Consider the following 115,343-nt stretch of genomic DNA (forward strand, 5'->3'; position numbering starts at 1 on the left):
AGAAAGGTAAAAAGATCACTACCGAACGTCTGGATCAGAATAGCTGGATCATACATGACCTTAAGCATGTCAACAAAATATCATATCAGGTTGCTGATGGATGGGACTCTTTGGAAAAGGATACCCATGAGGCAAAATCTGCCGGCAGTACATTCATTAAAGACAGTGTTTTTGTTATTAATTATAATTCTTTAGTGGGATATTTTGAGGAGTTGAAAGATATTCCTTATCAAATAACAGTTACAAAAAATAAAGACTTTTATGCTTCTTCTGCACTGGATTATAAACAAAAAAACAAAAATACAGATATAGTCCGGGCAAAAGATTACCGGCAATTGGTAGACTCTCCGGTGCTATATTGTGTTCCCGATACCACCTGGCTTAAAATAGGCCATACTGAAGTGTTGGTTTCATTCTATAACAAGAAAGAACGGCATTATTCCAAAAAAATAGCGCTTGAGATAGAAAACATTCTGAAAAACCAGCAAGCTTATCTGGGAGGTTCCCTACCGGTCAGCAAATATGCCTTTTTGATTTATTATGAATCTTCAAATGAAACAGGATTTATGGGAGACGGACTGGAGCACTCCCAATCGACGGTCTGCCTGTACCGCTCAGGAAGTATGAATTATCTTCCCAATGCCTTAAACAGGGTCGCATCTCATGAATTCTTCCATATTATTACTCCTCTTAATATTCATTCAGGAGAAATCCAGCATTATGATTTTCTGAACCCTTCCCTATCTAAACATTTGTGGCTTTATGAAGGGATGACAGAATATGCAACCATTCACATGCCTATCAAACAAAAAATGATTAGTCTCGATGATTTTGAAAAAAGTATTGAGGAAAAGATAAAAGGAATGAAAGAGTTTGATAACAAGCTTTCTTTTACAGAAATCAGTAAAAATGCAATGGAGAGACAAGACCAGTATATGAATTTTTATCAAAAGGGACCATTACTGGGAATGTGTTTGGACATAAGGTTGCGGGAGCTTTCAGGAGGAAAAACGGGCACCCAGGATCTGATGCTTCAGCTGATGAAAAAATATGGAGCCGGTAAATATTTTAATGATGATGATCTGTTTGATGAAATTACGAAAATGACTTACCCGGAAATACGTATCTTTTTCAAAGATTTTATAGAGGGTACACAACCCGTTCCTTTAAAGGAATATCTGACCAAAGTAGGTTTTAATTATGATGAAGCTACCGGAAAAGTAAGTCTTTTATCCAATCCGGATTCAAAACAGCTGTCTTTAAGAAAAGCCTGGATTGGCCAATAAAACGTGTTTAAAAAACATACCTTCAAGTATTTGCCTTATAAAAACATTACTATGAAAAGAAAACTTTCAGGACTATTGGTGATGATTATTCATTTTGCCTATCCACAGATACAGAAAGTGGAGCAAGTAATCGATTCTTGTGTAAAAAAAGATAATTTTAACGGGGCTGTCCTGGTAGCTCAAAATGGAAAAACGGAGCTTCTTACCTATACAGGTTTATCCAACAGGCATTATAACATCAGTTTTTCTGACGAGACGAGATTTCATATTTTTTCACTTACGAAAACCTTTACAGCGGCATTAATCATGCAACTTTACGAAAAAGGTAAAATTAATTTGGATGCTCCGATTTCCACGTATTACCCGGAGTATAAAGGAGAAGCGGCTAAAAAAGCTACAATAAGGAACCTGTTGACTTACAGCAGCGGCAGAGACAATAAAGACATCAGCTCACCGGAACTTATCCACCAGGCCTATGATAACACTATATGGAACCTGGATGACTTTATCACTACATTTCTCTCTGAAAAACTGGTCGATAAACCAGGGACAAAATTCAGCTATAACAATGGTGATTTCATCCTCCTGGGAAAGATTATCGAAAAAATATATAACAAGCCCTTTGAAGAGGTTTTAAAAGAGCAGATCCTTATTCCTCTTCATATGCAAAATACAGGATTCCTTCATCACAATGACATCATCAGAAATATTGATGAAGGATACTCAGCGGATCCATCTGATCCGTTTGCTCTTCATATGCCAACCAATTCTTATATTGACAATTTTTATTCGGCGGGAGCCATGTATTCTACCCCAAAAGATTTACTCATCTTTGATCAGGCTATATTTAACTCTGTCCTTTTTAAGAAAAAAACATTAGAAACCATGATTACTGCAGATCCCAAACTGGAAGATACCGCATTGGGTTTCTGGGTTTATCCTAAAAAATTCGGAGCTGTCAACACCTTATTTGCAGAACGACAGGGAGAGGGATACGGACATAGCGCCAACTGGGTACATCTGGTAGATAAAAATCTGACAGTCATTATTCTATCCAACACTAAAGACATCAAATACCTGAATAAAATGAGAGAAAAACTGATCAGTGCTTACTACGGGCAATAAAAATAGCTGGTTATTTGTCAGCACTATGCCCGATCATTACTCTCAAACACTCTAATTTCATCATCCCTTCCTTCAAATATATTCACCATTCTTTGAAAAAGTTTTAATATATTTAGAAAAAAAATAGATGAACAAGAGCACTTCCCGCAGAGACTTTATTAAAACTGCAACATTAGCAAGCTTTGGGGCATTGGTTTTACCCAATTCTTTGTTTGCTTATTCAAATGATTTTAAAACAGATAAGAAAGTCCGCGTTGGTTTTATCGGCGTAGGACTTCGTGGACAGGAACATGTAAAATTGCTTGCAAAACGCAGTGATGTAGAAATTATAGCTTTTGCTGATCCGGATAAAAGAATGCTTTCTGCTTCTCAAAAAATACTAAAAGACAACAATAAACCTGCTGCTCAGGAGTTTTCAAACGGTGAATACGACTACAGAAATCTTTTAAAGTCGAAAAACATAGATGCCGTTGTTATTGCTACTCCTTGGGAATGGCACCTTCCACAGGGTGTAGAGGCTATGCGCGCCAGGAAAATTGTGGGGATGGAAGTTTCCGGAGCCATAAAGCTTCAGGACTGCTGGGAATTTGTAAAAGTATATGAGGAAACCAAAGTTCCTATTTTCATGATGGAAAATGTATGCTACCGCAGAGACATCATGGCAATTCTGAACATGGTTCGTAAAGGAATGTTCGGAGAACTGGTGCATGGAAGAGGGGGTTATCAGCATGATTTAAGAGGAGTCCTATTCAATGATGGGGTTACCCCATACAATTCCGGAGCCGAATTTGGTGAGAAAGGCTTCAGTGAGGCTAAATGGAGAACTGAGCATTATGTAAAACGTAACGGAGAATTGTATCCTACGCATGGATTAGGACCTGTAGCCATGATGATGGATATCAATCGAGGAAATCGTCTGACCAGGCTTTCTTCATTCTCGTCCAAATCTGTAGGACTTCATAAATATATTGTTGAACATGCCAAAGGAGGTGAAAATCACCCGAATGCCAAAGTAAAATTCAATCAGGGAGATATTGTAACAACTCAGATTGCCTGTGAAAATGGAGAAACCATTCTTTTAACACATGATACCAGCTTACAAAGACCTTATGATTTAGGATTCAGAGTACAGGGTACAGAAGGACTATGGCAGGATTTCGGCTGGGGAGATTTCAACCAGGGGCATATTTACTTTGAAAAAACAATGAATCACACTCACCGTTGGGACAATACGGAAAAATGGATGAAAGAACACGACCATCCGATGTGGAAGAAATTCGAAAGCACAGCTGCCGGAGCAGGACATGGAGGAATGGATTTCTTTGTTATGAATACTTTTATTGAGTGTATCAAACGAAATATAGAATTCCCGATGGATGTTTATGACCTTGCTTTGTGGTACTCTATCACTCCGTTAAGTGAAGAATCTATTGCCAAAGGCGGACAGGTAGTTGATATCCCTGATTTCACCAATGGAAAATGGAAAACCCGTAAACCTGTATTTGGAATGACCGATGAGTTCTAAAAAAACCTTACTTATACTAGCCGGCGGACTAGGAAGCCGTTACAAAGGATTAAAGCAAATAGACGGAATACTCGATAACGGATCACCGATTTTGGAGTATTCTGTTTATGATGCTCTGGAAGTTGGCTTCCAAAAGATCGTTATTATTATCAACAAGCTGATTCCCCAAAGTTATATTGAGCGACTTACTGCCATATCTGAAGCAAAAGGATTTGAACTTCACTGGATTTTCCAGGAAATAGACAGCATCCGTCTACAGGGGTTTGATTATCCCGAACGGGAAAAACCATGGGGAACCGCTCATGCCGTTTTGTGTGCTAAATATGTCATACAGGAACCTTTTGTCATGATTAATGCCGATGATTTTTATGGTAAAGAAGCCTACCAATTAGCTGCTGATGAAATCGATCATCACCGTATTTCTGAATTTCAGTTTGGAATGGTGGCTTATCCCGTAGGAATCACATTGAGCAGTTATGGAACGGTAGCAAGAGGAATATGCACTTTAGATACTGAAAATTACCTGGTCAAAGTAGAAGAGCAGACCTCTATTCAAAAATTAAATGGTTCAATCATTTACACAGAGGAAGGAAAAAATATTCCCATATCCCCTGATACATTGGTATCCATGAATTTTTTTATTTTCCATCCGCATATTTTCTGTTCCCTGGAAGCTTATTTTTATGACTTTATCGAGTCAGATCCTGCACCCAAGCAGGAATTCTATATTCCTTCTGCAGTACAGAGAATGATGGATGAAGAAAAGGTAAAAGTGCTGGTAAAGACATCAAATTCTCCATGGATGGGAGTCACCTATGCAGACGACAAAAAGAATATTAAGAATTTCCTGATATCGGAGATTCAAAAAAACAAGTATCCGGAAGATTTATGGAAATAAAAGATATTGTAGCTCAGTTTATTGACACCGAAAATTATAGTATTTATCCTATTACAGATGGACTGATCAATACGACTTATCTTTTGGAGGATAAGGATCGAAAGAAAAAGTTTATCCTTCAAAAGATCAATCAAAACGTTTTCAAACAGCCGGAGAACATCATTAATAATCATTTAATGGTTAATGACCTTCTTAGATCCAATAATTATCAATTTCAAATTATTGAGCCTATCCCTTCTCTTACCCATAAACTTCTGATAAAAGATACAGATAATCAGCCATGGCGCATGCTGAGTTTCGTTGAAAACAGCACTACTTTTCTTACCGCTCCATCTCTACAGACGGCTTTTGAAGCAGCTAAAACCTTTAGTTACTTCCTTGCTATCGTAAATACTCAAAAGCTACCTGCCATTGAAGAGACCCTCACCGATTTCCTCAATTTTGAAAAAAGGATCACGGATTATAAAAATTCACTAAAAAATGCAGCACCTCATTTAAAAGAAAATGCAAAGACTGAAATAGAAATCACGAATCAGTTTCTTTCCTTACCAGATCAATGGATAGAAATGGAGAAAAACAATCAAATTCCCAAAAGAATCATCCATGCCGATGTAAAAATCAGCAATATCCTCTTCGATCAAAACCATAAACCGTTGGCTGTAATTGATCTGGATACCATAATGATCTCTACCATTTTATATGATTTTGGAACGATGATCCAATCCTATACCAATACCACCGCTGAAGATGACGGAAGTGCCAAAAATAATTTCAACCCTGAAATGTACCAGGTTGTAAAAGAAGGATTCCTGTTCCACCTAAAAGAAAAATTAACGCCGAAAGAATCCGGCAATCTTGATTATGCAGCACAAGTCGCCATTTATATCCAGGAAGTTCGTTTTTTAACCGATTACCTGAATGGGAGTACGTACTACTCTATCACACATCCCGAACATAATCTGGACAGGACAAAAAATCAACTGGAGTTACTGAAGGGGTTGAGGGAATATTTAGGCGTTTAATAATCCACAAATGGCACAAAAACTATTTGAGCACTTAAATTATTTTAAGTGGCCCCCTTACTTATTCGATGTCATTATAAGCCTATTGAAGAAAGCTTAAATATTTACAATAGAAAAAAATGCATTTTTTTGATTAAGAAAACCTGCTCAATCTGCAAGAGTCTACTATTTCAAAAATTCAAGAATTTTTTTCCACCCTTCGAGTTTTTTCTCAAATGGGATGGTATATGCAGGACTTGTTGAAGGGAGTAAAAATATAGGTAAACTGCTATTCTTCCCTAATAGCTTAATCAAGTTTTTGTAGGATTTCCCGCCATTGCAGAAAATGGCTTTGATATCCGGATATTCTTCCAATAATCCGGCAATCTGGTTAGCTTCTTCATTTCTGATCTCAGAGTCCAGACTTCCTTTTCTTTCACAGGAGTCGATAACGTCCCAAAGGGCAATATGATATTTCTTTATCGTTTCAATTCTTTGGAAATAATCTTCAGTAAACTCTTCATTCATCAATTCAAAGATAATTCGCCAGAATTTGTTCTGAGGGTGGGCATAATATTGCTGCTTTTCCAGGGATTTACCTCCCGGAATGGAGCCAAGGATTAAAATTTCAGACTGTGAATCAATAATAGGTGGAAAAGAAGAAATACGATTTTGCATAATCAAATATATACATTTTGGCTAAAGCCGTTGGAATTTTGCATAATAAAAAAGCGGGCTAAAGCCCGCCTCTATTAATATTTTTTATAATGTTTCTTTCAACCAGTCAAAGAATTCTCTCTGCCATACCAATCCGTTTTGTGGATGAAGTACCCAGTGATTTTCATTCGGGAAATAGACTAATTTTGATTTCAACCCTCTTAATTTTGCCGCCTGAAAAGCTTCTTGCCCTTGCTCATAAGGAACACGGAAATCGATTCCTCCCTGAACAATCATAATTGGTTTATTCCATTTATCTACAAAATTGCTTGGATTGAATTCTGTGTAGGCTTTTGGTTGTGGCTTCTCCCATGGTGAACCAATATCCCAATTGGCAAACCAAAGTTCTTCAGTCGTCAGATACCATGATTTCATATCAAATAATCCATCGTGGGCAATGAATGTTTTGAATCTGTTTTCGTGGATTCCAGCCAACATAAATACGCTGTATCCTCCGTAGCTTGCACCTACTGCTGCTACTCTATCACCATCTACATACGGTAATGTTTTGGCGTAATCTGTAGCGGCAAGGTAATCCCTCATCGGTTGTCCGCCCCAGTCTTTTGAAATATCTTCATTCCATTTGGTACCCCATCCAGGCATACCTCTTCTGTTCGGAGCTACCACGATATAGTCATTGGCTGTCATCAGGGCGAAGTTCCATCTTACGCTGAAGTATTGTGTCAATGCAGATTGCGGACCTCCCTGGCAGTATACCAATGTCGGATATTTTTTATTCGGATCGAAATTAGGTGGATAGTGGAACCAAACTCCCATTTCTTTACCATCTGAAGTTTTTACCATTTTAAGTTCAGATTTGCCTTGAGCCAACTTAGCATAGGCATCTTTATTCGCTTCAGTCACCTGTTTCATTTCTCCGTTTTTAAGGTTCACAGAGAATAATTCCGTAGCATGGTTTACATCTGTTCTTCCTACTAATAGAGAAGTTTTATTGTCGGTGAAAATTTCGTTAACATCAAAATCTCCTTTGGTGATCTGTTGTACTCTTGCAGATTTAGCATCAAGTGAGAAAAGCTGTTTTGTTCCTCTGAAAGCAGCCGTAAAGTAAATCGTTTTTGAGTCTGCTCCCCAAAGTACATCTCCTGAAACACTATCATCCCAGCTTGCCGTAAGATTCGTAGTTTTTCCGGTCTTCCAATCCATGATTTTCACATCATTCTTATCGGCTTCATACCCATCTCTGGCCATACTCTGCCAGATCAGAGATTTACCATCCGGACTAAATTTAGGATTTAAATCATACCCTTTATTAGGTTCTGTAAGATTTTTTGTCGTCCCTGAAGCCATATCATAGGCAAAAATATCCGTATTGGTACTTGTTGCATATTCTTTCCCGCTTTTAGGCTTTGTAACATATAAAAGCTGTGCAGAATCCGGGCTCCAGATAAAATCTTCGGCACCACCGAAAGGTCTCTGAGGAGAATCCCAGGTCTTTCCTTCCAACAGATCTTTTGCTGCATCTACTTTATCAGAAGTGTTGACAACAAATACATGGTTGTATTTTCCTTCATTGAAATAATCCCAGTGTCTGTGGTTCAGGTCTGTATATACCTGTGCTGTTGTTTTAGGGGTATCGGCATATTTATCTTTCCCCATTAATTTTTCAACCAAAACCTGCTTACTGAAAGCGATTCTTTTACCATCAGGGGAAATAACAATATTGTCAACTTCACCGATAGTATAAAATTCACTCCATGTTTTTCCGGCGTCTTTAGAAAGATAGATCTTATCTCCTTCCTGCGCATAAATCCCGTTTTTATCCCACTGGATCAGAGATTTTTTACCGAAATCAATTTTAGAAGATTGGCTATTAAGAACATTCAGAAAATAGTTCTCACTCTTTGTTTTTTCTGTTTTCAGATCTACCTGCCCTACTTTGTAAATAAGGGAAGCCTGATCCGGTGAAACAGCCTGTACTCCAACTTTTTTCAAAGTCCAAAGAATTTCAGGCGTCATTACTTGTTGTGCATTCATTAAAAGCGGAGCTGCCAGAGCCAGCAGGCTGTACTTAAGTTTCATATGTTACTATTCATTTTTAATGGAATGATGAAATCCGGCAGATTTTTTTCACTCCTTTTATTAAATTCAAAGATTGCCAAAGTTAATATTTAAAATAAAAACTGACGAAAAAATTAACACTTAAGTTTTCCTAAATTAAGATCATTCATTTATCTCTTGATAAATTTTACTAATTTTAGAAAAAACTAAACACCCATTTTCCATGAAAAAATTTTTACTTTCTTCATCGCTATTTTTATCGTCATTCTATTTTTCACAAATAACAATACTGCCCGCTGCAACTCATTACAACAGTACATATCAGGCTACTATTTCGGGAAACGGAACAATTTATTATACGACTGACGGAAGTACACCCACACTAAGCTCGGCATCAGCAGTCAACACTATGCAGATTCCTATTGATCAGAATAAGGAAATCAAAGCATTTCTTGTTAATGGGCAGGGAAATTCTTCAGCGATAATCAGTAAAAAATATTATACCGGAAATATTCCGCCAGCAGTTATTTATTTTAAAGCACCTTCTACATGGACGGCAGGAAGCTGTGTAATGATTGATATGGTTAATCCCAATTCAATTGACGGATTTGTCATTGATAGTTTCTGGCCAGGCACAACGATGCAGCCTGCAGGATGTGAGTCCTGGTATAAAATTACCAAAAATTTTGACAATGCTAACCTACGCTTCAACAACTGTTTCCTTTATGAGAATTTTCCTCAAGCCATCAGTACGGATCTGATTCCGGCGGGAAGCACTTTATATTATGACTTTACAGACGGAATTATTGCAACTCCGCCTTCATGCTTATTTTTAGCGAGTCATGAAACGGTGTCAAAAAATAAAGATGTTTTGATCAAAGTGTATCCGAATCCTGTTTCAGATATTTTAAAAGTAAATACTGACCGTCATTTTCAAGAATATCAAATCATAGATGTCAATGGAAAAGTAGTTATAGAGAATCCATTTGCAAAAGAAATTTCTATTAGCCATCTTATTTCAGGAAATTATTTTCTAAAATTAAAAGACCAGCAAGGGAGTTTAGTTTTACTGAAATTCATTAAAAAATAAAAAAACCGCTGGTTAAGCGGTTTTTGTTTTGATATATTTCTAATTCTTTATTCTCCATCTGAGAACATCGAATTGGCCAGAGAGGTCACAATTGATAGTAGAATACTGAAGATAAATGCCCACCAGAAACCGTCTACTACCATGCTATCTATAAAATAATCGGCAATCATAATAATGGCCGCGTTGATGACCAATGCAAAAAATCCCAGCGTGATAACAGTCAGCGGAAGTCCGAAAAGGCTTAAGATTGGTTTTACAAAGATATTGAGTACTCCAAGTACAAGAGCAAAAATAATGGCTGACGAAAATCCTTCAAACTTTACTCCCGGTAAAATTTTTGTTAAAAGATAAGCAACTATTGCCGTTACAAATAATCTGATAATTAAGTTCATATCGTTATTTTTTTAATGTTTATGGGGCATATGGAGCAAAAGCTATTCCATTTTTGTGAAAATTTTTCAACAAAATATCCTATTTAAAGAATATTTTAATAGCTTCTATCTTATTTTCATCATGGTTACCAATGAAGTAGCCACATGGCTTTCCGATCCTGACTCTTCGTGCACCACATAAATTTCCGTTCTTACAACGCTGATTTTCGTTCCCCCTTTGATAACATAAGATTTGGAGACCAAAGCATCTCCTATTGCCGGACGAAGGTAATTAACCTTCAACTCTACCGTCACTACATAGCAATCTTGTTCATAATGACTCACCGCAGCATATCCTGAAGAAACATCTACCAGAGAAGCAATCATGGCTCCATTGAACATTCCCGCTTTTCTGGTCATCATTTCCATTTTGGGGATTTTAATTGAGATAAAATCAATTTCTGCTTCCAATAATTCGGCACGATAAAATTTCAATGTTTCCGAACGGTTAAAGCTGTCTGTGATGAGTTTCTTTTTCTCTGGTGTCATTGTTCTCTAATTTGAATGTAAATGTAGTGGATTGATTTAAAAAGTAAGTAATCATGCGGAAAGATTTTCAAACTAAGGCAAAGGAAACTGAGAAAATAAAAAACAGGAGGAGAAAAAAATAAACCTATTATAAATTTTTGCCTTTTGCTCAACAAAAAAACAGCATTTTTCATAGGGAAATATTAGCTTTGCAGAAAAGGATTGATCCTATGGGGGTTAAAAAGTTTTTAGTATTTTCAGGGTTGCTGACAATAGGTATTTTGCAGGCACAAACCCTGCATTTATATGGAGGTGCTGATCAGAACCAATATCTGGGCTGTATCAACTGTGATACTTTTGATAAAAATTCAGTGTGGAATAAGTTTAGTGATTACGGAAATGCATTCAGTTCAAAATCCATCTGGAATACCAACGGAAACTATGGAAGTACCTACAGTACTTATTCTCCATGGAGTGCCTACGCTTCTTACCCTCCGGCAATTCTTGATGAGAACGGGAACTTTTTCGGATATCTTACCCTGAACCCCTATAAATCGGAAAGATCTGAACTGGAACTTGCTTTGATCTTATGCAAGCATCATGACGATATCAAAACGGATATTGATGGATGGTATGAAAAATTGTTCCGGTAATGGTCATGAACAAATTATTGTGAGTGATGTGGTAAAAATATCACTTTGTCAAATCATGAGTTTGATCTGCCCTCGATAGAATGGGAATGATAACATTTTTGACTGAGCTATTTAGTAAAATATAGCAGGTTTGACTGGCAATCAAAAGATCACAGGCTCCAATCCCGTATTCTCCACTGTATACAGTTTAAAAATAGCGACACAAATCTTTCTGTTATGTCGCATTGTTATCAATTTTCTTATAATTCTTTATTTTGACTCTTTAAATTCTTATAAACCCTAATAAAAATCAGGTTCCCTGGACGAAATAAAGCTTTATCACTGTCTGGAATTACTATAAATAAAGTTATATTTGCTACTTCTTTATTTTTAATAAGACTAAATAATAATAAAATGCAGCAGATTGGTAAAAAGAAGTCGAAGGGTACTTTAAAAAAATATATTCTGAAAGCACACTTATGGCTTGGGCTGATATCTGGAATCATCGTATTAATAGTTTCTTTATCGGGAGCATTTTTTGTTTTTAATGAAGATATCACCGCAGCAATGCGTAAAGAACATATCTTTCATGGAGAGAAAGATATTCAGCATAAAAAGCCGATCCCTTTACGAGAGTTAAAAGACCTTGTGAACGCTCAGCTGAAAAATGAAATCGTAAAAACAGATGAAGTTACCATTCCTATAGATCCTGCCCGTTCCTATCAATTCGGACTGATTAAAGGTAACCCTGATGGGTGGAATCACTTCAATAGCATTATTGTCTATAAAAACATTTATGTAAACCAATATACCGGAAAGGTACTTGCCATATATGATGTAAAAAACAACCCTTTCTTTATTTGTATGGCTCTGCACCGGTCATTATTACTAAGCAACAAGGTAGGCGGTACTATTGTAGGAATATCCACCATTATCTTTGTAATAATGCTGATTACAGGGATTATCCTTTGGTGGCCGAAGAATAAAAAAATGCGCAAACAGCGTCTATGGTTTCAATGGGAGAAGGTAAAAGGCTGGCGACGCAAGAACTACGATGTGCACAATATCCTTGGTTTTTATGCTTCTTTTTTGGCCATTATTGTAGCGATTACCGGGATCATGTATTCGTTCCGTATTACTCAGATGTGGGTTTATTTTGTACTTAATGGCTTTTCGACTGCTACACCCGATTACAGTCAGTACAAAACAACCGCTCCGGAATCTGTTGAAACGACAACCACTATAGACCGTATCATAGAACAGGTAAAAACTCATTATCCGGAAGCGTATTCTTTTGGAATTGATCTGGAAGACCATGCTGAGGCTGATCACAAACACGATAACCTAAGCATTTGGATTAAAGAAAAAGAATTCACCTATGCCGAGTCGTCCATGATGATCTTTGATGAACATTCAGGGAAGCTTCTGCTGAGTCACCCCCACAAAGACAAACCTGTGGCTGAACGAGCAACAGATGCTACCTATGATTTGCATGTGGGAGCCTTCTTTGGAATGCCAGGAAAAATACTGGCCTTCATTATGAGTTTATTCTGTGCATCATTGCCCATAACAGGGTTTATGATCTGGTGGGGACGAAAAAATAAAAAGAAAACAACAACCTAAAATCTATTATCATGAAGAAACACTATATATGGCTACCTTTAATGGCGAGCCTGAATGCCTACGGACAAACGGAAAACCTTAATGATTCTTTGCAGACAGAAAAAACTTCAGAAATTAGCGGTGTTGTCCTCAAAGCAAGCAAAGCGGTCTTTCAACAAAAAGCCGATAAAATGATTTTTAATGTAGAAAATAGTGTATTGTCTGATGGTACTACCGTACTTGAATTATTGGGTAAAACCCCGGGTGTGGTTGTTTCGCAGGAAGGCGAACTCTCTCTACGCGGTAAGAAAGGAGTAAGTGTAATGATTAATGGTAAGCTAAGCTCCCTTTCAACTAAGGAACTGGCCAACCTGCTGCGCTCTACCAACTCTACCCTGGTAAAAAACATTGAAATTATTGCCAATCCTTCTTCCAAATACGATGCTGCAGGGAATGCAGGGATTATTAATATTATACTTAAAAAAAGCTCACTGGAAGGTGTAAGCGGAACTTATTACCTGAACGGAGGAAGAGGCCGTAAAAACAGAATTAATACCGGACTAAGCCTGAACTATACCCATAAGAAATTGTCATTGCACGGGGACTACAGCTATACTTTCCGTGGTGAGGAAGAAAGACGGGAATTCAATCAGGTATTCTTTGATGAAAAACAACCTCAACTCATAACGAGGAAAACGGATCAGAACTCAACAACCAATGAGCCTTTAACCTCCAATAATTTTAAATTCGGAACTGATTATGCATTTAGTGATAAAACGACTATTGGCGCTTTATTTGACGCTAAAATAGGTCGTTATGAAGATTTTTCGAAAGGAGAAAACAGAATATTTCAGCCTGCAGACTATCTTTTTGCTCATGTCCTTTCCGATAATGGCAGCAAAGAAAACTGGTATGATTATACCTATAACCTGAAAGGTACACATATCTTTAACGATAAGGATTATAAAGCAGATGTAGATCTGGAATATGAAACTTCACGTTTCAGCTCCCGCCAGAATCAGCTTTCAAATACGTTAGTGAATCTTGGAACGGAGCAATTTAACAACAGAAGAGGTACCATTTCTTCCCGTCTGAAAGTCTTCAATGCCAAAGTAGATTTTACCTTACCTTTTAGCGAAAAACATAGTCTTGAAACGGGATTGAAATCCACCATAAAGTCTAATAATAATCCTTCGGAATATTTTATACAGCAAGGTGAGGGTTGGATCAATGATGATAAAGCAAGTAATGAGTATGTATATAAAGAACAGATTCATGCATTGTATGCCAACTACAAACTGAACCTTACAAGATGGACGTTCCAAATAGGATTGAGAACGGAAATGACACATACAGACATTAACCAGAAAACATCCAATGAGCAGCGAAAAAGGGATTACACCAACCTGTTCCCAAGTGCATCGATCAAATATCAGATGAATGATCAGCATGGATTTTATGCTTCTTATAGTAAACGAATCAACAGACCAAGCCACTTTGACCTGAATCCTTTCCGTTTCTATGATGATCCTTTTAACTACTGGCAGGGAAATCCCAATCTGAATCCTGAATTTACCCATGCAACAGAATTGGGATATACCTGGGGAAAATATATCATAGCATCGGCTTACTTTAGTGTAACCAATGACGTCATGACAGAAGTATACAACTACCAGCCGGACACTGGAATCCTGGTTAAGACTCAGGATAATCTGAACAAATCTTATGTATATGGTGCCAATATAACCGCCACTACAAAACTTTTCAACTGGTGGTCACTGACATCCATGCTTAATGTATTCAACAATGAATATAAAGGCAATTATCAGAATTACTCAGTAAACAGCTCACAGCTGGCATTTACACTCAATGCACAGAACAGTTTCAACATTGCAAAAGGGGTAAAAGCAGAAGCTAATGCACAATACTTCTCAAAATCGAATATTGGATTGTTTATCCGTGATGCCTATTTTGATCTGACTCTGGGAGTTTCAAAAACATTATGGAAAGATAAAGCAACCTTAAAGCTAGCCGTAACGGACTTATTAAAAACAAATAATTACCGCGTGACGGGAAATAACTTCAGCTCTACCGTCCGTCAAAAATATAATCTGGACAGCCGTGTGGTAACGCTGTCATTTAATTACAAACTTTAGTCTGGGGAGCCTTGTCAAGGTTTAAAACCTTGACAAGGCTCTAAGTAGATAAAAAAAAGCTGTTCTCAAAATTTGAGAACAGCTTTTTTATGAAGTAAATACTTTGATTAATCGTAGAATTTATCAAAGCGGGCAAAGCCGGAAATATTATCAGGAAGTTTCATTCCTTTGGTAATCTTATCAGTTTGCAGGTCGTATATCCACACATAGTTTCCTCCCTTGCTGGCATTTACGGCAATGTACAGCTTTTTATCCTGAACAAAAGCGCCTTGTTCATAAGGCTCATCACCAGGCAACTCGTCCAATACTCTAACCAATTGTCTGGTTTCAATATCTATAATAGCATAACGACCATTATAGGTATTTCCTAATGTAGGATCACGATACAATACCACCATCTTGTTGTTACCGATGTAATCGATCATCGTTTCAAGCGTTTTGTTTCCTAGCAGATCGGTAAGATTGATCTGATATCCCGGATCCGGAGAGGTAGCTCCTTTCAAAACTCTGAAGAGACTGATTTTACTTGTTCCGGCTCCTATACGTGGAAAACAAGCATAATAAAATGCTTCATTATCTTTTCTGAAAGCCGTTTTAAAATAAGGAGAGCCATTAGCCACACCTGAGCTGCGATTATCACTTACTGAGTGCTTTACTTTAAATGTTTTATAATCTATTACTGCCAGGTTATAATATTCGGGAGTAAGCCACTTTCCATTACGGAAGCTATACTGCAAGTAAATATTTCCGTCCATGTAGGTTACAGAGCCTACTGTATAGAAATTATAATCATTTGGGAAGGATTCAAATCCTTCGATTTCTCCCTGACGGATGATACTAAGATCGGATGCGTTGAAAACTGTATAACGTATATGCTGACCATCTCCAGTTTCTCCAATTAATACCAAAGTATTGTTATCTACCCATATATAGCTGGAAATATCACTGATATAGGTAAATGGAACTTCTTTAACAGTAGTCAGCCTGTCTTGTGTATATTTAAACTTTTTGAAGATTCCCTGATCGGTTTTGTAATTATAAATAAACCCATTTTTGACAATGTAGGAGTAAGTTCCTTTAGAATTAATTTCATCCCCTTCTTTGGTAATATCCATTTCACCTTTTGAAAGGTCGTTGGTCGCCGTCATATAGTGTACGGTATTGGGCCAGCTTCCTAAAGCAGAAAGCAGAAAATATTTATAATCCTTTTCACCACTTCCGGAATCTCCGGAGCCTGGTTCTCGTTCACAGCTAATAATGGCTAAGCAGGCGAATAGTAAAAATATACTGTTTTTGAAATATTGTGTCATGATCTTTTACTTAAATAGATATCTGAATTTTACATAGAAAGCACGTCCCTGCTTCTGAAGTTTAAAATTATCATATGCCAGAGCGTCGGTAAGATTAGTTACATCGAATGCAAGATTATACCTTCCACTTTTCATAGAGTAGCTTATACCAATATTATGCAGGATTTGTCTTGGAATAATCGGGATGTTCCTTGGATTTCCATAGGTTTTCCAGTTTTTGTAGAACCACTCAGTCATTTGTAGCCCGTAGTAAAGCTCTACACGGCTGTCTTTTTGAAACCAGTCATCTTTACCGATGCTTACATTCACATTTCCAAATAACCAGGGTTGGTTGGGAACATCTTTTTTGTAAGTTGCTGAAACTACATCTTCGCTGTTGTTGGCAAATTTTGTATTGTCATAAGCCTTATTGTAGCTCACATTCATTAGCACATTCAGGAGCCTTTTGTATTGATAACTCAACTCTCCTTCCAGTCCGCGGGTAAAGATATTGGAAAGGTTTTCATATTTGAAAGTACTGTTGTACAAATTAGGAACGGTGTAGATAAAATCTTTTGTATCACGGATGTACCCTGCACCTTCTATGCGGAAAGCATGTGGCCCCCAATGATGATTGAAGTACAAACCAACATTTACATTATTGCTTGTTTCAGGTTTCAGATTCATATTACTTGTGACCGCAACACCATCTCCGAAGATTTCCTGTGGTTCCACCAAGCGATAAGAACGTTCAAATGATCCTTTCAGGCCAAGGTTTCTGGTAATTTTTACTGTGGTGGCAAAGCCATATCCCCAGCTACTGAAATTATCTTTTACGGGGTTATCAGTTCTGGTAATCTGATCAAAAACCATCTTCTGAAGTCCTACCTTGTAATATTTAGCAAAGAAAATATTGGTCCAGTGCTTATTAAAAAATTCCTGTTGATACGCCATAGATATGATCTGTTTGGTCATCTTTGCGGGAACTACGTCATCTTTTTCCTCCTCTAATTTATTGAATGTGGTATTTTTAAGATAATCGAGTACATAATTAAATATAAGCTTATGATGGTCAACGATCCTGTAAGTAGCGCCTAGCTGTGAATAAAGACGATCTTCATGTTGCATGATCATACTTCGCCCTCCTTTCTCACTGGTGGCAGAAGGCTCGAAAGTACCATCCCAGCTGTATTTACGCATAAGAGTATCGGTTGCTTTCTGAACACTTCGAGAAAAACCGGCATAAAGATTTACATCCAGGTGGTCATTAAAGAGATGCGCTTTTTTGTATTTCATAAAGTAATTCTGAGCTTCTCCACTTTGCTTTACTCCACCGTATACTACATCCTGGTTGGAACCTGTTTGTATCTGTTTGTTAAAAACTGATTGTGAAGCCCCTATAAAAAACGAATCTGCCCAACTTTTGTTTTCTAATCCAACCTCAGCCATTCCAAAAACAGATTGATATCTGTCATTAAAACGCTTTACATTTCTTGGCTCATATTCGTTTTTGGCAGCATTCCAGATTTTCATATCCTTCATCAGATAATTGTTATCTGAATGGTTATAAAAACTGTTGATGCGTAAAATTAGTCCTGTTTTATCATCTTTAAACTGTCCATTCAGATTGATACGCTGTGTATTAAAAGACCCTACACTGATCCCTGCATCCAGATAATTTTTGCTGCTTCCCGGAGTAATAATATTGACCGCTCCTCCCATAGCATCAGTACTTAGATGGATAGGAACAACCCCTTTATAAATCTCAACACGATCGGCCATATTCACAGGCAATGTACTAAGGTCTACTCCTTTCCCAAGCATTTCCAAAGGAACGCCATCGATAAAGAATTTCACAGCTTTACCAGACATTCCATTGATAGAGAAGTTATAATCAGAACCTACACCACCCTGTTGCCGAACTTTGATCCCTGTTGTCCTGTTCAGAACCTGATTAAGATCGGCCGTAGTATTGGCCAGCTTCGCTACATCTATAGCATTAACCGTAAAAGCACCATCCTGCAGTGCCTTCACTTTCCCTTTACCATATATGGTAACTTCTTCTACAACCGCCTGATCCTCGGCTAGCTCAATACTTATCGGAGATCCTTCGCCATAGAAGTTTATTTTCTTTCTGAGCTTTTTATAGCCACCCAGATTGAAGATCAATACAGCCTCTCCTTTTTTGTAGTTAATCCTGAAATTTCCATTTTGATCAGTTTGTGTTTTAATTTTTGTATTTTCTACAAAAACGGTTACTCCACTTAAGCCCTGTTTTTTATGATCCTGAACAACTCCCTGAACCGAAGAATCAGTATCCTGTGCACTGATAAGGGAAATTGAAAGAGTAAAAATGAGAAAGATAAAAATACGTTGATACAATTTCATTATTTATAATTATTATAAATAGCAAAATTAAAGGTTCCCTATGAATACCCCAAGGAAAAGGCTCTTTTATTTTTAATTATTCTAATTATATATAATGTTTTTTATAATATACATTTTGTCTAACCAGATAAATCGTTTACATTCAGATACAAACATTTAATATATCAGATGAGTACATTTTCCGAATATGAAAAAAATCATCCGAAAAATCAAGCCTGATCACGTAGATTTTTCGAGTTTTCATTGAATTATAATAAAAAGACTAACAAATTTCACCATTTCTCAACCCGGATAATGCCTATTCCGAACTCAATATTTGTTAGGATGTAAAATTTTCTCCTCTCAGAGATAAAGGAGATTGTACAGGTTTTAAATAAAATACCTATTAATTAAGCTGTACCTGGAAGTCATCACCTAAAGCAAGAACACCTTCTGCAATACTTTCCGGGTGGGCATTGAATCCTTTCAGTTTTGAGCTTTTGCCTTTCAACACAAGATCCATCAATTGCTTATCCGTTAATTTCTTTCCGAAAATTTCAAAGGTAATTTTAAAGCCACAATTTTTGAAGTCGGAGCAGCCTACAGCGGTTTTTCCTTTAATCAGATTGTGTTCTTTACACTTCGGACATTTTGTTTCTTCCCAGGACTGAAGTTCTTTTTTCTGAGCAGGTTCTCTTTTTTTCTTTTCCTTAACCACCTCTTTTTCTTCTTCCTGTAAGGTAATCACTTTTCCTTTTCCGTAGACTACTTTATCAGTCAGTTCCGTCACCATCTGAATCAGTTCTTCTTTGAAAAGGTTAGCTTCATATTCGCCTTTCTCAATTTTACGAAGCTTTGATTCCCATTCTCCGGTCAGTTCCGGGCTTTTTAACAGCTCGTCTTCGATGGTATCAATCAACTGAATTCCGGTTTGGGTAGCAATAAGGTTTTTTCGTTTCTTTTCAATGTACTTTCTTTTGAAAAGGGTTTCGATAATATTGGCACGTGTAGATGGCCTTCCAATACCATTGTTCTTCAACATCTCACGCAGTTCTTCATCTTCTACCTGTTTTCCGGCAGTTTCCATGGCTCTCAGCAAAGTTGCTTCCGTGTAAGGTTTCGGAGGGGTAGTTTTTCCCTGGTGAATCATCGGATCATGAGGTCCGGTTTCTCCCACCACAAATTCAGGGATGGTCTGTTCTTCCTCTTTTTCCTTTTCTTTGTCTTTATCGGTAGATTCTTCTTTGGGCTCTTTGGCATACACAGCTCTCCATCCCGGTTCCAGAACCTGTCTTCCACTGGTTTTGAAAGGAATCGTTCCTACTTTTCCTTCAACCAAAGTATTGGAAATCTTACATTCCGGATAAAATACGGCAATAAAACGTTTGGCAATCAGATCGTAAATCAGTTTTTCCTCCCTGCTCAGATTTTGAGAAGGCGGTACTTCTGTAGGAATGATGGCGTGGTGATCGGTTACTTTTGAATCATCAAAAACAGCCTTTGATTTTGGAATCGGAGCCTCCAGCAAAGGGGCGATCAACTCCTGGTAAGGATACATTTTCTGAAGAATACCTTCTATTTTCGGATATAAACTTTCGGATAGATAGGTGGTATCAACACGCGGATAAGTCACATGCTTCTTTTCGTAAAGACTTTGAATATAATTTAATGTATTCTCTGCTGAATATCCATATTTCTTGTTGGCCTCCACCTGAAGACCGGTAAGGTCAAAAAGTCTCGGATTTTTTTCTTTTCCTTCTTTAATTTCAAAAGAAACGATTTCAAAAGGATTGACTTTCAGATATTCAAGTCCTTTTTCGGCACGTTCAAGGGTTTTTAAACGATCAATTGCGGCATTAAAAATAACGTCACGGTATTTTGTTTTTAACTCCCAATATTCTTCTGTGGTAAAAGCATCAATTTCTTTCTGGCGCTGAACAAGCATAGCCAATGTAGGGGTCTGCACTCTTCCGATTGAAAGAACGGCTTTATTTCCACCAAATTTCTTGGTAAAAAGACGTGTTGCATTAATCCCCAGCAACCAATCTCCGATCGCTCTTGCATTTCCTGCCAGGTAAAGATTTTTGTAATCATCAGCGGGTTTCAAGGTAGCAAAACCTTCTTTAATGGCTTCTTCCGTTAATGAAGAAATCCATAAACGCTGAATGGGCTTATTGCATTTTGCTTTCTGCAAGACCCAACGCTGGATCAATTCTCCCTCCTGCCCGGCATCCCCGCAGTTGATAACCTCATCACATTCTTCGACCAATTTTTCAATCACTTTAAACTGATTTTCAACGCCTTTATTCGGGATCAGCTTGATCCCAAAACTATTGGGAATAATCGGCAATGAAAATAAATTCCAGGATTTAAACTGAGGACCGTAATCGTGAGGCTCTTTCAGCGTACAAAGGTGTCCGAACGTCCATGTCACGCAATAGCCGTTCCCTTCCATATAGCCCTGTTTAGGCATGGTAGCGCCCAATACTTTGGCAATATCTCTGGCAACACTGGGTTTCTCGGCAATACATAATTTCATGAACTCGGGGTTTATTGAAGGAGTGCAAAAATCGGGATTTTTTTTGACTTTAGCTAATTTAGTTGGGAGTTGATCTTTGATACGTTGTAGGTACAAGTATCCAAAACCCGCCAGCAATATTAATAATTATGAGCTAACAAACATTACTTTTTCTGCACCATTTATAATATTAAGATCCAGCCTTTCAATAAGAAAATTTACATCCTCAACAAACTTCTGCTTCAGATACCCGTCTTCAATATCATGTCCATACGCTATCTTTTTATAGAAATCAGGTTGGTTTTTCAATACATTCTTCAATTGTACCAGATTAGATTTTAAAACCTCCAGATCAATATATTCTTCATAAAAATTCCAGAAATCCAATATCTTCAAGTCTATCTCTAAGACTCTTTCTATTTGACACAATAATCGGTCTTCATCTTCCAGACCATCACCAGTCATCACCAGATTTAAACCGTCTCTTCCGTCAAAATGGCATCGATCTCTCAAGTCCAGATATTGCCATAGAGGTTCCTCTTTATCAAACACAAAACTTATTTCAAGCCCTAATCCCATATCATTTCTTAAAAAGTAAATATAACAAAAGCCCCCTTAAAAAAGGAGGCTCAATCAACAATATTAATGAAACCAGTTCATTATTTCTTTTGTACTTCTGAGATGGCATCGGCAATTCCTCCGCCTGCAGTTTCAAAGAAGGCAGGGCCAGCCAGCAGATATACTTTTTCCAGTTTTTTTGTGGTGGATAGTTTGTGATCTTTCAGATAATTTTCTGCGCGGTTGGCATGAACAATTCCTTTGACTACATTTCCGGCTACCAAAGCGGTCGGAGAATCTATCCCAGCATCTTTCAGGTCACTGGCAAAGGCAAAATTCGTAACGCCTAATCTCATAGCTTCACGGGCTGCCACTTCTCCTACGGATGTCATCAGATCAGGGGTAAATTTATTGCGATCGCCTAACCCGATCAGCAGTAATTTTTTGGCAGACATAGATCCTGCCGGAGGAGTGATGAGAATCGTTTCCAGGGAGTGTCCCTGAAATTGTCCGGATTTTCTGATGTTGGTCAATTCCCCTTTTAATGCATCATCCAGATGCACCAGTCCGTTGACTTTCGCTGGAAGTGCCTGTGCACTATGGATATCGCCTTCTGTGTATTCAAACACACAAGCCACCTGGAGTTGTGCATCGGCTGATGAAGGTCCCTGCACCAATCCGATCATAGAGATTCCGTCTACAGATCCCCAGTTTTTGGAAGTTCCGACCGCCGTTGTCTTGGCAGGAATTGCAGTGGTTGCTTGTGCGAGTGTGATGGTTGAGAATGCTAAAGCAGCAATTACCAGTGATTGTTTTAGTATATTTTTCATGTGATTTATTTTTTGTTGTTTGTTACGAGATGCGGAGTGCGAGTTGCTTGCTATTTTTTTCAAAGGTAGTTTCTGTGCTGGAAAGGTGCATTGATGTGGGATAGTTGTTCAATTTATTTTCAAATTATCTCATTTTCAAATTCCCCATGTTTATTTTTAAAATTTAAATACTATTCTGGAGTTGATAAAAAGTCCGTCTTTAGGATTTTCTATTACATCATTAATGAAGGCTCCTGTATTGAAGTACTGAATTCCGGTATTAAAGGTTAAAAATGAATTGATCTTATAATTAAAACTTCCCAGAAAAGCAGTTCCTATATATTTCTTTTTTGATCCTGATGATGGCAGATTCAATGTTCCGCTGGGTCTGTAAATTCCGTCCTGATTTGAATACCTCCAGTTGAAAACCAGATCTGCCTGAACGGTTATTTTGTCACTCAGATCAACGGTTGCGTAGGGATGAATATCAATTAAATTGACAGGACCGATCTGAGGATTGAATCCAAAATATCCACCTTTTGGATAGAGAGGATTAAATGTTCCTAATTTTCCGTCTCCTTTGTCCCTATCTCCTGAGATATAATCATTCCTGAGATTAATTGTAGGGTTCCCTTTTACATTTTCAAACATATATCCGATATCTGCAGAAGCTGTCCATGCGCTTATATTTCCCTTATTAAAATGACCGAACTGATAGGCTGCTTCAAAATTATATATAAAACCTCCTCCATATCTAAAGAATCTTCCTCCCAGCGTGTGCCTGTTTTCATCTGAAATTCCATCTTCAAAACGTACATCTTTTCTGTGAATTCCCAAATAATACAGCTCCAGGTTTCCCCTTTTGGGAATGATCAAAGTGTTATAACTTCCCCACAGGTTAATCGATTTTGAAGATGTGTTGTCAAATGCTCCCGGACTGATTTCGCTGGCAGCCATCATAAAGGCGTCTGATCTGAAATTTCCTCTTTTGTACATGAATTTCAATCCATCGAAATAGAGTCTTAAATTCGGGCCCTCTCTCACTGAAATCAGTCTTCCACTTCCATAATCAAGCTCCTGTCTTCCTGCACGAACGGTTAATTTTTCCTTTTCATCTTTTATCAGATCTACGTCAATAAAGAGATTCTGAACATTCAAATGATCTTCATCAATAGGTCTCGGTCCGTTTTTTCGTCCATTTTCCCAGGCACTTCTCAACTGCCCGAAAATTCTTACCCGTGAACCCAAATGCAGATCAGCATGCAGAGTATACCTCTGGATCAAAAAAGGATTGCTTCCAATTCCCATTCTGCCCCAATCCTCATTATTAAAATCCACGAATTCAGCTCTTGCTTCTCCTCCCAATGACAGATATTTGTTTTTATTATCAGAAAGCGGTATGTATTTTATTGAATTATAAAAAGTCTTTGCAGAATCTTTGTACGAAGTATAATCTTCATCAAACCTCATCAGCTTAAACTGAGCTGAAAACCGGGTCGGTAAAAGCAGCTGCAAAAACAATACAATGATAATCAGGTTTCTCATGATGTCAATTTCCTTATATAATAATCCACAGAATATTTACCCGCCCCTACGAATAACAAAAACAAATAACACAGACTGTACATAAACGGGGTATCTTTCACCAGCAATGCATCATTCCAATGAAGGACAAAATATCCCGTAAGAGTCACTGCCAAAATAGGCAGTACTGCAATTCTTGTGAAAAATCCAAAGATGACAAATACCGGAAACACAAGGTTGGCTGCGTCTGCAAAAAGATTGTTGAATGCTTCAGGAAGATGTAATGGATTGGGAACCTGCTCTGCTTCGGAAACACCCACTCCTATTTTTTTCAAGCCATGGGCTACCATTAATTCTGCTGAAAGTAATATTCTGAAGATTAAAAGTGCAATATCGGTTAGCTTTCCTGCTGGATTGGTATTGGTGATGACATGGATGAGTTTTTTCATGACTTTATTCAAGTTTTAACTTTTTTGTGTGCTGGGATGATTGGCCGTCCCGCCAAGGAATGGTAATATTTCTTCCTTTGCTGGTGAAGTTTGGAGGATTATTTTTTTTCTTATTTTGTTTGATAACCTCCGTAATATTTAACCGGTGACCAATCTGGGATAACGGGAAGTTTTGCGGGAGCGGCTGTCTTGTATGTATCATCGCCATAGACCACTTTTCCGTCAACGATAGTCAGTTTTGAAGTAATGGTTTTAATCTCTTCATCATTGACCGTAAAATAATCTTTATCCAAAATAGTAAGGTCTGCAAAATATCCTTTTTGAATTCTTCCTTTCTCATAATCTTTGATCAGTTCATACCCGCTATAAGTAGATAATGATAAGGCCGTTTTTCGGTCCAGAACATTTTCTTTACCCATCACCTGATTTCCGCCAATGGTTTTTCCTGTAGTAATCCAGTATAAAGCAATCCATGGATTATAGCTGGCTACTCTTGTTCCGTCTGTGCCCAATCCCACAGGGATTCCCATTTCAAGCATCTTTTTTACGGGAGGGGATGCTAAGGCAGGCTTTTTACCATATCGGTGAATAAAGCTTTCTCCCTGATAAGCCATTCTGTGCTGAATGGCAATACCTCCGCCTAATGCTTTAATCCTTTTCATATTTTCCTCAGTCACAGTCTCTGCGTGGTCAATAAACCATACCAAACCATTCAGAGGTGTTTCTTTATTGACTTCTTCGATGACATTCAAAAATCTGGTAATACTTTCATTATACGTCGCATGAATTCTGAAAGGCCATTTATTTTTTACCAGAAGACTTACCACATCTTTCATATTTTTTTCCATTGTTGCGGGAAGTTCCGGTCTTGGAAAAAGAAAATTCTCAAAATCGGCTCCGTCGGACACAAGATTTTCTCCTCCACCATTCACATGATAATCAATTTCATTGAAATCATTGTGACCATGATCGTCAATCTCTACCATCCCTATCCATTTGGTATAATCTGCCAGTTCTGTTCCTTTCTTCTGAGCAAACAGATAATATGGCAAACGAACTGTTATTTTCCCTTCTTTGTTCAACCGATCGGTAGTTCCATAATCATCCGGAAAATTCTGAAAGCCTCCTCCGGCATCCATTACAGCTGTTACTCCTAACCGGTTCAGTTCTGTCATGTATTGAAGGGTAGAATTTATTTTTTCATCATCTTTTAACTCCGGTAATTTTGCCAGGGTAGAATAAAGGATAAATGCATTGGGTTCTGCAACCAGTAAACCGGTAGGATCTCCGTTGTTATCTTTTTCAATTAATCCCTGGGCAGGATTAGGAGTATCTCCGTTGATATTGAGTTCCTTGACACCCGCTTTATTCAACCATGCTTTTCCATAGAGATACATGATGAAAGTGGGTACATTTCCTGTAGCCTCATTAATTTCTGCCAGGGTAGGCAGTCTTTTTTCTTCAAACTGATATTCGTTCCAGCCACCGATCACTCTCACCCACTGCCCTTTTGGAGTTCTCTGAGCCTGTTCTTTCAACATTTCCAAAGCTCTTTTTAAAGATTTCACCCCATCCCAACGAAGTTCCGTATTGTAGAAACGGCCACCACGGATCACATGGAGGTGACTGTCAAACAACCCGGGAATCACCCTGTTTCCTTTAGCATCAATTAATTTTGTGTTGTTTCCTTTTAATTTTAAAACCTGAGCATTCGTTCCTGTCTGAAGAATTTTATGATCCTTTATTGCCACGGCCTGTACTTCGGAATTATGATGATCCATTGTACTAATCTTGCCATTGGTAATAATCATATCTGCTTTTTGGGCATGTAAGAACCCTGCTCCAATCGTTGCAGAAAGTATAAGTATATTCAGTCGTTTCATTATAGTGATATTTAGGGTAAAGAAAAGCGGCAGTTGCAGGAATCTGCCGCAGTTTATTCTTAGTGTTTCAGCATTTCCTGAGCATATTGAATTCCGATACCATAAGCTCCTCCGTATTTTTTCATCAAATCATTCACCGGCTTATAAGTTTCTTTTCTAGCCCAGTCTCTCTGAAGTTCCAATACATACTGAACAGAAGTGATCGGGTGCGCTCCTGCCTGAACCATACGGGTTAAAGACTGATCATGAGCCTCTTTTGAAATATCTCCTGAAGCATCTGTTACCACATACACGTCATAACCTTCGTCAATAGCTGATAGTACAGGACCCACAATACATACACTCGTCCACAATCCTGCAAAGACCAGTTTCTTTTTATTTTTTCCCGTAATGGCTTTGTGAGCATTAGCATCTTCCCAGGTATTCATTGTTGTTCTGTCAACATACCCACTTGTCGCCTGAGGATATACCTCGGAGATCTCAGGAAAAACAGGTCCGGCAAATGATTTCTCTGCCACTGTAGTTACTACTGTCGGAATGTTAAAAATCTTTGATCCTCCTGCTACCAACGCTACATTATTTCTCAGCTCTTCCATGCTGATGCTCTTTGTTGCAAAAGCCATCTGCCCTTCATGATCAATCAATACTAATGCATGGTTTGTGGGATTTAATAATGCTTTTCCCGGATTTTGAGCCGTTGCGGTTAAGGATAATAAACCGGTAACAAGTGATAGAATTAATTTTTTCATAATATAAAATTTACATGTTGTTTTTTGAATTAAATTGTTTTTATAGTGTCATTGGTACTTCCATAAGAAGGATTTCTGTACCATCCTGTATTGATTTAATAGTAAAATCTTTGATATCCCAAACTCCGAAGCCGTCTCTTTCTTCTACGATCTGACCTCCGATTTCCGCACTTCCTTTGATCATAAAAACATATACTCCGTTGCCTTTTTTATTAATGGTATAAAGAGTTTCTAAGTCTTTATCAAAAGTTCCGAGATGAAACCACGCGTCCTGATGAATCCAAACGCTTTCATCATTGGCATTGGGGGAAAGGATCTGCTGAAATTGGTTTTGTCCTTTGCTTTTATCTAAAGTAATCTGGTCGTATCGGGGACTTACATTTCTTTTGTTCGGGTACACCCAGATTTGAAGGAATTTTACCTGCTGGTCACTATTTTTATTGAACTCACTGTGCATAATTCCTGTTCCGGCACTCATTACCTGAATATCTCCACTTTTAATAATGGCCGTATTTCCCATGCTGTCTTTATGCTCAAGATCTCCTTCCAAAGGAATACTTATGATTTCCATATTATCATGAGGATGGGTTCCGAAACCTCTTCCTGCTTCCACTTTATCATCGTTCAGAACTCTTAACACTCCAAAGTGCATTCTCTCAGGATTATGGTAATTGGCAAAACTGAAAGTATGATTGCTTACTAACCATCCGTGGTCGGCCTTCCCTCTGGAATCGGCCTTATGAAGGACAGAATTTTCTTTAATTTTTGATTCTGTATTGGGCAAATGATTGTATCCTATCGGCTCCAGAGGTTCAATTTCGTCGATTTCATTTTTCATTGCACTTGCCAGAGAAGCTGATGCTACAAACATTCCTGTTCCCAATAAACCTTTTTTTAAAAAATCTTTTCTGTCCATATCGAGCTATTATTTGTTTGATTTTGATGTGACAAATTTATTGAGACCGAAAACCCTGTGCATTTAACTAGTTTAATAAATGATGATTTCGGAAAATTCATTTGTAAACTCATACCGTTGCAATGATTTTAATTTCAACAAGCTGTTCCGGCAATGCTAGTCCGCTTACTCCTATCATTGTACTGGCTACAGTTTTAGGATTATCATAAAATTCTGTTTTGAAATTTTTTCTCACTTCAAATGCTGCTGTCATATCCATTGCATAAATCACTTCTTCCACCACATTTTCCATGGTCATATCATATCTTGACAATAATTCTTTGATATTTGTATAGGTTTGTTTCATCTGCGCTTCCATTCCTTCTAACAATTCACCTTCTTTGTTATGACCCAATTGACCAGAAATCCAAACCGTATTCCCTTTTTTTACCGCTTGTGCATATCCGTAAATATTTTCCCAAGGCATTCCAAAGCCTTCTGCTGTTTTATTTTCCTGTGACATTTTTTTATTTTTTAAATTAATAAGGCAAATGTAGAACAGATAGAAATCTTAAAAATTTAACTAGTTTAATAAAACACTTCCTGCAAAAAAAAATGCCGGATACAAAAGTATCCGGTAGTGTGATTATAGATAAATGTAAAATGTAAGTAGCCTGTTCTTTTTTGAAATGAAAGAAAGGGTTCTTAAAACCTGAGAGATTACTTCTCCTTTGAAGCAAGACGTTTTCTGATCGTGCTTACAAATTCTTTTGAAACCCCAAGGTAGGAAGCGATATAGTATTGTGCTACTCTTTGCGGGATTGAAGGATATACTTTAATAAATTCAAGATATCTGTCTGATGCTGTTTTTGAGATGGTGTTTACCAAACGCTTCTGAAGGGTTGCCAGATTCCTCTGAACAAGCATTCTGAAAACCCTTTCAAATTTTGGTATCTCATGTAAGAGTTTTTCTTTGGTGGTAGGATTCAACATATAAATTTCTGAATCTTCCAGAGTTTCAATAAATACGTTGGAAGGTTTTTGCTCCTGAAAAGATGCGATATCGCTGATCCACCAGTCTTCAATAGCAAACAAAAGGGTCACTTCGGAACCATCATCATCCAGACAATACATTCTCACACATCCTTTATGAATATATCCTTCAAACTGGCAAATTTCTCCTTCTCTTAATAAAATGGTTTTCTTAGGAAATGCCTGACAAACCAATAAGTCAGTAAAAATTTTTTCTTCTTCAGGAGTGATGGTGATGAACCGGCCAATATTTTTGATGATATTTTCAAACATAAAAATTAAGTTTACTCCCGCAAATTAGGAAAAAGACTGTAAACTTCATTCTTCAGAAGCCCACTTCCTCCTCCATAATGGTCGATAACTTTAACTTCTTTGTCTAAACCGTTACAGAATATTTTAATCTTCTCCTCGAATTCATCTTCTAAACCGGAGCTTAACAGTACAATATCTACCTTATTTTGTTGGATGTACTCATAGCAGAAATTTTCATCGGTTTGCACATTGGCAGTCCAGCCTTCATTATTCTCGATCACTCTTTTTAAAACATCGAGGATTTCCTTGTTTTTTCCGATTACTAAAAAATGTAGTGTATTCATAAGGTTTGTTGGTTAATGGTTGCTGGATATTGGTTGCTAGGTATTGGTTGCTAGATTCTAGTTGTTAGATTTTAGTTTCCGGTTGAGGGTATGTAGAATTAAGTTGTTTAAAGATGACAAGAATTTCAACTTCTCACTTAGGTTCACTTTCAATTTTCAACTCTCAATTTTCAACTTTTATAAGTGTTTATTTCCAGTAATTTTCAATTCATTCAGATCGAGTTGGGATTCTGCTTTTCGGATTTCATCATCGCTGTATTGTTTTTCGCGTTTCATTCTGAACAATTCTTTTCTTTGTAAGGCAAAAATATCGAGCATAATCTGATGGTATTCTTTCATATCATTCTGCCTGTTGGTACACATTTCTATTGAAGCTAAATGATTCTGATGAAGATGAATTTCGTTTTCCAGAGCCTTTTTAAGATTTCCTACCATGTTATTGGTGTTTACACTTTCTTTATACTCATGGGTAAGCTTATCGACCGCCAGTTTATCTAGTCTCATCTGAATTCCTGCCTGCTGTTCATGAGAAGGAAGAATATGATCAATTTCTCCGATTTTGGTTAATTTAATAATCAGAGGCAATGTTAATCCCTGGAAAACCAAGGTTACAAAAATCACGACGAAAGTAATAAATATAATCAGATTTCGCATCGGAAATTCAGCCTGTGAATTCATCATTACCGGAATTGATAAAGCTGTTGCCAGAGACACTACTCCCCTCATTCCTGCCCAGCCAATAATTAAAGGATTCTTCCAACCAGGACTCGGATCACGACGCGCCTTTTCGCTCAGCCATCTTGGAATATGAGCTACCGGATAAATCCATAACAAACGCACAGCAATAACAATACAACTGATAATCAGTCCATATTCAATACCTTTCATTACAGAGATTTCTCCTAAACCATTAACAATATCTGGAAGTTCCAGACCTATTAATACGAAAACAAAAGCATTCATCACAAAAATAAGGGTATTCCAGACTCCGGTCATATTAATTCTTGTAGTTCCTGTTTTAAATATTTCATGGGCCCGGAAAGACATAAACAGTCCTCCGCTTACCACCGCCATTACTCCTGAAAAATGAAAATGTTCCGCTGATAAAAATAAAATATAAGGAGTCATTACAGTAAGAGCGGCATCAATTGCCGGAGTCGTCGGTAAAAACCGGTGAATGGCATAGAAAATATGTGCTCCTACAATCCCTACCACAATTCCCATTCCTGCTACCAGAAAGAATTGTCCCGTCGCCTCCTGCATGGAAAATACTCCTGTCACTACGGCAGCCAGTGCAAATCTGAAAACAATCAGTGATGAAGCATCATTGATAAGGCTTTCTCCCTCCAAAATAGCAATGGTACGTTTGGGTACCTTCAAACCTTTTAACACGGTAGTCGCTGCTACAGCATCCGGTGGTGAAACAATACCTCCCAACAAAAATCCTAAAGCGAGCGTAAAACCTGGTATCAGCGCCTGTGAAGCATATGCTACGACCAAAGACGTTAAAAATACCAATCCGAAAGCCAGTAGACTGATAGGTCGTTTCCACTTCCAGAAGTCATTCCATGAGGTATACCAGGCTGCTTCGTAAAGCAATGGCGGTAAAAAGATCAGAAATATAATATCAGGATCCAGTTGTAAAACCGGAACTCCGGGAATAAAACTGATTCCCAATCCGGCCAATACCAGAAATATAGGATAGGCAATTTTGATCCTTTGTGCCAGCATAACCAGCAACATAACAATTAAAAGAAGTCCCAGGATAAGAAGGAAATTTTCGTGCATAGTTTTTTTAGTTGAAAATTGAGAATGAAAAGTTGAAAATGATAAGTAAAGTTTTAATAATTATCTTTTAAATATAAATAAACAATGATAGTCTTTCTTTTTTTTGAAGGTTTTTTGTTTTATGTCCTTTGCCAGTTGTATCTTCTACCAGAAGAATTTCTCCGGTTTGGATTTGTCTTTTTTTTCCGAGTGAGGTCTCTATTTCCACTCCGCCATCCAAAAGAACAATATACTGCTTTTGCGGAGCACAATGAAAGTCATAATCGTAGTCTGCAGAAACTTTTCTGAACTGTAATTTTTTAACATCAACTGCATCAGAAAGAAACCCTATTTCACCCTGATCAACAAGAGGAATCTGGATATCTTCAAAATGAGAATCTCCGTTTTCATCACTGTAAATGCGTGTAATCTTCATTGTTTATTCAAATTAAAAAAAAATTTACATTCACTACGTCTTTGTTCTCGCAGATGGAGCAGATAACGCAGATTTTCATTCTAAATACTTTAGTTCACTTCAGCACATTTAATACTGCGACCCAATAAGTAAGTTCACTTCAGAGAAAATCAAAGATTTTCATAAGACTTTAGCGTACTTTCTATCATAAAGCTTGCAACTTAAATAACTTAAGTGTTAAAATTTTTGTGGTTTTATTTTCCCACAGATAATGCAGATTTACGCAGAGATTGTTTTAAGATTTTTTAACCGCTAATGCACGAATAAAAGCATTCGTACATTAGTGGCAAAATAAACCAGCTTCTAATAACAGCATGTATTTTCAAGAAAAAATCTTCGCCTTTTAAACGTAAGTGCTACAAGTCTTTCGTGGTAAAAATTATTTATTTAAATATAATTGAATTGGCCAGTTCCATTTCTTCCTGATTGATCGAATGTCCAAAATTTGCATATACTTTTTCAGTAACCTCAGCATTCATTTCTCTGAAGATATTGGCTGTTGCATATACCCTTTCTACAGGAACATGAAAATCAGGGTTACTGGTTCCCAGGAAAACAGGAGTTCCTGCAAAGTCACCTTTGTAATTTTCCCGATTAACCTTATCACCGATGACACCACCAATAATTGCCGTAGCTCCGCCAAACCTCTGTGCATTTCGGGCTAAGAATTCCAAGGTAAGACAAGCACCTTGGGAGAATCCGAAAAAGTAAATGTTTTCTGGTCTAATTCCCGCATCCAGAACAGCTTTTACAGTCTCATCCACCATTTCAAGAGCTGAGGACAACCAGGGTTCGTTCTGATCTACAGGGGCCATAAATGATAAAGGATACCAGGTATGATTCAGAGCTTGTGGAGCTAATAAGGCATAATCCTTGACTTTCAAATGCTGGGAAAGGCTCAGAATATCCTGGGCACTTCCTCCTCTTCCATGAATCATAATCAAGGCTTTTTCGGCCTGCTTCAAAGGTATTCCTGCTGTTTTTATATTTAAAGTGTGGATCATTATATTTTATCTGAATTTTTCTGTTGGATAATTTATTTTCGGAAGAACTTCACCCAGGTGTTGTCTTTGCTCTTCAAACTGTTGGGGCAGCTGCAGATCTTCACCAAGAAATGCAAGCTCTTCATCTGCATCAAATCCCGGACCTTACGTGGCAATTTCAAATAATACTCCTCCCGGCTCTTTAAAGTATACAGAGGTAAAATATTTACGATCTTTTACTTCGGTATGTTCGAGTCCATAAGCATTTAATCTTTCCACCATCTCAAGTTGTGTTGCGGCATCCGGAGTTGCAAAAGCAACATGGTGTACCGTACCTCTTCCGGCAAGTCCTTTCAATGCAGTTGGAGTACTTAATAAATCAACATATTTTCCAGGAATATTTTCAGTTCCTAATCGTAATCTGTCGGGCGTTTCACCGATTACTTTATGATCCATCTGCGTGGTCAGAAGCGCCGCTGTTCTTTCATAAGCATCGAGCCAGATTTCCACATGGTGAATTCCTTTAAGGCTGTAATCCTTAGGAATATAGCCGTTGTAATACCCCTTCCTCTCATCTTTGTTATTAAAAACAAGTTCAAGACCAAGCCCGTCAAAATCTTCAAGATAAATAAATACCTCATCCGACAATCTTTGTTGGGGCTGTTTGTAATGAATATTAAACTGATCCAGACGGTTCATCCAATAATCCAAAGCATCTATTGAAACTGAAAAGGCTGTGGTATTCAGCATTCCTTTTCCATGTCTTCCATTGATGAGATCTTTACCGTAAGGGAAGGTAGTCATGATGGTTCCCGGAGTTCCGAATTCATCTCCGAAATAAAAATGGTATACTTCCGAATAATCAAAATTAACGGTTTTCTTTACCAAACGAAGTCCCAATACTCCTGTGTAAAAATCTATATTTTCCTGTGCATTACCGGTGATAGCCGTAACGTGGTGTAGTCCTGTAATAAGTTGCATATTTTTTTAATTGATAATTGAAAGTTGATAATTGAAAATTATGAGTCGTTATTATGATGAAGGATTTGTAAAAAGATAATGTGCAGATCAAACTTATATCCCCCACTTTCTCATACTTCTCATCTCAAACTCTATACTACAATTCTTCCTTCATCCAAACATCGTTATACTCTTCCGGATGACGCTTGAACTGTGCGTAAACGTACGGGCACAACGGTACAATTTTCAGGTCATTTTCTCTTGCGTGGGAAACCAGTCTTTCTAATAAAATTTTAGCAAAACCTTTTCCTTCATATTCAGGGTTAACTTCGGTGTGGTATACTGTGAGTTTTTTCCCGATTACTGAAATATCCATTTTTCCTGCTTTATGATCATCCGAGAAAAGTTGAATCTCTCCTTTTCTTCCTTCTAATACGATTTCTGTTCTTTCCATTTTTTGTTATTTTAATGATAATTCAAAATTAACATCTTTATCAGAGCTGGTGAATGATCTATGATAAGTTCGGCAGTACGCCTTCAATTTTATCACGCATTCCTTCGTATTGTGCCGGAAGTTTCAGGTGAGAACCAAGTTCATTCAAAGGTTCATCCACAGTAAATCCCGGATTATCAGTAGCAATTTCAAATAACACACCTCCCGGTTCACGGAAATACAATGAATAAAAATAATCTCTGTTAATTTTCGGAGTAATGCTTAAGCCTGCAGATAATGCTTTTTCCCTGTATTCCATTAGAATATTGTCATCTTTTACTCTGAAAGCAATATGGTGATTGGTTCCCGCTGCATTTCTTCCTGCCGGAATTTTATCATTTTCAATAATATCGATCAGATTGGCCGTATCAATAGCGTCTGTTGCCAATCTGTATCTTTCTCCTTCCTGCTTGTGAAGATCATATCCAAGAATGTCTGTTAATACTTTCATGGTAGGGTCAGCATTTCTCAATGTTAAAGTTATAGTATGAAAACCTTTTAAAGCCTGTTCATCTTTAATATCATCCGTTGTCCATACTTTTCTGTTGTCATCACCGGATGGTTCTATCAATTGTAACTGAAGACCGTCAGGATCTTTAAAGGATATCAGTTTTTCGCCAAAGATCTCTCCTTCTTCAACTTTCACCTTTAAATTTTCCAAACGATTTTTCCAGAGTTTAAGGCTTCCCTTTGGTACAGCGTATCCAATATGAGTGGCCATACCGCTTCCATTAGTTCCCGGGCCAATCCCTTCCCATGGAAAGAAAGTAAGAATTGTCCCCGGAGTTCCGGTTTCATTTCCAAAGTAAAAATGATACGTTCCGGGATCATCAAAATTGACTGTTTTTTTCACCAGTCTTACCCCTAATACCTGAGTATAAAAATCTAAATTTCTTTTTGCATTGTCCGCTATTGCTGTAATATGATGCAGACCTAATATTCTGTTGTCCATGTCTTTAATTTTAATGCTAAATTACCATCAACAGAAATTCTGAACATTTAACTAGTTTAATAAATGATAAAAATTTACAAAAAATAGATTCCCATCATTCAATTTTACACATTTCTTAAAAAATAAGACTTATTTTACATTTTTAACAAAGAACTTTAAGCATCAATTCAACAACAAATGAATTAAAAAAAATATACTAAAACTTTTCACGGCAAAAACATCAAAGCCAAAAAGTATATTAAAAACTGAAAATCAATCATTTAAATCCCTTAACGATAAATTAATATGTAAATTCTCTACTTTTTTAGTGGACTAATAAAAATTATATTATATATTTGCACCATATTCAAGAAAAAAAATAAAATGAAGGCAGAATTAAATAATAATTCAATAAAGAAACATAGCATCAAAAAAATGATGATGGCTACGTGTATGCCTATGCATCAGAAATACTGTGGGTGACCTTACTTTTTATATGATATATTTTAAAGGCCCTACCAAGTTGTAGGGCCTTTTTTATTAAAAACACACTAAACACAACAACATTAAAAAAATAAAAATGAGCAATTCTAAAAACAAATGGCTGGTTCCATTGGCGTTTACAAACATTTATGTAATATGGGGAATTACGTTTTTAGCTATTTCATTTGGCTTAAAAGGTTTTCCGCCATTCATTCTTTCAGGATTGAGATTCCTGGTAGCAGGAATTCTGATGATTGGATATCTCCTTTCAAAAGGAGAAAGAGCAAATTCTCTGACTAACTGGAAGAAAAATGCCATCACGGGAGTGCTTATTCTTACAGGAGGAACAGGTCTTGTGGCTTGGGGAGAACAATATGTAACGGCTTCTGAGGCTGCGATCTCAATTGCGACGGGACCTTTTTGGTTTATTGCCATCGACAGAAAAAACTGGAAATATTATTTTTCAGACAAATTTATTCCTATAGGGCTGGCAATCGGGTTTGTAGGACTGGTATTCTTCTTAAAAGGAAGTGTACATTCCAATGCAGCACATGCTATGGTTGACGGAAATCTTAGAATTACGGCATTTATAGTCTTAGGATTGAGCTCGATTGCCTGGGTTTTAGGTTCTTTATATTCGAAAAAAAATCCAGCCTCCCATTCTACATTCATGAATATTGCCCAACAATTAATTGTAGCAGGTATAGCAGCCTTTCTGATAGCTTTTATCAGAGGAGAATGGACGCATTTTTCGATTTCCGCAGTCCCTTTACCGGCATGGTTTGGTGTTCTGTTTTTAATTTTCTTTGGATCAATAGTCGCTTATTTGTCGTACATTTGGCTCTTGTCCGTGAAACCCGCAGCCCTTGTAAGCACCCATACCTATATCAATCCTATTGTAACCGTGATTGCAGGCTGGATTGTTGCCAACCAGAGCATCAATGGAAGCCAGTTGTATGGTTTGGCAATTATATTGCTGGGAGTATTGTTGACAAATGTCACCAAATACTTTAAACTTTCAAAACGGTCAAAAGTTAAATTAAGAAGAGTAAGAAGATTTTTTAATAGGACAAATAAGCGATACCAGCCTATTTAATAGTATAAAATATCAGAATGATAGAAATTAAAAACATATCAAAAACTTTTCACCAGAAGAAACAGTCGTTTAAGGCGCTGGATCAGGTGAGTCTCAACATAGAAAAAGGAGATATTGTAGGGATTATAGGATTTTCCGGTGCCGGAAAAAGTACGCTGATCCGCACGGTAAATCTGTTGGAAAGACCTGATGAAGGACAAATTATTATCAATGGAAAAGATTTTACCAGATTAAGCTCAAAGCAACTGGCTGAAGAGCGTAAAAAAATCGGAATGATCTTTCAGCATTTCAATCTTCTTTCTTCGAGAACAGTTTTTGATAATGTAGCGCTTCCCCTGGAGCTGGATCACCTTAGTAAAGAGCAAATCAGTAAAAAAGTATATGAACTCCTGAAAATCGTAGGTCTTGAAGATAAAGCGCACGATTATCCCAAGAGTCTTTCGGGAGGTCAGAAACAAAGAGTAGCGATTGCGAGAGCATTAGCCAATGATCCACATCTTCTGCTTTGTGATGAAGCCACCAGTGCCCTTGATCCGGTGACTACACAATCTATTTTGCAGCTTTTGAAGGACATCAATGAGCGATTGGGTATTACCATTCTTTTGATTACTCATGAGATGGATGTTATCAAGGCGGTTTGCAACCATGTTGCCGTGATTGATCACGGAAAATTATTAACAAAAGGAACTTTAAGTGAGATTATTTCGGACAAAGAAAATCCGGTAATCCGACAATTTATAAATTCAGATGTCATGACCCTGCCACAGGAATTCAACAGCAGACTACAGAAAGAACCGAAGGAAGGTTTATTTCTGCTGGTCGAAATCGAACTCAATGAAAATTTTAGTGTTGAACAGATTCTTTCAGCACTATATAACCAACATAAAATCCCTTACAAACTTTTGAAAGCTGATGTAGAATACTTCGGAAATTCAAATGTTGGAAAACTGTTGCTTCAGCTTCAGGGAGAAGAGGAAGCCAACCAACAGGTTATCTATTATTTTAATCAGAACAAAATTCAAAATACAGTAAAAGGATATGCTTAGTGATGCGGTAATTGCCCTTTTGGCAAAAGGAACCTGGGAAACGGTTTACATGACATTTGTATCCGGATTTTTTGGATTTGTTTTAGGACTTCCGGTCGGGATTTTTTTATTTTTAACCAGAAAAGGACAGTTATTGGAAAATACACTGTACCACAGAACACTATCCATAGTGGTGAATATTTTCCGTGCCATTCCTTTTATTATCTTAATTGTATGGATGATCCCTTTTACCAGAATTCTGGCAGGAACTTCCATCGGAGTTAATGCAGCTTTGGTTCCTTTAAGTGTAGGTGCTGCTCCGTTTATAGCAAGATTGGTAGAAAACAGTTTGATCGAAGTTCCTCATGGATTGATAGAAACTGCCAGAGCTTTAGGAGCTTCCCCTTTTCAAATTATCAGAAAAGTATTGCTTCCGGAAGCATTACCTTCATTAATTAATAATGCAACGATTACGTTAATTACCCTTGTTGGATATTCTGCTATGGGAGGTGCTGTAGGTGCCGGTGGTTTAGGCCAGGTAGGATACCAGTACGGATATATCGGCTATGATATTGTGATCATGAATACTGTATTGATCTTACTCGTACTTTTGGTTTTTATCATCCAGTTTATGGGTGACAAACTGTCTAAGAGGTTTGATCATAGATAAGTTTGGGGGTTTCGGGTTTTAAGGTGCAGGATTGGGTTTTTAGAGTAAAAGAGATGATTTTGCTATTCTAACTCCTTTACAAATTAAAAAGAATAGAATGAAAAAAATAAAGATTTTAGGCTTAATAGCTGCTGTGACACTGCTTTTCAGTGCTTGTTCAGGAAGAAAGGACGATCCGAACTTTATCCGGGTAGGAATTACTTACGGACCGGAACAGGAAGTGGCTGAAGTAGCGAAGAAGGTAGCAAAGGAAAAGTATAACCTTGAAGTAGAACTGATTCCTTTCAATGATTATGTAGTTCCCAATGAAGCTTTGGTGAATGGCGACATTGACGCCAACGCTTTTCAGCACGCTCCTTATTTAACCGAACAGTCAAAACAAAGAGGATATCATCTTGCCATTGTAGGAAATACATTTGTATACCCTATTATAGCATATTCAAAGAAGATCCAAAATCTCAGTCAGCTGCAAAATGAGAGCACGATTGTTATTCCCAATGACCCTACCAATGGTGGACGTTCTTTACTTCTGTTACAGAAAAATGGTTTACTGAAATTAAAAGCAGGGGTTGGATTGCTTCCAAAGGTTACCGATATTACGGAAAATCCCAAACAACTGAACATCATGGAAATTGAAGGCGCACAAATCCCAAGAGTTTTGGACGACAGAGATGTTGTGGTAGGAATCATCAATAATAATTTTGCGGCACAGGCCGGATTGGATGCAGAAAAGCAGGGTATATTTAAAGAAGATAAGGACTCTCCTTATGTTAACCTGGTCGTGGCAAGACAGGATAATAAAAACAGCCAAAAGGTAAAAAACTTTGTTAAAGCTTATCAATCTGATGAAGTGGAAAAGAAAGCCCTGGAGGTTTTCAAAGGGGGAGCTGTGAAGGGATGGTAATATGGATGGAAGAGTGTGCGGGTTTAAGAGTGAAGAGATTTCTTAGTAATTCCACCCAGTAAAATTATTCACAAACACTTTTACAATTTTATCCCTTTATCTTTTTTGCTTTATTACTTAATACAAAACTGTCACGCGAATACGAGACAGTTTTTTTATGATAAATTTTTATTTTCTCAATTTGAGATAATAAAGAAAATTTTCTTTATTTTTGTTTTCAATCAAAATAAAAAGGCATTATGTTAAAGAAAACCGCCATCGTAAGTCTATTCACTTTTATTTCTGTTTCTTATATGGCTCAGAACACTACTCTACCCGTTTATTTAGATGAATCAAAACCTGTGGAACAACGTATTCAGGATGCGCTTTCCAGAATGACGCTGGAAGAAAAAGTAGCTATGCTGCATGCACAATCGAAGTTCAGTTCACCGGGAGTTCCGAGATTGGGTATTCCTGAATTCTGGACAACCGACGGACCACACGGAGTACGCCCGGAAGTCATGTGGGATGAATGGGATCAGGCCGGATGGACCAATGACTCCATCATCGCCTACCCTGCTCTTACTGCATTATCAGCAACATGGAACAAAAAAATGTCATGGAATTATGGTAGAGCTTTAGGCGAAGAAGCCCGCTACAGAAGGAAAGATATTCTTCTGGGGCCGGGAGTCAATATTTACAGAACTCCCCTGAACGGAAGAAATTTTGAGTATATGGGTGAAGATCCTTATCTGACTTCGAAAATGGTGGTTCCCTACATCAAAGGTGTACAGTCTAACGGAGTGGCCACTTCTGTGAAACATTTTGCATTAAACAATCAGGAAATGTTCCGCCATACCAGTAATGTGAATGTTGATGACAGAGCACTTTACGAAATTTATCTTCCACCTTTCAAAGCAGCCGTTACAGAAGGAGATTCATGGACGATCATGGGAGCGTATGACATGTACAAAGGCCAATATGCCAGTCAGAACCAGTATCTGTTAAATGATATCCTGAAAAAGGAATGGAACTACAAAGGTGTTGTGGTTTCCGATTGGGGCGCTGTCAACAATACCGAACAAGCTATTCATAACGGTCTGGATCTTGAATTCGGAACATGGACCAACGGACTTTCTGCAGGAACTAAGAATGCCTATGATAATTATTATCTGGCTAAGCCTTACTTAGATCTCATCAAATCAGGAAAGGTAGGTACCCAAGAACTTGATGACAAAGTAACGAGACTCCTTCGTCTTGCCTATAAAACAACGATGAACCGAAATAAGCCTTTTGGAAATATTGCCTCCGAAGAACATAAAGCAGTGGCTAAAGAAATTGGAGCTGAAGGGATTGTTTTGTTAAAAAATGACAAGAATGTTCTACCTATCGATCTTTCAAAAACTAAAAAGATAGCCGTTATCGGGGAAAATGCCATAAAAATCATGACTGTAGGCGGAGGCTCTTCTTCATTAAAAGTAAAATATGAAACCCTTCCGTTAGAAGGAATCAAATCCAGATTTGGAAAACAAGCTGATGTACAGTATGCAAGAGGTTATGTGGGTGATATCGGTGGAGAATACAATGGAGTAAAATCCGGACAGGACCTGAAAGATACCCGTTCTGAAACTGAACTTTTGAACGAAGCTGTAGAACTAGCAAAAAAATCAGACTATGTTATTTTTGTAGGTGGATTAAACAAAGCAGACTTCCAGGACAGTGAAGGAAATGACAGAAAAAGCTATGACCTTCCATATCATCAGGATCATGTTATTTCTGCTTTAGCAAAAGCAAACAAAAATCTGGCAGTTGTACTTGTTTCCGGAAATGCAGTGGCTATGCCCTGGATCAAAGAAGTACCAACAGTTGTTCAGGCCTGGTATTTAGGTTCGGAAGCCGGAAATTCTATTGCTTCTGTTTTAGCTGGTGATTCCAATCCATCAGGAAAACTTCCTTTTACTTTTCCGGTTAAACTTGAAGATAATTCAGCACATCAGCTCGGAGAATATCCCGGACAGAAAGATGAGTTAGCTGCAGGAAAAGGAAAAGATCAGAAAAACCCTATTAATATTACTTATAATGAGGGAATTTTTGTAGGATATCGTTGGCATGATACAAAGAATATTAAGCCTTTATTCAGTTTCGGTCATGGCTTAAGCTATACCACTTTTGAGTTTGGAAAAGCAAAAGCGGATAAAACAACAATTTCCCAAAATGATTCCATTACTTTTACCGTAAACATTAAAAATACAGGTAAAAAAGCAGGAGCTGAAGTGGCACAGCTTTATATCAGCGATATAAAATCATCTGTTCCACGTCCTGCAAAGGAATTAAAAGGTTTTGAAAAGGTATATTTAAATCCAGGCGAGCAAAAGGATGTGACTTTTACAATTGATAAAACTGCGTTAAGTTATTTTGATCCTCAAAAACATGACTGGGTAGCTGAGCCGGGAGATTTTGAAGCTCTGATCGGAAATTCTTCCGATGCAATCAAAACGAAAGTGAAATTTACCCTGCAATAAAAGTTGAAAATTGAGAGTTGAAAGTTAATTCAAGACATTCAATATCTTCTGATTTCTATATTGAGCTAAAAACAGATTCCTGATCAGGGGGATCTGTTTTTTGTTTACGTTGTTTTATCTCTCACGCAGATTGAGCAGATTTTTTTATAATCTGCTCAATCTGCGTGAGATGAAATTCAACAAAAAAGCGGACCCCAAAAGGAGATCCGCTCACATTTAACAAATATAGTCTATTTTGCTCCTCCGGAGTTTTTCTCTACATCTGTTTTGGTATTTTCTTTTACTTTCTGATTACCGAAGCGTTTTACGAACGTCAATGCCACTCCGTACCAATCCCACTTTGAATACTCTCTGAAGGTTCCGTCGGGGCTATAGGTTGTATTATCACCAGAAGGCCTTTTAAAGATATTCATCAGCTGCATACTTAGCTCCATCTGGGTTTTTGGAAATATTTTGGTCACTGAAATATTATGAAAAACATTGGTATTATTCGCGTATGAATTTCCATTGTTCTGATTCGCAATTTCCATCCAGGCACTCAGGTTGATGTTTTTGTTGAACAGATTAGTGTAGGATAAATTAGCAGATCCTCCCCAATAACTGATGTAGTTTTTACCTCCTAATTGATTTTTTTCATTAAAATCTTTATTATTAATATAGTACCAACCAAATCCGACATTCACATTGAGTTTGTTTTTCAGGAAGTTCTGATTAGTATTGGCGAATAGATAGTATTTCTCCACCTTTCCGTCAAAATTACCAGGTAAAGAAACAGTTCTTCCATTTTCAGTTACATAAGTTGTCCAGTAATCCTGATTAGTGTGCATATATCTTGCGGAAATAAAGTATTTTTTCAGAATTCCGAATTTCAAATAAAGACGGTCGTTGGGATTAGGATTCAAATACAGATTTCCTCTGGAATAGGTTCCGTTAATTTCCGGCATCAGGAAGGGATTAAACTCAGCATACCATGGTCTCCATATACTTCGGTTATACGTAAAACTCACATCGTATTTATCTGAAAAAGAATATTTCAGCAATAAATTGGGTAGAAAAGTACCATAGGAATCTCTTCTCTCAGTTCCTGCTACATTCTGCCCTACTTTAAAATCTATATATTCATATCGGATCCCGACCCTTGCCTCCAGTTTTTTGAAAAATGTTTTACTATAATTAGCATACAAGGAGCTGAGGTTATCCTTATAAAAGAATCTGTCATTTCTGGAAAGATTAAAATACTCCGATTGAGGATCATTTATACTTGTTCCATAAAGGTTATTAGGAATAACATGATTGTTAAATTCCGTCTTTCCTCCCACTTCCATAGTACCTCCTGATTTACCCAAAGGTTGTGTATAATCTATTTTGAGGTAATAATTACGCATCTGGTTTGTACTGATAAATCCTAATTGTTGTGCTTTTTGCCCTCCCTGTTTATCAAAAATAGTTTTATCAATTAAATTATCATTGTCATTACTGGAATAATTACTTCCTGCATTAATATCTAAAATCCTGTTCTTTTCTTTATCATAATATTTATAAAATGCATTCGTTCCTAAGTTACGACTGAATCCCCATGTGTTTTGAACCTGATGAAAAGAATCCCCGGGCACTCCATTCAATGAAACCTTACCTTCAGATTCTGCCAAAGATAAATTTCTGTTTTGTGAATATTCCAGTACAAAACCTATATTATTCTTATCATTGATTTCAAATTCTGAAGTAGAAGAAAGAGATGGGCTCTCGTTTCTCATCACGTTTTCGAGGCTAAACTGAGTGAGTTTATTATCTTTATACCGGTTGTCCCAAGTCTCTGTCTTCTGCACATAATTCCCATTATTATAACTTCCTATAAAGGTTTGGGTAAATTTTTTCTTGTGATAATTCAGATTAAAATTGGTGTACTGGGAGTTTTTGGTACTGTGTCTGTTATTTAAAGAAAGGCTTCCTTTTATTCCTTCATCATCTCTCTTTTTAAGAACAATATTGATCACCGAACCGGAGGTTTCATATCGGGAAGAAGGGCTGGTAATCACCTCAATTTTCATCAGATTATCTGCCGGAATGGTCTTAAGATATTCTTTTAATTCTTTACCTGTAAAAACCGATTTCCTATCGTTAATGTATACAGTAACCGATTGTCCCTCCGCTTTTACTGCATCATTATTATCAATACTTACAAGAGGTGTCATTCTAAGAACATCCCAGGTTGTATTTCCTGCTACGATAGAACTATTGGATACATTAAAGACAGTTCGGTCCACTTTGGACTCTACGGTGGGTTTTCTGGCTACGATGGTAACCCCTTCAATTTCTTTTGAATTTGCTTTTACCGTATCCTTCACAGTTTGTGTCTGGGCAAATGCTAAAGTGCCTGTTAATACTGCTATAGGAAATAATATTAATTTCATGTGAGATCTTAGTTTATTCTATAAGACCACCATCATAGAGTATTTGTTACATCAAAAATAAAAAAAAATGAAATAAACATTTAATTTCCAGTCACATACCTATTTTTATATTTTTAAAAAAAGCAACAATAATATAAAAACTACAACAAAACAATAATAAAATATATTCCAATAAATTATTTAAATGTTAAATTATCAAAAAATGGGATTTTTTTATTAATCTAAAGAATTCATGAAAATCAGTTGACATTTAAAATTCATCTTTGCTTGTTCAGCAAAAATGCCCGGATCTCACCCGGGCATCTAGCAATAGCAAATTTACAAGGATTAAAAAATTATGCTAGTTTATGTTTTCAAAATAATGGATCACTCCCACTTCTTCTTTATGCAGCTCTTCTTCATTAATATTCATATTTTGTTTTCTACTGTTTTCGAGAAAAGCATTGGTATATAAAGCATAAGACGGCTGCTCTGCAAGTCCGTTCTTCAGGAGCTGGTGGGCTTCCACAATTGTCTTTCCATATAATTTTCTAAAGTTTCCGATTTTATACTGCGAAAATGTTCCGTAGTGAACAATAAACTTCAGAGACAAATCAATGGTGGTACTCAAACTTTTACTTAATTCTTCAATTTTCTTATTGAATGAATTCCTCATTTTCCGGAGTATTCCAGAAACATTATGATACGACGGCTGTTGATCATAACGATAGAACAAAATAGCATCTCCCTCAATTTCTGAAATTTCAAAATACCGCTCATTCACATCAATTAATGTAGAAAGTAATTCTCTCACAATATATTCTCCCGTGTACAATTTTGTATTGAATACAAACTCGGTAAATCCGCTGAAATCCGGAATAAGAATGATACCCTCCTGTATATTTGTCTTCATAGTAGTATGGATTTAAAACCTGCTGCATCAGTATAGACGAAGCAGGTTCAATTTTACTTTATTGCCATCCGCCACCAACAGAGCGATAGAGTGCAGTTATAGCATTCAATCTTTGAGCTTTCAGCGAAGCCAGATCCAATTCAGCCTGAAGCTTATTGGTTTGAGCAATGATTACTTCCACATAGGTTGCTGAATTGTATTTAAATAACAAATCAGCCTTCTTTACTGCCTCGCCGGATTTTATCGCTAACCCTTCTGCAATCTTCTGTTGTTCTTCCAGTTTTTGAATTTGTACCAATGCATCAGAAACTTCACCAACCGCCTTTAAAACAGACTGTTTAAAACCTATTTCTGCCTGGTCAGCCAGTACTTTAGATTGCTCATACTGTGTTTTCAGTTGTTTCCCGTTCAAAATAGGTTGAGCAATCGCCCCGGCTGCCATTCCGAAAAGAGACCCCGGAATACTGAACCATTTACTGATCTGAAAAGCATTAACTCCCCCCTGAGCTGTAATATTCAACGAAGGATACATACTCATTTTTGCCACATGGATAGCCGCTGCACTCTTTCTTACTTCAAGCTCTGCTGTTTTAATATCCGGTCTGTAGCTTAGCAATTCAGATGGAATACCTGCAGAAATATGATCCGGAGATTGTACTGTATTTAAACTTGCACTTCTTTCAATTTTTCCGGGCATAGCCCCTGTAAGGATACTTAAGGCATTTTCCTGAATCAAAACAGAACTTTCAATAGCCGGAATTGATTTTAAGATCTGATCTTTTACAATTTCCTGCTGTTGTACCGCCAAAGCTGTTGTCAACCCAAGCTCCTGCTGTTTAGTGAGGAACTTTAGAGTAGTATCAGCATAGGAAAGGTTTGATTTTGTGATTTCCAATTGGGTATCCAGCATGAGCAGATTATAATACCCCTGCACAACAGTGGCTACCAATTGTGTTTTCACTGCCTTTGCTGCTTCCTGGGTTTTAAGATACTCTGCCAAAGCCTGTTCTTTTCTCCCTTTAATCTTTCCCCAGATATCAGCTTCCCACGACAGATTAACAGATGCCGTGTAATCTTCCATATATCTTTTGCCCATGAATTGTCCTGCCATCATCCCATTCATACTGTTATCCGAAGGACGATTAATATTGGCATTGGCAGCGGCACTAACTGTCGGAACATTGAGCCATTTACTTTGATTATAAGCTAATGAAGCGAATTCTATCTGTTTCAATGCTACCAAAAGATCATTATTCTGCACCATTGCTTTATCAATCAATCCTACTAAAACAGGATCTTTAAAGAAATCTTTGTAACTGATTTTAGCAATATTTTCATGTTGTTCAACAACAATACTGTCGCTTCTAAAAACTTCAGGCATTTTCACTTCAGGCCGTTCAAACTTCTGAACTCCACAGGAAACTGCAGCACCAGAAATAAGTGCGATATATGCTATATTTTTAATTTTCATTTTTAAAATCATTTGAATTAATATTCCCAATCCGCTTCCGTTACAACTCTTCCGTTGATTTTCTCATGCAAAGCCTGGAATACCACGAAAAGAACCGGAACCACAAAAATCCCTAAGATCGTTCCGAAAAGCATTCCTGAAATAGCCGCATACCCGATAGAATGATTACCTAACGCGGATGGACCTACCACAAAAATCAATGGAATCAACCCTGTAATAAATGCTAAAGAAGTCATTAGAATAGGACGCAAGCGGGCTTTTGCCCCTTCAACGGCAGAAGCGATGAGACTCTTGCCCGCTCTACGTCTCTGAATCGCAAATTCTACAATCAGAATCCCATTCTTTGCCAATAGCCCAATCAACATAACCAAAGCAATCTGAACATAAATATTATTGGAAAGTTCCGCAAATGTAATCCCAACAAAAACACCAGACAATCCTACCGGAATTGCAATCAATACTGCTAATGGAAGAATATAGCTCTCATATTGTGCAGACAAGAGGAAGAATACAAACACGATACACAATCCGAAAATCATCACTGATTGTGAACTGGATCCTGCCTCTTCACGGCTCATTCCTTTATAATCATACGTATAACCCGGAGGCAATACCTGTTTACTTACTTCATCTATAGCAGCCATCGCCTGTCCGGTACTGTACCCAGGGGCTGCCATTACTGTTAAATTGGATGAATTGAAAAGGTTAAATCGATCGACTACTTCTGCTCCTGTAACCTGCTTTAAACTTACCAGTGTATTCACAGGAACCATCTGACCTAAATTATTTTTCACGAAAATACCATTCAATGATTCTTTATCTTGTCTCATTTCTGGGGTAGACTGTACCAATACTCTGTAATATTTTCCAAATCTGTTAAAGTCAGAAGCCTGGATACTTCCGTAATACCCCTGCATTACACCTAATACATCCGCAACACTCACTCCAAGCTGAGCTGCTTTTACCTCATCTACCAATACTTCAAACTGAGGATAGCTAACATCAAAAGTCGTGAAAGCTACCGCTACTTCAGGCCTCTGCATCAAAGCCCCCATCATTCCATAAGAAATATTCCCCAGATTCTGAAGTTCACCGTTGGTACGGTCCTGAAGCACCAGCTCCATACCACTCGTATTTCCGAAACCATCTACGGTAGGAGTATTCAATACAAGGAAATTGGCTCTTTTATCCTGAGAAAGCATTCCCTGTGTCTGGCCAATGATATCGTTAATATTATTTATTTTCCCTCTCTCGCCTCCTTTTTTCAGTTTAACAAAAATAGAGGCTGCTGAAGATGACATAGAACCACTGAATAAGTTCAAACCATCAACAGAAATTACCTTATCTACAGCAGGATTTTTCATCAGAAGATCCTCTGTATCCGAAACGACTTTTGACGTTCTATCCTTTGAGGCACCGGGGGCCAGATTCGCCGTTACAATAATGAAACTCTGATCCTCATCCGGAATAAATCCTTTAGGCGTAGTCATAGACATCCATGCAAACAATCCTCCGAATGCCACAATCAAAAGCATGGCAATCCATTTTCTTTTTAATAAGAATAATATAGCTTTTCCGTAACGGAAGGTCAGCTTATTGAAACTTGCATTAAAACCGGCAAAAAATCGGTCTTTAAAATTCATTTTTTCATGAGTTCCCGGGTGGTGCTGTTTTAAAAACAGGGCACATAATGCCGGACTCAATGTCAATGCATTTACCGCTGAAATAACAATGGCAATGGCTAATGTCAGAGCAAACTGTTGATAAAACAATCCGGTAGACCCACTCATAAATGCCACAGGAACAAATACTGCAGACATAATTAGTGTAATAGAGACAATCGCTCCTGTAATTTCACTCATCGCTGACATTGTTGCAGCTCGTGGATTAAGTTTTTTATGTTCCATCTTGGCGTGAACGGCCTCCACAACTACAATCGCATCATCTACTACAATACCAATAGCGAGCACCAGAGCAAACAAGGTCAGAATATTGATTGAAAACCCGAAAATCTTCATAAAGAAGAAAGTACCCACAATAGACACCGGAACTGCAATAGCCGGAATCAGCGTGGAACGGAAATCCTGCAGGAAGATGTACACTACAATAAATACCAGAATAAACGCCTCTATCAAAGTATGAATCACCTGTTCAATAGACTGATCCAATGCTTCTTTTGTAGCATATGGAATTTCATAATCCATTCCCGCCGGGAAAGACTTTTCCAATTCTTTCATTCTCTCCTGAAGCGCAATCTGCACTTCATTTCCATTAGATCCTGCCATCTGGAAAATAGCCATTGTTACCGACGCTTTCTTATTATAGTTGGAAGAAACGGTATAACTATAGGCTCCAAATTCAACTTTAGCAATATCTTTTAATTTTAAAACAGAACCATCACTCAATGCTTTAATGGTTATATTCTCATATTGTTCAGGCTCAGTAAATTTCCCTTTGTACCGAAGGACATATTCCATAACCTCTTTACTTCTTTCCCCGAATCTTCCGGGTGCCGCTTCAAGGTTTTGACTTTGAATGGCACGGGAAACATCTGATGGGGTAAGGTTGTATGATGTCAGTTTATTCGGATCCAGCCAGATACGCATAGAGTAATCTTTATTCCCGTACACCATAGCATCTCCTACTCCTTTTACCCTTTTCAATTCAGGAACAATATTAATTTTGGCGTAGTTTTCAAGGAAAAGATCATTCATAGAACCATCTTTACTGGTCAGAGAGACCATCGCAATCATACTGTTTTGCCTCTTTAATGTGGTAATCCCTGCCTGAATAACTTCTGCCGGCATCTGATTGGTCACCTGAGCTACCCTGTTCTGAACGTTAATAGCAGCCTGATCCGGATCTGTTCCCAGTTTAAAAATAACGGTAATATTTAATGTTCCGTCATTACTCGCTGTGGAAGTAATATAATCCATATTCTCCACCCCATTGATTGCGTTTTCCAATGGCGGAGCAACAGATCTCGCAATCGTTTCAGCGTTCGCTCCGGGATATAACGCAGTCACCATTACGGTAGGTGGCGCAATGTCCGGAAATTTTGTAATCGGCAGGCTCACCATACCGACAATCCCCAGAATAACAAGCAATACAGAAATAACCGTTGCCAGTACGGGTCTTTTTATAATTTTTTTTAACATGATTTTTTCTTACGATTTTTTCTGTTGAGCATTTTTCTTTTGTGCCACTACAGGGGTTCCCGGTTGTAATCTGTCGAAACCACTGGCAATGTATTCATCACCTGCCTTGAGCCCATTGGATACAATGAAATTATCCCCTGCTTTCCCATTTATTTCAACAGGTAACATTGTTGCCTTTCCATCTTTAATCGTAAATACAAAAACCTTATCCTGAATGGTTCTGGTAGAAGCAATCGGAAGAAGAACAACATTGCTGTAGAACTGCTCCAAGATAACCTTACCTGTATTCCCACTTCTTAAAATATTATTAGGATTGTTGAATTTTGCTCTTAAAGTAATAGAACCTGTGGTTTTATTAAACTGCCCCTCTACTGCATCAATTTTTCCGGTTTCAGTATAGGTGTCACCTCCTGAAAGCAATAAAGAAACAGCCGGTGTATTTTTGATAACTTCATCAATGCTACTTCCTACATATTGTTTTTGAAAATTATTAAAATCATTTTCACTTAAACTAAAATAGGTATACACCTGATGAATATCCGACAATAAGGTAATCGCTTCCTGATTCCCGGGGCTCATCAAACTTCCCAGACGATAGTTGAATCTTCCGATAAAACCACTTACCGGAGCTTTAATTGTAGAAAAGTTAAGGTTAATTTTTGCAGATTCTATGGTAGATGTTGATTGGCTTACCGCTCCTCTTGCGGCATTATAAGCTGCTTCTGCTTCTTTCACCTGTATCTCTGAAACCATTTTATTTCGAAATAGCTCCTTTTTTCTATCCAGATCAATTTTAGAGGTAGAAAGATTAGCCTGGGCAGTAATCAATGCTGCCTGGGCACTTTTCAGTTGCTCACGAAATACCTGGTCTTCTATTTTAAACAAGGGTTGCCCAGCTCTTACATAGTCCCCTTCATCTACGAAGATTTTGCTTAAATATCCTGTTACCTGAGGTCTAATTTCTACATTGGATACGCCTTCAACAGACGCTGCATATTCTCTGGAAACAGAAGCGTCTCCCTGCTTCACTGTAGCTACAGGAAGTTCAGGCGCCTGCTGTTGATAAGACTGATTTTGATTATTTTTCCTACACCCCGCCAAAGCGATAAGCGAGAGGAAAAGTATGGTTGATTTCTGAATAAAAAATCTTTGCATAACAATATTCCTTTTAAATTTCCGCACAAAATTCGAACGAAAAAAATTCAATAGAAATATTCAAAAAACTCCTTGTTTTGTCAAAAAGACTCCTTATTTTTAAAAACATGAGAAATATCACTTATAGATAATATAAATGATATATTTTCATATTTTAAATCAAAAATATCGCTTTACTTATCAAAAAGACACCTGAAACATAAATCACTCACAATCAATACAGATCATCTTTTCTATACTCCAAAGGAGATCTGCCGGTGTGTTTTTTAAAAAACTTGCTAAAAGAGGCCTGATCAGAAAATCTGAGCTGCATGGCAACATCATTTACATTCAAACTGGCATTTCTTAACAACAATCTTGCTTCAATGGCCAGCACCTGATGAATAATATCACGGGGAGACTTAAACATGGTTTTATTGATGACTTTTGTAAGATATTTACGACTGATAAAAAGTTTATCAGCATAAAACTGAACATTATGTTCGTCTTTGAAGTATTCCTGAACAAGTTTAAAAAAGCTTGTCGTGAGCTCATCTTCCCTGTGGGTAACCAAATGAGGTCTTTCAATTTTCTTGAAATAATTATCAATCTCATAAATCACCAGCGAGAAGTGATGCCAGATCATTTCATTGAAATAATAATTGTCTTTCTCTTTATTATTCAATACTCTCAACTCATCAAGGTGAAAATGTAACCGTCTGTACAGATCGGGTTCTTCTCTTATGATATGGGTAGGATCTGCAGATAAACTTTTCAGTACATTGTTTGATTTATAATTAAACCCTGCCTGGGAAATAAAATCTACTGAAAAGAACATATATTTAGCATTGTAATCATCTGCAATTTTATCTACCCAGAAAGTTTCAGAGATCGGACAAAAAACAATCCCACCCTTAGATACTTCATAGCTTTTATCATCCAGTCTGAAACTCACACTTCCTCTTTGTACTAAAAAAATACAGAAATAATCGGAACGATAAGGAATATTCGGTTTGATAATGTAATTGGTGATGTCAATTTCCAATACAACAAATTCTTTGATTCTCACATCAAAGTCTACCTGCTGCAACACTTCTTGAAAAGTTAACTGTGAAACAAAATCAGAGCCTTTGGAAGATTTTTTTGCCATCGAACATGGAGATTATAAGGATACGAAGGTAGTGAAAAAGGAGGAAAGGCTTTATTGACTATTACACTTCAATAATAAGCTCTTTTTCATATCCATTATATTTTTCATCGATATAACCATGAGGATTACAAATTACTTCCGTTCCACCTATCATATAGCGACAAGGCGTATGGATATGCCCATGAATCCAGTATAACGGCTGATATAAGTTAATCAGGTCTTCCAGATCGGATGCATAAGCGGATGTAAGCGGATCTTCTTTATATTCTTCAGGAACAGATTGAATGCTGGGCGCATGATGAGAAACCACAATATTCTGGTGTCCTTTTGACTCTTCAAGACTTTCCTGCAGCCATAGCTTTGAAAACTGGTGTATTTTAAAGGTATCTATTGTTCTCATTTTTGAATAGGAAGGATCCCGCCTGATCATTTTATAATCATTCATTTTAGGTTGGCACATCATTCCGTATTTCACAGGATTTCCAAAAATTGAAAAGTCAGTCCATAATGTAGCCCCATGAAAACGAATCCCATCGATATCAACAAAAGAGTTTTCCAACACAAAAATAGTTGATTCCAGTGCTGCTTCTTTTATTTTATTGAGTGTTTTAGGGTAAGAACCTTTATAATATTCATGATTTCCCAATACATAAATCACCGGTTTGTTGGGGATTTTAGCCTTAATCCATTCCATAGCTTTTGTTCCCAGGTTGATATCCCCCGCAAGAACAACAACATCCGAATGATCAAAACATAATTCCGTTTGTCCAAACTCCTGATGAAGATCACTGATGATTTGTATTTTCATGATAAAAACTAGTATAGAAGGGGCAAAAATAAAAAAAAGAACCGACACCTAAGCATCGATTCTTTCGTCATATAGTTTGTGTAATTTTAAGGCCGCTTATGATGAAACAGCCATTTCTGTTTGTTTCACTTTTAAGCTTTTTAATATAAAATAAAATAACATTCCCAGTGCTAAAAGAGCATAACCTATCAGGATTATCAGATTCAGGCTTCCTACTGCAAACTCTGAAGGAAAAACCTGACTCATTAAAGTCATGAAAGACAATCCAATCCCAGCTCCCAAGAAGTAACTTGTAGAACTCAAACTTGATGCCAATCCGTAATTTGAAGGTTCAACATCCTGAATTCCCATTACTGAAAGAGCGGTAAAACAAAACGTCATTCCGATCCCGGAGATACATGCTGCTCCTAACAACACCAGTACTAATGGATGTCCGGTATACACCGATACCAATAGCAACAGCCCTCCCATCAACATAAATAACCACCCCAAAATTCCCATTTGAGAAGAGCTGAAACGCCTGGATACCTTTGGCAGGATGAATTTAGCCGTTAATGCAGATACAACACTAAAAGGAACAAGCATCAGACCTGCAGATGCAGCGCTATATCCCATATCTTTCTGAAGCATTAATGAAATAAGAAACAAAAAACCTATAAAAAATGCCCCCAAAGCAAAGAAAGCTGCATTAGAAATTACAAGAGAGCTATGCTTAAACAGTTTTAAATCAAATAAAGGTTCTGCAACAGATTTCAATCGATAGAAAACAGTAATTAAAAGCAGCACCGCAGCAACCAGCGATCCTACCACCAGTAACGGCTGCTCTTTCACGTGAAGCAATTCATGAGTTCCATAGGTAAGACTTAAAAGTCCCAATACTAAAAGTATTCCCGAAATAATATCTGTTTTGTGAGCAGTTTCATTTTTCTCATCTGCGGGCAAATAATAGTAGGAAAGAATCAGTGTGATCAAAAGAACGGGAACATTGATCAGAAAAACCCAGTGCCAGCTTAAATAGGTACTGATAATTCCTCCTACAGAAAGTCCACTTCCAGACCCTATCGCTGCAAAAGAACTAAAAATTCCAATTGCTCTATTTCTTTCCTGTTCTTCTCTAAATGTATTGGTAACTATAGATAAAGCAGCCGGCATTACGAATGCCGCTCCTAATCCTTGTAAAGCACGAAATACAGCCAACATATTGAAACTTTGAGAAAGTCCTGCTCCCAGTGATGTTAGCATAAAAATAAAGGCTCCCACTAAAAAAATCTTCTTTCTTCCCACCTGATCCGAAAGCTTTCCACCAATAATAAGAAAACCTCCAAAAAATAATACGTAAAGGGTTTGTAGCCATTGAACGGTCTCGGCTCCTATATTAAACTGTTCCTGAATAGAAGGAATGGTTAAATTAATAATGGCAATATCCAAAGCTTCCACAAAAGTTCCTACCGATGCTAAAATTAAAATTACATTTTTCCTTGTACTCATATATTCAAATTTCCTGCAAAATTAGAATTAACAGAACGTATATAAAAATTTAATCTTATATTTGGAACAAAATTACTATATTAAAATATTAAAAAGAACAAAACTACTGTTTCAATAAACAACAACATCAAAAAACAGAACAGATGCCAGCAGAACATTATACCCTGGATGAAAAAGACTTTTCTATCCTTAGACTCCTTCAGAAAGACGCCAAAATGAGTGTCCGTGATATTTCGGCAAGAATCAACTTAAGCCCCACTCCTACTCACGAACGTATTAAACGTATGGAAAAATGGGGAGTTATTAAAGAATACACTGTTGTAGTAGATCGCAAAAAAGTCAACAAAGGAATGATGGTCATCTGTATGATCGCTTTGAATGTCCACAACAAAAAGACCGCTGGAAAATTCATTGAAGAAGTCAGCAAACTCAAAGAGGTGGTAGAATTCTACAATATCAGCGGAGATTTTGATTTTATGCTAAAGATCCTTGCCCCCAATATGGATGAATTTCATGAGTTTTTCATCAACAAACTTTCAGAAATTGAGGGAATTGGTCAGACAAAAAGCATTTTTGTCATGAGTAGTATTAAAGAAAGCGCTCAAATTATTTAAGAAATAAAAGAAAAATATAGCCAATTAAAATAAATTTAGTTTAAATTTTACTTTATAACATTTATAATATAGCATTTATTTCAAAAACCCACCTTAAACTTTTCAGGAGACTATTGGAATATTATGTATTTTTTCCCTATTTTAGTAGTGAAGATCTGTTGGCTGATTATGTAAAAGATCTCACTAAATAATAAAAGAAAAAATGATGAGCTTTAAATTTATTAGTACAGACAACTGTTTCCAGTTGTCAATACTTTATTGCAGACTTCCTTACATAAAAAATCAAAAATTTCTGCAACATACAGTTTTTTCTAGTTTAAAACTGCACTCTCAGAATTCCTGAAAACTAATGATATCAGCACAGAACTCAGATTGAAATTATTTACATGATGATCAAAAATCAAAAAAATTAATGAATTGCATAAATGAAACTCTATTAAATAAAAACAAAGTACTCTTACTTTTTTTTATTGCAATTTCTTTTTGTAGTTGCAGCAAGAAGTCTGATATTAATGAAATCAATAATGCTCTGTTACACAAAAATGAAAAATTAAGATTAGAGGGTAAAGATACCGAACTTATCACCCTCAATAATGAGATCATTAAACAGTCACAAAAAAATGGTTATCAAAAGGGAGTAGCCTGGGGATATATTAACCTTGCCAATATGTATGCTACTATGGGAAAATACAAGGTCAGTCACAATTATCTAAAATCGGCCAGCCTTATTATCAACCATCTTCATGACAATTTTCTGTACGCAAAATTATATCATGAATACGGGCAACTCAGTTATGTAACCGGATTATCGAACACCGCTTTAAGTTACAATGCCAAAGCAATTTATTATGAAAAGAAACTGAACAAAAAAGGCTGGTTACTGGGAAACATGTATATGCAAAGAGCTGACTTTATTGGTGAGACGAATAAAGATTCTGCATTGATCTATTTTCATAGAGGATTTACTGCAGATCCCTCAGCTTTCAATTCTTCTATAATTAGTAATTATCACCTCCAGCAAACAAAAAATATAGATTCTGCCACTTTCTATATAACCAAAGCCTTACGTCTTCTTAAAAATTCAGAATATGGAACAGTGAGACAAGGCAGCATTTATTATTTTTATGCTAATATTCTTTTTCAAAAGAAAGATTACGAAAAAGCCCTTGAGTATTATAAAAAAGGGAGTGATATCTTAGTAAAAACCAAAAGAATAAATAAACTCCCCGATCTTTATAAACAAATTGCCCTTACCTATCAGAAACTCAATAACAAGAAGGGAGATATTGAATATTCTGCCAGGGCCGAACAATTGGAAAAAAATCTTGAGAAGTCAGGCACAGAAGCGATAGATCTTTCATTAACGGAAATAATTGAGCAAAAAAGTAATGATGATCTTGGTATTATTGGTATTTCTGCTTCAGCCGCTATTATAATTATTGGTATTTCTATTTATATATATATTAGAGCCAAAAAAAATAAAAAAGAAAACAATTCTTTAGATAAAGCGATCACAAATAAAACTTCAGGAAGAATGAATAATTCAGCAGAAAATTTCACAGAACTGCTGGAACTTGCTAAAAGTAATGATGTCAAGTTTATCAAAAGATTTGAAGAGATAAATCCTGATTTAATTCAAAGTATTTTAAAAATCAATCCACAACTTACAAAATCTGAACTCTCCTTATGCGCAATGATCTGGCTAGGTTTTTCATCAAAGGATATTGCAGATTATACTTTTATTCAACATCGGTCGGTACAGACAAAAAAAGGAAGACTTCGCAAAAAACTTAATATTCCTTCAGAAACAGATCTTTATAGTTTCTTCACATCTTTATAACTATTGGTTCAAAATATTACTTTAGATAAATCCTGCTTTGAGTAGGATTTTTTTGCCATTGCATACAAAAAGTTTCTGCATAATATCATAAAAAAAATATTTTTATTCCGGCTATTTATTTTCCCTGTAGGATAAAAATATAAAATTTACATCTAAAATATTATTTTCATTAAAAAATGACTAAGTTTTGACGTTTATAAAATCTATACAATTAAAATAAATTCTTATTTTTTTTAGTTTTTTTTCGCCAAATAATCAAAATTACTATTTTACAAAACATTAAATATCAACACATTAAACATGACATCGTATGTTTAGTGTAGCTATGTCGTATGTCATTTCTTGGAATATTTTACCAGTATTGAATATGTTTGTCATGTGAATAATTTAAACCTATAAAATTTTAACTAATTAAAAACAAACAATCTTCAAAACCTAATTTATAATCTCTCTCTCTCAACTACCACTTTAAATAATTTTAATAAAAAGTACACAAGAAAGAACACAAATGACAACACAAATGATGGGAAAAGAGAAGAGGGAGATTATTTTCCAAAAGAACAAACAAATAATATCAATAAAACACAAATAAAAAAGAGGCCTAACTAACACAATACCCTATGATGAAATAATATCTCTGACACTTTTACATAACAGAACTACACACCACTTTACTTCAGTTACAAAAGCTCAGGATATTAAAAACACCTACATTATTTGTTTAGTACGAGAGATTACATTTGCCCCTTATGTAATCTCTTGTTTTAATGAATAAATAAATCAGGTCATTTACAAGCAGACCTGATACACTTTTTTTCCTCTATTCATTCCATTTTCAATCATTTGCATAACCCTACATAGATACAACACCCCATAAAAAAGCAGCTATACACGCTTTGTATAACTGCCCTAAAACAAATATTCCGAAAAATGAATGAGCTTAGAGACTATTTCCAGTAATTCCAAACTAAGCCATCAAAAACAGCCAGAGTCTTACTGGTTGTATCATAACATATCATTCCCGGATAAGGATTTTTCACATTAATATGAGGAGTTGCCACTTTAGGAAGAATCATTGCTTTATCCTGAGATTCTAAGACCAAAACACCATCAGCAGTGCTGGATGAAGCTCCCATAACCACACCTTTTCCCAGGTCTGCAGAATTATTTGCAACTATCATGCTTGAACTACCTGCATCAGACAATGGTTTCCATGCATTATTTTCAAATACCTTTACCTTATTGTCTGTAGTATCAAAGACAAATGTACCATTAACAAGTGTTCTCCCCGGAAGTCCTGAAGTTGCAGGAAGAATCACTCCTTTTGTGTTGCCGGGTATATTATCAAAATCCAGCACAGTACTGTTACCGTCTACAGTTTGTTTCCCTATCGCAACTTGGGAAAAAAGTACATTAAAGGCTATCAGAGCAACTGCAACGCTTATATTTTTTATATTTCTCATAACTTATTGTTTCCCGGATTAATCATTACAGCTTCTTTGAACACACTTCCATTCCGTACCATTAAAAAGTTTCACACATTTATCCTGAATATCATAAAGAAGCATTCCTTCTTTCGGATCAATGATAGCATCTCCCGATTGTGGCGTCTGGCTAACATGCTGGACTCTTGTGATTACAAATCCTTTATCTTTTGCTTCCATAGCAATGAAACCATTGGGAATATTTTGAGGCCACGTATTGCTTTTTTGTTGTATCGTAATCCCGAATTTGGCAAAACTATCAGGTGTACCTGCTGTCGCCGGTTTTGTACAAAACCCATCCATATCATCAATAATGACCGGTGCATTACCACAACTTGTTTTATCATCTGATAATCCCTGAGGCCATAAAGAAGGACATGTAGTATGTGTGGCATCAGGACCGCAAAAACTTGACCCACCAGCACCAAGGCTACTCACAGAACCCATTGCAATGGCCACAATCTGACTGTCATTACTTATGACTGAAGCAGGACCTCCTCCGCTCACATTGGCAATACAGTACGCTTTACCATTAGCAGGCCCTATATAATTAACTGAAGGGTAAGTCGTTGACTGTTGAGTAAATGTTCCACATATTTCTACAACACTTCCGACATCCATTTCAATGACAGAAGTTGTCCCTGGAAACGTCCCCATAAAAGTCGGATCACCCTGTGAAACAGACCCTGTTAGTGATAAATATGATTTTTTTCCAAGTTTGACTTTAGAATTAACCTGAGTTCCAAATGTTCCGATAATAATTGACCCTGTAGATCTAACACTTGCTCCATCTCTGATATCCAATTCACCATTCACCTGAATATCAACAGACTGCAATTGACCGGATTGAATAACAAGAGTCGCTCCATTCGGAATACTGATACTACTGCCAGATTTCCATTAAGACAATAGGTATTACCTACCAAAATTGGCTGTCCTGTATATGCTATACATTGAGCATTAACTACTCCGTAAAAAACAACAATTAATAAAAAAAATATTTTTCTATTAATATTAAAAAAAACTAAACTATTCATACCGATTTACACCTAATTAACACTTTTTTCACAATTTAATAACGAAAAAAAAGAAATTTACACGCCATTGCGGGCCTAACACGCAATTAACATACCAAACTCACTTTAATAATAAGTCAAGGGCCCGAATCCAGGCTAAAATTGATGCAGTTGTAGTAATACTATTTTACAGGGGTAAAATCAAAACAAATACAAAACACTAAAGAACAACAATTTATAAGTCAGAAATCTGAATAAACGATGAAAACTATACATAGCATTTAAAAACAATGATATTTTCACTAGCCATGTAAAATTTTTAGATCAAAAAAAATATTATGGATACTGCCTAGCCTGGTCAAAGGATAAAAACCTTTTTTTACCACTTTACATAAGAATAGATCTTGTATATCATCCCTATTTATAAAGATTAGCATTTAAATTGTAAATTTGCACCATGAATAACGATACCATATGCGCACTGGCTACAGCCAATGGAATAGGTGCTTTAGGCATTATCAGAGTTTCAGGAAATGATGCGTTACCCACAGTTCAGAAAAGTTTTCCGGCTAAAAAGCTGGAAAAACAAAAATCCCATACGATTCATTATGGATATTTTATGGATGGTGAAGAAGCTATTGATGAAGTAATGCTTTCCATTTTCCTGGCACCTAAAAGTTTCACTACAGAAAACTCTATAGAAATAGCCTTTCACGGCTCACCGCATATTGGAAAACGTATTCTTGAAACCTTAATCAAAAATGGAGCAAGAATGGCTAAGGCCGGAGAATTTACTCTTCGTGCCTTTATCAATGGTAGAATTGACCTTTCCCAGGCAGAAGCAATCGCGGATGTCATTGCTTCTGAAAACGAAGCTTCAAGAAAAGTAGCAATCAATCAGCTTAAGGGTGGGATCACCAATGAAATTTCATTATTAAGAACCGATCTTCTGAACTTTGTTTCTCTTATCGAATTGGAGCTGGACTTTGCTGAAGAAGATGTAGAATTTGCTGACAGAACCGCATTGAATGGGCTTCTTGATAAGATTGAACTAAAATTAGATTCTCTTATCGAAAGTTTTCAATACGGGAATGCTATTAAAAACGGAACAGCCGTTGCTATCATTGGAAAACCTAATGCCGGTAAATCTACTCTGCTTAATGCCTTATTGAAAGAAGAAAGAGCTATTGTAAGTAATATTGCTGGTACTACAAGAGATACCATTGAGGAGGTTCTTCATATTAAGGGCCATGCATTTCGTCTGATTGACACAGCGGGTTTGCGTGACACTGTAGATGAAATTGAGGCAATTGGAGTAAAGAAAGCCAAAGAAAAGGTAGAAAATGCCAACATATTAGTATATCTGGCTGATGCTGCCACCGAAGATTTTTCAGAAGATATTGAAATGATCCAATCTTTGCTGAGAGAGGATTTAAAATTAATCATCTGTGCAACCAAAATTGACGAAGTTACACCAACGAAATATGAAACTGTAGAAGACACTTTCAGAAATTCTATCACTCATGAGTTTGATTTCATCAAGATATCAGCCGTAGAGAACCAAAACATTCAGGATCTCAAAAATGAATTATCATCGTATGTTGAGCAATTAAAATCTGAAGAAAATAACGTTGTCATTACCAACCAACGTCATTTTGAAGCTTTAAAAAAATCTCTGGATGCCGTAGATAAAGTAAAAGAAGCCATTTCACTCCGTATTTCTACAGAACTATTGGCTTATGAATTAAGAAATGCCCTGGAACATCTGGGAGAAATTTCAGGTGAAGTGACGAATGATGAAGTGTTGGGGAATATTTTCTCGAAATTCTGTATCGGAAAATAATAATTAGCCCATTGTCTCTTGTCCATTGTGTATATAGCTGTAAAGTCCTATGACATTACTAATATGGAGGGCATTGCAGTTCAGCATTACTGGAAACATCTGATTAGTCTGGACTTTTTAAGACAGCGTTTGGAGATTTCCCTAATCAGTTTTTTAATTTTGACTATGGGTATTCAGAAGTGTTGTAGCCTGAACTATCAATGAAACGGGTTTACTGCCTGTTCTTGGGATTTTCCATAAAAATAAATACAATCCATATTGTTTGGCAGGCGATCTCATGGAACTTTAGTATCTTTATTTCTTTCAACTACCAAACTTTACTCAACTTTATTTTCCAGCTCTACGTATATCCCTGAACCAAACAACGTAAAGTCTGGGTCGTTTTCAAACTGCATGTCGGGATAAAATTTTTTGATTTGTTCTAAACTCAATAGATGAAATTTTTCAATGCTATAACTTTTTACTTTTTTATTCAGGGGTTTGAGAAAGGTATTGATCTTCAGAGTAATTGGGGCTGATAGTAAAAACTGTTGCAGGGTGGGATAATCTACCGCAACTTTTCCGTATCTCGCTTCGTATGCTTGGGACAGCTCGCGGTTTAAATCGGGATAATACAAAGGTTGCTTAAAGATCAAACTTTCAAGTTTAGAAAGGTCAAAATCTGAATTAATTTTTGTGAAAGCACCGTTTACACTGTCAAGCAAAACTGCAAAATCTATCTGTTTATGATGCTCCGATGAAAACATTACCGTACTGTCCGCCTTGCGTTCATATACGTCAAACTTTAAATCCGAGGTGTCTTCTGTCACCCAATAATACTTATATACTTTTGAGTAAGTCTCTTCTGTATAACCTGTACGTTCCATTATTTCTTTTTTTAATGTCGGACGGTTGACCTTTGTTTTTGATTTTTCGGTACAGGAGATAAGAAAAATCATTGCAAAACAAATTGTCAGGGTAGATTTTAGATGTTCCATCGTTATAGATTTAAATTCATTATTCTTTTTGAAATTTATTTTCTTCGCTTGGACTTTTAATTTTGCTGTGATTGCTCTTGGTTCTGTTATTGAAACCTTTCTTGAGACTTCCGTCATTTATTCACCTTATTTTTTAGGGCACATCATATTGAAATGATCTAAAATCGTATTGTAATTAGTATTATTCTCCATTCTGGTTGTTTTCTTCACATAGAGGAAATTGGAGTTTAAGAAGTCCTTACCGTTTCTGTCAACAGAGGTACTCGGGTAATAAAACAGCCAAGCATCCAGAGACGATATTTCCCAAAAATAAGCTACTCCATTTGAATCCTTTCTTGTTTCGTACGTTGGGTATTTCATTTTAAAATATTCAAGTAATTGCTGTATTTCGTCTTGTTTTACTGTATTATATCGGAAGCCTAAATATTGCTTAGCTATTCTATCATCCACATACACTTGTATTCTATTAAAATCTGCTACAGGACTATTTGGATATTTGTAGGTAGAAAGCTTGATATCGCCAATTTTAAACCCATCCAATTGATCTGTTTTATAGGTGTAAATTCCATAAATCGGATCTTGAAATTCTTCCAATTTTTGTGAGTTAATTAACTCAGCAATGGATTGACCAAAAGTCAAAGTAATCAGATCATTTTTATCTGTGCTACAGGAAGTTATTCCGATAAGGAAAAATAAAGAGAGAATTTGTACTATAATGAATGATTTACTCATACTCAATAATTTAAGATTATTGTAGATTGGATTATCCAGGTATTTCAAAAAATCTAGCTAGCTAAACCCGCATACTTATGTTTTCGGTATTCCAGATATTCACCATAGTATCCGAAAGCACCTCCCTGAAGCCGTGAAGTAAGCAAAGGTGTTTCCAGTGAACTGATGGCATCTACATATATGCTCTCTTAATTTTACCTTTTGCAAACTCTCAACTTTTTCTGTCTTATGCGTATGATCTTGGAATTCTTCCACCTTTTATACATTGATCAGTGCGGAAACTGATTGATTAAAATGCACAATGCCTATTTTTTAGCCATGCTATCTTGATCGATTTGCAAAAAAAGTTCTCTACCAGATCTCAAACGTATCTTTTCCTTTGGGAATATAAAGCAATATTTTCAGAAATCTCACACGAACCCCACCTTCTTTGGCATTGTATTTCCCCCAAATGGAAGATTTCCCCTGCAATCTGATATCCTTCGAGGCATGTTCCAGACCTACCAGCTTTCCATCGCCATATATTTTCATAGTATAGTTCTCCAAAGGCTCCAATTTAAAAGATGGTGTCTCAAAGTAAAATAAATCTTCATTTCCAGTTTCTTTTAGGTACTCATCGGTATAATATTCTGATTTAATTTGCCGGCAGTCACTATTAAATACCAATGAAAAGTATTGGTCTTTGTTTTTTTCGGAGATTATCTTTCTAAAAAAATTATATGCTTCAACTGTTTTCTTTTCCAACAGCTCCTTGTCCATACTTTTTAGATCTACAGCTGTTTCGAGAGTTGGGGATTGTTCATAAGGTACTGTGGCGTTAAACTCAACAGTATATTCATAATAGGGTAATCCAGCCCCAATGAATGTTTTTCCATCCTCTTTTTTTAAATTCGTATGTTCGAAAACTTGTACTCGCTTATCAAAACTAGTCAAGCTATCCGCATTATCTCTCGAATAGAGCGTCAATTTAAATCGCGTATAAGGTGTCAGCTCCTTAAATCCCTCGCCATATTCGCGCTTTGTCTGCGGATATAGCCGGTATGTAATTTTCTGTTTTCCGGACTTAGCAATATAGTTATTTAATGTAACCTGAGACATGATCCCACCATCCTTAAAATACTGGAATGCGGGTATATCATTGACCAAAATATCGAAAAAGCATTGTTCATGGTCTATATAGATATAATATAAGGGTTCTTTTTTATAATGCTTGATCTGCTTTTGTTGGACAGAAAGCGCATTACCCGCTGTAATTGTAGTAGGATTTGAGTCGGTGATTGGCGCTTTATTCATTTTATCATTTGTATTTTGACATGACATAGTCACAAATAGAAATAGTAATAATAAATTCTTCATCTTACAGAAATTAGGGGTTTGACATATTAAAGGTGTGGACTAAATTCAGTATTTATCAGATTCGCCTTACTGCTTTTTTCATCCCAAGAGTCATCATTTCCTCTATGGATTTGCAACTACCTCTTGAATTTTTTTGTTGATATTTCTTTTTCCTTGGTAAGATTCCTTTATTCTTTGAACATAACCTAATTGCCAGTTCGGGATTAGAATTATTTCCAAACAGGAACAAAACCATTCTTTTCAAATAACAGTCAGTAAATTAGAGGGTTTGCACTTAGGATTTACTTTTGTGACTGCCTTGATATGGGGCATATAGAATTCATTTTGGGAATTGAATTCTTCCTCTCAGCTTATCGGCAGCATCTTAGATAGATTGGATTTTTCATAAGTTTTTTTGATTGAATGTTACAATATATACTATTTAAAATTCACACACAAATGAACTATTTACAAATTTAAAAATTGTCGTAGTTCTACGATTTCCTGCCATAAATATATAAAATAAGCCATTTTTTGCCTTATGCAAAACCATAAACGAAAGTTTGGTTAGAATTGCTTGTTTGAAGAATATTTATAACTGTGTGACAGTTATTTTTAGTTGGAAAATATCAAACCCTACTTACACTTGTTGTTAATAAATACCTAATTAACAATGTTATTTAGGTTCTGTCAAACATTTCATCATACAAAATTAAATGCCTTATTTAATTACCAAGGATGAAAAAAAACAATATTAAATTATGCTCGAAAATCAATAACCATTTTGAATTTTATTCGGTTTAGCATAACAATATAACTACCTATTGTACAGATTATTACAGTTAAAATCATTCTGTAACCCAGTTGTCTCCCGGTATTTTTAACACACCGATAAACAACAGGTTGTTTTGAACTCTAAGTTTTGTATCGGAAAATAACAACAATAATTGAGGCGGGCGGGCATATGGGTCTTATCATAAAACTACCCTCAGTGACAGTTACTCCGAAACCGAACCCTCAAATATCCGGAAAAATCACCCTTGAAAACAGCAATTATCCGTTGGTAAAATGGTTCCACGGTCATTCAAGGATTACAACCATCTATAAATCAATGAATTTTATTTCTGTGTACAAAGATATACTGAAGTGTTGCTAAAATTTACATGAAGAATGGTTATAATTTCCAAAATGGATATTAACACGCTATACCTATCCATAAACAGGAAGTAGCATAGTTTTTGTATCGGGAATTAGCAGAAGTAAAATTAACAGTTAAAATATAAATTACATATGAAAAAAATTTTAATTATTGTACTGAGTACAGTTGTAGGAAGTTCCCTTTTTGCTCAAAAAATAAATAAAGGACAAACTCTATCCTTTGAAAAACGATACTACTCCGAAAACGGGGATTATTACTTAATTTTTCAAAATGACGGAAATTTAGTGTTGTACAATGAAAGAAAGGCCCCCCTTTGGGCATCTAATACCGAAGGAAGAGGAAATAAGGCCATTTTTCAACCCGATGGAAACCTTGTAGTTTATGACAGAGCCAACAAAGCTGTTTTCAGCGCAGATACATATGATAAAAGTGCAGAAAAACTTATTGTCCAGGATGATGGAAATCTTGTAATTTACGGAAGTCGGAATAATGCACTTTGGGCATCAAAAAGTAGTTCCGGAAGCCAGTCTGTTAATAATAATACAGGAATCATTTATAAAGATAAAAGCTTTGGCAAAGACAAAAAGATGTATTCTGAAAATGGTCAGTATTATCTGGTTTTTCAAAATGATGGAAATTTAGTATTTTATAACTATCGAAATTCTCCAATCTGGGCTTCTAACACTGACGGAAGAGGAAGCAGAGCTCTGTTTCAGCCTGATGGAAATCTGGTTGTTTACGATAGAGCAAACAGACCTATTTTTAGCGCAGATACCTATAATAAAGGTGTGGATAGACTCGTAATACAGAATGATGGAAATCTTGTGATCTATGGAAACTCAAATAATGTAGTCTGGGCATCAAAAAATAGTGAAGGAAGTAAATCCGGAACTCATTACACCGGAACAATTTATAAAGATAAAAGCTTCAGCAAAGAGCAAAAGTTTTATTCTGAAAATGGACAACATTATCTGGTTTTTCAAAATGATGGAAACCTGGTATTGTATAATGACAAAAATTCTGCGGTATGGGCCACTAACACAGAAGGAAGAGGAACGAGAGCCCTGTTTCAGGCCGATGGAAACCTGGTAGTATATGACAGAGCAAACAGACCTGTTTTTAGTACCGACACTTATAATAAAAATTCTGACAGACTTGTTATACAGAACGATGGTAATCTTGTGATTTACAACACCTCCAATGCAGCCATTTGGGCAGTAAAAAGATAAAGATATAAAAAGAGTTTTTGTATATCCCGTGTAGCTCATTTTGCAATCAGGTCAAAAAAATAAAATCATATAAGTCTCTATATATAGGGACTTATATGGGTTTTATAGGATACCTTAGCAAATCAAAAGAAGCCTATATTCTCCGTCATTTTCCACAGGAGCCCTATGGATACAAGGTAAAACATGTTGTGCCGGATGATCTACCGCCAGACGCCAAAGATGTCCTACTCCCAAATTGATAGGTTGGGCATTGGGTTTGGGCTCATAATGCAGATCAAAAAAATACTCTTTTAAAAAGTCTTCAAATTCTTCATCAGGGCCATCATGTAATTTTTTAAGCTTTTCACGGATTTCCGGAATTAAAATTTTTTGTTCAGCCTGATCATTGGCAAGAATATCACTTGCTGCCCCGTAATAAGTACATAGAAAGGTATTCGTTCCAATGGGAGAGCGATCGACATGATATGAATATACATCAGTGGAAATGAAACCGAGTTCCTCATCGCGATCGTACTTTTTAAGTAAATTAAGAGAGGGTAATGCGCCGAAATCTGATAAAAGCTGTACATCATTTAAGATAACCTTTCTTGCGATACTTCCTTTTTCTGAAAGCTCCAACGCTAAAAGATCTTCAACAGAAACTTCTGTAATATTATCTTTTAATTGAAGTTTAGACACAATTTCTTTAAAATCCCCGGCTAAACTCCTATACCAACAGATGGCATTCATGTTTCCATGGAAATTAGTGTCTGTAAGTTCAGAAAAAGTAGAAACTTTTTCAATTTGATCACTATCAGAAAATGTATTGTTCATATTTTGGAAGAATCAATTTTATTGCTTTATTCTTCACAAAAATAAGAAATACCTCAGAAAGTCAAATGACTATCACGTATGTCTTAAACATGACAACATATCTTCAATTTCTCCATTACATGTAGCAAGCAGAATCGTATTTTAAAAACTTATATTCTGACCCAAAAGTATGAGATCGAAAATGAGCAAGCATTTAGTTTTGTCGTTATATTTTGTGTCTTCAGCCTTAAAAAGAAGCTGTTGCTAATACTGCTATAATAAAAATCCGATCAAATGATACTCAGGAATGCACTGTTCTAATCATATATTTTTCATGATGGTAAAATTCTGGAAAATTTATAATTCTTCTTGCTTGTAAAATCACAAAACACTGTAAATCAACACATTTAAAGAGCTTAATATTCCTTTATTAAAGCCATTACACCTTAGTGGTCTATCGGAATTGTTTCGGTCTATTTTTTTGCAATGCTTCTTTTACAATTTCATCAATACGTTTTGCACGCGTTTCCGGTCGTTTGGCAAGGACGATCCATTGGAGTAGCATTTTTCTTAATGATTTGCTTAAATTTAAAAAATACTCCTTTGATCCTTTATGGTTTTCAAATGCGTTTTCCAGATCCTGAGGAATAATTAACTCTTCAACACTATCCAATATTTCCCACGATCCGTTTTTCTTTGCTGTTTTGATACTTTCATAGCCTGCGGGCTTCATAAGTTTACCATCTATCAGTCTCTGAACTTTTTCTTTATTGATTTTTGACCACGTACTATTCGTTTTACGTTTGCTAAATAACTGCATAAAAGATGTTTCATCAATCGTTTTTCTTGTACTGTCTATCCAGCCGAAACAAAGTGCTTCATCAACAAGATCACTCCAGTACACCACAGGCATATTTGATTTTTTGGTATTGCAGATCACCCACACAGATTGTACTGTTTGATGGTTTTCCTCTAGCCATCCTCTCCATTCGATAGCAGTATTAATATATACTTTCTGTCTTTCTGTTGTTTTCATCTGAATTATTTTTTTAAAATCAATTAATATGTAAATGTAAAAATGATTGATGACAACTGTTTGTCAGTAATTTATTTATTCCATATCTCTATAATCAAATTCTTTGTTTTTGTGTGCCATACATTCTCACGGAATCTTACAAATATTTCAACAAATATCAAACATCATGAGGCACTTTAGATTATCATCCAGATTGGCATTAAAAAAGCGCTTCCTGGAAACGCTTTTTAAAATTCAAAAAATAATTATTTCTTAATAAATTTTTGAGAATACTTCTTATTTTTGGTTTCAACAGCGATGATATATGCTCCTGCAGGAAGTGATCTCACATCCACTTTATCATGGGTTAATTGCACATTCATTTTTCTTCCTGCCTGATCAAAAACTTCTGCTTTCGTAACTGTAGAATCTGTTTTCAGATTGATAAAATCTGATGACGGATTAGGATAAATCCCTGCATCAGCTTTAATTGTTGACTCTGAAGTCCCCAATGATGTTTGTTGCGTAATTTTAAAATCATCAATCGATGTAAAAGAAAAGATAGATACCAGAGCCTTAACTCTAAAATAGATCTTAACATTTTGTCCGGCAAATGGCGAAAGATCAATAGTTTTTGTGACGTCATTAACAGGATAAAGCTGTTCCTGAAAAACAGGTGTTTCTGTACCAGTAAATGTAGCGGTAGCAGGTAAAACATAAATAGAAAAAATAGGGCTGCCATTAGTACCGTTATCGTGCCTGAGTAAAAAACTCAATGAATAATAATACCCTGCTGCCAGATCAATCTGAGGGGTTCCTAAGTTGGCATAATCATAATACCAGTTTAACACAACAGAACATGACCGTTGCAGGGAATTATTATTCACACTGTTGGTAGCCCATGGATTAAATTCTGAATTTGGGTTACGGGTCGTCATCCAACCCGCAGGCACCTGACCTTCAGGCACAGAATTAAAATTTTCCGAAAAAATAGTCGTCTGAGCGGTAAAACTTGTGACCACCAATAATGACATAAAAAATAAAACTTTCCTCATAATAATTTCTTAATAATAAATATAACTGTATCAAATATATTTTTTGTATTCAATCGCTCAAAAGTATATTTTTTACCCGCAAAAACAAATATTATAGTAATATATTTACATTACATCCCATAAATAATAAAAAAAACAAACTCCATCATTCTTTATTATATTACACGATCATATCATTTTCAATTTTTATAGAATTTGTTCGCAGAAGACGAAATATTTTATCTTTGCTTTCTCGAGACTTATATTAACATTTTATTCGAAAATATTTTTTATGAAAAAAAACAGCTTTTTATTTTCTGCAAAGGGAATTGTTCTTGCAAGTTTTCTTTCCTTGAACACAATCACTTATGCTCAGAAAACTGCGGAGGTAACACCAATCTCGGAAAAGGCCTTAAACAGTATTCTAGAAAAAAACAGAGCATATTATACACAAGGTAAAGTTGCTGATTATATTCCTGAACTGGGGAAAATGGATGCTAAAGCAATTGCCTTTTCAGTAGTGGATAAAAGCGGTAAAGTATATAATACAGGTGATGTCAGCAAGAAATTTACGATGCAGAGTATTTCAAAGATTATTGCATTAATGATTGCGGTCAATGAAAAAGGGGAAGCCAATGTTTTCGATAAAATGGGTTACTACGGAACCGACAAACCCTTTAATCACTTTGGTAATCTTGAAACCATGGGTAAACCTCTTAATCCGATGATGAATGCGGGAGCTATCCTTACCACGTCATTAATTTCCGGAGACGGGGAAAAACCGTTTGTGAAAGTGCTAGAGATGGTGAGGTATATTACTAAAAACCAAAGTATAGATTACAGCAAGTCTGTTTACGAGTCTGAAAAAGCTACCGGCCACCGTAACCGCGGAATGTTTTATATTATGAAAAACAGCGGTTTGATTTCCGGAAATGAAGATCAGCTGGATAATTATTTCAGACAATGTTCCATTGAAGTAACTGCTGAGGATTTAGCAAAAATCGGTTATTTCTTTGCCAATCAGTGTACCCGCTTTGATGGAGATATTACATATAAAAATGCAGAAACTGCAAAATTAATAGAATCACAAATGCTTACTGCCGGGATGTACGAATTCAGTGGGGAGTATTCCAGAACGGTAGGATTACCAAGTAAATCCGGCGTAGGTGGTGGAATTACCGTAAGTGTTCCCGGAAAAATGGGTATTGGAGTTTTTAGCCCGTCATTGGATCAGCATGGAAATTCATTTGCCGGTTATCACATGATTTTAGATTTGGTGAAGCAATATGGGTTAAGTATTTTTTAAAATATTTTACCGTTCTTTTGAATACGAAACAAATGTTTTGGAACATCAATGGCTGCAGATCATACTGAAGAGAAAATCATCAGAAATGCTAAAGAATAAGCTAAAAAACTAATCAAACATCCAAGATCATTAAATACTGATAATCAAAAACATACATTCAAATCCAACAATCAATTGAAAGATATTGGATCCTATAGTTTTTCAAAAAATACTATCTTCGCAGCGTATTACTAAAACTTGATGATATGAAAAAAATGATATTTCTGGCTTCAGCTGTTCTTATATTAAACTCTTGTGTGGTATCTACCGCTGCAAAAGTGGTAAAAGGAGCTGTGAATATAAGCTACAAAGCAGTAAAAGGAACTGTTAATGGAATCAGCTGGGCCGTAAGCAAAGCAAAAGGAAAAATAGATGAAGATCGTTTAGATGGCACATGGAAAATCGTAGGAGTCTATCGTGGTTCTTTTGAAGATTTTTCTAAAGATCAGAATCCGGATGGTTCATTCACATCAGATTGTACAGAAGGTTTTGATCAGATTATTTTCAAAGCTAAAAAATCCAAATTCAAACCTGTGCATTGTAGCTCTGAAAAGGAAGATTGGGTAAAATATTCTTTAGAATTCGGTAAAAATCCCTTAACTAAAGAGAAGGAAAATTATATTGAATACAATTCCAACAGCTATATATCAGTCATTGATGCCAATAGCAAGACAATGATTCTCGAAGGAAATTTAATGCCTAAACTGGCATTTTCCGGAGCTAAGCTATATCTTTTGGAAAAAGTAAAATAATAAAAATAAAGGAGTACATGAAACCGTACTCCTTTATTTTTATTATTTTACCAATTGTTGCCTGCATGTAACGTGCACATAAATTCCGGCCAAAAGATTCTATTTTAAATACTGTTCTGCGATGAAGTATCCTCCTCCTATCACCAGCAGAGGAAGGGCTGCAGATAACAAAATCAAAGGCCATGCAAAAATTCTGAAATAAGTATACAGTTCTACTTTAGAAGGATCTTTCGGGTCATAGATTATTGTTTCTGTATCTCCTTCAGACCAGCTCGAAGGATTAGTTCCTTCCGCCAGTTCATAAGTGTATTCAGTATTATCTTTAGTACGGTAGGTAAAGACCGGCACATAGACCACACCATCTGAATCTATTTCACGTAAAGATGTTACTGTTCCCGTTACTTTTTCACCATTTTTTAAAAAAGTGATTGTACTTTTAAAGCTAATCGCTGCCAGAATCAGTAATCCTAACCCTGCACCAAGCATGAGATAATATTGCCACATAATCTCTTTTTTTACGATTGTTATTTCTTACTTTATTTTTTAATTCTAAATAAATCCACATTAATCATCCTCAACAGATATGACTGCTAGTAAGGTATATTTCAATTGATCACAAACTTAATGAAAAAGACATTTATTCTGTAATGTATTCTTTTTTAACACAACATATGTAATATCAACACCTTAAAAACTGTTATTATCTAATATAAATGTAAATTTATTTAATTAATCATAACCAATCACCAATTACTCAAATCAATTTATGAAAAATACAATTTCTAAACCGGAAATCAGGAAAAATGCAGCAACTTACCTGACCCTTACCCTACTCCTCTGCCTCCCTGTATACTATATGTGTATCCACACCGGAAAGCTTGGGGGCGGAATCATATCTTACGCTACTATTGTGATGTGGTGCCCGGCTATTGCAGCTCTTCTTACTTGTCGCATAAGGAAAATCCCGATATCCTCGTTGGGTTGGAAATGGGGACTTACAAAATACCAGATACTGGCCTACTGCATTCCACTCCTCTATTCTCTTGTTCCTTATCTGGTCATCTGGATCAGTGGAGCCGGTGGTTTTTATAATCATGAATTTGTTGCGGAGATAGGCAAAGGAATGGGATGGGAATTGTCTGACGGAGCAACCATTGTGTTATACATTATTTTAATGAGCAGCTTCGGTATGGTAAGATCTGTAGGGTCTGCTTTGGGGGAAGAAATCGGATGGCGGGGTTTTCTTACACCGCAATTGGCAAGGATCAATTCCTACACTGCCACCTCATTATGGATGGGAGTCATTTGGTCACTGTACCATTATCCTCTTCTGTTATTTTCCAACTACAATACAGGAGGTCCCAAATGGCTTGCCTTGACCTGTTTTACCGTAATGATATTTGCGTGTTGTTTTATTTTCACGTGGTTACGCTTAAAATCCGGGAGTCTATGGACAGGGGTATTTTTGCATGCCAGCCATAATCTGTTTATCCAGTCTATTTTTACGCCGCTTACCACAGATACAGGAAATACCAATTATTATATTGATGAGTTCGGGATTGCGCTCCCAATCGCAACTGTACTAGTTGCGTATTTCTTCTGGAGGAAAAGAAATGAGCTACCGGAACAGAAAATTGAAGATTCTGATTCGCCTGTTACTATTTGAGCATCCCTATAAAAAAACAGCGCTCCCAGAGCGCTGTTTTTTTATTCAATATTTTTAAAAATTTTTCTTTATTATTTTTATTATCAAATAGTTGATGATTGAAAAAAGGGTATTAATTCTTTTATAGGTGGAGCCTCCAGTATATTTCCTGTATTCATTGAGGCATCGTAAGTTATATGGTTTACCATCCATTCAATAGTCTCATTTCCAATCAAATTATCTGGTAAAGGTATAGGATGATTAAAATCTATGGGTCTGATAAATCTTCCTTTTGAAGAAAAATCAACGAAAAAACCACCCCAGCCTTTAACAAAAGGATATTTTGGAATTCTCTTTAAAGGAATACACCGAAGTTCCCAGGTTCCTGCAGCCCAGCCTCCTTCATTCTGGTTGTTTTTTCTATTGAAAAACAGGTAATTAAAACCCTCTATTTCTGTTATATCATATTCTTTACCATTATATGGCCCACGATAATCACTAAAACAAAGATAACTGTAGATTTCATTTCGATGAAGTTTTAAAAACTCACGCAGTTTATCCCTGTTATTACCAGACCCAGGGCTTTGAAAATGCCATGCTGTAAATGTGCTTGCTCCGGCTTCTTTTGTTATAATAATAGCACAGCCCTGCATTTCTCCAGTGATCACATATTGTGGTTCAGCTAAATTGGGACACAAAGGAATATTTCCCAATCTTCCCACATTTGAAAAATCATCGGCTGGAACACCACCATAATATGGGAAAAAATATACCGGCCCTAAATTTGTTCTCTTATATCCAAAGTAACGTTCAAACAAACTTAATTCATTTTTTACAGTAATCCCGCTGAAGCCCAGATCACCTAACTCTACAATTTGTAAATCAGACTTTGAGGGTATCATGTAAGAAGGGTTGTCATCTCCGTTTACTTTTTTTAAAACCTCTTTAAAAGATAAAGAAATGGCTTTGGGATGCAGCCAGATAAGGTCCTCCGGCTCCGGGTCTTGTATTACTTTTTTTAACATATCATTATTTTAAATTTGTATTAACTAAGAGGATTACGTTCTCGTATGGTAGCAGCCCATTCCTGTATACAGGCACGTGTATCTGCGTTGACATTAGCTCCAAATAAAATCATCAGCTCATCAAAAATATTTTCTCCTTTTTTTCTCTCCCCTTTCCAATAGCTTTCTTCTATGCTGCCCACAAATTTATGAGACTCATGCGTTCTGATCTTTCTCAGTGCTTTCTGAACATCAGGTCTGTTGAATACCTCTCCTATTTTCTGTTCTCCTACATTTCCAAATAGCAGATGGATCAATCTGATAGAAGGGTATACTCCATATCCAACCTGATCTCTGGTAAAATCTTTTGTTGCAATCATCGCCCCAAGCCGACTGTCCGGGTCTACTTTTTCGGGTTCCAGCAAAGCCTTATATTGCTGATATTCATTCCTTCCCATCCAGGCACCTCCAGCTCCTGCAACGGAAAGTAAAAGTTGTATGTATCTTTTTTCCATAATATAATAAGTTTAGCATTGAATTATTAATTTCACATCTATTCTATAAGTTCAGAAACATGGTACCAAAGGCTCTATAAAATATTGTTCTCACAAATTTCTGTGTAAAGATCCTGATCCGTCAGAGGGGAAAACCCCATTTTCAAAAAGTAAGAGTTTACCCTTATGAGCAAATAATGTTTTTGCATATTTATTAAACAGTAGTAATGATATTATGAACAATCTGTCTTTTCACTAAAGACTTTTTCTTCTCTAAGCCCTCCCATCTATCATCTCTCCAATTCTTTTTATTTAAAATTTCACTCATGAGAGAATTCCCTTATTTTTTAAAATTCAGTCTTTTCCCTTAATGAAGATTTATTTTGATTGATGAAATTTGTATCAGACAAAAGAGGTCAACGATCTTATACTTAAGATTCAACCAAAAAGAAAAAGTGTTGAGTTAAAAGGAAATCTTTGCAAAAAGATGTTTGGCAGTAAAAACAATACTAACTATTTAAACCCAACATATGGCAGATACAGTAAACAACCAGACTACAGATGCAGTAACGCAGACCAATGTTACTGTGCTTGGTGAATCACCCGCACAGGCCATGAGTATGCTCTACCAGATGGCTACCCATGCCAGTGGAATTTCCATTCAGAATTCGGTGACAAATCAGCAGAACTTGAATCAACTCAACCCTGCGATTGTTGCTGATGCCATTAAAATTTTAAAAGGATAATCTAAAACCTTACGATCATGAATGAACACAACAGTGAAACCCAACAACCTCAGGCTGCTGATGCCACCACTCCGGCAGAAAAAGCTGTCGTATTTGTGAACAGTGAGGTATTGGCGCCTCCCAAGGCCTCGCCCATGACCGGAGTAGCCAAAGTAATGATTGAACAATCTACAGGAATGATGGTTCAGGATTTACAATCTTTCTTAAAAGGATTTGAACAGGTGGGGCTTATTGCTCTGAGCAGATTGGCCAACAATTTATTGACTTATGGATCACCTGTAGGTCCTGCTCCAGGCGCTAAAGGTATTGAAACACACAACGCTGAATTTATACAGGCAGAAGGGACAGGTCAGAGTAACGAAATGATGAAAGACCTGTTTAAAATGGTTAGTGATTATGCAGAGGTAAAAGCTAAGATTTCCAATACCATATATAACGCCAACACTCCTCTAATTCCAAAAGAGACATCAACATCTCCCCCATTTACAGATGTTTCTTCTGAAGCTGAAGATCCCGGAAAAAAAAACAGGTAGATTGGGTTTACCAGGAAACCTCATCAGAGAAAGAAAATATGAAAAAAAGCTTTATCACGGCTGATCATGGGGGAGAATTAGTATTGAAGTCAATAAAACTAACACAGCCACTCATAAAACCGGAAATTAAAGAAGCAGTAATCCCATCAGTAGAATCTGAAGTTACACCTAAAAAGAAAACAATAATAACACAACTCATTGACAAACTTAAAAATAAATAAGAGATGAATTATTCTACAGTAACAAAACCCGCCAAAATTCTAAATTTACAGAGTTTAAACGATTTAAATGAACGGCTTTATCTGACCAGAGCTATTGATACACCTTATCTGGACACCAAAAGCGCAGATACCAGAAAAACTGACAACAATGCAGAACGTATTGTATTTAATCTTCAAACATCGGATATTAATATACAACCCACTGTAAGACTTGTCAACTGCATCAGAGGAAGTAAAAGGTTCAATCATTTTCAATCCTTTGTGATAGAGCCTAAAGATAAATCAACCGGAATAGTTGTCATCATGATCAAACTGGATGATCCCAAAGCCTTTTATTGTAATGTAAGAATCTTACCTCTTACTACTTTAAGCGATATTGCAGTGCCGGAGAATGATTCAAAACCACTAACGATCAATCTCGAAAGATCAAAATGTATCCTAAAAACGGACATTACCATCACTCCATCTAATACCGGTGAAGCCCTATATTCTGTACATGATGTGGATGTTTCTGACGTGGCTGATCTTATCAGTCAGGCTGAGATGGTGGAATTAAAGAGAGAACTGGAATTTCAGGCATCCAAACTGATTGCCCATTATTTTCAGGAAATTCTGAGTATTGTAGTGAATGAGCACTCCATAAACAATAATAAACCTATAGTGATTTCCGATGATTACATTCTGACACTTCCTCCCAATCAATTAAAAGAGATGCTTTCAGCCAATGCCATTTGCGCATCTGTAGCTTTAGAAGTTGTAGGATATAACGTAATCAGAGGTCTTAATCCGGACTGGAGGGCTGCTTCTGCATTTATCGGATATTTATTGTAATCATTGGCTATTTATTTTTAAACATCACAAAAAACAATATTTATGCGCAGAAGAATTCCTAAAAAAGCTCCTGTTCAACAACCTGTTATCCCCATAACTGAGGAACAGAATCCTCCCCCAATCATTGAAGAGGAAGTGATGCCTTTTGTTTTGAGGCATGAAGATGAAATCATTAATTACATCAAAGAAAAAGCAATAAAAGAAACGATGAAATCTCTGGCTCCTCTACTGGAGAAACTGGAAGAAGCCGTTAAACAGCAAGAAACAGCCCAGGTTCCGGATTCAATACCGCCTCCTCCCGCTTCCTCTGTAATGAACTACGAAGAACAACTGAAACAACTTCAGGAAGCTTCCAATGCAAAGGTAAAAGAGAAAGAGATAAAAATTATGGAACGAATGAACAAGCTGAATACAAGGCTGGGCAATATCCGCATATAAACATCAAAAGCTACTATATTATGAATGAAATTAATACCATCATCATGGGAATGTCTACCGCTGTACCCCATACAATTTCCACCCAGGTAAGTGCACATTCTACGGGATTAATGCAAATCAATTCCGCATTAAATCAACAAAGAGATTCCATGATGGGAATAACCAATTATGTGATGGGAGTCAAAAAAATGAGTTCCGGAAAATTGAAATACAGAGAATTGGACGTTCTTAAAAAAGGGCGGTTGTAATCCCTGCCTCTAAAAACCATGGATGCGGTTTATTTTCTCTGTAAAGATACAACCGGTGCCCTCTACATATACAATCAGGTCAACATTTATCTTTAACATCGGTTTTAAAGGCTGTCAGTGTACAAAAGCAATCATTAAGAATCCGTTTTCCGCCCCAAAGGAATCTCTCACTGCCAGCATATCTACAGCAGAAATGCATTTTTAAGACAGATATTAAAAATAATAACCGCATCCATTTTACTAAAAATATGCTTTAAACTCGCTCAGATTTTACAGATGGTGGTTTTAACCATTGTATTAAGAATCACCCTTCCGGTCTAATCATCAATTACAAGTCTATACCAATGCTTTTGAAATCTATTCATCTGCAGGATCTGTAGTGAGTTTAAAAATAGAATAGAAAACTAGTTTACCTCAATAATTTATTAACCGAGATTAAATCTCATCAAAAACAATTACAACTATGGCAACAGTCAACGAACAAATCACAGACGCAGTAACACAATCGAACGTAAAAGTAGTAGCAGAATCTCCTGCAATGGCTTTAAGCAACGTGTATCAATCGGCAGCGCATTCTACAGGAATCATGTTTGAAAATGCAGTAAATACGCAAAATCAACAAAACATTTTAGGCCAGGCAGCCACAACTCAGGGAATTCTGCAGATCTATAGCCTGGATACCGTAGCAGATGCAGTTTCTATGGCGAAAATCCTTAAGCCGTAATTTTTAAACTTTTTTTAAAGGATAATCCCAGCCGGAAGATCCGGTTGTATTTAACCCATAAACAATAATCATTATGCCACCAGTAAACGGACAAATCACAGACGCAGTAACGCAGTCGAATGTAAAAGTTGTCGCAGAATCTCCTGCAATGGCTTTAAGTAACGTGTATCAAACTGCTGCACATTCTACAGGAATTATGTTTGAAAATGCAATCAATGCTCAAAATCAGCATAATATCCTTACTCAGGCAGCGACAACACAGGGGGTAACTCAAATCTATAGCAAGGATACCATCGCCGATGCAATTTCTATTGCTAAAATCCTTACTCCTTAATTCATTTTTGCAGACCGCAGAATAACTATTTTATCAACCGGAATACCCGGTTAATCAAACTTAATAAACAATAATCATTATGGCAGCAACAACAGTAAACGAACAAATTACAGACGCAGTTACTCAATCGAACGTAAAAGTAGTAGGAGAATCTCCTGCAATGGCTCTAAGCAACGTGTATCAATCCGCAGCACATTCTACAGGAATCATGTTTGAAAATGCAGTGAATGCACAAAACCAGCAAAATATTCTGACCCAAGCTGCCACTACGCAGGGAGTGTCTCAAATCTATAGCCTGGATACTATTGCAGATGCAGTTTCTATCGCTAAAATTCTTAATCCGTAATTCTATTTTACGAACATCACATTACCATTATCCCAACAACCGGAAAATCCGGTTGTTTTTAAACCTCAATAAAAAATAATTATTATGCCACTAACCGACAAAGCAGCAGCAACAGTAAACGAGCAAATCACAGATGCAGTAACACAATCAAACGTAAAAGTAGTAGCAGAATCTCCTGCGGTAGCGTTAAGCAACGTGTATCAAACAGCAGCACATTCTACAGGAATTATGTTTGAAAATGCAGTGAACTCTCAAAATCAGCAAAACGTAGTTACTCAGGCAGCGACTACACAAGGTATCTCACAAATCTACAGTCTGGATACCATAGCCGATGCTGTTTCCATGGCTAAAATCCTTAATCCATAATTCAATCTTGTCAACGGTAAAATACCCGTATCTCAACAACCGGAAAATCCGGTTGTTTTTAACTTAAATAAAAAATAATCATTATGGCAGCAACAACAGTAAACGAACAGATAACGGATGCAGTTACTCAATCGAACGTAAAAGTAGTAGGAGAATCTCCGGCAATGGCTTTAAGTAACGTATATCAATCTGCAGCACATTCTACAGGAATTATGTTTGAAAATGCAGTGAATGCGCAGAACCAACAAAACATTTTAGGTCAGGCAGCCACTACACAAGGGGTTCTTCAGATCTACAGCCTGGATACCATAGCCGATGCGGTTTCTATTGCAAAAGTATTAAATCCTTAATTATATTGTGTTTTTTAGATTTCTTGTGATCAGGGAGTACATCAATGTACTCCCTGATTCTTTATATTTATTTATCAAACAATACAATTTCATTGGCATCAATGATATTATTTTGTACGGCATAGATCACCAATCCTGCCATATTTTTCACACCTGTTTTGATCATCAGATTGGTTTTATGGGTCTCAACAGTTTTAGGTGATATAAACAGAGCATCTGCAATTTCCCTGGTACTGAGTTGCTGACAAACCAAACGTAAAACATCAATTTCTCTATCGGTGAGGTCATTTTTAGAAAAAGCATGAAATTCCGGAAGTTTATTGGAAAGCTGACTTCTCATAACATCAATCTGTTCATTGGAAAAATAATGCCCGGTATGATAAACAGTATGGATGACAGCCAACAATTCTTCAAGTTCAATTTCTTTGGGCAAAAAAGCATGCGCTCCCATTTTCAGCATTTGTCCCATGAAAGAACGTCGATAAAAACTGGAAAGAACAATAATTTTTATTTCCGTTTCTTTTTGAGATAAAACGGACATGACCTCAAGGCCATCACCATTTGTCATCCTCAGATCCAGAATCAAAATATCTAGTACGCCATAATCCTGCTCTGTGAGAAATTGATGCCCTCCTGTTGCAGTCAGGACAACCTGATACCCGCCATGATTCTCAATATAGTTTTTCAAAAGCTGTACAAACAGCAGGTCATCATCTACAATACCAATTTTAATTTTCGAATGTTCCATGTTTATTTTTATTGTATTGCCATACAGGCTATAAATTTTGTCCCTTTTTCAGGTTGTGTTTTAAGTTTATAAATGGCTTTAATTTTTTGTGCTCTCGACTGAATGTTTCTCATTCCTATTCCTCCGGAATGATTTCCGGAGATAAACCCCCGCCCATTATCTTCTACGGTTAGCATCAGATAATTGAGAGATATTCTAAGGGATACATCAACTCTGGTAGCCTCAGCATGTTTCAGAATATTGCTAACCAATTCCTGTACAATCCTGAAAAGATTCAGTTTAACCGGCTCACTGAGTGGTATTTCTATGGTGAAATGCCGGAAAATAACCTCTATATTTTTATTGATCTGCTCAAGATAATCTGCAATTAAATCTGTCAGATCAACCTCATTAAGATCAGGAGGAGTAAGATTATGAGACAATTCACGGATCAGCTGCATAGATTTTTTTAAATCATGATTCAACTCTTCCGGTTTTTTATCATTGAGATTCAGGCGGATGAGATTCAACTGTGAAATGATATTGTCGTGCAGCTCTTCTGCCAGTCTTCCTCTGTCCTGTTCTTGTATAAACAAAATATCCTCCAGGCATTTGTTTTGTGTATCGCGGACTAATTCTGAAACCTTTTTCTTATTTTTCTTTATACTTTTTAAATAATTAATGACCAATATTGTGATTAATAATGTTGTTAAAAAAAATAGTCCAATACCGATCCATATCCATACAACTATCTGGTCCTGATTTTCCCAACGCCACATCCCATATTAATAAAAGCAATATAAAAAGACAATAACAATACGCCTCTAAAAAGCCAGATGGGCGCTACCCAATTGAGATGGTTACTGATTAAAAAATTAAATACAGTGGATATCAGACACTCAACGGAAAAGAATAAAAAAACAAAAATATTAACGATGAACAAATCTCTTTCAGCTCTTCCTTCTCTTATGATTTTCATGAAATAAGAAGCTGCATACGTACAAATAACAATGCAGCTTATGATATTAGAGTAAAAGGTAACGAAAGTTCCGTCTTGTACATATAACATATTGCAGACCAGCACTAATCCTGCATAGCAATATACAATACCCCTGATCTCCCGGGAAAGCTGAATGTAATAATTGTTATACACCACTGTAAGGATTACCAGACCAAAAAACTGACTCAATGCATAATTATAGGTATTGAGTGTGTTTAATTTCATCAACCTGTCAATCAGATCAGTAAATTCCAACATCAGTTCTCCGGAGAGGAGAACTATTACTGGAAATTTTGCTTTTATTCCTTCTTTTATCAGAGCAATTACCCCTACCACTAAGACAAGGTTAATCATAATCTGCAAATACAATGATAAATTATTATACGAAAACACCGGTGCTTTGCTTCAAAAGTTGATAATCATTGAGACTATCAAAAGTAAATGGAGGTCGTGGTGTAGAATAGTTTTCTGCTGTTTCACTCATATGATTAATTGCCAGACTTTTTACTGTAATTATTTCGATATGGTAAGGAAAATCACCTCCCTTTCTTTCCAGATTATCTGTAAGCCCGAAGAAACAGACACAGCTCTCACCACCTGTAATTCCCATTCTCTCATAATCTGAAAACGGGATAGAAATCAATTGAAAGAAGTCTTCAGTTTCCATAGCCTGCAACCATGCACTACCAAACATATTCCATCTGAAATTCCGGTTAATAGCTGATTCAGAAGTAATAGGAGGAGGGGTTACTTCTCCTTCCCTTTCATTACTGCTTTCAATCTTTGCTTCTGTAAACTCAAGCGATAATTTCTTAGTAAGAATATAATTAAAATTGGCATCTTTATCACATTTAGAATCAATCAGAAAAAACTTCAGTTTCTCTTCATGAATACCTACATAGGCATGAATTTTTTTGTTTTCGTCAGTTCCAAGATTTTGCCTCCACTGCTCAATATCTTCGCCTGAAACACTGAAGTGCGTTCCCTGATTTAAATAATTCAAAATTTCCCCTCTATTCTTATCATTTCCGTTTTTATAAGAATCAATAAGATTTTTCCATTTTCTAATGGCTTCAAAGATGTTTTCGGTAGTCATGATAATAGCTATTTGTGAATGATAATTATTTTATGTGTTGAAATTTACAAAAAAAATACACTTATATTTATTTTTAAATCACTTTTAAGTGGAAAATAAAATTTAATTGAATAAAAATTAATATTCTTTTGTTTTTTTATAAAATCATATCGGGAGTAGCGCGTACCTTTGTCCCGGAAAATAATCTTATTTACAATATACTGACCTATGATTCCATTTCATGACCTTCCGTTTTTTATGCTGGCAGCCCTTATTCTGGCAATTAGCCCGGGGCCTAACATGATTTATCTAATTTCAAAATCAATTACGCAAGGGAAAAAATCGGGATTTATTTCTTTAACAGGCATTATCTGTGGCTTTATGTTTCATATTATCATGGTATCTTTTGGTCTTACCGCAGTATTACTTGCCGTTCCTTTTGCCTATACCATTCTGAAAACACTGGGAACCGTTTACCTTTTATATCTGGCTTATCAGGCGATCAAACCCAAGAGCAAAAATATTTTTGAAGTTGATCATACCAGTGCTCATGATAGTCCTAAGAAATTATTTACTGTTGGTTTTTTAACGAATGTCCTTAATCCTAAAGTAGCTGTATTTTACTTATCATTTTTCCCTCAATTCATTAAACCCGGATATGGTTCGATATTCACACAGAGTTTGGAACTTGGTGTTGTACAGGTTTTGCTAAGCTTCAGTGTTAATTTTATCATTGTTCTTACCGCAGCTAAAGTCGCTGTATTTTTTTCCAACAATCCGGTCTGGATCAGGGTACAGAAATGGTTTATGGCAAGTGTACTCACCTACCTGGCGGTGAAAATGGCTTTTTCAAAAGCAAAATAACAGAGTCCTATATTCCTGTTAAGATATATTGTAGCTTTGTGAAATTGGTTTAAAAAATGAAGACAATTCCTACCTACGATTTAAAAGATACTTCCGGACATCGTTTTCACGTGAAAAGAATGGATCTGCGTACTCAAAATGCGGAAGAAATTCTCATAGATAAAGGTATACACCGTGACAGTCATTATATTTTCACCTGTATGGAAAGTGGCCATGTCAAAATGATGGTAGATTTCAACATTATTGAAGCACAGGATCATGCTATTTTTTGTGTTTTACCGGGTCAGGTACACCAGGGGCTTCTGATGAAGGAAGTAAACGGATGGTTTGTTGCGGTAAAAGCAGATCTGGTTCCGGATGCTGTACGTTCTGTTTTTGAAGAATCTCTCGAAAGGATACAACCTTTAACTATTGACAAAGGTTGGGTTGCAAAGATCAACTCTGCTGCGGCGATACTTCATGCTTCCTATACCGATGAGATGCTTACCTCTAAAGAAGGATTCTTGGTGGTACAATCACTACTTCACGCCTTTCTCGGAATGTTTGCGGTGATGTACTCCCGGGAAAATATTTCCCAAACTGCCGGAGACAATCGTTCTGTACAACTAACAAGAGCTTTCAGAATTAGGGTAAGGAAAAATTATAAAACCCTGAAAAGTCCATCAGAATATGCGGAGCAGCTTAATATTTCAAGAGGTTATCTTACAGAAGTTGTTCGCGAAGTAACCGGCAAGCCAGCACAGTATTGGATTCATCACGAAATTTTAATTGAAGCCAAACGTTTACTGGCATTTACACATCTGACGGTAAAAGAAATTGCTTACGAATTGGGGTATAGTGATCATACTTATTTTAGCCGTTTATTTGCAAAACTGGAAGATCAGTCGCCTTCAGAATTCAGGAATGAAAATCAAAACAGATAATGAAGCAGGAAGTTTGAGGCTGGGAGATAATAGCAATGATCCTGTACGTTTGTCTTTTTGAATAACTATTGAAATAGCAAACCGGGATTCGTTCTTTCAACTCAAAATGCTTCTCTTTAGATTTCCATCTCAACACTAATCCACGAAATATCCAATCAATTCCCTGAAACCGCTATGGCAATATTTTAATTTTGAAGCTTCCTTTGCAATAAAAATTATTTATGCCAAGCCTACCAAAATGGATCAATGACACTGTAGAAAATGTTTGGTCCTCAAAATTTAAAGAATGTACAGTTACTCATATAGAACACATTACACCGGATCTTCGTAAAATCCGTTTTGAAACGGATTTACAGGATGTTCAGTTTGAACCGGCTTATGCCATAGGGATAAGGATCAACGAGAGAGATTTTCGCAATTACTCACCTTTCAATTTTGACAAAGAAGCAGGAACTTTCGAAGTAGTCTTCCATGTACATGATGATACTGCTGTGGGAAGTCATTTTGTAACCCGATTATCAATGGGTGATTCTATCAAAATTTTAATGCCCAGAGGAAAACGTTTTTTTGAATCCGGTTCAAAAATTCATTTTTCCATAGGTGATGAGACCTCATTGGGAAGTTCTCTCTCTATCAAAGAAGCAGCGGAAGAATATAACGCTCTGTTTGTTTGCCTTCACGAACTGGAAGAGTGTTCGGCACTGGAAAAACTGAATTTATATGGTTATCACAGTCCTAAAAACAGTACAATGAAAATGATAGAAGCCCTTACGGACTTTCTGAGAGAAGAAAAAGAAACCATTTACCAGGATGATGTCGTTTTTTATCTCACAGGAAACGGAGAAAGGATGTCATTGATCAGGAAGTTCCTTAAAGCTAAAGGTGTTTCACCAAAATGTATCAGATCACAAGCGTACTGGATAGAGGGAAAGAAAGGGTTATAGAACCATGGGAAGTCGGAAGCGAGAAGCTGGAAGTTATATTTTTCCAATGAATAATAAAATAGTACTTCCAGCTCTGCCCCCTAAAATTGAAAGATATTACATTTTATTTTTGTTTTCGTCCCAATTCCTTCACTTTCTTCAACCACTGGAATCGCTGTTCATCTTTTGAGTTTCTGATGATTCCCACATAAGTTACTTTCACTGGCTTTACCCCACAATATTCCAGAGTTGATCTTTTAAGCTGATTCACACTGGGTCTTCCAAAAAAAAGACGATAATACCAACCGGGTTGATCTAAAGTGGTGATAATATGACCTGTTTTTCCTTTCAGAAGCTTATCCCACCATACAGAATTTTCTCTGTATTTATAAGCCATCCCGGGTAAAAAAAGCCGATCTATAAACCCTTTTGTAATAGCAGGCAAACCTCCCCACCAGACAGGATGTATCCAAACCAGATGATCTGCCCATTGTATGATTTCCCAGGCCTTAATCAGGTCAGGTTCCAGTTCCATTCTTTTTTGGTAGCCAAACTGCAGATTAGGATTAAAATTCAAATCCCGGATAATGATTTCTTTTATCTCTGCTCCTGATTTCTCAGCTCCGTCTTTGTAAGCAGCTGCCACTCCGAAGTTGAAAGAATCCTTATGCGGATGTCCGTTGATGATGGCTATTTTTTTCATTGTGTAATTTTTATATTGATGGTCTCATAAGAATTCAACTGGGTCAATAACGCCAGAGATTCGTGCAACTGGTGACTGAAGTACACTTTATTTCTATGAGGATTCCTGATGAGTTCTTCTGTATGCAATACGGCTGATAAGGCTGTTAACTCAGCTTGCCCTTTAGTACTCTGCAAACTCAGCTTTTTATAGCCTTCCTGATCTTTTACAACAATTTCAAAAACCGACTGATCTCCGTTTCCGCTAGAACCAAAAATCATTTTCCTTTCTTTTAAAGATAAAATATTAAAAATCCTCAGGTATTGAAAGCTACCAAGCAACCATGTTATAAATTTTGAATTATAAGTCATTTTTACACTCACATCCGGAACTCTTTCTACTTTGTTGAAAATGTAAAGATCCGGAACATCAAAGTTATAGGCACTTCTTTTTCCAATTCCAAAAGAAAAATCATAAGATTCGGTATCTAAAAAATGTCGGATAGAAACAGGTTGGTCATTTTGATAACGATGAAAGGGAACGGCTACATTTTCGGCCATAAAATGAGCTGAACTTTCTCCTGCCTTATCCTTTACTGAATAGTACACAAAAAGTTTTACCTCTTCCGCATCAGAATTATCTGAAATGGCATTGACCAGTCCGGGAACAATTCCTCCCATCCATCCTGAGCTGAATACAATCCTGCTGTTGATCTCATTGCGTTTTGTAATATCATAAGCTTTTACAAGATCAGGTGTCGGTTTCGTAATATCGAGGTAATCAATATGATGCTTTATCGCAAACTGAAGGATTTGATCTGATTTATCATTAACTGAAAGAATAAGCAGGTTAATTTTATGATCAGAAATTGTTGTGAAAGTACCGGGATCAGTAACATCAATTTTCAAATCTTTATTGGTTTTGCCGCCTTTCCGACCTCCAATAAAAATATTGAATTGAGGATTGCGTGATTGCAGAATACGCGCTATTGTTTTACCTACTAAACCGTTTCCTCCTATAATCAGAATATTTTGCTCCATATGTTTTTTTGACAAAATTATAGAGCTCCGGGTTCGATATGCAGGACAAATGTCTAAAAAGAAATTTCCTTTCTGATCCGGCTCAAATGCCTTTGGGTAATGCCAAGATAAGAAGCCAGATACTGAAGAGAAATATTTTGGATATAATCCGGATGATTTCTAAGAAGGGTTTCATATCGTTGAGCAGCAGTATCTCTTTGAAGCTGGAAAAATCTGTTTTCAAGCTCAAGATATTCCTGTTCGGCAATGATTTTTAAAAATTTGATCCAGTTAATATTTTCATGCACCAGGTCATCTACTGCTTCTTTTTTCAAAACCATCAGTTCTGCGTCGGTAATAGCCTGCATGCTTTCTTTGCTAAGACAATCGGAAATAAAGGAAGAATAGGCTGCCATCATCGTATTGGGAAACCTGAAACAATACGTCATATCTTTTCCGTCATCAGCCATATAGAAAGAACGGAAAATACCTGATTTTATAAATGCTACTTCCTTACACCTTTCTCCTTCCCGTACAAAATATTCATTTTTACCGACTTCCCTCACTTCAAAAAGTTGTAAAAATGCATGTATTTCATTTTCTGAAAATAAATTGAAACTTTGAAAATACTCCTTTGCCGTCATTTTAATGGGTAATGCTTCCTGATTGTTTTCTGCGAAAATAAATAAAAAACAGGACATTTTTAAGTTAGAGAATAAGAGAGAGTGTAAGAGTTGATAACATTCTAAAAATTATAATTTCCTTCTTTACCATCTCAGCATTCCTCAGTTTTTTCGTTTTCACAAAAAAAAGACCATCTCAGGACGAGATGATCTTACTACCGTTTTGAATTTACTAAGTTATATATGAAGATATGAATGATGTTTTTTGATGGGACAAAGATAGACCGCCTCTTTATTTTTCCTCTCAGGGGAATCCCTAAAACTTTATCCGTAAAAATACGGTTGTATGATAAAAAAAGCCCTGTAAGAAATACTCACAGGACTTTAACTTATCTAACAATTATTTTGTTTATCAACTAATTTTCAATGTTTTTCATTGAAATTATTCCGTTTTTATAATGGGCTTACCAATTCTAAGAACCATTCTTTCACTTCTCCTTCCAGATATGGACCTATTTTTTCTTCACACGTTTTGTGGTAAGCATTTAGCCACGCAATTTCTGATTCTGAAAGAATGTCTTTTACAACGGTATCTTTGAAGAACGGGCAGAATGTTAAAGTTTCGAATTCATAGAATGTTCCATGAATTGTTTTTTCTGCTTCTTTTACGGCAATCAGGTTTTCGTGACGAATTCCATATTGACCTTCAAGGTAATACCCCGGTTCATTGGAACAAACCATTCCCGGAAGAAGATCCTGAGCATTCAGGTCTTTTCTGATATTTTGTGGACCCTCGTGAACATTCATGAAACTTCCTACTCCATGTCCTGTTCCGTGGTTAAAGTCTTTCCCTTCCATCCACAGCGGAAGTCTTGCGATGGCATCAAGGTGTACTCCTTTGGTTCCTTTCGGGAACTTTACCATTGATAAACGGATCAGTCCCTGTAGTACTAATGTTGAGTTCCTTTTAAACTCATCAGAAGCTGTTCCTAAGGCAAAGGTTCTTGTAATATCGGTTGTTCCTTCAAGGTATTGACCTCCTGAATCTACCAAAATGGTTTCTGCATTAGTCACTTCTTTACTTCCCTCTTTCTTTGCAGAATAGTGCATAATGGCACCATTATCTTTATATCCCACAATAGAACCAAAGCTTTCTCCTACAAAGTTTTCTCCTTCAGCACGGAATCCTCTCAGTTTTTCACCGATAGAATATTCGTTCATTGCTTCTTTTCCTGCATTGTGAGTCAACCAGTATAAGAATTTCACCATGGCAACACCATCTCTCACCATTACTTTTCTGAAACCTTCCAACTCAGTTTCGTTTTTCTGAGCCTTCATAAGGTTGCCCGGAACCGGTGCTTTGATAAATTGATTATCTGCTTTTAGCGTTTCAAAAACCTGTTGGTTGGTATTTGGAGAAACCAAGACTTTTTCATTTCTGAACCCTTTCAGGTAGTTGTAGAATTCTTCGTAAGGCATCATTTTCACGAAGGCCTCATCCATTTGTTTTCTGGCTTCTACTTCCATTTTTTCAAGGCCTGTGAAGAGCACTGCATCATTTTTTGTGATGACAACATACCCTAGGAATACAGGATTACTCTGTACATCACTTCCTCTCAGGTTCACTGTCCATGCAACATCATCCAGACTGGAGATGATATGAACTGTAGCTTCCTGTTCTTCCATTTTCTGACGGATCGCAGAGATTTTATCAGCCACTGATTTACCGGCTCTTTCAACTGGCTGTACAAAGATCGGATTCGCAGACGGGGTTCCTCTTTCTGTCCAGACTTGCTTTAAAAGCGGAAGATCGACCAGTGTAATATTTTTTGAATTCAATTTTTGAGAAAGGAGTTCCCAGTTGGCATTTGATGCTGCTAAAGCATTCACTGCCACTTTACCTCCGTTTGGAATTTCTGAAATAATCCAGTCGATATAATTAGGGGTACCTTCTATCCCGTCTTTGAAAAGGTCGATTCCCGAACCATCCAATTCGATAGCTGCCTGGGTAAAGTATCTTCCGTCTGTCCAAAGACCGGCCTTATCTTTAGTAACTACCACAAATCCGGCAGAGCCTAAAAATCCTGACAACCAGGATCTCTCCTGCCATTCTTCAGGAAGATACTCACTCATATGCGGATCAGCAGAATATACTATAAATGCATCAACATTATTTTTCTGCATTTCTTCACGAAGCGCAGCAACTTTTTCCTTTGAAGTCATTCTTTTCTTTTTTAAACACCGAAAGTTACGAAAATTTTGAAGCTAAAAGGCTAAATAGACAGTCTAATTTCCTTGACAAACTGTTATTTTTTAGGTAATCATCAGTTACAATATGGATAATTGAATAGGTGACCTCATTTTATTAATTATTGCATCACGAAAGTTTTCTCAATACTTATTTTTTTAAGTTAAAAGCTTCATTCCTATAAATGAATACATACAATTTTAAAAATCAAAGACTTTGACATTGTATAACAAGCTAAAATTTAATTTTTAAAATAATATTTCGCGATGTTATCTGCTATCGAAGAGGTTTCAACTCCGGTAAGGTTGGTGAGTAGAATAACAGCCCAATGATCATCAGGATAAATATTAACCGAAGCATGTCACGCTTATCATTTTCCATAAGTTGCATAATGCTGACAGCAATAAATATTTTAGCAATGGAATTGATAGAAAATTTTGTAGTATGGCTGAGGTATCTAAAATTCAACATTGTTTACGGTTTGTGCAAAAAGAGGGTTTACTATCACAAATTATAAATCACATCATTCAAACTTCTAAAAGCATTAAAATATCAAACATATTTAATTAATAATCTCTTTTTCATGAAAAAAAAGCTACCACATTATTACTTTTATAATTTTTTGGAAAGATTATTGCTACATTCTACCTTATGAAACAGCAGAACTACAAAAATCACAGAAAATTTTATCCACCACATCATTTTATATACCTTCCTGTATTATTTGTATTGGAAATCTTTGGGCTCTATAAAATTGGGAATGATTCTCAGAATCAACTTATCTGGATTTTGTTTTCTATTGTGATCTTCCTGCTTTTTTATCTGGCATTCATGACAAGGCAGCATTATGCTTTGGGACTTCAAAACCGTATGGTTGTTCTTGAATTCCGGCAACGGTATTTTGAAATTTTTAACCTCAGGTCGGATGAAATGGTTGAAAAATTAAGATTTGACCAGATTGCAGCTTTACGTTTTGCCTATGACGATGAATTCAAAGAGCTTCTCTATAAGGCTCTTCACGAAAATATTTCCGGAGATGAGATCAAAAGATCCATCAAAAACTGGAGAGCTGACCAAAGCAGAATTTAATAAACACCAAAAAATTGAACTATGAAAAAATGGAGCTTTTACAGTATTACAATATTAAGTTTGTTGACACTAACAAGTTGTGAAGCAGTAGGAACAATCTTTAAGGCCGGAATGTGGTGGGGAATCATTTTAGTCTGTATAATAGTAGTCATTCTTTTCTTGATTTTTTCGAAGGGTAAAAACTCTTAACCATGTTTTATGGAGAAGAATACAGACTTAGAGATTATTTCTCATTTAAAGCCATCAAAGATTGTTCAAATCATGAAGAGCCCGGAAGCTTCTGCAAAGGCGGTACATCTCGTATATACCACCGATGCAGAAACCACCGGAATCACCCGTAAGAAAACCGGAAAAAAATATTCTTATTATAAGGATGGTAAAAAAATCAAAGACAAAGATGAAATCACCAGAATCAACAAACTGGTGCTTCCTCCGGCATGGGAAAATGTTTGGATTTGTGCGCTGGAAAATGGTCATCTTCAAGCCACAGGTTTTGATGTAAAGAAAAGAAAGCAATATCGCTATCATTCTCTGTGGAGTGCCTTGCGAAATCATACAAAATTTTACCGGATGCTTCAGTTTGGATACGCTCTGCCTGACATCCGGCTTCATATAGAACAGGATCTCGCTTTAAGGAATTTTGAAAAACGGAAAATACTGGCCCTGATCGTAAGTCTTATGCAAAGAACCAATATTCGCATAGGGAATAACGTGTATGAAAAGCTATATGGATCGTTTGGATTGACAACGCTTAAGGACAAACATGTGGAAATAAAAGGCCAAAAGATTACTTTTTCTTTTAAAGGTAAGAAAGGGGTAATGCATCATGTCGATCTCAGAAGCAAAAGACTCGCCAGATTGGTTCAGAAATGTAAGGATATTCCCGGAAAAGAACTGTTCCAATATCTTGATGATGAAGGAAACCGTCATTCTGTAGATTCCGGGATGGTGAATGAGTACATCAAAGAAATAAGCGGTGAAGATTTTACAGCTAAAGATTTCAGAACCTGGTCCGGAACGGTAAATGCATTGATTGCTTTTAAAGAAATCGGATATGCAGAAAACAACACTGAGTATAAAAAGAAAGTGAAGGAAGCCCTGGATATTGTTGCTGAGCACCTCGGAAATACCACCGCTGTATGCCGGAAATATTATGTTCATCCTTTAGTCATCAACCTTTACGAAAATAACACAATCAAAAAGTATCTTGACGAACTGGAAATCATTGAAGAAAATGATGGAAAAGCCGATCTTACAAAAGAAGAAAGACTTGTTCTTAAGATTTTGGAGAACGAGAAAATGTAAGTTTTGAAGTCGAAAGCCATGGGCTGGAAGTATTATCAGACACTATTGTTATGAATGTCGTTTTTAATTAATTCCTTAAAATCCTATTCACTTAAAAGGTTAAGCTTTAATGAATAGAGTAAAGTACTTCCATCTCCCAGCCTCCAGCTTCTAGCCTACCCATTAATCCTGTTCTGCAAAAACTGTGTTCTGTATTCTTTCGGAGTAATTCCTGCTATCTTTTTGAAAAGCTGAGTAAAATGTGAGGCGGTATGGAAATTAAGTTCATAAGCAATCTCTGCAATATCTTTACTGGAATGAAGAAGTGCTTTGCTGTAATTGATATCAATCTCGTTGATCCATTGTTTGGGAGACTTTTGCGTTACTCCTTTAACACATTTGTTTAAATAACTTTCGGTAACAGATAATTTATCAGCATAAAAAGCGACCCGCTTCTCGCCGACATGATACTTAAACAAAAGATCCCTGAACTGCAGAGACAGCTCCATGGGACGTGTAGCAGATTTATGATGGGTATCTGAATCTGTGCTCAGCATTTTGATTAAGATCAGGTGAAGCATTGTTACCACGACATCATTGATATTAAGATTACTCAGCCAGAGTTCCTGCTCCATGATCGGAAGAAGCTGGGTAATCGTTCCATAGGTGAGGCTATCCAGATTCAGGAAAGGCGTCATAAAGAAAATACTGCTTTTGTGCTTGGGCAGCTCCTGCTCAGACAATATATTATTTTCGTAAGCAAGGAAAAAACCTTCAATATCATCAGATAGCTCTACTGTAGCGGTTATCGTGCCTTGCTTGATAAAGATAACCCCTCCTTTTTCAGCGTGATATTCTTTATTTTCCAGATATTGTTTTATATGTCCGTTGGTCACGAAAATAATGAAATTAAAAGTCGTACGGTATGGAATCACCGGCATCAGAATTCCTTTGAGATAATTCTCGATCCGATAAAGCTGTATATCCGCATTATTGGCTAATGTTTTCTCCGTAATATTGGGGAGAAAAAGTTTTTTATATTGAAAATTGGATAATACTTCCATATCCGGTCTAATGATTATTTAAAGTTATATATAATTTATAAGGTAGAATCAAAGAATTTGAAAATTTGATAATGAGCTCATTTGAAAATTGATAGTATGTTCCTTTTATCTTTCTCCAAACAAGCTCTCGCTATTTCAATCAAATTTAGAACTTATAATACACTCCTACTCTTACTCCAAAAGGGCTTCCCGGAGTATATGTAAGATCTGTAATAGGTTCTGCTTCTCCTTTCAACTGAGTTTCTGTAGCAAACTGAGCTTCATTCCATTTTACATTAAAAAGATTATTCAACTGAATATTGGCTCCCCATTTCTGACGGTTATATGAAAGCATAAAATCGTTAACAAAATAAGCTTTTGTTTTGATACTATTATCCTCCACGGCAGGTCTTGACCCCAGATAACGATATTGAAGTCCCATCGAGAATCCATTAAGGAAATCCCAGTTTACGGAGCCTGTACTTGTTACCACAGGTGCGAGTGGAACATAATCATGTCCTTTTTCTTCCTCAACAAATCTGGCATGAGAATAGTTGATATCCGCGTTCAGATAAAAGTTTTCCAATGGTTGGAAACGAACTCCCAAATCTGCCCCGAAACGTCTTGATTTTCCTGACGGTTCAACTACTGCATCATCACCCACATATACAAACTCTTGCTGCAGATTCATAAACCAAACTGCCGGGGTAATAATCAATGATTTGAACGGGTGTAGCCTTACTCCGAAATCTGCACCGATAGAATACGGAAGAGTATTTTCATTTTTATTAGGAACCACAACTCTCAGATCATTGGAATGAAAACCCATTCCTGTTTTCAGGAACCACATCACATTATCACTTTGAGCATAGGAAAAGTTTAGTTTGGGGCTTAATCTCGTAGCCTCTTTTGATTGTCCGGAAGGTAGTTGTTCAGCATCCAGCAGATTATGCATATTGAAGATAAAATGATCAACTCTCAAGGCAGGGTTAATCGTCCATTTCCCTGTCTTCCATACTAACCCCGTATAGGCATGAAGATTGGTTTCAGTTCCTGTAACATCAGACATTCTGTCGAGTAGTAAATCTCTATGGTAAACATGGTTAAGCTGCAACGTATTAATATCGTCATTTCTCAATCCAATTCCTGAAGTCCAGTTGAATGAACTGTTGGCAAGAGAGAAGGTTTTGGTATATTTTACTTCTGCTCCGTAAATATTTCTTCCGTCGGTCTGCTGGATTTCGTCACCATGATCCTTATCTTTCAGATTAAAAGTAAAATCTGAATACAGGTTAAAGTTATATCTGGAGTAAAAAGCCATTGCATCGATCTGTTCAGAAGGCGAAATAATATGCTTGAAATTCATCTGAAGGTTTGTTCTGGAAGTTTTCCCTCCCTCTGTAGGATCTATACTTCCCCATCTGCCAATGATCCCTTCATCCACTGCACGCTCAGGAATTTGTCCCGAAGCATTCCATGAAGAATTGAATGTTGAGAACTGGATATTGAAATAGTCATTGTCCGTCAGCCATTGATTGTATTTTCCGAAAATATTGACTCTGTTGAAATTCTGTTTGACATCAAAAGGACCATCCGTGTAGTTATATTCTGCAGCGATATAGGCATTTTTTCTCCCCTGATCATCATGAAGAATATTAAACATCCCCAATACTCTTTTGGAATTGAACGAACCTCCCTCCAGTTTGATCATGCTGTTTTTTAATCCGTTGTAGGTCTGAAAATCAACATATCCTGCGGTATTAAAATCCCCCCGATCCATATAATAGGCTCCTTTTCCGAAGTCAATATTATTGACAGTTTCAGGGATCACAAAGTGAAGATCAGAATATCCCTGTCCATGGGCATGAGAAACAATATTCACAGGCATCCCATCGACATTTACACTTACATCAGTACCATGATCGGCATCAAATCCTCTTAAAAAAAGCTGTTCCGCCTTTCCACCACCTGCATGCTGTGCAATAAATAATCCCGGAACTTTTCTCAATAGATCCTGGGCTGAATTTACCGGAAATTTATTCAGATCAACTTTGGTAATGGCTGATAAAAACGAACTGTGATTGATTGCAACTTCAGAAATCTGAAAAGGTTTATGCTGTAAAAAAACAACTTTGTTTTTATCATTATCACCGGTAACGACCCATTTTACCTCATCATATCCCTGACGGGTGATCACCAATGTATCAGGAAGTAATTTTACAGGAATGACAAATGTACCATCGGTTCCCGTGTGCGTATGGCTGTTCCCGTGGTCATATTTTACTAATGCATCTGCAATGGGGAATTTGTCTTCTGCATCTTTAATTGACAATTGTCTTTCTGCTTCCTGCGCCATCATTTTTCCACTGAATGCCATGACAAGAAAAACAGCTGCTATTTTAGTTATTTTCATTTTTTGTTATGTTAAATTAGAAAGTAGGTAAGAGATAACAAATCTTCAAGGGTTGATGAAAGTAAAATTGCCTACTTTTTCATCCTTAAACTCTCTTATGCTCAAACACTACGCTTTTGGTTTAATAAATATTTTCTGAATAAAAAGGGTGATCCAGGTTCCTGCTACAAATGGAAAAGTAAATACTCCGCCAACCGCATCCAGACAGTGATTATCAATAAGAAGATCATCAATAACAATAGTTAAAAGAACAGCAATAAGCACCCATAGACCATCTGTTTTTTTAACCCCGGAAAATACAATCGCTGAAAGTACCGCATTGAATCCGAATAATCCCATATGGATTTCTTTTATAGGCTCGCCATTTAACTGTGATAGTCCCGCTCCCAAAATAGAAGCTGCTAATCCATACAAAGCAGCAATGGGTGAGCTGATAAAAACCGCCAGAAAGAAGATCATTCCTGAAAGTATACCGCCTTGAAAGATTACTTCCCCAAAACCTTTGGTACAGGTAAGAAAATCATCATATTTTGATGGGATTACCTCAGCACTCAACATCTCAGAGGGCGGAATATGGGTAAAATGATGTAAAGCAAATACCAGCACCCAGGTAATAATTATGAAAGGAAAGGTAAATACCGGAATCTTCTTTTGGATAAAGAAATGCTGAATAACAGATGCCAATGCACCCCCCAATATAATGAGTATCCAAATCAAGGCCGTTGTTTCAAATAAAAAGGCCAATGCGACTCCTACCAATGCTGCACTGAAACCGTACAATCCGGCATTGATTTCTGATTTGTCATATTTTAACTTCATCCCAGTAAAAGTTCCGGCTGCCGTTGAAAGTAATACGGCAACACCACACTGCCAGCTTCCCATGAAGATTCCTATAAGAAATAACAACCCGGTCCATCGGTTTTCCTGAAGCATGATTTGACCGATTCCTTTTAAAACGCTGTCTAAAAAAGGGAGCTTTTTGAAAAATTCGTCCATAGTTTTTTTAATTTATTAATAATGTAGAGTGATTTTAGAGGGTTGTTGCTTGTTTTTCGTTGCTGATTATTTTTTGTTGAGATACTAGATGCCAGTTTCGGGGTTCGAGGTACGAGGATTAGATTAAGATAAAAAGATACGAGATGGAAAAATTCATCATTCAGTTTCAATTTTTTCTTCAACTCTCCCACTCGAATACCGAACCCCGAACCCCGAACCTCGTTTACCATCCCAGAAAGACCATCCCGATTCCGCAAACTGTCACCACAGCACCGCTTACCACTCCCATATACCTTTCCAGTTTTTCAGTATTGAATAATGTTGAATAACCATAGCGCCCCAAAAGAACCATTCCAAGCATGGTCAATACGGTAGTGACAGTAAATGAAGTCACCAAAACTGCAATTTCAGACATTGAGTGTTTTACTCCGGAGTAAAATAATAGAGGAATCAATGGTTCACTAGGTCCCATGACGAAGATCATAAAAAGAACAAGCGGGGTCACTTTTATTCTTTTCTGAGGCATAACCACTTCACTGTGATTATGCTCGTAAACGTATACATCATCCCCCATCACATCGAAATGCTTATGCGGTTTATTTCTGATGGCCTGCATCAGACCATACACCAGATAGACACCTCCAAAGATCAACAATGCCCAACCCGAGAAATTCCCTCTGATATCCTGAAACCATGAAATTTTATTCAGCTGCCACCCCAGAAATACTCCGATAAAACCTAAGACCAGAGAGCTAAAAACGTGTCCAAAACCACAGATAATTGTTAAAACTGCTGTTTTCATACCACTCCATTTCTTGGATTTCGAAATTACAATGAATGGAAGGTAATGATCAGGCCCGGAGGCTGTATGTATAAAACTTATTGAAACGGCACTTAAGAGAAGTGCCCAAACTGTACTGTCCATTTTCTATTAATTCTGTTGTTTCAGATTCTTTATTACGTTTTGGCTAAGCCAGAGGGAGATTTTTTATTTACTCGGGCTAAAGCCTGATTTTATTGAATAGATGCTCCGTTGATTTTGGAAATTATGCTGATGCCAGCCTTGACAAGGCTCTCGCTATAACTTCTCTTTTTACTCCAATGACCAAAGGATTTCCTGAACATACAGGAAAAAATTATACATCATTTCTCCACCATGCCCCAAAGCTCTCACTACAAATCCGGTGTCTTCCATAGCAGAAACTCCTACTTCCATTTCTTCATATTGAGCTGCTGCGTCAACAATCTCTTCGATCAATCTGTGTTTGTCTACATTTTCCTTTGTGCTGTAGAAGATCAAAGTTCCCTGGTGGGTATATTGCTCAAGATTTCCAATACTACTGATCGGGATCATATCAGGCTGAATAACTACATTATCTTTCACCACCAACTTATTTTTGTGGTAGATTTCCATAAGATTCTGAAAACGTTTTAATTTAAAAACCTCTCCATAGTGCTTTCTTCCACAGGTAATAATCTCACTAATGATAATCTGGCTGTTTTTCCCAATATGAATATTGGATTTACTCTTAAAATTGGAATCTTCATGAGGAACGATGGGATGCGGAACGTAAGCAAAAGAGGTTTCATCATCCATCCTTACATTCAACTCCTGAAGTGCTTTACCTTTCATGTTAAACAACCTTTGATACGACTGTGACTGCAACTGAAGCGATGCTCCTTTTTCGACCACCACATCCAGATGATAATGGTCTCCATCCAGAATTCCCGGAGAGGAGCTCATCACCATTTGATAGAGCTTTTTGTCAGTTTTTCTTTGCCCCACAGAAACAACCCTGAAAGGAAGTGAGACATAAAGATCTTTCACATATGACTCCCCTCCCTTGAATCCTGCAATAATATTTAAGCGACTATCCATCTATCTTACCAGGTTCGGTTCTTCAATTTCTTCAAGAAGTGCATATTTTTTAATCCACCCGATTACCTTATCCAGTCCTTCATCCGTTTTAAGGTTTGTGAAAACGAAAGGACTTCCTTTTCTCATTCTTCTGGCGTCATTTTCCATGACTTCAAGGCTTGCTCCTACATGCGGGGCAAGGTCAATTTTATTGATGATCAACAAGTCTGATCTTGTAATACCGGGCCCTCCTTTTCTAGGAATTTTTTCTCCTTCCGCAACGTCAATAATGAAAATAGTAACATCCGCAAGGTCCGGACTAAAAGTCGCTGAAAGGTTGTCACCTCCACTTTCAATAAGAACCAATTCAATATCAGGAAAACGTGCTGCCAGCTCATCGACCGCCTCCAGATTCATACTTGCGTCTTCACGAATAGCCGTGTGAGGACATCCTCCAGTTTCTACCCCAATAATTCTATCATGGGGAAGAAGACTGTTTTTAGCCATAAATTCAGCATCTTCTTTGGTATAGATATCATTGGTGATTACTCCAAGGTCATAAGTCCCGAATAATTTTCTGCTTAAACGTTCCAGTAATGCAGTTTTTCCTGACCCTACCGGTCCTGCCACTCCTACTTTTATATATTTTCGATTTTCCATTTTTTTTAAATTTTACTTTGTTTGTTTTTTTAACGCCAGGTGCGTTAAGATTTTTGATGATTGCGAATATTTGAGATCGCAAGGGCGTTACACTCAGCAAAGGATATTTGCCTTCTTTACGCTTTTGTATCTTTTTTTAAGACATATAAAGTCTGGAATACAGTCTTTCGTGCTGCATACACCTGATATCAAAAGCTGTATTGCAAAGTCCTACCATATCTCTGTCCAGCTCCATTGTTTCCCAGACTGTTTTTTCCATTACCGGATACAAAGAGAATAAAATATCTTGTCCGTCCAGTTGTCCCAGTGGTACAAGTTTCACAGCATTGGTGATCATTCCGGCAACTGAGGTATAATAGAATCCCAAAAGAGCTTCGTACAAAGGAATTTTCATTAAGTAAGCATAGACTCCAAATACAATACAATAATGGGAGTTGGCTTCTTTATTCTGAATAGCCTTTTCAAAAGCCTCCATAAACGGAAAACTTTCTCTTCTTTTGAATATTTTAATCAACCTTAATCCTAATTTCTGACTGGCCTGGCGGATTTCTTTCGGACATTTAATCGCGTTACATTCATTATCCAGATTAATTAAAGCCTGTAAATCTTCTTTTTCGGCTGCTCTGTACGCCAGTTTTACAAAAGCTCCGTCATTGAACTTAAGATTGTATTGCAGCATGTTCTGCACAAATTCTTTCGCGGTTTCGACATTGTGAACGATTCTTTCCTGTACATACGTTTCAAGTCCGTTGGAATGGGTATAGCCTCCGATGGGAAGTGTAGGATCTGCAAGATGAAGCAGACCTGATAAAAAATTGATATTCATATTATTCATCTTTTGGAGCGGCCATTTTTAAGATTTTTGTGAAAATTGTAGATCCCAGACTTCCATGACCATGAGGCTCCACATTCGATTTAAGAAGGTTGAGCAGTTTGACGGATTGTTTTTCAGGTTTGAAACCACTGGCTTCCAGCCATCTGAACATGGGCATTTCGAAAGGAAGTAGTACTTTATCCTCCTGAATAAAAAGCGGAATATGTTTATTTCCGATTTCGTAACATACTGTTCCCATTTCAAGCAGAGAACCCGGTACCATTACAATAGCCTCTGTTTCCAAAACATTGATGGCTATTACTTTTTCTGCATCCTCAAAAAGAATATCTCCTTCACGCAAACGTTGTCCTTCTTTTAAAAATTTGATGGCAACATCTGCTCCGCTTCTGGTTCTTTTTCGTTGGATTCTTTTTGTCGTTTCAAACCATTCCAGATCAAGATAATCTATGATTTTCGACGTAGGATTTATGGTGAGATTGCCTATGGTTTGATTAATAATCATTTTTAGCTGATTTTTTTCTGAAGTCTAAGTTTTTAGAAATGCCCACTCCAAATGTTGAACCACTGAGTCCGGCTACATAACTTTTGGTCCAGCCTTCCCCCTTCGTTTTAGTCTGAAGCATTGAAAGTTCCGCAAATTTGAATTTCAAAGCCCAACCTCCACCAAGTAAAATTCCTATTAAAGGATAAGCCCGGAGGCGGAATCCGTTAAAATTCTGCATTGCATCAGCTGTTGTAGACTGCTGCTGCCCCCAAACATAGTGAGCATCCACCTGTCCGATTAATACGAAGTATTTTCCAAGCATCACTGATGGGCTGTACCATATTCCTGCTTCGTTTTGTTTATATACCACATGGTGGTCTATGGTATTTTGTGAGTAGGCATAATTGACCCCCGATAAGATCATTATTGTTGATGAAGTATCCTACTCCCAGTGGCGCGCTTGAAACGGTGCTGCTACTGCTTGACGGGGTAGTGATTTTAGAATAATCCAAAGAACCGTATACCATAAACTGTCCTTTTGGTCCGTCTTCATCGCTTTTAAGCCTGTGTCCTCCTAAAAATTGAGCACTTACATTACAGGACAGTAATGACATTCCGGCTACAGCAAGAGAAAAAACTGTTTTATTTAAATATTTCATTCTGAACGTAGTTCTATAATTGGTTTTAAATTCTATAGGATCAATCTTTTTTGTTGTTGAATAAACCTAACAGGTTTTTGAAACCTGTTAGGTTTTACGGATAAGATTTATTTTAGAACAAGTAATACAACTGTGTTAAAGGAAGTGTTTCTGCCGGTTCGCAAGTGATGTATTCACCATCTACCGTTACTTTATAATTTTCAGGATTCACTTCAATTAAAGGAGTCTTATCATTATGAATAAGATCTTTTTTACCAATATTTCTACAATTTTTCACCGGAAGGATCATTTTTTCCAAACCATAAGAAGCGATCGTTCCGTTATCAATAGAGATCTGAGAAACAAAGTTGGCACAGATACCATACCTGGCTTTTCCGTGGGCTCCAAACATATTTCTGTAGATAATCGGTTGTGGCGTTGGAATAGAAGCGTTCGGATCTCCCATTTTAGCAGCGATTACAAATCCTCCTTTGACGATCATTTCAGGTTTTACCCCGAATAAAGCAGGTTTCCAGATTACCAAATCCGCTAATTTCCCTTCTTCAACAGATCCTACATATTCTGAAATACCATGTGCAATGGCAGGGTTGATCGTATATTTTGCTACATATCTTTTGGCACGGTAATTATCGTTCCCGCTGTCTTTATCTTCAGTCAAATCACCTCTCTGCTCTTTCATTTTGCTTGCTGTCTGCCAGGTTCTTGTGATCACTTCACCCGGCCTTCCCATTGCCTGAGAATCAGAACTCATGATACTGAAAACTCCCATATCGTGAAGAATATCTTCTGCTGCAATCGTTTCAGGACGAATACGTGAATCTGCAAATGCTACATCTTCAGGAATATTTTTGCTTAAGTGATGACAGACCATCAGCATATCTAAGTGCTCGTCGATTGTATTGACTGTATAAGGACGGGTAGGATTTGTAGAAGCCGGTAATACGTTTGGATACATCGCTGCTTTGATGATATCCGGTGCGTGGCCTCCTCCTGCTCCTTCCGTGTGGAAAGTGTGGATTACTCTTCCATTGATCGCTCTCATGGTATCTTCAAGAAATCCTCCTTCATTCAATGTATCAGTATGGATGGCTACCTGAACGTCATATTTATCGGCTACTTTCAGTGCAGCATCAATGGTTGCAGGAGTTGCTCCCCAGTCTTCATGGATTTTTACTCCTAAAGCTCCGGCTTCCACCTGTTCTTCAATAGGTTCTTCTGCTGAACAGTTTCCTTTTCCGAAGAAACCAAGGTTCATAGGATATTCTTCTGCAGCTTCAAGCATTTTCTGCATATTAAATTTACCAGGAGTCACCGTTGTCGCATTTGTTCCGTCATTTGGACCTGTTCCACCACCAATCATTGTCGTAATACCACTGTATAGAGAAGTTTCGATTTGTTGGGGACAGATATAGTGGATGTGTGTATCAATTCCTCCGGCAGTTACGATATATCCTTTCCCACCATGTACTTCTGTGGAAGCACCAATGATCATATTAGGAGTAACACCGTCCATGGTATCAGGGTTACCTGCTTTTCCTATTCCTACAATCTTACCGTCTTTGATCCCGATATCTCCTTTTACAATTCCCCAGTGATCAATAATCACAGCACCTGTAATACAAAGATCAAGAACGCCTTCATCTCTTTTAGCAGTCACATTCTGTCCCATACCATCACGTACGGTTTTTCCTCCTCCGAAAACAGCTTCATCTCCGTAATGAGTGAAATCTTTTTCAATTTCAATAATAATTTCAGTATCACCCAGTCTGATTTTATCTCCGGCTGTAGGACCTAATATATTGGCGTATTGTTTTCTATCTACGTGTAGGCTCATCTTACTGATTTTTAAAGTTTAACTCCTGAACTTTTGCAAGGCTTATTTTTTTCTGATCTTCAGAATCTATCTGTCCGTCAACCAGATTATTGAAGCCCATTGCTTTTTTGGTTCCTCCTATTTCTACCAATTCCACTTCTTTTTCTTCTCCCGGTTCGAAACGTACTGCAGTACTTGCTACAATGTTCAGTCTCTTTCCGAAAGCTGTTTCACGATCAAAACTCATCGCTTTGTTGACCTCGAAAAAGTGAAAGTGAGAACCTACCTGAATAGGACGGTCTCCTGTGTTGGTTACTTTGATTTTGACCGTTTCTCTGCCCTCATTGCAGATAATAATGCCTTCTTTTACAAAAATTTCTCCTGGTATCATAATCAATAAGGATTAACGGATTGGGTTGTGTACGGTTACCAGCTTTGTTCCATCAGGAAATGTAGCTTCAATCTGAACATCGTGGATCATTTCTGACACACCGGGCATTACATCATCCTTTGTCAAAAGATTTGCTCCTTCCTGCATCAGTTCAGCTACTTTTTTTCCATCTCTTGCGCCTTCAAGCAAAAAATGACTAATTAATGCGATAGATTCCGGATAGTTTAATTTAAGGCCTCTGGCCTTTCTTTTGAGAGCGAGTTCGCCTGCCAGAAATAGCATGAGCTTCTCTGTTTCTCTTGGGGTTAAGTGCATAATATTATTGTTTAAAATTGGACAAACACGATCCTGTTCACCTTTCTGAAAAGGCAAATAGAAATGTTTTAAAAGTGTAAAAAGGGAATGACTCCTATAGATTTATATTTACATCATACAAATCACGAGAGAGCACTAAAGTTTTAAAATAGATTAGCAGCCCGCTATCTGCAGAGAATGATACAGAATGTATCTTGGTGCCGTAATATAAATACGGTTTTGAACGGCCGCAACCGGAGTATTAAAAGTATACTTTGCAAAGAAATAGTGTAACCATTGCTGTGAAAGTATGGAATAATCATATTTCACTTTCTCCCAGTCATCAGAGTCCTGAACATCCTGAGTATCCGAAAAACTATAGATTTCAGGCTGGCTTTGTTCATCCGATTTTTGTTGAAGAAGATGTATTTTTGATAAAAGATCAGAATAGGGTTGAGTTTTTGCCTTATATGTAAAATGACCTACACATAAAGTTAAAAAAAACAATACAAAAGAGAAAAATATAACTCTTTTTTTCATACCCTGTAAATAATGGTGTAAAAGTATAACAATATGTATGGATGGGCTATCAAAAAAAATATTTAAAATGTTCAAAATCGCAACAAACGCAATTTTACATATTTTTAACATTTCGCTACAAATCCTTTATTTACAATACCTAATCACGGCTTATGTACTATGACAAATATTTTATAGTTTTAATTCTTATAATTATGAGAATACAAAGTTTATTTCACTATACTTGAACAAATTCAAAAAATAGATCTGTTTTCTTTACTTTTTCTTATAAAAAAAACAATTCACACGATCTATTATTCAATATTTACGTTTATTTGACAAAAAACTATAGTATTTTTTCTTTCCTTATAATTATCGTAAATTTGTATACAACATACTTTTAATAAAAAAAATAATACAACGTAATATGTCAAAAGCAATTTCGCAAGTACCATTAGCGGTAAATGAACCGGTAAATTCATACGAACCGGGATCTCCGGAAGTTAAAAGTCTTATCGATACCTACAAGAAAATGTGGGCTGAAAAGGTAGAAATTCCAATGATCATCAACGGAAAGGAAGTAAAAACTGACAATAAAGTACAACTTCAATCTCCTCAGGATCATACTCACGACTTCGGATTTTATTACCAAGGTGGTATGCAGCATGTGGATGACGCTATCAATGCGGCATTAGCGGCTAAAGAAGCATGGAATGAACTAGGTTGGGAACAACGTGCGGCTATTTTCTTAAAGGCAGCTGACCTTTTGGCTGGTCCTTACAGAGATGTAATCAATGCAGCTACAATGATCGGACAGTCTAAAAACGTACACCAGGCTGAAATTGATTCTGCTTGTGAGTTCATCGACTTCTTAAGATTCAACGTAGAGTTCATGACAGAAATGTATGCTGAACAGCCGGTTTCTGACAACGGAATCTGGAACCGTGTTGAATACAGACCTTTAGAAGGATTCTGTTTTGCAGTAACTCCATTCAACTTTACAGCTATTTCAGGAAATCTTCCTACGTGTATGGCTATGTTAGGAAACGTAGTGGTTTGGAAACCTTCTGACAAGCAGGTTTATTCTGCAAAAGTAATCATGGATGTATTGATTGAAGCGGGTCTTCCTGCAGGGGTTATCAACATGATCTTTACAGATGGTAAAGAAACTGCTGAGAAAGTACTTGCACACAGAGATTTTGCAGGACTTCACTTCACAGGTTCTACCAAAGTATTCCAGGGAATGTGGAAAATGATCGGTGATAATATCCACAACTACAGAACTTACCCAAGAATCGTTGGAGAAACAGGTGGTAAAGATTTCGTAATTGCTCACCCTTCTGCTAATGTAGAGGCTGTAGCGACAGCTTTAGTAAGAGGAGCTTTCGAATACCAGGGACAGAAATGTTCTGCGGCTTCAAGAGCTTACGTACCTAAGTCTCTTTGGGCTGACGTGAAAAAAGTAATGGAAGCTCAAATGAGCACTATTAAAATTGGTTCTCCGGAAGATACATCTAACTTTGTCAACGCAGTAATTGATAAAAATTCTTTCGAAAAATGTAAAGGATACATCGACAGAGCTAATGCTTCAGGTGAAGCTACGGTAGCAATCGGTGGTAAATATGATGATGCTAAAGGATGGTTTGTACACCCAACAGTAATCGAAACGACAAACCCTCAGTACGAAAGTATGGTAGAAGAGATCTTCGGCCCAATCTTATCTGTATTTGTTTATGAAGATCAGGACTGGAAAGAAACTCTGAAATTAGTTGATTCTTCTTCTCCATATTCATTAACAGGTTCTGTATTTTCTCAGGATCGTTATGCAATTGCTGAAGCCTACAAAGCTTTGGAAAATGCATCAGGAAATTTCTACATCAATGACAAGCCAACAGGTGCTGTCGTAGGACAACAGCCTTTCGGTGGTGGTAGAGCTTCAGGAACTAATGACAAAGCAGGTTCAAAAATGAATCTTCTTAGATGGACATCTGTAAGAAGCGTAAAAGAAACTTTTGTTTCTCCAAAAAACTATAAATATCCATACCTAGGGTAATAATAAGCATGAGCAGTAGGTAATGAGTATTCTTGCCTTCCTGTTCTTTCAATACAGCCTCGAAATTTCGGTTTCGGGGCTTTTTTATATTATACTATGAAATGTTGTTTTCCGGATCTTATCTCTGTCTTTTGTGGTTTACTACTGAAAATCTAAAAGTAATTTACAGTCGAAAAAGAACCAGATTTCCCTGCAGCGCCCTTATATTCTCGATCCCTCCCATTCCTTATTACCTAACATTTTTTAACAAAATTTACTAATACTTTATCATTTATAAACCAAATAAGGAATAATTATTGATTTTTTACTAGCACACCCCTAAATAAATTAGTTATGAAAAAGTTATTGCTAACAGTCATTGGAATAGGAATATTTGCAGTGAGCTGTGGAACCAAAGAATCGACGATGTCAACAAGTGCGCGTGATTCGGCAAAGGTGGATAGTATGCAAAAAAGTGCAACACCTGCTACAACCGATACGATGAGCACAAAGATGACGAATCCTGATAATATCAAGATGAAAAATGATTCAGCGGTGGTGCCTCCTGTCAAATAGTATTATATACGTTCAATTTAAAATGGAAAATCTGCAGATGAAAGCGCTGCAGATTTTTTTTGATGAAAAGAGAAAGGATAAGTGCTTTAATTATTAGATGAAAGACTTTAAGGTTCTGGCTAAAGCCAATGGAATTTATTTTTTATTTATTGAATGGCTGGGCTAAAGCCTAACCTATTAATCTTGATATCCGAATGCATCATAGTTGCTTAACGGCAAGATCTTTTATCTTTTATCTTTTATCTTTTATCTTTTATCTTTTATCTTTTATCTTTTATCTTTTATCTTTTATCTTTTATCTTTTATCTTTTAGAAAATGATTATATTTGATTAACGCCAAACATTAAAAAGTGCTATTATGAAAAAATTATGGACAGGAGCAATTCTGGGACTCCTTTTTTTGGGAAGTTGTGCTCAAAATAAGGAAAAAAGAGAAGAATTTAAGGACGCCCACAATAAGGATTCTTTAAGAAACAGAATGGGAGATTCTGCGGTAGCCCATTCCGAGCCGGCTCCGGTAGCTCCGGATACTTCCAAAACAAAAACCGACAGTACAAAAACGAAATAAAAAACCACAAATCCGCAGAACATCCGCGGATTTGCACTTAAAAAAACTTGACTGAAAAAAAACCGGGCAATCAACCCCGATTATATTGTGGTGTATATTCCTTACCGGAATATTTTTTCGACAGATAAAAGAGGAACCGCAACGATCTCATGGTAACGAGATATTCACGTGTTCCATATGTAAAGTTTCATGGTTTGATTTGCTGCTTAGTTTCCTGTATTACTTCCCTTATACTTTAGAAAGTACGCCTTCGAAAACAAAAAAACAACCGGAGTATGATAGTTGTTATTCCGTTTAAAACTGTCGCAAAGATAGGATAGCAGCTGCATTGGGTAAAATAATAGGTTAGTCATTTTCGTGAAAATAGCAAGTCATCATTAAAAAAAAGAATTGCTTTTAATCATTTTCGTGAAAACAGACATCAGGATCAGTTTGATTTTTCAGCGTCGAGGTACTTAATATAGGCTGATGGGGAAAAATCTGTAACGGCTTTGAATACCGCAGCAAATTTACTGTGTGAAGAAAAGCCACATTCATCTGCAAGAATGCTGATTTTATATTGTCTGTATTTCTCATCATTGATCAACTTATCTACAATATAATTGATTCTTAAACGATTGATATAGGTTTTGAAATCGGCACTTTTATGCTGATTAATTACGTAAGAGAGATACTTTGTATTGGTATTAAGCTCACCTGCCAGGAAAGACAAAGACATTCCTTTGTTGTTATACAGCTTACCTTTTTCAAAGTCTTCAAGAAGTTCAAGCAATTTAGACTCTGTTTCGAAAGTCATCAGTGAGTCATTCCTTCTTTTGTCAGCTTCACTATCTTTTTCAGCGACTTCTTCAACAGAAATATTAGCAAACTCAAAATCATGAGATGGTTTAAAAATGTGTACACTTTTTTGGGTAATCGGTCGCAATTGGGTTCTTATAATATTTCTGAGTTTTGAACGCTGTCTCTTTTGCTTTGTTCTAAAAAATATGATCAGACCTACCAGTGATATGAACAAGATGATAATTGCGGTGTTTTTGGCCATATTAAGCTGCCCGCTTTTCTTACCGTTTTTATTAACCGGAGATTCAAGATCTTTAATTCCCAATACCTGATTACGTGCTGCTATGCTGTCATAGGCCCTCACATACTTCACAGCATACAAAGAAGCTTTAAAATCATCTCCTACTCCTTCATAGTAATCATTAATATTAGAATATACAGCTTTTTTAAGTTTAAGGCTACGGGAAGTATCAGCAATTTTCTCAGCTTTTTTAAGGTATAATTCAGCATCTTTCCAGTTTTCCTGCTTCAACCGGATTCCTCCAAGTCCGTTATAAACCAGTCCCAAAATACAACTCCCTTCCCGAAGTAATTTTTCAGCTTTTCGATAGTAACTTTCGGAAACGGGATAATCATTCAGCTTAAAGTACACATCACCGAGTAATTGATACGAAGCAGCAACCGTTCTATCTTCCCGCTGACTGTTTATTCTTTCGAAATATTTTAATGAATATTCAATATACTGAATGGCATTGGTATAGTTCCCCAATTCAATGTCATAATAAGCCATTTCCTGATTAAGCAGACCCGCCATTTCATTTCTTTTTTGAGGATCACTGATCTTCAGAGAGGCTTCCAGGCCTTTTACAATATATTTTCTTGATCTTTCCTGAAGACCAACCTGCCGGTACTGTTTTGCCAAAAGCCTGCTGATATACGCCAGCCATTCCTGATCATTCATCTGAGTGATTAATGAATGGGCATTTTCACTATAGCAAATTGCTTTTTTAAATTCTCCTGTGTAATGATAAAGTTCTGAAGACAGAATCAGACTTCTCACCTTCTCCAGTGGTTTTTTCGCTGCAATATAAAGGGAGTCCGCAGTTTTGAATGCCTGAGGTAAATTTTTATGAGAAGTAACAACAGAGGTTCTTTCGCAGATCTGTTCGAAACGATCCTTTTTCTGTGCAAAAATGGGGACTGCAGTAGCAAGTAAAAACAAAAATATCAGTAATCTTTTAGGCATAAAAAAACAAATTATTATTTTTATAATAATTCATCATTTTTTCATTGGGTGTCTTTTTGTTTTTTACAAAACTACTAATATTTTAGTTTTAATTAAAATATTCTATTGTAATTTAATCATTTAACTAAAAAATCAATTTACATTAATTTTAATAATTAGTTTAAAATAATAAACGATTTTCTTATACACCACTTTAAACGTATAGTAAAAACAATCTTATGCAATAATTATTTTTGATATGACCAACTTAGATGTTATCATATTTATTACATTTGCAAGGAATGAATAAAAAGTTTTTATGAAAAAAATAGCATTACTTTCTTCTTTGTTTATAGGAGCTCTGGCTCTGGCGCAGGGAATTAAATTTGAGGACAGCAACTTTGCGTCTATTCTCGCTAAAGCAAAAAAAGAAAACAAACTTGTATTTGTGGATGCCTATGCATCATGGTGCGGACCTTGTAAACTGATGGTAAAAAATATCTTCCCACTTAAGACTGTAGGAGATTATTACAACTCGCATTTTATTAATGCAAAGATTGATATGGAGAAAGGAGAAGGTATTGAGCTTGCTAAAAAATATAATGTAAAAGCCTTCCCTACGTATCTGTTCATTGATGGAAATGGTGAAGCTGTACACCGAACCTTAGGATATGTTGAAGAAAAAGATTTCATCCAATTTGCTATGGATGCAGGAGATCCCGGTAAAAGATTAACAGCTTTAAAGCAAAAATTTGAAAATGGAGAGAAAAATCCTGAGTTTTTAAAGAATCTTGCTATGCTTACAATGTATAATGATACAGATTTTGCAGGTAAAGTGCTGACACGGTATTTCCAACAAAAAACAACACTGGATCAGGAGGATATACAAATGCTTCTGGCTGGCACTCAAAGCACCGAGGGATCTATGTACAAAATATTTCAGGATAAAAAAGCTGATATTATAAAGCTTATCCCGGAAGATAAATATGAAAAAATCAATAAAAATATCAAGCTCAACACAGTATCAAAGAAAGCCTACAATCCAGATACAAAAACCTGGAATGACAGCTACTTTATGAGTGAAACTCAAAAATTCCTGAGCAAGGAAGAAGCAGAAAAAATCCTGAAAAGAATGAAAGCCAACAGAGCTTTAAAAAACAAAGATATTCCTGCTTACGAAAAACTTATTCTTGAACTTTATCAGGATACTTCAGCAGCAAGTTCTGAAGAACTAAACTCTCTGGCCTGGAACTTTTTTGAAAATATAGATAATAAAGCGTCTTTGGCCAAAGCAATTACCTGGGCACAGGAATCGGTAAAGAAAGATCAGAACTATGCGAATACAGATACCCTGGCTAATCTTTACAATAAGATCGGAGACAAGAAAAATGCAAAGACATGGGCAGAGAAATCTATTGAACTGGCAAAAAGCACAGGACAGGATTCAGCAGACACTGAAAAGTTATTGAAAAGCCTCTAATGGCTGAAATATAAAAAGTAAAAACCGCAGAAAGCTATTCTGCGGTTTTTTATTGTATTATCGTTTTTGAACCTTCCCCTCAAAAATTCCTTGAATTTTTGACACTTCTCCTGAAGAGGGAAATGATCCCATTTTTAAGTTTGAGATCAAAGAAACTGGAGTATTTAACATTCTTTCCTTTTCGTCTATTAGTATTCAAAAAGAACACTTCCCCAGGTAAATCCGCTTCCGAAAGCTGAAAGAAGAACAAGGTCTCCTCTTTTGATTTTTCCTTCGTCAATTGCTTCACTTAAAGCAATGGGAATAGAAGCTGCTGTTGTATTTCCGTATTTCTGAATATTATTAAAGACTTTATCATCCGGTAACCCAAATTTCTGCTGAACAAACTGTGCAATTCTCAAATTTGCCTGATGAGGAATAAACATATCAAGATCTTCTACCGTCTTCCCTGCTTTGTTTAAAGCTTCCATCATAGTTTCCGGGAATCTTGTTACAGCATGCTTGAATACAAAGTTTCCGTTCATAATCGGATATACTTCTTTATTGGTAACATTCTCCGGTTCTTTTCTCATTCTGTCACTCCATCCGAACTTGGAACCCGGGAATTGTGTACATAATTCATCGGCATATTTCCCTTCAGAATGCATATTTACAGCTAAAATATCTCCTGCATTTTCATCTTCTGTGGCAGAAAGAACAACAGCTCCCGCTCCATCACCAAAAATAACAGAAACCCCTCTTCCCTCGTCAGAAAAATCTAATCCGAAAGAATGAACTTCTGCTCCGACAACAAGAATATTCTTGTACATTCCCGACTTTATAAATGCATTGGCTACGCTCATAGAATAAACAAACCCCGAACATTGATTTCTTACATCCAAAGCTCCAATGGTATCACATCCAAGCATATCCTGAAGCAATACACCACATCCCGGAAAATAATAATCCGGAGAAAGTGTTGCAAAAACAATATAGTCAATATCTTTAGCTGTCAGTCCCGCTTTCTCAAGAGCTTTTTCAGAAGCTTTATATCCAAGATATGCTGCTGTCTCCTGGGAATCATTCCTATTTTTACGATGTCTTCTTTCTTTAATACCAGTCCTTTCCGTAATCCATTCATCATTAGTGGTCATCAGTTCTGCCAGATCATCATTAGTAACAACATTATCTGGCACATAAAATCCTACGCCTTTTATGGTACTTTTAATCATATAGTTTTTTAATTTTGGCAAAGATAAAACTTATTTAAAACATAGTATTTCAAAATATTAGTATTTTTACTTTATGCCAATTGAAACAATATACAGAAGCGCTCACTGTGAGTGGGTAGATGTAGAGGCTCCTACTGCAGAAGACCTTAAATTTCTTCATGAAAGATATGAGATCAACAATCTCCTTCTGGAAGATACCATGGATCCTAATCACCTTCCAAAATATGAAGAAGACGGAAATGTAAAATTCTTTCTTCTTCGTGAAAGTACAGAACTGGAAAGAAAAAACCTCAACACGATTAGCGACATCAGTACAAAAATTGGTGTTTTCTTACTAGGTAACACCATTATTACTGTTCATAGAATGAAAACCAGAAGTATTTCTGAGACCAAGAAAAACATTTCAACAGTTCAGGAAGACATCAGCCCTCAAAAAGTTCTTTTAATGATTGCTATTCTGATTATGAAAAGTTTTGATGATGAATCTTTAAGTTTATTTGAGACTATGGATAATATTGAGAACGAAATTTTTCTTAAAAATACAAATCATACGAGCCAGATCAGAAGGTTGTATAAACTGAAGCGAAAATCAGGGTTAAATTCAAGAGTTTTGATTATTTCTACCGATGCTATTGATAAATTCAGATTACTGGATCTTCAGGATTCTGAAATTGTCGATTTGAAGGATAAGCATAAGGATGTTGTAGCTGATTTTGATCATTTGAATATTCAGATCACCAACCTTATTTCGATGTTCCTGGCCTTGTCTGACCAAAAGGCCAATCAGGTTATGAAAGTGCTGGCTATTTATTCGGTTTATTTTTTACCGATAACCTTTATCGCCGGTGTATACGGAATGAACTTTGAAAATATGCCTGAACTTCATCATAAGCATGGTTATTTTATTACATTGGGTGTCATGGCAACAGTTGTGATCAGTACATTTATTTATGTGAGACGCAGACAGTGGTAACTTAAGATAACAGAGTAAAAACAGGATATTACATTTTAAACCAACAGAATTTTATCTTTTAAGTTTACAAATAAGTACTAATTTAGAGATTGCTTTACCTACTCATCATAAGCCTTTTCTAAAACAGCCATAAAACTATGAACACCGAAGATCTCAATACAATTCTGGAAGACGATTCCCTTTCCGGAGAGTCAAAAGATAAACTTGTGGCTCTGCATCAAAATATTTCTACCAAAGAATTTTCTGATCTTCTCGATGAGTTTGGTAATCAGTATGTAGAATTCGTACAGGAAGGTGGTGGTGTCTGGGGAAGTGCGTTGGTAGGTTATCTGTATGGACTGGAAATTTTTGGAGTCCGTTTTTTAAAGGTAGCCGGAACAAGTGCCGGAGCGATTAATACAATGCTCATCGCAGCCTGCAGGACAAAAGAAGAGGCTAAAAGTGATGTTATTAAAGACCTATTGTTCAGTTGGGATTTTTCAGATTTCATGGATGGTAAAACGTATGTAAAAACTACGCTTCATGCCATGCTGAACAATAAAAACTTTTTTAAAATCAATGCTATTCTGGTGGTCATATTCATTATTATTCTGATCATTACTCCTTTTGCTATTCCTTCAGGAACCATTCTCAATGCTAAACTGATGTTCCTGATTCCATTAATTCCTGCCTTGATTCTCTTTTTCTGCATTAAAAAGTTGTATAACAATTTCAGAAAAGAAAATAGCGGACTGAATCCCGGAAATGTATTTTTAAATACGATGAAGAATGCTCTGGAAGGCTTCGGAGCAAATACTGTAGCCAGTCTCAATGAAAAATTTATCCGGAAAGAATACGATCTTAATCTGAATTACCGCTACGGAAACAGAGAAGAATATTATACAATAGCTCTTCAGAGTATTGAAAAGATTAAGATTAAAAACCAGGAACATATCGACGAAACCCGATATAAGATGTTCTATAACAGCGCGATCAATAATGATTATTACAAAAACAATCCCTTTTACCAGCTCAGGTCAGAATACGTTATAGTCACTACCGATATTAATGCTAAAATAAAGGTGGAACTTCCTACGATGGCTAATTTATACTGGTCGGAAGAAGAGCTCAAACATGTAAGTCCGGCAGAATTTGTAAGAGCATCCATGTCAGTCCCTTTCTTTTTTGAACCCTTTCAAAAAGCAATCAACAAGAATGATGATTCTGTAAAATATGCCTGGAAATTCTGGATGGGTACCCAACAGGAAGACATTAATCCTGCCGGTGTTTTTATTGATGGTGGCAGTATTTCCAATTTCCCGATCGATCTTTTTCATGCAGATGAAGTTTTCTATCCACGACTTCCTCTGTTTGCAGTACAGCTTACCAACGATTCTAACATCCTTTCTGAAAGAGGTAAGACAAGTGAGGAAATTATGGCTACTCCTTTCAGTTATGCAGGAAATATCATCAATACCTTAAAAGGTTTTAATGATAAGACTTTTCTTACCAAACATAGTTTCTATCGTCTTTACAGCATACAAACCGTTAATTGTGGTACCAGTAGCTGGCTGAATTTCTTTATGAAAAAAGAAGAGAAAGAAGATCTCTTCAACAGAGGTTTTCAGGCTGCTCTGGATTTCCTCAATCAGTTTGACTGGGAAAAATACAAATATGAACGAATGATGCTGACCATGAAGGAGAAAAAAATACTGAAAGAAGAGGATACACCAACGGTGGGGTAAGGATTTTTTGAGTATATTTATTAAAAAGCTAATAATATGAATAATAACTTATATTGGGTTGTTTATAAAAATATTGAAAAAGAAATAATAGAGTTATCTAATTTAATTCATTTTGATGATACCCAATTAACCATTTACTCTGTAAGAATTGCAGAATTATTAATTAGGACAGTTGTTGAAATTGAATCTATCTCAAAGGAGCTCTACTTTTTAAATGGAGGTGAAAAGCCTAATGACAATGAATTATATTTTGACACTGATTGTCTAGAGTTTTTAGAAACAAAATGGCTATTAAGCAAAAAAGTAGTTTTTGTATCTGCTGCTAATTTTTATTTTCAACAAAATGAAAACAAAATATTAGTACCTCTTAAAAAAGCAAATAAAAGGGGAAGTAGTTCTTCAGATTGGCAAAAAGCATATCAAGCTGTTAAACATAATAGAGCTAAGAATCTCACAAAAGGAAATTTAAAATACCTGATTCGCGCT

Annotated in this window: 110 protein-coding genes and 1 pseudogene (2 of these 111 running past the window's edge); 45 read left to right on the top strand and 66 right to left on the bottom strand. The window is 36.6% G+C overall.

The window, feature by feature from the left end; genetic code table 11:
• The 5 genes from C1631_RS06590 to C1631_RS06610 all read left to right on the top strand — a co-directional run.
• Positions 1-1,286 carry the 3' portion of a M61 family metallopeptidase gene (locus C1631_RS06590; RefSeq protein WP_109711230.1) on the top strand. The gene continues 250 nt to the left of window position 1, outside the view, so only the last 1,286 of its 1,536 coding nucleotides appear in the window; its start codon lies off the left edge, out of view; the stop codon is at positions 1,284-1,286.
• 51 nt (positions 1,287-1,337) lie between these two features.
• Positions 1,338-2,411: a serine hydrolase domain-containing protein gene (locus C1631_RS06595; protein ID WP_185144648.1), complete on the top strand. Its 1,074-nt coding sequence runs from the start codon at positions 1,338-1,340 to the stop codon at positions 2,409-2,411.
• Between the two features lie 127 nt (positions 2,412-2,538).
• A complete protein-coding gene (locus tag C1631_RS06600; protein WP_103248816.1) occupies positions 2,539-3,936 on the top strand; it encodes a Gfo/Idh/MocA family protein in 1,398 nt (465 codons plus the stop codon).
• Complete coding sequence (locus tag C1631_RS06605; protein ID WP_103248815.1) at positions 3,926-4,834, top strand: sugar phosphate nucleotidyltransferase; 909 nt, start codon at positions 3,926-3,928, stop codon at positions 4,832-4,834. The genes C1631_RS06600 and C1631_RS06605 overlap by 11 nt, the downstream gene beginning before the upstream one ends.
• The gene (locus C1631_RS06610) at positions 4,825-5,856 is read left to right on the top strand and encodes a phosphotransferase enzyme family protein (protein ID WP_109711232.1); all 1,032 of its coding nucleotides are present in this window, start codon (positions 4,825-4,827) and stop codon (positions 5,854-5,856) included. Before C1631_RS06605 ends, C1631_RS06610 begins: the two co-directional genes overlap by 10 nt.
• A gap of 165 nt (positions 5,857-6,021) precedes the next feature.
• Here C1631_RS06610 and C1631_RS06615 read toward each other — a convergent pair whose 3' ends face one another.
• The gene (locus C1631_RS06615; RefSeq protein WP_109711234.1) at positions 6,022-6,513 is read right to left on the bottom strand and encodes a DNA-deoxyinosine glycosylase; all 492 of its coding nucleotides are present in this window, start codon (positions 6,511-6,513) and stop codon (positions 6,022-6,024) included.
• Between the two features lie 84 nt (positions 6,514-6,597).
• Positions 6,598-8,592, bottom strand: a complete 1,995-nt coding sequence (locus tag C1631_RS06620) for a S9 family peptidase (RefSeq protein ID WP_109711236.1) — start codon at positions 8,590-8,592, stop codon at positions 6,598-6,600.
• A gap of 202 nt (positions 8,593-8,794) precedes the next feature.
• Here C1631_RS06620 and C1631_RS06625 point away from each other — a divergent pair, with 202 nt between their 5' ends.
• Positions 8,795-9,661: a T9SS type A sorting domain-containing protein gene (locus C1631_RS06625; RefSeq protein WP_109711238.1), complete on the top strand. Its 867-nt coding sequence runs from the start codon at positions 8,795-8,797 to the stop codon at positions 9,659-9,661.
• 47 nt (positions 9,662-9,708) lie between these two features.
• On the opposite strand, the gene C1631_RS06630 is transcribed toward C1631_RS06625, so the two are convergent.
• Together C1631_RS06630 and C1631_RS06635 are read right to left on the bottom strand one after the other, a co-directional pair.
• Positions 9,709-10,053, bottom strand: a complete 345-nt coding sequence (locus tag C1631_RS06630) for a phage holin family protein (protein WP_103248527.1) — start codon at positions 10,051-10,053, stop codon at positions 9,709-9,711.
• 105 nt (positions 10,054-10,158) lie between these two features.
• Entirely contained in the window at positions 10,159-10,581 is a 423-nt protein-coding gene (locus tag C1631_RS06635; RefSeq protein ID WP_103248526.1) for a PaaI family thioesterase, read from the bottom strand.
• Positions 10,582-10,769: 188 nt separating this feature from the next.
• Between C1631_RS06635 and C1631_RS06640 the strand changes: the two genes are divergently transcribed.
• The 3 genes from C1631_RS06640 (at position 10,770) to C1631_RS06650 (ending at position 14,950) form a co-directional block, all read left to right on the top strand.
• Complete coding sequence (locus C1631_RS06640) at positions 10,770-11,213, top strand: hypothetical protein (RefSeq protein ID WP_123966612.1); 444 nt, start codon at positions 10,770-10,772, stop codon at positions 11,211-11,213.
• 393 nt (positions 11,214-11,606) lie between these two features.
• On the top strand, positions 11,607-12,815 hold the full coding sequence (locus tag C1631_RS06645) for a PepSY-associated TM helix domain-containing protein (protein WP_109711240.1): 1,209 nt from the start codon (positions 11,607-11,609) through the stop codon (positions 12,813-12,815).
• 11 nt (positions 12,816-12,826) lie between these two features.
• A complete protein-coding gene (locus C1631_RS06650; protein WP_109711242.1) occupies positions 12,827-14,950 on the top strand; it encodes a TonB-dependent receptor domain-containing protein in 2,124 nt (707 codons plus the stop codon).
• 107 nt (positions 14,951-15,057) lie between these two features.
• Here C1631_RS06650 and C1631_RS06655 read toward each other — a convergent pair whose 3' ends face one another.
• The 19 genes from C1631_RS06655 to C1631_RS06745 form a co-directional block, all read right to left on the bottom strand.
• Positions 15,058-16,260 (bottom strand): DUF4374 domain-containing protein, encoded by a 1,203-nt coding sequence (locus tag C1631_RS06655; RefSeq protein ID WP_109711244.1) that lies wholly within the window; start codon positions 16,258-16,260, stop codon positions 15,058-15,060.
• 6 nt (positions 16,261-16,266) lie between these two features.
• The gene (locus C1631_RS06660) at positions 16,267-18,627 is read right to left on the bottom strand and encodes a TonB-dependent receptor (RefSeq protein WP_109711246.1); all 2,361 of its coding nucleotides are present in this window, start codon (positions 18,625-18,627) and stop codon (positions 16,267-16,269) included.
• Between the two features lie 385 nt (positions 18,628-19,012).
• Complete coding sequence (locus tag C1631_RS06665) at positions 19,013-21,145, bottom strand: type IA DNA topoisomerase (RefSeq protein WP_109711248.1); 2,133 nt, start codon at positions 21,143-21,145, stop codon at positions 19,013-19,015.
• A 126-nt stretch (positions 21,146-21,271) separates the two neighbouring features.
• On the bottom strand, positions 21,272-21,703 hold the full coding sequence (locus C1631_RS06670) for a hypothetical protein (protein ID WP_109711251.1): 432 nt from the start codon (positions 21,701-21,703) through the stop codon (positions 21,272-21,274).
• 80 nt (positions 21,704-21,783) lie between these two features.
• A complete protein-coding gene (locus C1631_RS06675; protein WP_109711253.1) occupies positions 21,784-22,512 on the bottom strand; it encodes a M17 family peptidase N-terminal domain-containing protein in 729 nt (242 codons plus the stop codon).
• 156 nt (positions 22,513-22,668) lie between these two features.
• The gene (locus tag C1631_RS06680; protein WP_109711255.1) at positions 22,669-24,036 is read right to left on the bottom strand and encodes an alginate export family protein; all 1,368 of its coding nucleotides are present in this window, start codon (positions 24,034-24,036) and stop codon (positions 22,669-22,671) included.
• On the bottom strand, positions 24,033-24,464 hold the full coding sequence (locus tag C1631_RS06685) for a DoxX family protein (protein ID WP_103249539.1): 432 nt from the start codon (positions 24,462-24,464) through the stop codon (positions 24,033-24,035). Before C1631_RS06685 ends, C1631_RS06680 begins: the two co-directional genes overlap by 4 nt.
• 110 nt (positions 24,465-24,574) lie before the next feature.
• On the bottom strand, positions 24,575-26,347 hold the full coding sequence (locus tag C1631_RS06690; RefSeq protein ID WP_109711257.1) for an amidohydrolase: 1,773 nt from the start codon (positions 26,345-26,347) through the stop codon (positions 24,575-24,577).
• Positions 26,348-26,406: 59 nt separating this feature from the next.
• Positions 26,407-27,096, bottom strand: a complete 690-nt coding sequence (locus tag C1631_RS06695) for a hydrolase (protein ID WP_109711259.1) — start codon at positions 27,094-27,096, stop codon at positions 26,407-26,409.
• A 40-nt stretch (positions 27,097-27,136) separates the two neighbouring features.
• The gene (locus C1631_RS06700) at positions 27,137-28,012 is read right to left on the bottom strand and encodes a pirin family protein (RefSeq protein WP_109711261.1); all 876 of its coding nucleotides are present in this window, start codon (positions 28,010-28,012) and stop codon (positions 27,137-27,139) included.
• A gap of 109 nt (positions 28,013-28,121) precedes the next feature.
• Positions 28,122-28,514 carry a Rid family hydrolase gene (locus C1631_RS06705; protein ID WP_109711263.1) on the bottom strand — a complete coding sequence of 131 codons (393 nt, stop codon included), beginning with the start codon at positions 28,512-28,514 and terminating at the stop codon, positions 28,122-28,124.
• Between the two features lie 197 nt (positions 28,515-28,711).
• Entirely contained in the window at positions 28,712-29,296 is a 585-nt protein-coding gene (locus C1631_RS06710; protein WP_103249723.1) for a Crp/Fnr family transcriptional regulator, read from the bottom strand.
• An 11-nt stretch (positions 29,297-29,307) separates the two neighbouring features.
• Positions 29,308-29,619 (bottom strand): HAD family hydrolase, encoded by a 312-nt coding sequence (locus C1631_RS06715; RefSeq protein WP_103249722.1) that lies wholly within the window; start codon positions 29,617-29,619, stop codon positions 29,308-29,310.
• A gap of 177 nt (positions 29,620-29,796) precedes the next feature.
• Complete coding sequence (locus tag C1631_RS06720; protein WP_109711265.1) at positions 29,797-31,407, bottom strand: Na+/H+ antiporter; 1,611 nt, start codon at positions 31,405-31,407, stop codon at positions 29,797-29,799.
• A 67-nt stretch (positions 31,408-31,474) separates the two neighbouring features.
• Entirely contained in the window at positions 31,475-31,822 is a 348-nt protein-coding gene (locus C1631_RS06725) for a cupin domain-containing protein (protein ID WP_103249810.1), read from the bottom strand.
• Positions 31,823-32,244: 422 nt separating this feature from the next.
• Positions 32,245-32,865 (bottom strand): alpha/beta hydrolase, encoded by a 621-nt coding sequence (locus C1631_RS06730; RefSeq protein ID WP_103249811.1) that lies wholly within the window; start codon positions 32,863-32,865, stop codon positions 32,245-32,247.
• A 144-nt stretch (positions 32,866-33,009) separates the two neighbouring features.
• Positions 33,010-33,825, bottom strand: a complete 816-nt coding sequence (locus tag C1631_RS06735) for a VOC family protein (RefSeq protein WP_228441070.1) — start codon at positions 33,823-33,825, stop codon at positions 33,010-33,012.
• Positions 33,826-33,961: 136 nt separating this feature from the next.
• On the bottom strand, positions 33,962-34,258 hold the full coding sequence (locus C1631_RS06740; protein WP_103248805.1) for a GNAT family N-acetyltransferase: 297 nt from the start codon (positions 34,256-34,258) through the stop codon (positions 33,962-33,964).
• Positions 34,259-34,316: 58 nt separating this feature from the next.
• Positions 34,317-35,249 carry a ring-cleaving dioxygenase gene (locus C1631_RS06745; protein ID WP_103248806.1) on the bottom strand — a complete coding sequence of 311 codons (933 nt, stop codon included), beginning with the start codon at positions 35,247-35,249 and terminating at the stop codon, positions 34,317-34,319.
• Between the two features lie 559 nt (positions 35,250-35,808).
• Here C1631_RS06745 and C1631_RS06750 point away from each other — a divergent pair.
• The 5 genes from C1631_RS06750 (at position 35,809) to C1631_RS06770 (ending at position 41,907) form a co-directional block, all read left to right on the top strand.
• Positions 35,809-36,807: an EamA family transporter gene (locus tag C1631_RS06750; RefSeq protein ID WP_109711267.1), complete on the top strand. Its 999-nt coding sequence runs from the start codon at positions 35,809-35,811 to the stop codon at positions 36,805-36,807.
• Positions 36,808-36,824: 17 nt separating this feature from the next.
• Positions 36,825-37,853, top strand: coding sequence for a methionine ABC transporter ATP-binding protein (locus C1631_RS06755; RefSeq protein ID WP_109711270.1), 1,029 nt, complete (start codon positions 36,825-36,827; stop codon positions 37,851-37,853).
• Positions 37,846-38,502: a methionine ABC transporter permease MetI gene (gene metI / locus C1631_RS06760; protein ID WP_109711272.1), complete on the top strand. Its 657-nt coding sequence runs from the start codon at positions 37,846-37,848 to the stop codon at positions 38,500-38,502. Before C1631_RS06755 ends, metI begins: the two co-directional genes overlap by 8 nt.
• A 97-nt stretch (positions 38,503-38,599) precedes the next feature.
• Entirely contained in the window at positions 38,600-39,406 is an 807-nt protein-coding gene (gene metQ, locus C1631_RS06765; protein ID WP_109711274.1) for a methionine ABC transporter substrate-binding lipoprotein MetQ, read from the top strand.
• Positions 39,407-39,645: 239 nt separating this feature from the next.
• The gene (locus C1631_RS06770; RefSeq protein WP_109711276.1) at positions 39,646-41,907 is read left to right on the top strand and encodes a glycoside hydrolase family 3 C-terminal domain-containing protein; all 2,262 of its coding nucleotides are present in this window, start codon (positions 39,646-39,648) and stop codon (positions 41,905-41,907) included.
• 230 nt (positions 41,908-42,137) lie between these two features.
• Here C1631_RS06770 and C1631_RS06775 read toward each other — a convergent pair whose 3' ends face one another.
• The 8 genes from C1631_RS06775 to C1631_RS06810 form a co-directional block, all read right to left on the bottom strand.
• Positions 42,138-44,318 carry an outer membrane beta-barrel protein gene (locus tag C1631_RS06775; protein ID WP_109711278.1) on the bottom strand — a complete coding sequence of 727 codons (2,181 nt, stop codon included), beginning with the start codon at positions 44,316-44,318 and terminating at the stop codon, positions 42,138-42,140.
• A gap of 340 nt (positions 44,319-44,658) precedes the next feature.
• Positions 44,659-45,210, bottom strand: coding sequence for a DUF2652 domain-containing protein (locus C1631_RS06780; protein WP_103248697.1), 552 nt, complete (start codon positions 45,208-45,210; stop codon positions 44,659-44,661).
• Positions 45,211-45,268: 58 nt separating this feature from the next.
• Entirely contained in the window at positions 45,269-46,681 is a 1,413-nt protein-coding gene (locus tag C1631_RS06785; protein WP_228441073.1) for an efflux transporter outer membrane subunit, read from the bottom strand.
• Positions 46,682-46,698: 17 nt separating this feature from the next.
• Complete coding sequence (locus C1631_RS06790; RefSeq protein ID WP_109711282.1) at positions 46,699-49,839, bottom strand: efflux RND transporter permease subunit; 3,141 nt, start codon at positions 49,837-49,839, stop codon at positions 46,699-46,701.
• Between the two features lie 9 nt (positions 49,840-49,848).
• Positions 49,849-50,994: an efflux RND transporter periplasmic adaptor subunit gene (locus C1631_RS06795; RefSeq protein ID WP_109711284.1), complete on the bottom strand. Its 1,146-nt coding sequence runs from the start codon at positions 50,992-50,994 to the stop codon at positions 49,849-49,851.
• A gap of 214 nt (positions 50,995-51,208) precedes the next feature.
• Positions 51,209-52,123: a helix-turn-helix domain-containing protein gene (locus tag C1631_RS06800; protein WP_109711286.1), complete on the bottom strand. Its 915-nt coding sequence runs from the start codon at positions 52,121-52,123 to the stop codon at positions 51,209-51,211.
• A gap of 61 nt (positions 52,124-52,184) precedes the next feature.
• A complete protein-coding gene (locus C1631_RS06805; RefSeq protein WP_109711288.1) occupies positions 52,185-52,931 on the bottom strand; it encodes a metallophosphoesterase in 747 nt (248 codons plus the stop codon).
• 96 nt (positions 52,932-53,027) lie between these two features.
• Positions 53,028-54,419: an MFS transporter gene (locus tag C1631_RS06810; RefSeq protein WP_109711290.1), complete on the bottom strand. Its 1,392-nt coding sequence runs from the start codon at positions 54,417-54,419 to the stop codon at positions 53,028-53,030.
• Between the two features lie 143 nt (positions 54,420-54,562).
• Here C1631_RS06810 and C1631_RS06815 point away from each other — a divergent pair, with 143 nt between their 5' ends.
• Together C1631_RS06815 and C1631_RS06820 are read left to right on the top strand one after the other, a co-directional pair.
• The gene (locus C1631_RS06815; protein ID WP_109711292.1) at positions 54,563-55,033 is read left to right on the top strand and encodes an Lrp/AsnC family transcriptional regulator; all 471 of its coding nucleotides are present in this window, start codon (positions 54,563-54,565) and stop codon (positions 55,031-55,033) included.
• A 412-nt stretch (positions 55,034-55,445) separates the two neighbouring features.
• A complete protein-coding gene (locus C1631_RS06820) occupies positions 55,446-56,873 on the top strand; it encodes a LuxR C-terminal-related transcriptional regulator (RefSeq protein ID WP_109711294.1) in 1,428 nt (475 codons plus the stop codon).
• A 947-nt stretch (positions 56,874-57,820) separates the two neighbouring features.
• Here C1631_RS06820 and C1631_RS06825 read toward each other — a convergent pair.
• Both C1631_RS06825 and C1631_RS06830 read right to left on the bottom strand, forming a co-directional pair.
• Positions 57,821-58,336, bottom strand: coding sequence for a phage tail-like protein (locus C1631_RS06825; protein WP_103248408.1), 516 nt, complete (start codon positions 58,334-58,336; stop codon positions 57,821-57,823).
• 18 nt (positions 58,337-58,354) lie between these two features.
• On the bottom strand, positions 58,355-59,194 hold the full coding sequence (locus tag C1631_RS06830) for a phage tail-like protein (protein ID WP_103248407.1): 840 nt from the start codon (positions 59,192-59,194) through the stop codon (positions 58,355-58,357).
• A 636-nt stretch (positions 59,195-59,830) separates the two neighbouring features.
• Here C1631_RS06830 and mnmE point away from each other — a divergent pair.
• Together mnmE and C1631_RS24335 are read left to right on the top strand one after the other, a co-directional pair.
• Positions 59,831-61,216, top strand: coding sequence for a tRNA uridine-5-carboxymethylaminomethyl(34) synthesis GTPase MnmE (gene mnmE / locus C1631_RS06835; RefSeq protein ID WP_109711296.1), 1,386 nt, complete (start codon positions 59,831-59,833; stop codon positions 61,214-61,216).
• Positions 61,217-61,255: 39 nt separating this feature from the next.
• A pseudogene (locus tag C1631_RS24335) lies at positions 61,256-61,505 on the top strand (CRISPR-associated endonuclease Cas1); the annotation flags it as partial.
• A gap of 28 nt (positions 61,506-61,533) precedes the next feature.
• On the opposite strand, the gene C1631_RS06845 reads toward C1631_RS24335, so the two are convergent.
• The 3 genes from C1631_RS06845 to C1631_RS06855 all read right to left on the bottom strand — a co-directional run bounded on the left by C1631_RS06845 (position 61,534) and on the right by C1631_RS06855 (position 64,281).
• Positions 61,534-62,193 carry a hypothetical protein gene (locus C1631_RS06845; protein WP_123966614.1) on the bottom strand — a complete coding sequence of 220 codons (660 nt, stop codon included), beginning with the start codon at positions 62,191-62,193 and terminating at the stop codon, positions 61,534-61,536.
• A 126-nt stretch (positions 62,194-62,319) separates the two neighbouring features.
• A complete protein-coding gene (locus tag C1631_RS06850) occupies positions 62,320-62,925 on the bottom strand; it encodes a hypothetical protein (protein ID WP_109711298.1) in 606 nt (201 codons plus the stop codon).
• Between the two features lie 351 nt (positions 62,926-63,276).
• Positions 63,277-64,281, bottom strand: coding sequence for a hypothetical protein (locus tag C1631_RS06855; protein WP_123966616.1), 1,005 nt, complete (start codon positions 64,279-64,281; stop codon positions 63,277-63,279).
• 1,269 nt (positions 64,282-65,550) lie between these two features.
• Between C1631_RS06855 and C1631_RS06865 the strand changes: the two genes are divergently transcribed.
• The gene (locus C1631_RS06865) at positions 65,551-66,648 is read left to right on the top strand and encodes a hypothetical protein (RefSeq protein WP_109711304.1); all 1,098 of its coding nucleotides are present in this window, start codon (positions 65,551-65,553) and stop codon (positions 66,646-66,648) included.
• Between the two features lie 114 nt (positions 66,649-66,762).
• Here the strand turns inward: C1631_RS06865 and C1631_RS06870 are convergent, their stop codons facing one another.
• The 3 genes from C1631_RS06870 to C1631_RS06880 all read right to left on the bottom strand — a co-directional run bounded on the left by C1631_RS06870 (position 66,763) and on the right by C1631_RS06880 (position 69,510).
• On the bottom strand, positions 66,763-67,461 hold the full coding sequence (locus C1631_RS06870) for a DUF1826 domain-containing protein (RefSeq protein ID WP_103249035.1): 699 nt from the start codon (positions 67,459-67,461) through the stop codon (positions 66,763-66,765).
• Positions 67,462-67,894: 433 nt separating this feature from the next.
• Complete coding sequence (locus C1631_RS06875) at positions 67,895-68,476, bottom strand: YdeI/OmpD-associated family protein (RefSeq protein ID WP_109711306.1); 582 nt, start codon at positions 68,474-68,476, stop codon at positions 67,895-67,897.
• Positions 68,477-68,721: 245 nt separating this feature from the next.
• Positions 68,722-69,510, bottom strand: a complete 789-nt coding sequence (locus tag C1631_RS06880) for a T9SS type A sorting domain-containing protein (protein ID WP_109711308.1) — start codon at positions 69,508-69,510, stop codon at positions 68,722-68,724.
• 271 nt (positions 69,511-69,781) lie between these two features.
• Here C1631_RS06880 and glsA point away from each other — a divergent pair, with 271 nt between their 5' ends.
• Together glsA and C1631_RS06890 are read left to right on the top strand one after the other, a co-directional pair.
• Positions 69,782-70,795: a glutaminase A gene (gene glsA, locus C1631_RS06885; protein WP_109711310.1), complete on the top strand. Its 1,014-nt coding sequence runs from the start codon at positions 69,782-69,784 to the stop codon at positions 70,793-70,795.
• A 245-nt stretch (positions 70,796-71,040) separates the two neighbouring features.
• On the top strand, positions 71,041-71,586 hold the full coding sequence (locus tag C1631_RS06890; protein ID WP_109711312.1) for a hypothetical protein: 546 nt from the start codon (positions 71,041-71,043) through the stop codon (positions 71,584-71,586).
• 99 nt (positions 71,587-71,685) lie between these two features.
• Here the strand turns inward: C1631_RS06890 and C1631_RS06895 are convergent, their stop codons facing one another.
• On the bottom strand, positions 71,686-72,090 hold the full coding sequence (locus C1631_RS06895; RefSeq protein WP_103249263.1) for a DUF3592 domain-containing protein: 405 nt from the start codon (positions 72,088-72,090) through the stop codon (positions 71,686-71,688).
• A gap of 262 nt (positions 72,091-72,352) precedes the next feature.
• Here C1631_RS06895 and C1631_RS06900 point away from each other — a divergent pair, with 262 nt between their 5' ends.
• Positions 72,353-73,252 carry a CPBP family intramembrane glutamic endopeptidase gene (locus C1631_RS06900; protein WP_109711314.1) on the top strand — a complete coding sequence of 300 codons (900 nt, stop codon included), beginning with the start codon at positions 72,353-72,355 and terminating at the stop codon, positions 73,250-73,252.
• A gap of 83 nt (positions 73,253-73,335) precedes the next feature.
• Here C1631_RS06900 and C1631_RS06905 read toward each other — a convergent pair whose 3' ends face one another.
• Positions 73,336-74,256: a hypothetical protein gene (locus C1631_RS06905; RefSeq protein ID WP_109711316.1), complete on the bottom strand. Its 921-nt coding sequence runs from the start codon at positions 74,254-74,256 to the stop codon at positions 73,336-73,338.
• Between the two features lie 20 nt (positions 74,257-74,276).
• Positions 74,277-74,750, bottom strand: a complete 474-nt coding sequence (locus C1631_RS06910; protein WP_109711318.1) for a hypothetical protein — start codon at positions 74,748-74,750, stop codon at positions 74,277-74,279.
• Between the two features lie 509 nt (positions 74,751-75,259).
• On the opposite strand from C1631_RS06910, the gene C1631_RS06915 reads away from it, so the two are divergent.
• The 11 genes from C1631_RS06915 to C1631_RS06965 all read left to right on the top strand — a co-directional run bounded on the left by C1631_RS06915 (position 75,260) and on the right by C1631_RS06965 (position 79,866).
• Positions 75,260-75,475 (top strand): RebB family R body protein, encoded by a 216-nt coding sequence (locus C1631_RS06915; RefSeq protein WP_047400697.1) that lies wholly within the window; start codon positions 75,260-75,262, stop codon positions 75,473-75,475.
• A gap of 17 nt (positions 75,476-75,492) precedes the next feature.
• Positions 75,493-76,008: a hypothetical protein gene (locus C1631_RS06920; protein WP_103248564.1), complete on the top strand. Its 516-nt coding sequence runs from the start codon at positions 75,493-75,495 to the stop codon at positions 76,006-76,008.
• A gap of 38 nt (positions 76,009-76,046) precedes the next feature.
• Positions 76,047-76,229, top strand: coding sequence for a hypothetical protein (locus C1631_RS06925; protein ID WP_109711321.1), 183 nt, complete (start codon positions 76,047-76,049; stop codon positions 76,227-76,229).
• Between the two features lie 3 nt (positions 76,230-76,232).
• Positions 76,233-77,060 carry a hypothetical protein gene (locus C1631_RS06930; RefSeq protein ID WP_109711323.1) on the top strand — a complete coding sequence of 276 codons (828 nt, stop codon included), beginning with the start codon at positions 76,233-76,235 and terminating at the stop codon, positions 77,058-77,060.
• 42 nt (positions 77,061-77,102) lie between these two features.
• A complete protein-coding gene (locus C1631_RS06935; RefSeq protein ID WP_103248568.1) occupies positions 77,103-77,498 on the top strand; it encodes a hypothetical protein in 396 nt (131 codons plus the stop codon).
• Between the two features lie 20 nt (positions 77,499-77,518).
• Complete coding sequence (locus C1631_RS06940; RefSeq protein ID WP_109711326.1) at positions 77,519-77,746, top strand: RebB family R body protein; 228 nt, start codon at positions 77,519-77,521, stop codon at positions 77,744-77,746.
• A 463-nt stretch (positions 77,747-78,209) separates the two neighbouring features.
• Positions 78,210-78,470 (top strand): RebB family R body protein, encoded by a 261-nt coding sequence (locus tag C1631_RS06945; protein WP_103248570.1) that lies wholly within the window; start codon positions 78,210-78,212, stop codon positions 78,468-78,470.
• Positions 78,471-78,543: 73 nt separating this feature from the next.
• The gene (locus C1631_RS06950; RefSeq protein ID WP_103248571.1) at positions 78,544-78,804 is read left to right on the top strand and encodes a RebB family R body protein; all 261 of its coding nucleotides are present in this window, start codon (positions 78,544-78,546) and stop codon (positions 78,802-78,804) included.
• 79 nt (positions 78,805-78,883) lie between these two features.
• A complete protein-coding gene (locus C1631_RS06955) occupies positions 78,884-79,150 on the top strand; it encodes a RebB family R body protein (protein ID WP_109711328.1) in 267 nt (88 codons plus the stop codon).
• Positions 79,151-79,234: 84 nt separating this feature from the next.
• Positions 79,235-79,516 carry a RebB family R body protein gene (locus tag C1631_RS06960; protein WP_103248573.1) on the top strand — a complete coding sequence of 94 codons (282 nt, stop codon included), beginning with the start codon at positions 79,235-79,237 and terminating at the stop codon, positions 79,514-79,516.
• An 83-nt stretch (positions 79,517-79,599) separates the two neighbouring features.
• Positions 79,600-79,866, top strand: a complete 267-nt coding sequence (locus tag C1631_RS06965; protein ID WP_103248574.1) for a RebB family R body protein — start codon at positions 79,600-79,602, stop codon at positions 79,864-79,866.
• Between the two features lie 67 nt (positions 79,867-79,933).
• Here the strand turns inward: C1631_RS06965 and C1631_RS06970 are convergent, their stop codons facing one another.
• The 4 genes from C1631_RS06970 to C1631_RS06985 form a co-directional block, all read right to left on the bottom strand.
• A complete protein-coding gene (locus C1631_RS06970) occupies positions 79,934-80,614 on the bottom strand; it encodes a response regulator transcription factor (RefSeq protein WP_103248575.1) in 681 nt (226 codons plus the stop codon).
• Between the two features lie 8 nt (positions 80,615-80,622).
• Positions 80,623-81,189: a sensor histidine kinase gene (locus C1631_RS06975; protein WP_165828244.1), complete on the bottom strand. Its 567-nt coding sequence runs from the start codon at positions 81,187-81,189 to the stop codon at positions 80,623-80,625.
• A gap of 152 nt (positions 81,190-81,341) precedes the next feature.
• Complete coding sequence (locus tag C1631_RS06980; protein ID WP_103249032.1) at positions 81,342-81,947, bottom strand: hypothetical protein; 606 nt, start codon at positions 81,945-81,947, stop codon at positions 81,342-81,344.
• A 25-nt stretch (positions 81,948-81,972) separates the two neighbouring features.
• Entirely contained in the window at positions 81,973-82,689 is a 717-nt protein-coding gene (locus C1631_RS06985) for a hypothetical protein (RefSeq protein WP_109711332.1), read from the bottom strand.
• Between the two features lie 207 nt (positions 82,690-82,896).
• Between C1631_RS06985 and C1631_RS06990 the strand changes: the two genes are divergently transcribed.
• From C1631_RS06990 to C1631_RS07000, 3 genes are all read left to right on the top strand, one after another.
• Positions 82,897-83,532 (top strand): LysE family translocator, encoded by a 636-nt coding sequence (locus C1631_RS06990; RefSeq protein ID WP_103249030.1) that lies wholly within the window; start codon positions 82,897-82,899, stop codon positions 83,530-83,532.
• A 56-nt stretch (positions 83,533-83,588) separates the two neighbouring features.
• Positions 83,589-84,455 (top strand): helix-turn-helix domain-containing protein, encoded by an 867-nt coding sequence (locus C1631_RS06995; protein ID WP_103249029.1) that lies wholly within the window; start codon positions 83,589-83,591, stop codon positions 84,453-84,455.
• A 221-nt stretch (positions 84,456-84,676) separates the two neighbouring features.
• Positions 84,677-85,399, top strand: coding sequence for a siderophore-interacting protein (locus tag C1631_RS07000; RefSeq protein ID WP_103249028.1), 723 nt, complete (start codon positions 84,677-84,679; stop codon positions 85,397-85,399).
• Between the two features lie 103 nt (positions 85,400-85,502).
• Here C1631_RS07000 and C1631_RS07005 read toward each other — a convergent pair whose 3' ends face one another.
• The 4 genes from C1631_RS07005 to C1631_RS07020 form a co-directional block, all read right to left on the bottom strand.
• Positions 85,503-86,081 (bottom strand): NAD(P)H-dependent oxidoreductase, encoded by a 579-nt coding sequence (locus C1631_RS07005; protein WP_109711334.1) that lies wholly within the window; start codon positions 86,079-86,081, stop codon positions 85,503-85,505.
• Positions 86,078-87,100, bottom strand: a complete 1,023-nt coding sequence (locus tag C1631_RS07010; protein WP_109711336.1) for a saccharopine dehydrogenase family protein — start codon at positions 87,098-87,100, stop codon at positions 86,078-86,080. The genes C1631_RS07005 and C1631_RS07010 overlap by 4 nt, the downstream gene beginning before the upstream one ends.
• A 53-nt stretch (positions 87,101-87,153) precedes the next feature.
• Complete coding sequence (locus C1631_RS07015; protein ID WP_103248534.1) at positions 87,154-87,723, bottom strand: Crp/Fnr family transcriptional regulator; 570 nt, start codon at positions 87,721-87,723, stop codon at positions 87,154-87,156.
• A 432-nt stretch (positions 87,724-88,155) separates the two neighbouring features.
• The gene (locus tag C1631_RS07020; protein ID WP_103248530.1) at positions 88,156-89,925 is read right to left on the bottom strand and encodes an aminopeptidase P family protein; all 1,770 of its coding nucleotides are present in this window, start codon (positions 89,923-89,925) and stop codon (positions 88,156-88,158) included.
• Positions 89,926-90,601: 676 nt separating this feature from the next.
• Here C1631_RS07020 and C1631_RS07025 point away from each other — a divergent pair.
• Both C1631_RS07025 and C1631_RS07035 read left to right on the top strand, forming a co-directional pair.
• Entirely contained in the window at positions 90,602-91,039 is a 438-nt protein-coding gene (locus C1631_RS07025) for a DUF6526 family protein (protein ID WP_109711338.1), read from the top strand.
• A 198-nt stretch (positions 91,040-91,237) separates the two neighbouring features.
• The gene (locus tag C1631_RS07035; protein WP_103248533.1) at positions 91,238-92,344 is read left to right on the top strand and encodes a DNA topoisomerase IB; all 1,107 of its coding nucleotides are present in this window, start codon (positions 91,238-91,240) and stop codon (positions 92,342-92,344) included.
• 155 nt (positions 92,345-92,499) lie between these two features.
• Here the strand turns inward: C1631_RS07035 and C1631_RS07040 are convergent, their stop codons facing one another.
• The 14 genes from C1631_RS07040 to C1631_RS07105 form a co-directional block, all read right to left on the bottom strand.
• Positions 92,500-93,387 (bottom strand): helix-turn-helix domain-containing protein, encoded by an 888-nt coding sequence (locus tag C1631_RS07040; RefSeq protein ID WP_109711340.1) that lies wholly within the window; start codon positions 93,385-93,387, stop codon positions 92,500-92,502.
• A 145-nt stretch (positions 93,388-93,532) separates the two neighbouring features.
• Entirely contained in the window at positions 93,533-95,779 is a 2,247-nt protein-coding gene (locus tag C1631_RS07045) for a TonB-dependent receptor (RefSeq protein ID WP_109711342.1), read from the bottom strand.
• Between the two features lie 108 nt (positions 95,780-95,887).
• Positions 95,888-96,775: an urea transporter gene (locus tag C1631_RS07050; RefSeq protein WP_109711344.1), complete on the bottom strand. Its 888-nt coding sequence runs from the start codon at positions 96,773-96,775 to the stop codon at positions 95,888-95,890.
• 223 nt (positions 96,776-96,998) lie between these two features.
• Positions 96,999-97,700, bottom strand: a complete 702-nt coding sequence (locus C1631_RS07060; RefSeq protein ID WP_109711348.1) for a hypothetical protein — start codon at positions 97,698-97,700, stop codon at positions 96,999-97,001.
• 168 nt (positions 97,701-97,868) lie between these two features.
• On the bottom strand, positions 97,869-98,654 hold the full coding sequence (locus tag C1631_RS07065) for an urease accessory protein UreD (protein ID WP_103249053.1): 786 nt from the start codon (positions 98,652-98,654) through the stop codon (positions 97,869-97,871).
• Positions 98,655-99,293 carry an urease accessory protein UreG gene (gene ureG / locus C1631_RS07070; RefSeq protein ID WP_109711350.1) on the bottom strand — a complete coding sequence of 213 codons (639 nt, stop codon included), beginning with the start codon at positions 99,291-99,293 and terminating at the stop codon, positions 98,655-98,657.
• Between the two features lie 136 nt (positions 99,294-99,429).
• The gene (locus tag C1631_RS07075; RefSeq protein ID WP_109711497.1) at positions 99,430-100,119 is read right to left on the bottom strand and encodes an urease accessory protein UreF; all 690 of its coding nucleotides are present in this window, start codon (positions 100,117-100,119) and stop codon (positions 99,430-99,432) included.
• A 1-nt stretch (position 100,120) separates the two neighbouring features.
• A complete protein-coding gene (gene ureE / locus C1631_RS07080) occupies positions 100,121-100,630 on the bottom strand; it encodes an urease accessory protein UreE (protein WP_109711352.1) in 510 nt (169 codons plus the stop codon).
• Positions 100,620-100,982, bottom strand: coding sequence for a hypothetical protein (locus C1631_RS24340; RefSeq protein ID WP_228441076.1), 363 nt, complete (start codon positions 100,980-100,982; stop codon positions 100,620-100,622). Before C1631_RS24340 ends, ureE begins: the two co-directional genes overlap by 11 nt.
• Positions 100,972-101,271, bottom strand: a complete 300-nt coding sequence (locus tag C1631_RS24345; RefSeq protein WP_228441078.1) for a hypothetical protein — start codon at positions 101,269-101,271, stop codon at positions 100,972-100,974. Before C1631_RS24345 ends, C1631_RS24340 begins: the two co-directional genes overlap by 11 nt.
• A gap of 112 nt (positions 101,272-101,383) precedes the next feature.
• Positions 101,384-103,105 carry an urease subunit alpha gene (gene ureC, locus C1631_RS07090; RefSeq protein WP_109711354.1) on the bottom strand — a complete coding sequence of 574 codons (1,722 nt, stop codon included), beginning with the start codon at positions 103,103-103,105 and terminating at the stop codon, positions 101,384-101,386.
• Between the two features lies 1 nt (position 103,106).
• Complete coding sequence (gene ureB, locus C1631_RS07095; RefSeq protein WP_103249067.1) at positions 103,107-103,475, bottom strand: urease subunit beta; 369 nt, start codon at positions 103,473-103,475, stop codon at positions 103,107-103,109.
• A gap of 12 nt (positions 103,476-103,487) precedes the next feature.
• Positions 103,488-103,790 (bottom strand): urease subunit gamma, encoded by a 303-nt coding sequence (gene ureA, locus C1631_RS07100; protein WP_047387758.1) that lies wholly within the window; start codon positions 103,788-103,790, stop codon positions 103,488-103,490.
• Positions 103,791-103,943: 153 nt separating this feature from the next.
• Positions 103,944-104,309 (bottom strand): hypothetical protein, encoded by a 366-nt coding sequence (locus tag C1631_RS07105; protein ID WP_103249068.1) that lies wholly within the window; start codon positions 104,307-104,309, stop codon positions 103,944-103,946.
• A gap of 406 nt (positions 104,310-104,715) precedes the next feature.
• On the opposite strand from C1631_RS07105, the gene pruA reads away from it, so the two are divergent.
• The 3 genes from pruA to C1631_RS07120 all read left to right on the top strand — a co-directional run bounded on the left by pruA (position 104,716) and on the right by C1631_RS07120 (position 107,464).
• The gene (gene pruA / locus C1631_RS07110; protein WP_109711357.1) at positions 104,716-106,341 is read left to right on the top strand and encodes an L-glutamate gamma-semialdehyde dehydrogenase; all 1,626 of its coding nucleotides are present in this window, start codon (positions 104,716-104,718) and stop codon (positions 106,339-106,341) included.
• Between the two features lie 333 nt (positions 106,342-106,674).
• Positions 106,675-106,896 (top strand): cytochrome C551, encoded by a 222-nt coding sequence (locus C1631_RS07115; RefSeq protein WP_109711359.1) that lies wholly within the window; start codon positions 106,675-106,677, stop codon positions 106,894-106,896.
• Positions 106,897-107,254: 358 nt separating this feature from the next.
• A complete protein-coding gene (locus tag C1631_RS07120) occupies positions 107,255-107,464 on the top strand; it encodes a hypothetical protein (protein WP_109711361.1) in 210 nt (69 codons plus the stop codon).
• Positions 107,465-107,891: 427 nt separating this feature from the next.
• Here the strand turns inward: C1631_RS07120 and C1631_RS07125 are convergent, their stop codons facing one another.
• Positions 107,892-109,490, bottom strand: coding sequence for an AraC family transcriptional regulator (locus tag C1631_RS07125; RefSeq protein ID WP_109711363.1), 1,599 nt, complete (start codon positions 109,488-109,490; stop codon positions 107,892-107,894).
• Between the two features lie 298 nt (positions 109,491-109,788).
• Between C1631_RS07125 and C1631_RS07130 the strand changes: the two genes are divergently transcribed.
• Entirely contained in the window at positions 109,789-110,949 is a 1,161-nt protein-coding gene (locus tag C1631_RS07130; RefSeq protein WP_109711365.1) for a thioredoxin family protein, read from the top strand.
• A gap of 188 nt (positions 110,950-111,137) precedes the next feature.
• Here C1631_RS07130 and C1631_RS07135 read toward each other — a convergent pair whose 3' ends face one another.
• A complete protein-coding gene (locus C1631_RS07135; protein ID WP_109711367.1) occupies positions 111,138-112,160 on the bottom strand; it encodes a 3-oxoacyl-ACP synthase III family protein in 1,023 nt (340 codons plus the stop codon).
• A 73-nt stretch (positions 112,161-112,233) separates the two neighbouring features.
• Between C1631_RS07135 and C1631_RS07140 the strand changes: the two genes are divergently transcribed.
• The 3 genes from C1631_RS07140 to C1631_RS07150 all read left to right on the top strand — a co-directional run.
• Positions 112,234-113,133, top strand: coding sequence for a magnesium transporter CorA family protein (locus C1631_RS07140; protein WP_103248419.1), 900 nt, complete (start codon positions 112,234-112,236; stop codon positions 113,131-113,133).
• Between the two features lie 137 nt (positions 113,134-113,270).
• Entirely contained in the window at positions 113,271-114,857 is a 1,587-nt protein-coding gene (locus C1631_RS07145; protein ID WP_109711369.1) for a patatin-like phospholipase family protein, read from the top strand.
• Positions 114,858-114,893: 36 nt separating this feature from the next.
• On the top strand, positions 114,894-115,343 hold the start of the coding sequence (locus C1631_RS07150) for a hypothetical protein (protein WP_109711371.1). It continues 462 nt past the right edge of the window; only the first 450 of its 912 coding nucleotides appear in the window; the start codon lies at positions 114,894-114,896; its stop codon lies beyond the right edge, outside the window.

Origin of the sequence: Chryseobacterium phosphatilyticum (assembly GCF_002899825.2) — a bacterium.
In the GTDB taxonomy this organism is placed as follows: domain Bacteria; phylum Bacteroidota; class Bacteroidia; order Flavobacteriales; family Weeksellaceae; genus Chryseobacterium; species Chryseobacterium phosphatilyticum.

Coding starts and splice junctions, on each gene's coding strand:
- ureB (WP_103249067.1), bottom strand. CDS start 103,475: ATGATACCAGGAGAAATTTTTGTAAAAGAAGGCATTATTATCTGCAAT.
- C1631_RS06650 (WP_109711242.1), top strand. CDS start 12,827: ATGAAGAAACACTATATATGGCTACCTTTAATGGCGAGCCTGAATGCC.
- C1631_RS06710 (WP_103249723.1), bottom strand. CDS start 29,296: ATGTTTGAAAATATCATCAAAAATATTGGCCGGTTCATCACCATCACT.
- C1631_RS06730 (WP_103249811.1), bottom strand. CDS start 32,865: ATGATCCACACTTTAAATATAAAAACAGCAGGAATACCTTTGAAGCAG.
- C1631_RS06915 (WP_047400697.1), top strand. CDS start 75,260: ATGGCAGATACAGTAAACAACCAGACTACAGATGCAGTAACGCAGACC.
- C1631_RS06865 (WP_109711304.1), top strand. CDS start 65,551: ATGAAAAAAATTTTAATTATTGTACTGAGTACAGTTGTAGGAAGTTCC.
- C1631_RS06680 (WP_109711255.1), bottom strand. CDS start 24,036: ATGAGAAACCTGATTATCATTGTATTGTTTTTGCAGCTGCTTTTACCG.
- C1631_RS07000 (WP_103249028.1), top strand. CDS start 84,677: ATGCCAAGCCTACCAAAATGGATCAATGACACTGTAGAAAATGTTTGG.
- C1631_RS06845 (WP_123966614.1), bottom strand. CDS start 62,193: ATGGAACATCTAAAATCTACCCTGACAATTTGTTTTGCAATGATTTTT.
- C1631_RS06695 (WP_109711259.1), bottom strand. CDS start 27,096: ATGAAAAAATTAATTCTATCACTTGTTACCGGTTTATTATCCTTAACC.
- C1631_RS06645 (WP_109711240.1), top strand. CDS start 11,607: ATGCAGCAGATTGGTAAAAAGAAGTCGAAGGGTACTTTAAAAAAATAT.
- C1631_RS06900 (WP_109711314.1), top strand. CDS start 72,353: ATGAAAAATACAATTTCTAAACCGGAAATCAGGAAAAATGCAGCAACT.
- C1631_RS07065 (WP_103249053.1), bottom strand. CDS start 98,654: ATGGATAGTCGCTTAAATATTATTGCAGGATTCAAGGGAGGGGAGTCA.
- C1631_RS06965 (WP_103248574.1), top strand. CDS start 79,600: ATGGCAGCAACAACAGTAAACGAACAGATAACGGATGCAGTTACTCAA.
- metQ (WP_109711274.1), top strand. CDS start 38,600: ATGAAAAAAATAAAGATTTTAGGCTTAATAGCTGCTGTGACACTGCTT.
- C1631_RS06795 (WP_109711284.1), bottom strand. CDS start 50,994: ATGCAAAGATTTTTTATTCAGAAATCAACCATACTTTTCCTCTCGCTT.
- C1631_RS06810 (WP_109711290.1), bottom strand. CDS start 54,419: ATGAGTACAAGGAAAAATGTAATTTTAATTTTAGCATCGGTAGGAACT.
- C1631_RS06820 (WP_109711294.1), top strand. CDS start 55,446: ATGAATTGCATAAATGAAACTCTATTAAATAAAAACAAAGTACTCTTA.
- C1631_RS06705 (WP_109711263.1), bottom strand. CDS start 28,514: ATGTCACAGGAAAATAAAACAGCAGAAGGCTTTGGAATGCCTTGGGAA.
- C1631_RS06615 (WP_109711234.1), bottom strand. CDS start 6,513: ATGCAAAATCGTATTTCTTCTTTTCCACCTATTATTGATTCACAGTCT.
- C1631_RS06625 (WP_109711238.1), top strand. CDS start 8,795: ATGAAAAAATTTTTACTTTCTTCATCGCTATTTTTATCGTCATTCTAT.
- C1631_RS07015 (WP_103248534.1), bottom strand. CDS start 87,723: ATGACGGCAAAGGAGTATTTTCAAAGTTTCAATTTATTTTCAGAAAAT.
- pruA (WP_109711357.1), top strand. CDS start 104,716: ATGTCAAAAGCAATTTCGCAAGTACCATTAGCGGTAAATGAACCGGTA.
- C1631_RS06935 (WP_103248568.1), top strand. CDS start 77,103: ATGCGCAGAAGAATTCCTAAAAAAGCTCCTGTTCAACAACCTGTTATC.
- C1631_RS06670 (WP_109711251.1), bottom strand. CDS start 21,703: ATGGGATTAGGGCTTGAAATAAGTTTTGTGTTTGATAAAGAGGAACCT.
- C1631_RS07005 (WP_109711334.1), bottom strand. CDS start 86,081: ATGAAAAAAATAGCCATCATCAACGGACATCCGCATAAGGATTCTTTC.
- C1631_RS07120 (WP_109711361.1), top strand. CDS start 107,255: ATGAAAAAATTATGGACAGGAGCAATTCTGGGACTCCTTTTTTTGGGA.
- C1631_RS06985 (WP_109711332.1), bottom strand. CDS start 82,689: ATGACTACCGAAAACATCTTTGAAGCCATTAGAAAATGGAAAAATCTT.
- C1631_RS06720 (WP_109711265.1), bottom strand. CDS start 31,407: ATGCACGAAAATTTCCTTCTTATCCTGGGACTTCTTTTAATTGTTATG.
- glsA (WP_109711310.1), top strand. CDS start 69,782: ATGAAAAAAAACAGCTTTTTATTTTCTGCAAAGGGAATTGTTCTTGCA.
- C1631_RS06775 (WP_109711278.1), bottom strand. CDS start 44,318: ATGAAATTAATATTATTTCCTATAGCAGTATTAACAGGCACTTTAGCA.
- mnmE (WP_109711296.1), top strand. CDS start 59,831: ATGAATAACGATACCATATGCGCACTGGCTACAGCCAATGGAATAGGT.
- C1631_RS06725 (WP_103249810.1), bottom strand. CDS start 31,822: ATGAAGATTACACGCATTTACAGTGATGAAAACGGAGATTCTCATTTT.
- C1631_RS06595 (WP_185144648.1), top strand. CDS start 1,338: ATGAAAAGAAAACTTTCAGGACTATTGGTGATGATTATTCATTTTGCC.
- C1631_RS07045 (WP_109711342.1), bottom strand. CDS start 95,779: ATGAAAATAACTAAAATAGCAGCTGTTTTTCTTGTCATGGCATTCAGT.
- C1631_RS06800 (WP_109711286.1), bottom strand. CDS start 52,123: ATGGCAAAAAAATCTTCCAAAGGCTCTGATTTTGTTTCACAGTTAACT.
- ureA (WP_047387758.1), bottom strand. CDS start 103,790: ATGCACTTAACCCCAAGAGAAACAGAGAAGCTCATGCTATTTCTGGCA.
- C1631_RS06880 (WP_109711308.1), bottom strand. CDS start 69,510: ATGAGGAAAGTTTTATTTTTTATGTCATTATTGGTGGTCACAAGTTTT.
- C1631_RS06870 (WP_103249035.1), bottom strand. CDS start 67,461: ATGAACAATACATTTTCTGATAGTGATCAAATTGAAAAAGTTTCTACT.
- C1631_RS07125 (WP_109711363.1), bottom strand. CDS start 109,490: ATGCCTAAAAGATTACTGATATTTTTGTTTTTACTTGCTACTGCAGTC.
- C1631_RS06715 (WP_103249722.1), bottom strand. CDS start 29,619: ATGAATACACTACATTTTTTAGTAATCGGAAAAAACAAGGAAATCCTC.
- C1631_RS06735 (WP_228441070.1), bottom strand. CDS start 33,825: ATGCAACTTATTACAGGACTACACCACGTTACGGCTATCACCGGTAAT.
- C1631_RS07010 (WP_109711336.1), bottom strand. CDS start 87,100: ATGGAGCAAAATATTCTGATTATAGGAGGAAACGGTTTAGTAGGTAAA.
- C1631_RS06940 (WP_109711326.1), top strand. CDS start 77,519: ATGAATGAAATTAATACCATCATCATGGGAATGTCTACCGCTGTACCC.
- C1631_RS06785 (WP_228441073.1), bottom strand. CDS start 46,681: ATGAAAATTAAAAATATAGCATATATCGCACTTATTTCTGGTGCTGCA.
- C1631_RS06685 (WP_103249539.1), bottom strand. CDS start 24,464: ATGAAAAAACTCATCCATGTCATCACCAATACCAATCCAGCAGGAAAG.
- C1631_RS06620 (WP_109711236.1), bottom strand. CDS start 8,592: ATGAAACTTAAGTACAGCCTGCTGGCTCTGGCAGCTCCGCTTTTAATG.
- C1631_RS06665 (WP_109711248.1), bottom strand. CDS start 21,145: ATGAAATTATGTATTGCCGAGAAACCCAGTGTTGCCAGAGATATTGCC.
- C1631_RS07025 (WP_109711338.1), top strand. CDS start 90,602: ATGAAACAGCAGAACTACAAAAATCACAGAAAATTTTATCCACCACAT.
- C1631_RS06850 (WP_109711298.1), bottom strand. CDS start 62,925: ATGAGTAAATCATTCATTATAGTACAAATTCTCTCTTTATTTTTCCTT.
- C1631_RS07130 (WP_109711365.1), top strand. CDS start 109,789: ATGAAAAAAATAGCATTACTTTCTTCTTTGTTTATAGGAGCTCTGGCT.
- C1631_RS07105 (WP_103249068.1), bottom strand. CDS start 104,309: ATGAAAAAAAGAGTTATATTTTTCTCTTTTGTATTGTTTTTTTTAACT.
- C1631_RS06980 (WP_103249032.1), bottom strand. CDS start 81,947: ATGATTAACCTTGTCTTAGTGGTAGGGGTAATTGCTCTGATAAAAGAA.
- C1631_RS06655 (WP_109711244.1), bottom strand. CDS start 16,260: ATGACACAATATTTCAAAAACAGTATATTTTTACTATTCGCCTGCTTA.
- C1631_RS06605 (WP_103248815.1), top strand. CDS start 3,926: ATGAGTTCTAAAAAAACCTTACTTATACTAGCCGGCGGACTAGGAAGC.
- C1631_RS06780 (WP_103248697.1), bottom strand. CDS start 45,210: ATGAAGACAAATATACAGGAGGGTATCATTCTTATTCCGGATTTCAGC.
- C1631_RS07115 (WP_109711359.1), top strand. CDS start 106,675: ATGAAAAAGTTATTGCTAACAGTCATTGGAATAGGAATATTTGCAGTG.
- C1631_RS07140 (WP_103248419.1), top strand. CDS start 112,234: ATGCCAATTGAAACAATATACAGAAGCGCTCACTGTGAGTGGGTAGAT.
- C1631_RS06700 (WP_109711261.1), bottom strand. CDS start 28,012: ATGGACAGAAAAGATTTTTTAAAAAAAGGTTTATTGGGAACAGGAATG.
- C1631_RS24345 (WP_228441078.1), bottom strand. CDS start 101,271: ATGAAATATTTAAATAAAACAGTTTTTTCTCTTGCTGTAGCCGGAATG.
- C1631_RS06750 (WP_109711267.1), top strand. CDS start 35,809: ATGAGCAATTCTAAAAACAAATGGCTGGTTCCATTGGCGTTTACAAAC.
- C1631_RS07075 (WP_109711497.1), bottom strand. CDS start 100,119: ATGAATATCAATTTTTTATCAGGTCTGCTTCATCTTGCAGATCCTACA.
- C1631_RS06815 (WP_109711292.1), top strand. CDS start 54,563: ATGCCAGCAGAACATTATACCCTGGATGAAAAAGACTTTTCTATCCTT.
- ureG (WP_109711350.1), bottom strand. CDS start 99,293: ATGGAAAATCGAAAATATATAAAAGTAGGAGTGGCAGGACCGGTAGGG.
- C1631_RS06945 (WP_103248570.1), top strand. CDS start 78,210: ATGGCAACAGTCAACGAACAAATCACAGACGCAGTAACACAATCGAAC.
- ureE (WP_109711352.1), bottom strand. CDS start 100,630: ATGATTATTAATCAAACCATAGGCAATCTCACCATAAATCCTACGTCG.
- C1631_RS07040 (WP_109711340.1), bottom strand. CDS start 93,387: ATGGAAGTATTATCCAATTTTCAATATAAAAAACTTTTTCTCCCCAAT.
- C1631_RS06635 (WP_103248526.1), bottom strand. CDS start 10,581: ATGACACCAGAGAAAAAGAAACTCATCACAGACAGCTTTAACCGTTCG.
- metI (WP_109711272.1), top strand. CDS start 37,846: ATGCTTAGTGATGCGGTAATTGCCCTTTTGGCAAAAGGAACCTGGGAA.
- C1631_RS06745 (WP_103248806.1), bottom strand. CDS start 35,249: ATGGACAACAGAATATTAGGTCTGCATCATATTACAGCAATAGCGGAC.
- C1631_RS06970 (WP_103248575.1), bottom strand. CDS start 80,614: ATGGAACATTCGAAAATTAAAATTGGTATTGTAGATGATGACCTGCTG.
- C1631_RS06660 (WP_109711246.1), bottom strand. CDS start 18,627: ATGAAATTGTATCAACGTATTTTTATCTTTCTCATTTTTACTCTTTCA.
- C1631_RS06960 (WP_103248573.1), top strand. CDS start 79,235: ATGCCACTAACCGACAAAGCAGCAGCAACAGTAAACGAGCAAATCACA.
- C1631_RS06875 (WP_109711306.1), bottom strand. CDS start 68,476: ATGAAAACAACAGAAAGACAGAAAGTATATATTAATACTGCTATCGAA.
- C1631_RS06755 (WP_109711270.1), top strand. CDS start 36,825: ATGATAGAAATTAAAAACATATCAAAAACTTTTCACCAGAAGAAACAG.
- C1631_RS06630 (WP_103248527.1), bottom strand. CDS start 10,053: ATGAACTTAATTATCAGATTATTTGTAACGGCAATAGTTGCTTATCTT.
- C1631_RS06925 (WP_109711321.1), top strand. CDS start 76,047: ATGAAAAAAAGCTTTATCACGGCTGATCATGGGGGAGAATTAGTATTG.
- C1631_RS06825 (WP_103248408.1), bottom strand. CDS start 58,336: ATGAGAAATATAAAAAATATAAGCGTTGCAGTTGCTCTGATAGCCTTT.
- C1631_RS06905 (WP_109711316.1), bottom strand. CDS start 74,256: ATGTTAAAAAAAGTAATACAAGACCCGGAGCCGGAGGACCTTATCTGG.
- C1631_RS06740 (WP_103248805.1), bottom strand. CDS start 34,258: ATGGAAAGAACAGAAATCGTATTAGAAGGAAGAAAAGGAGAGATTCAA.
- C1631_RS06675 (WP_109711253.1), bottom strand. CDS start 22,512: ATGAAAAATATACTAAAACAATCACTGGTAATTGCTGCTTTAGCATTC.
- C1631_RS06610 (WP_109711232.1), top strand. CDS start 4,825: ATGGAAATAAAAGATATTGTAGCTCAGTTTATTGACACCGAAAATTAT.
- C1631_RS06895 (WP_103249263.1), bottom strand. CDS start 72,090: ATGTGGCAATATTATCTCATGCTTGGTGCAGGGTTAGGATTACTGATT.
- C1631_RS06920 (WP_103248564.1), top strand. CDS start 75,493: ATGAATGAACACAACAGTGAAACCCAACAACCTCAGGCTGCTGATGCC.
- C1631_RS07135 (WP_109711367.1), bottom strand. CDS start 112,160: ATGATTAAAAGTACCATAAAAGGCGTAGGATTTTATGTGCCAGATAAT.
- C1631_RS07020 (WP_103248530.1), bottom strand. CDS start 89,925: ATGACTTCAAAGGAAAAAGTTGCTGCGCTTCGTGAAGAAATGCAGAAA.
- C1631_RS06790 (WP_109711282.1), bottom strand. CDS start 49,839: ATGTTAAAAAAAATTATAAAAAGACCCGTACTGGCAACGGTTATTTCT.
- C1631_RS07145 (WP_109711369.1), top strand. CDS start 113,271: ATGAACACCGAAGATCTCAATACAATTCTGGAAGACGATTCCCTTTCC.
- C1631_RS07060 (WP_109711348.1), bottom strand. CDS start 97,700: ATGGACAGTACAGTTTGGGCACTTCTCTTAAGTGCCGTTTCAATAAGT.
- C1631_RS06990 (WP_103249030.1), top strand. CDS start 82,897: ATGATTCCATTTCATGACCTTCCGTTTTTTATGCTGGCAGCCCTTATT.
- C1631_RS06770 (WP_109711276.1), top strand. CDS start 39,646: ATGTTAAAGAAAACCGCCATCGTAAGTCTATTCACTTTTATTTCTGTT.
- C1631_RS07050 (WP_109711344.1), bottom strand. CDS start 96,775: ATGGACGAATTTTTCAAAAAGCTCCCTTTTTTAGACAGCGTTTTAAAA.
- C1631_RS06995 (WP_103249029.1), top strand. CDS start 83,589: ATGAAGACAATTCCTACCTACGATTTAAAAGATACTTCCGGACATCGT.
- C1631_RS06690 (WP_109711257.1), bottom strand. CDS start 26,347: ATGAAACGACTGAATATACTTATACTTTCTGCAACGATTGGAGCAGGG.
- C1631_RS06930 (WP_109711323.1), top strand. CDS start 76,233: ATGAATTATTCTACAGTAACAAAACCCGCCAAAATTCTAAATTTACAG.
- C1631_RS06600 (WP_103248816.1), top strand. CDS start 2,539: ATGAACAAGAGCACTTCCCGCAGAGACTTTATTAAAACTGCAACATTA.
- C1631_RS07035 (WP_103248533.1), top strand. CDS start 91,238: ATGGAGAAGAATACAGACTTAGAGATTATTTCTCATTTAAAGCCATCA.
- C1631_RS06805 (WP_109711288.1), bottom strand. CDS start 52,931: ATGAAAATACAAATCATCAGTGATCTTCATCAGGAGTTTGGACAAACG.
- ureC (WP_109711354.1), bottom strand. CDS start 103,105: ATGAGCCTACACGTAGATAGAAAACAATACGCCAATATATTAGGTCCT.
- C1631_RS06855 (WP_123966616.1), bottom strand. CDS start 64,281: ATGAAGAATTTATTATTACTATTTCTATTTGTGACTATGTCATGTCAA.
- C1631_RS06955 (WP_109711328.1), top strand. CDS start 78,884: ATGGCAGCAACAACAGTAAACGAACAAATTACAGACGCAGTTACTCAA.
- C1631_RS06950 (WP_103248571.1), top strand. CDS start 78,544: ATGCCACCAGTAAACGGACAAATCACAGACGCAGTAACGCAGTCGAAT.
- C1631_RS06890 (WP_109711312.1), top strand. CDS start 71,041: ATGAAAAAAATGATATTTCTGGCTTCAGCTGTTCTTATATTAAACTCT.
- C1631_RS06910 (WP_109711318.1), bottom strand. CDS start 74,750: ATGGAAAAAAGATACATACAACTTTTACTTTCCGTTGCAGGAGCTGGA.